The organism is Rhodovibrio sodomensis (genome assembly GCF_016583645.1).
Lineage (GTDB): Bacteria > Pseudomonadota > Alphaproteobacteria > Kiloniellales > Rhodovibrionaceae > Rhodovibrio > Rhodovibrio sodomensis.
Genome location: NZ_NRRL01000001.1, coordinates 109818 through 217746 on the forward strand (window position 1 = coordinate 109818; position 107929 = coordinate 217746).

At 68.1% G+C, this 107929-nt stretch carries 141 protein-coding genes and 1 pseudogene (2 of these 142 only partly in view); 125 read left to right on the top strand and 17 right to left on the bottom strand.

Annotation, left to right across the window (positions count from 1 at the left end; translation table 11 throughout):
- The 13 genes from CKO28_RS00590 to CKO28_RS00650 form a co-directional block, all read left to right on the top strand.
- A protein-coding gene (locus CKO28_RS00590) for a hypothetical protein (protein WP_200338585.1) crosses the window boundary here: on the top strand, nt 1-578 show its end. The gene continues 727 nt to the left of window position 1, outside the view; only the last 578 of its 1305 coding nucleotides appear in the window; its start codon lies beyond the left edge, outside the window; it ends in the stop codon at nt 576-578.
- A 290-nt stretch (nt 579-868) separates the two neighbouring features.
- Complete coding sequence (locus CKO28_RS00595; protein ID WP_200338586.1) at nt 869-1759, top strand: hypothetical protein; 891 nt, start codon at nt 869-871, stop codon at nt 1757-1759.
- Nucleotides 1760-1836: 77 nt separating this feature from the next.
- Complete coding sequence (locus tag CKO28_RS00600; RefSeq protein ID WP_200338587.1) at nt 1837-2217, top strand: hypothetical protein; 381 nt, start codon at nt 1837-1839, stop codon at nt 2215-2217.
- Nucleotides 2218-2357: 140 nt separating this feature from the next.
- Nucleotides 2358-2720 (top strand): hypothetical protein, encoded by a 363-nt coding sequence (locus CKO28_RS00605; RefSeq protein WP_200338588.1) that lies wholly within the window; start codon nt 2358-2360, stop codon nt 2718-2720.
- Nucleotides 2717-3181, top strand: a complete 465-nt coding sequence (locus CKO28_RS00610) for a hypothetical protein (protein WP_200338589.1) — start codon at nt 2717-2719, stop codon at nt 3179-3181. Before CKO28_RS00605 ends, CKO28_RS00610 begins: the two co-directional genes overlap by 4 nt.
- 14 nt (nt 3182-3195) lie before the next feature.
- The gene (locus CKO28_RS00615) at nt 3196-3504 is read left to right on the top strand and encodes a DUF4031 domain-containing protein (RefSeq protein WP_200338590.1); all 309 of its coding nucleotides are present in this window, start codon (nt 3196-3198) and stop codon (nt 3502-3504) included.
- Nucleotides 3505-3816: 312 nt separating this feature from the next.
- Nucleotides 3817-4740 carry a hypothetical protein gene (locus CKO28_RS00620; protein WP_200338591.1) on the top strand — a complete coding sequence of 308 codons (924 nt, stop codon included), beginning with the start codon at nt 3817-3819 and terminating at the stop codon, nt 4738-4740.
- 155 nt (nt 4741-4895) lie between these two features.
- Nucleotides 4896-6323 carry a hypothetical protein gene (locus CKO28_RS00625; protein ID WP_200338592.1) on the top strand — a complete coding sequence of 476 codons (1428 nt, stop codon included), beginning with the start codon at nt 4896-4898 and terminating at the stop codon, nt 6321-6323.
- 109 nt (nt 6324-6432) lie between these two features.
- A complete protein-coding gene (locus CKO28_RS00630) occupies nt 6433-6702 on the top strand; it encodes a hypothetical protein (protein ID WP_200338593.1) in 270 nt (89 codons plus the stop codon).
- Nucleotides 6703-6995: 293 nt separating this feature from the next.
- Complete coding sequence (locus CKO28_RS00635; protein WP_200338594.1) at nt 6996-7733, top strand: hypothetical protein; 738 nt, start codon at nt 6996-6998, stop codon at nt 7731-7733.
- A 402-nt stretch (nt 7734-8135) separates the two neighbouring features.
- On the top strand, nt 8136-9326 hold the full coding sequence (locus CKO28_RS00640) for a hypothetical protein (protein WP_200338595.1): 1191 nt from the start codon (nt 8136-8138) through the stop codon (nt 9324-9326).
- Between the two features lie 117 nt (nt 9327-9443).
- Entirely contained in the window at nt 9444-9815 is a 372-nt protein-coding gene (locus tag CKO28_RS00645; RefSeq protein WP_200338596.1) for a hypothetical protein, read from the top strand.
- Nucleotides 9816-10220: 405 nt separating this feature from the next.
- On the top strand, nt 10221-10529 hold the full coding sequence (locus CKO28_RS00650) for a hypothetical protein (protein ID WP_200338597.1): 309 nt from the start codon (nt 10221-10223) through the stop codon (nt 10527-10529).
- Between the two features lie 15 nt (nt 10530-10544).
- Here the strand turns inward: CKO28_RS00650 and tnpA (CKO28_RS00655) are convergent, their stop codons facing one another.
- Nucleotides 10545-10961, bottom strand: coding sequence for an IS200/IS605 family transposase (tnpA, locus tag CKO28_RS00655; RefSeq protein WP_200338598.1), 417 nt, complete (start codon nt 10959-10961; stop codon nt 10545-10547).
- 9 nt (nt 10962-10970) lie between these two features.
- On the opposite strand from tnpA (CKO28_RS00655), the gene CKO28_RS00660 reads away from it, so the two are divergent.
- The 7 genes from CKO28_RS00660 to CKO28_RS00690 all read left to right on the top strand — a co-directional run bounded on the left by CKO28_RS00660 (nt 10971) and on the right by CKO28_RS00690 (nt 16517).
- Nucleotides 10971-12191: an RNA-guided endonuclease InsQ/TnpB family protein gene (locus tag CKO28_RS00660; RefSeq protein ID WP_200338599.1), complete on the top strand. Its 1221-nt coding sequence runs from the start codon at nt 10971-10973 to the stop codon at nt 12189-12191.
- Between the two features lie 35 nt (nt 12192-12226).
- Nucleotides 12227-12976, top strand: a complete 750-nt coding sequence (locus CKO28_RS00665; RefSeq protein ID WP_200338600.1) for a hypothetical protein — start codon at nt 12227-12229, stop codon at nt 12974-12976.
- 316 nt (nt 12977-13292) lie between these two features.
- Nucleotides 13293-14522, top strand: coding sequence for a hypothetical protein (locus CKO28_RS00670; RefSeq protein WP_200338601.1), 1230 nt, complete (start codon nt 13293-13295; stop codon nt 14520-14522).
- 62 nt (nt 14523-14584) lie between these two features.
- A complete protein-coding gene (locus CKO28_RS00675) occupies nt 14585-14902 on the top strand; it encodes a hypothetical protein (RefSeq protein ID WP_200338602.1) in 318 nt (105 codons plus the stop codon).
- On the top strand, nt 14899-15177 hold the full coding sequence (locus CKO28_RS00680; RefSeq protein WP_200338603.1) for a hypothetical protein: 279 nt from the start codon (nt 14899-14901) through the stop codon (nt 15175-15177). Before CKO28_RS00675 ends, CKO28_RS00680 begins: the two co-directional genes overlap by 4 nt.
- 19 nt (nt 15178-15196) lie before the next feature.
- On the top strand, nt 15197-15577 hold the full coding sequence (locus CKO28_RS00685) for a hypothetical protein (RefSeq protein ID WP_200338604.1): 381 nt from the start codon (nt 15197-15199) through the stop codon (nt 15575-15577).
- 109 nt (nt 15578-15686) lie between these two features.
- Complete coding sequence (locus CKO28_RS00690; protein ID WP_200338605.1) at nt 15687-16517, top strand: hypothetical protein; 831 nt, start codon at nt 15687-15689, stop codon at nt 16515-16517.
- Nucleotides 16518-16539: 22 nt separating this feature from the next.
- Here CKO28_RS00690 and CKO28_RS00695 read toward each other — a convergent pair whose 3' ends face one another.
- Complete coding sequence (locus tag CKO28_RS00695; protein WP_200338606.1) at nt 16540-17004, bottom strand: DUF411 domain-containing protein; 465 nt, start codon at nt 17002-17004, stop codon at nt 16540-16542.
- A 400-nt stretch (nt 17005-17404) separates the two neighbouring features.
- Here CKO28_RS00695 and CKO28_RS00700 point away from each other — a divergent pair, with 400 nt between their 5' ends.
- From CKO28_RS00700 to CKO28_RS00750, 11 genes are all read left to right on the top strand, one after another.
- Nucleotides 17405-18157, top strand: coding sequence for a hypothetical protein (locus CKO28_RS00700; protein WP_200338607.1), 753 nt, complete (start codon nt 17405-17407; stop codon nt 18155-18157).
- Nucleotides 18158-18225: 68 nt separating this feature from the next.
- Entirely contained in the window at nt 18226-18519 is a 294-nt protein-coding gene (locus CKO28_RS00705; RefSeq protein WP_200338608.1) for a hypothetical protein, read from the top strand.
- 74 nt (nt 18520-18593) lie between these two features.
- The gene (locus CKO28_RS00710; protein ID WP_200338609.1) at nt 18594-19283 is read left to right on the top strand and encodes a hypothetical protein; all 690 of its coding nucleotides are present in this window, start codon (nt 18594-18596) and stop codon (nt 19281-19283) included.
- An 85-nt stretch (nt 19284-19368) separates the two neighbouring features.
- A complete protein-coding gene (locus tag CKO28_RS00715) occupies nt 19369-19758 on the top strand; it encodes a hypothetical protein (protein ID WP_200338610.1) in 390 nt (129 codons plus the stop codon).
- 91 nt (nt 19759-19849) lie between these two features.
- Complete coding sequence (locus CKO28_RS00720; RefSeq protein ID WP_200338611.1) at nt 19850-20536, top strand: DUF6134 family protein; 687 nt, start codon at nt 19850-19852, stop codon at nt 20534-20536.
- 47 nt (nt 20537-20583) lie between these two features.
- Nucleotides 20584-21195: a hypothetical protein gene (locus CKO28_RS00725; protein WP_200338612.1), complete on the top strand. Its 612-nt coding sequence runs from the start codon at nt 20584-20586 to the stop codon at nt 21193-21195.
- A gap of 134 nt (nt 21196-21329) precedes the next feature.
- Nucleotides 21330-21719 (top strand): antitoxin Xre-like helix-turn-helix domain-containing protein, encoded by a 390-nt coding sequence (locus CKO28_RS00730; RefSeq protein WP_200338613.1) that lies wholly within the window; start codon nt 21330-21332, stop codon nt 21717-21719.
- A gap of 514 nt (nt 21720-22233) precedes the next feature.
- The gene (locus CKO28_RS00735; protein WP_200338614.1) at nt 22234-22686 is read left to right on the top strand and encodes a hypothetical protein; all 453 of its coding nucleotides are present in this window, start codon (nt 22234-22236) and stop codon (nt 22684-22686) included.
- A gap of 339 nt (nt 22687-23025) precedes the next feature.
- A complete protein-coding gene (locus CKO28_RS00740; RefSeq protein WP_200338615.1) occupies nt 23026-24249 on the top strand; it encodes a hypothetical protein in 1224 nt (407 codons plus the stop codon).
- A gap of 393 nt (nt 24250-24642) precedes the next feature.
- Nucleotides 24643-24840 (top strand): hypothetical protein, encoded by a 198-nt coding sequence (locus CKO28_RS00745; protein ID WP_207168716.1) that lies wholly within the window; start codon nt 24643-24645, stop codon nt 24838-24840.
- Between the two features lie 6 nt (nt 24841-24846).
- Nucleotides 24847-25404, top strand: coding sequence for a hypothetical protein (locus CKO28_RS00750; protein WP_200338617.1), 558 nt, complete (start codon nt 24847-24849; stop codon nt 25402-25404).
- 15 nt (nt 25405-25419) lie between these two features.
- Here CKO28_RS00750 and tnpA (CKO28_RS00755) read toward each other — a convergent pair whose 3' ends face one another.
- Nucleotides 25420-25926: an IS200/IS605 family transposase gene (gene tnpA, locus CKO28_RS00755; protein WP_437127602.1), complete on the bottom strand. Its 507-nt coding sequence runs from the start codon at nt 25924-25926 to the stop codon at nt 25420-25422.
- Between tnpA (CKO28_RS00755) and CKO28_RS00760 the strand changes: the two genes are divergently transcribed.
- Both CKO28_RS00760 and CKO28_RS00765 read left to right on the top strand, forming a co-directional pair.
- A complete protein-coding gene (locus tag CKO28_RS00760; RefSeq protein WP_200338599.1) occupies nt 25846-27066 on the top strand; it encodes an RNA-guided endonuclease InsQ/TnpB family protein in 1221 nt (406 codons plus the stop codon). The genes tnpA (CKO28_RS00755) and CKO28_RS00760 overlap by 81 nt on opposite strands.
- A gap of 152 nt (nt 27067-27218) precedes the next feature.
- On the top strand, nt 27219-27656 hold the full coding sequence (locus tag CKO28_RS00765) for a hypothetical protein (RefSeq protein ID WP_200338619.1): 438 nt from the start codon (nt 27219-27221) through the stop codon (nt 27654-27656).
- Here CKO28_RS00765 and CKO28_RS00770 read toward each other — a convergent pair.
- The gene (locus tag CKO28_RS00770; RefSeq protein ID WP_200338620.1) at nt 27641-28060 is read right to left on the bottom strand and encodes a hypothetical protein; all 420 of its coding nucleotides are present in this window, start codon (nt 28058-28060) and stop codon (nt 27641-27643) included. The genes CKO28_RS00765 and CKO28_RS00770 overlap by 16 nt on opposite strands.
- A gap of 106 nt (nt 28061-28166) precedes the next feature.
- Here CKO28_RS00770 and CKO28_RS00775 point away from each other — a divergent pair, with 106 nt between their 5' ends.
- The 29 genes from CKO28_RS00775 (at nt 28167) to CKO28_RS00915 (ending at nt 45627) form a co-directional block, all read left to right on the top strand.
- Nucleotides 28167-29258, top strand: coding sequence for a hypothetical protein (locus tag CKO28_RS00775; RefSeq protein WP_200338621.1), 1092 nt, complete (start codon nt 28167-28169; stop codon nt 29256-29258).
- A 51-nt stretch (nt 29259-29309) separates the two neighbouring features.
- Nucleotides 29310-29612, top strand: a complete 303-nt coding sequence (locus CKO28_RS00780; protein ID WP_200338818.1) for a hypothetical protein — start codon at nt 29310-29312, stop codon at nt 29610-29612.
- A complete protein-coding gene (locus CKO28_RS29255) occupies nt 29501-29752 on the top strand; it encodes a hypothetical protein (RefSeq protein WP_200338622.1) in 252 nt (83 codons plus the stop codon). The genes CKO28_RS00780 and CKO28_RS29255 overlap by 112 nt, the downstream gene beginning before the upstream one ends.
- Nucleotides 29753-29852: 100 nt before the next feature.
- Entirely contained in the window at nt 29853-30602 is a 750-nt protein-coding gene (locus CKO28_RS00790) for an HNH endonuclease family protein (RefSeq protein ID WP_200338623.1), read from the top strand.
- Nucleotides 30603-30633: 31 nt separating this feature from the next.
- On the top strand, nt 30634-32010 hold the full coding sequence (locus CKO28_RS00795) for a hypothetical protein (protein WP_200338624.1): 1377 nt from the start codon (nt 30634-30636) through the stop codon (nt 32008-32010).
- A 517-nt stretch (nt 32011-32527) separates the two neighbouring features.
- Nucleotides 32528-33178 carry a hypothetical protein gene (locus CKO28_RS00800; RefSeq protein WP_200338625.1) on the top strand — a complete coding sequence of 217 codons (651 nt, stop codon included), beginning with the start codon at nt 32528-32530 and terminating at the stop codon, nt 33176-33178.
- An 82-nt stretch (nt 33179-33260) separates the two neighbouring features.
- Nucleotides 33261-33485, top strand: a complete 225-nt coding sequence (locus CKO28_RS00805) for a hypothetical protein (RefSeq protein WP_200338626.1) — start codon at nt 33261-33263, stop codon at nt 33483-33485.
- Between the two features lie 102 nt (nt 33486-33587).
- Complete coding sequence (locus tag CKO28_RS00810) at nt 33588-34565, top strand: SPFH domain-containing protein (protein WP_200338627.1); 978 nt, start codon at nt 33588-33590, stop codon at nt 34563-34565.
- Between the two features lie 123 nt (nt 34566-34688).
- Nucleotides 34689-34880 (top strand): hypothetical protein, encoded by a 192-nt coding sequence (locus CKO28_RS00815; RefSeq protein ID WP_200338628.1) that lies wholly within the window; start codon nt 34689-34691, stop codon nt 34878-34880.
- Nucleotides 34881-34895: 15 nt separating this feature from the next.
- Nucleotides 34896-35651: a hypothetical protein gene (locus CKO28_RS00820; protein WP_200338629.1), complete on the top strand. Its 756-nt coding sequence runs from the start codon at nt 34896-34898 to the stop codon at nt 35649-35651.
- 28 nt (nt 35652-35679) lie between these two features.
- Nucleotides 35680-35970 carry a hypothetical protein gene (locus CKO28_RS00825; RefSeq protein WP_200338630.1) on the top strand — a complete coding sequence of 97 codons (291 nt, stop codon included), beginning with the start codon at nt 35680-35682 and terminating at the stop codon, nt 35968-35970.
- Between the two features lie 55 nt (nt 35971-36025).
- Nucleotides 36026-36724: a DUF4332 domain-containing protein gene (locus CKO28_RS00830; protein ID WP_200338631.1), complete on the top strand. Its 699-nt coding sequence runs from the start codon at nt 36026-36028 to the stop codon at nt 36722-36724.
- Between the two features lie 363 nt (nt 36725-37087).
- Entirely contained in the window at nt 37088-38326 is a 1239-nt protein-coding gene (locus CKO28_RS00835; RefSeq protein WP_200338632.1) for a hypothetical protein, read from the top strand.
- A 62-nt stretch (nt 38327-38388) separates the two neighbouring features.
- A complete protein-coding gene (locus CKO28_RS00840; RefSeq protein ID WP_200338633.1) occupies nt 38389-38760 on the top strand; it encodes a hypothetical protein in 372 nt (123 codons plus the stop codon).
- Nucleotides 38761-38851: 91 nt separating this feature from the next.
- The gene (locus CKO28_RS00845) at nt 38852-39265 is read left to right on the top strand and encodes a hypothetical protein (RefSeq protein ID WP_200338634.1); all 414 of its coding nucleotides are present in this window, start codon (nt 38852-38854) and stop codon (nt 39263-39265) included.
- A 55-nt stretch (nt 39266-39320) separates the two neighbouring features.
- On the top strand, nt 39321-39728 hold the full coding sequence (locus CKO28_RS00850; protein ID WP_200338635.1) for a DUF7007 domain-containing protein: 408 nt from the start codon (nt 39321-39323) through the stop codon (nt 39726-39728).
- Nucleotides 39725-40321: a GNAT family N-acetyltransferase gene (locus CKO28_RS00855; protein ID WP_200338636.1), complete on the top strand. Its 597-nt coding sequence runs from the start codon at nt 39725-39727 to the stop codon at nt 40319-40321. Before CKO28_RS00850 ends, CKO28_RS00855 begins: the two co-directional genes overlap by 4 nt.
- A gap of 205 nt (nt 40322-40526) precedes the next feature.
- Nucleotides 40527-40727 carry a hypothetical protein gene (locus CKO28_RS00860; protein WP_200338637.1) on the top strand — a complete coding sequence of 67 codons (201 nt, stop codon included), beginning with the start codon at nt 40527-40529 and terminating at the stop codon, nt 40725-40727.
- Between the two features lie 93 nt (nt 40728-40820).
- Nucleotides 40821-41192 (top strand): hypothetical protein, encoded by a 372-nt coding sequence (locus CKO28_RS00865; protein WP_200338638.1) that lies wholly within the window; start codon nt 40821-40823, stop codon nt 41190-41192.
- Nucleotides 41193-41238: 46 nt separating this feature from the next.
- Nucleotides 41239-41559 (top strand): hypothetical protein, encoded by a 321-nt coding sequence (locus CKO28_RS00870; protein ID WP_200338639.1) that lies wholly within the window; start codon nt 41239-41241, stop codon nt 41557-41559.
- Between the two features lie 49 nt (nt 41560-41608).
- The gene (locus CKO28_RS00875) at nt 41609-42193 is read left to right on the top strand and encodes an HAD family hydrolase (RefSeq protein ID WP_200338640.1); all 585 of its coding nucleotides are present in this window, start codon (nt 41609-41611) and stop codon (nt 42191-42193) included.
- Nucleotides 42194-42205: 12 nt separating this feature from the next.
- Complete coding sequence (locus CKO28_RS00880) at nt 42206-42424, top strand: hypothetical protein (protein WP_200338641.1); 219 nt, start codon at nt 42206-42208, stop codon at nt 42422-42424.
- 29 nt (nt 42425-42453) lie between these two features.
- Nucleotides 42454-42687, top strand: coding sequence for a hypothetical protein (locus tag CKO28_RS00885; protein ID WP_200338642.1), 234 nt, complete (start codon nt 42454-42456; stop codon nt 42685-42687).
- 63 nt (nt 42688-42750) lie between these two features.
- Nucleotides 42751-42930, top strand: a complete 180-nt coding sequence (locus tag CKO28_RS00890; protein ID WP_200338643.1) for a hypothetical protein — start codon at nt 42751-42753, stop codon at nt 42928-42930.
- Between the two features lie 4 nt (nt 42931-42934).
- The gene (locus CKO28_RS00895; RefSeq protein WP_200338644.1) at nt 42935-43234 is read left to right on the top strand and encodes a hypothetical protein; all 300 of its coding nucleotides are present in this window, start codon (nt 42935-42937) and stop codon (nt 43232-43234) included.
- A gap of 80 nt (nt 43235-43314) precedes the next feature.
- Nucleotides 43315-43488, top strand: coding sequence for a hypothetical protein (locus CKO28_RS00900; RefSeq protein WP_200338645.1), 174 nt, complete (start codon nt 43315-43317; stop codon nt 43486-43488).
- A gap of 26 nt (nt 43489-43514) precedes the next feature.
- Complete coding sequence (locus CKO28_RS00905; RefSeq protein WP_200338646.1) at nt 43515-44102, top strand: 3'-5' exonuclease; 588 nt, start codon at nt 43515-43517, stop codon at nt 44100-44102.
- Nucleotides 44103-44194: 92 nt separating this feature from the next.
- Complete coding sequence (locus CKO28_RS00910; protein ID WP_200338647.1) at nt 44195-45133, top strand: hypothetical protein; 939 nt, start codon at nt 44195-44197, stop codon at nt 45131-45133.
- A 32-nt stretch (nt 45134-45165) separates the two neighbouring features.
- Nucleotides 45166-45627 carry a hypothetical protein gene (locus CKO28_RS00915; protein WP_200338648.1) on the top strand — a complete coding sequence of 154 codons (462 nt, stop codon included), beginning with the start codon at nt 45166-45168 and terminating at the stop codon, nt 45625-45627.
- Between the two features lie 3 nt (nt 45628-45630).
- Here the strand turns inward: CKO28_RS00915 and CKO28_RS00920 are convergent, their stop codons facing one another.
- On the bottom strand, nt 45631-46080 hold the full coding sequence (locus CKO28_RS00920; RefSeq protein ID WP_200338649.1) for a hypothetical protein: 450 nt from the start codon (nt 46078-46080) through the stop codon (nt 45631-45633).
- A 37-nt stretch (nt 46081-46117) separates the two neighbouring features.
- Nucleotides 46118-46813: a hypothetical protein gene (locus CKO28_RS00925; protein WP_200338650.1), complete on the bottom strand. Its 696-nt coding sequence runs from the start codon at nt 46811-46813 to the stop codon at nt 46118-46120.
- Between the two features lie 266 nt (nt 46814-47079).
- Between CKO28_RS00925 and CKO28_RS00930 the strand changes: the two genes are divergently transcribed.
- On the top strand, nt 47080-48777 hold the full coding sequence (locus tag CKO28_RS00930; protein ID WP_200338651.1) for a glyoxalase superfamily protein: 1698 nt from the start codon (nt 47080-47082) through the stop codon (nt 48775-48777).
- A gap of 1149 nt (nt 48778-49926) precedes the next feature.
- On the opposite strand, the gene CKO28_RS00935 is transcribed toward CKO28_RS00930, so the two are convergent.
- Entirely contained in the window at nt 49927-50277 is a 351-nt protein-coding gene (locus CKO28_RS00935; RefSeq protein ID WP_200338652.1) for a MarR family winged helix-turn-helix transcriptional regulator, read from the bottom strand.
- A gap of 129 nt (nt 50278-50406) precedes the next feature.
- Between CKO28_RS00935 and CKO28_RS00940 the strand changes: the two genes are divergently transcribed.
- The 33 genes from CKO28_RS00940 to CKO28_RS01100 all read left to right on the top strand — a co-directional run bounded on the left by CKO28_RS00940 (nt 50407) and on the right by CKO28_RS01100 (nt 75462).
- Nucleotides 50407-50790 carry a hypothetical protein gene (locus CKO28_RS00940; RefSeq protein ID WP_200338653.1) on the top strand — a complete coding sequence of 128 codons (384 nt, stop codon included), beginning with the start codon at nt 50407-50409 and terminating at the stop codon, nt 50788-50790.
- A gap of 23 nt (nt 50791-50813) precedes the next feature.
- Nucleotides 50814-51347 carry a helix-turn-helix domain-containing protein gene (locus CKO28_RS00945; RefSeq protein WP_200338654.1) on the top strand — a complete coding sequence of 178 codons (534 nt, stop codon included), beginning with the start codon at nt 50814-50816 and terminating at the stop codon, nt 51345-51347.
- A 6-nt stretch (nt 51348-51353) separates the two neighbouring features.
- Nucleotides 51354-51626, top strand: coding sequence for a hypothetical protein (locus CKO28_RS00950; RefSeq protein ID WP_200338655.1), 273 nt, complete (start codon nt 51354-51356; stop codon nt 51624-51626).
- A 71-nt stretch (nt 51627-51697) separates the two neighbouring features.
- Complete coding sequence (locus CKO28_RS28020; protein WP_207168718.1) at nt 51698-52330, top strand: hypothetical protein; 633 nt, start codon at nt 51698-51700, stop codon at nt 52328-52330.
- Nucleotides 52327-53022: a M48 family metallopeptidase gene (locus CKO28_RS00960; protein WP_200338657.1), complete on the top strand. Its 696-nt coding sequence runs from the start codon at nt 52327-52329 to the stop codon at nt 53020-53022. The genes CKO28_RS28020 and CKO28_RS00960 overlap by 4 nt, the downstream gene beginning before the upstream one ends.
- A gap of 826 nt (nt 53023-53848) precedes the next feature.
- Complete coding sequence (locus CKO28_RS00965) at nt 53849-54817, top strand: hypothetical protein (protein ID WP_200338658.1); 969 nt, start codon at nt 53849-53851, stop codon at nt 54815-54817.
- Between the two features lie 318 nt (nt 54818-55135).
- A complete protein-coding gene (locus CKO28_RS00970; RefSeq protein WP_200338659.1) occupies nt 55136-56440 on the top strand; it encodes a glyoxalase superfamily protein in 1305 nt (434 codons plus the stop codon).
- A 356-nt stretch (nt 56441-56796) separates the two neighbouring features.
- Nucleotides 56797-57330, top strand: coding sequence for a hypothetical protein (locus tag CKO28_RS00975; RefSeq protein WP_200338660.1), 534 nt, complete (start codon nt 56797-56799; stop codon nt 57328-57330).
- Nucleotides 57331-57420: 90 nt separating this feature from the next.
- The gene (locus tag CKO28_RS00980) at nt 57421-58206 is read left to right on the top strand and encodes a hypothetical protein (protein ID WP_200338661.1); all 786 of its coding nucleotides are present in this window, start codon (nt 57421-57423) and stop codon (nt 58204-58206) included.
- A 298-nt stretch (nt 58207-58504) separates the two neighbouring features.
- Nucleotides 58505-59773 (top strand): RNA ligase, encoded by a 1269-nt coding sequence (locus CKO28_RS00985; protein WP_200338662.1) that lies wholly within the window; start codon nt 58505-58507, stop codon nt 59771-59773.
- Nucleotides 59774-59779: 6 nt separating this feature from the next.
- Nucleotides 59780-60727 carry an endonuclease/exonuclease/phosphatase family protein gene (locus tag CKO28_RS00990; protein ID WP_200338663.1) on the top strand — a complete coding sequence of 316 codons (948 nt, stop codon included), beginning with the start codon at nt 59780-59782 and terminating at the stop codon, nt 60725-60727.
- Nucleotides 60728-60762: 35 nt separating this feature from the next.
- The gene (locus CKO28_RS00995) at nt 60763-61245 is read left to right on the top strand and encodes a hypothetical protein (protein ID WP_200338664.1); all 483 of its coding nucleotides are present in this window, start codon (nt 60763-60765) and stop codon (nt 61243-61245) included.
- A 76-nt stretch (nt 61246-61321) separates the two neighbouring features.
- Entirely contained in the window at nt 61322-62107 is a 786-nt protein-coding gene (locus tag CKO28_RS01000) for a DUF4198 domain-containing protein (protein ID WP_200338665.1), read from the top strand.
- Between the two features lie 258 nt (nt 62108-62365).
- On the top strand, nt 62366-62599 hold the full coding sequence (locus CKO28_RS01005) for a hypothetical protein (protein ID WP_200338666.1): 234 nt from the start codon (nt 62366-62368) through the stop codon (nt 62597-62599).
- A gap of 14 nt (nt 62600-62613) precedes the next feature.
- A complete protein-coding gene (locus tag CKO28_RS01010; protein ID WP_200338667.1) occupies nt 62614-62874 on the top strand; it encodes a hypothetical protein in 261 nt (86 codons plus the stop codon).
- The gene (locus tag CKO28_RS01015; protein ID WP_200338668.1) at nt 62856-63386 is read left to right on the top strand and encodes a hypothetical protein; all 531 of its coding nucleotides are present in this window, start codon (nt 62856-62858) and stop codon (nt 63384-63386) included. Before CKO28_RS01010 ends, CKO28_RS01015 begins: the two co-directional genes overlap by 19 nt.
- On the top strand, nt 63386-63631 hold the full coding sequence (locus CKO28_RS01020) for a hypothetical protein (RefSeq protein ID WP_200338669.1): 246 nt from the start codon (nt 63386-63388) through the stop codon (nt 63629-63631). The genes CKO28_RS01015 and CKO28_RS01020 overlap by 1 nt, the downstream gene beginning before the upstream one ends.
- A 51-nt stretch (nt 63632-63682) precedes the next feature.
- The gene (deoC, locus tag CKO28_RS01025) at nt 63683-64426 is read left to right on the top strand and encodes a deoxyribose-phosphate aldolase (protein ID WP_200338670.1); all 744 of its coding nucleotides are present in this window, start codon (nt 63683-63685) and stop codon (nt 64424-64426) included.
- Nucleotides 64427-64447: 21 nt separating this feature from the next.
- Nucleotides 64448-64795 carry a hypothetical protein gene (locus CKO28_RS01030; RefSeq protein WP_200338671.1) on the top strand — a complete coding sequence of 116 codons (348 nt, stop codon included), beginning with the start codon at nt 64448-64450 and terminating at the stop codon, nt 64793-64795.
- A 34-nt stretch (nt 64796-64829) separates the two neighbouring features.
- Nucleotides 64830-65558 carry a hypothetical protein gene (locus CKO28_RS01035; protein ID WP_200338672.1) on the top strand — a complete coding sequence of 243 codons (729 nt, stop codon included), beginning with the start codon at nt 64830-64832 and terminating at the stop codon, nt 65556-65558.
- Nucleotides 65555-66079 (top strand): hypothetical protein, encoded by a 525-nt coding sequence (locus tag CKO28_RS01040; protein WP_200338673.1) that lies wholly within the window; start codon nt 65555-65557, stop codon nt 66077-66079. Before CKO28_RS01035 ends, CKO28_RS01040 begins: the two co-directional genes overlap by 4 nt.
- Nucleotides 66080-66151: 72 nt before the next feature.
- Nucleotides 66152-66700, top strand: a complete 549-nt coding sequence (locus tag CKO28_RS01045; RefSeq protein ID WP_200338674.1) for a hypothetical protein — start codon at nt 66152-66154, stop codon at nt 66698-66700.
- A 145-nt stretch (nt 66701-66845) separates the two neighbouring features.
- A complete protein-coding gene (locus tag CKO28_RS01050) occupies nt 66846-67583 on the top strand; it encodes a hypothetical protein (protein ID WP_200338675.1) in 738 nt (245 codons plus the stop codon).
- A 228-nt stretch (nt 67584-67811) separates the two neighbouring features.
- On the top strand, nt 67812-69032 hold the full coding sequence (locus CKO28_RS01055; protein ID WP_200338676.1) for a hypothetical protein: 1221 nt from the start codon (nt 67812-67814) through the stop codon (nt 69030-69032).
- Between the two features lie 158 nt (nt 69033-69190).
- Nucleotides 69191-70288: an OmpA family protein gene (locus CKO28_RS01060; protein ID WP_200338677.1), complete on the top strand. Its 1098-nt coding sequence runs from the start codon at nt 69191-69193 to the stop codon at nt 70286-70288.
- Between the two features lie 55 nt (nt 70289-70343).
- On the top strand, nt 70344-71246 hold the full coding sequence (locus CKO28_RS01065; RefSeq protein ID WP_200338678.1) for a hypothetical protein: 903 nt from the start codon (nt 70344-70346) through the stop codon (nt 71244-71246).
- Nucleotides 71247-71450: 204 nt separating this feature from the next.
- Nucleotides 71451-71681 carry a hypothetical protein gene (locus CKO28_RS01070; protein WP_200338679.1) on the top strand — a complete coding sequence of 77 codons (231 nt, stop codon included), beginning with the start codon at nt 71451-71453 and terminating at the stop codon, nt 71679-71681.
- Between the two features lie 89 nt (nt 71682-71770).
- A complete protein-coding gene (locus CKO28_RS01075) occupies nt 71771-72604 on the top strand; it encodes a hypothetical protein (RefSeq protein ID WP_200338680.1) in 834 nt (277 codons plus the stop codon).
- The gene (locus CKO28_RS01080) at nt 72601-72912 is read left to right on the top strand and encodes a hypothetical protein (protein WP_200338681.1); all 312 of its coding nucleotides are present in this window, start codon (nt 72601-72603) and stop codon (nt 72910-72912) included. The genes CKO28_RS01075 and CKO28_RS01080 overlap by 4 nt, the downstream gene beginning before the upstream one ends.
- Before the next feature lie 8 nt (nt 72913-72920).
- The gene (locus CKO28_RS01085; protein ID WP_200338682.1) at nt 72921-73214 is read left to right on the top strand and encodes a hypothetical protein; all 294 of its coding nucleotides are present in this window, start codon (nt 72921-72923) and stop codon (nt 73212-73214) included.
- Nucleotides 73211-73618 (top strand): L5-gp82 domain-containing phage-derived protein, encoded by a 408-nt coding sequence (locus CKO28_RS01090; RefSeq protein ID WP_200338683.1) that lies wholly within the window; start codon nt 73211-73213, stop codon nt 73616-73618. Before CKO28_RS01085 ends, CKO28_RS01090 begins: the two co-directional genes overlap by 4 nt.
- A gap of 98 nt (nt 73619-73716) precedes the next feature.
- Nucleotides 73717-73977 carry a hypothetical protein gene (locus tag CKO28_RS01095; RefSeq protein ID WP_200338684.1) on the top strand — a complete coding sequence of 87 codons (261 nt, stop codon included), beginning with the start codon at nt 73717-73719 and terminating at the stop codon, nt 73975-73977.
- 396 nt (nt 73978-74373) lie between these two features.
- Nucleotides 74374-75462 (top strand): hypothetical protein, encoded by a 1089-nt coding sequence (locus CKO28_RS01100; RefSeq protein ID WP_200338685.1) that lies wholly within the window; start codon nt 74374-74376, stop codon nt 75460-75462.
- Here CKO28_RS01100 and CKO28_RS01105 read toward each other — a convergent pair.
- Nucleotides 75452-76321, bottom strand: coding sequence for a hypothetical protein (locus CKO28_RS01105; protein WP_200338686.1), 870 nt, complete (start codon nt 76319-76321; stop codon nt 75452-75454). The genes CKO28_RS01100 and CKO28_RS01105 overlap by 11 nt on opposite strands.
- 152 nt (nt 76322-76473) lie before the next feature.
- Here CKO28_RS01105 and CKO28_RS01110 point away from each other — a divergent pair, with 152 nt between their 5' ends.
- Entirely contained in the window at nt 76474-76980 is a 507-nt protein-coding gene (locus CKO28_RS01110; RefSeq protein WP_200338687.1) for a hypothetical protein, read from the top strand.
- Nucleotides 76964-77212 carry a VRR-NUC domain-containing protein gene (locus tag CKO28_RS01115; RefSeq protein ID WP_200338688.1) on the top strand — a complete coding sequence of 83 codons (249 nt, stop codon included), beginning with the start codon at nt 76964-76966 and terminating at the stop codon, nt 77210-77212. Before CKO28_RS01110 ends, CKO28_RS01115 begins: the two co-directional genes overlap by 17 nt.
- 99 nt (nt 77213-77311) lie before the next feature.
- On the opposite strand, the gene CKO28_RS01120 is transcribed toward CKO28_RS01115, so the two are convergent.
- Entirely contained in the window at nt 77312-77596 is a 285-nt protein-coding gene (locus CKO28_RS01120; protein WP_200338689.1) for an FkbM family methyltransferase, read from the bottom strand.
- Between the two features lie 258 nt (nt 77597-77854).
- On the opposite strand from CKO28_RS01120, the gene CKO28_RS01125 reads away from it, so the two are divergent.
- On the top strand, nt 77855-79000 hold the full coding sequence (locus CKO28_RS01125) for a hypothetical protein (RefSeq protein WP_200338690.1): 1146 nt from the start codon (nt 77855-77857) through the stop codon (nt 78998-79000).
- Between the two features lie 30 nt (nt 79001-79030).
- Here CKO28_RS01125 and CKO28_RS01130 read toward each other — a convergent pair whose 3' ends face one another.
- Nucleotides 79031-80536, bottom strand: coding sequence for a hypothetical protein (locus tag CKO28_RS01130; RefSeq protein ID WP_200338691.1), 1506 nt, complete (start codon nt 80534-80536; stop codon nt 79031-79033).
- Between the two features lie 136 nt (nt 80537-80672).
- Nucleotides 80673-81971 carry a hypothetical protein gene (locus tag CKO28_RS01135; protein ID WP_200338692.1) on the bottom strand — a complete coding sequence of 433 codons (1299 nt, stop codon included), beginning with the start codon at nt 81969-81971 and terminating at the stop codon, nt 80673-80675.
- Nucleotides 81972-82259: 288 nt separating this feature from the next.
- On the opposite strand from CKO28_RS01135, the gene CKO28_RS01140 reads away from it, so the two are divergent.
- The gene (locus tag CKO28_RS01140) at nt 82260-82991 is read left to right on the top strand and encodes a hypothetical protein (protein WP_200338693.1); all 732 of its coding nucleotides are present in this window, start codon (nt 82260-82262) and stop codon (nt 82989-82991) included.
- Nucleotides 82992-83173: 182 nt separating this feature from the next.
- Here the strand turns inward: CKO28_RS01140 and CKO28_RS01145 are convergent, their stop codons facing one another.
- Both CKO28_RS01145 and CKO28_RS01150 read right to left on the bottom strand, forming a co-directional pair.
- Nucleotides 83174-83827 carry a YdcF family protein gene (locus CKO28_RS01145; RefSeq protein WP_200338694.1) on the bottom strand — a complete coding sequence of 218 codons (654 nt, stop codon included), beginning with the start codon at nt 83825-83827 and terminating at the stop codon, nt 83174-83176.
- Nucleotides 83828-84034: 207 nt separating this feature from the next.
- A complete protein-coding gene (locus CKO28_RS01150; protein ID WP_200338695.1) occupies nt 84035-85162 on the bottom strand; it encodes a hypothetical protein in 1128 nt (375 codons plus the stop codon).
- 281 nt (nt 85163-85443) lie between these two features.
- Between CKO28_RS01150 and CKO28_RS01155 the strand changes: the two genes are divergently transcribed.
- The 4 genes from CKO28_RS01155 (at nt 85444) to CKO28_RS01170 (ending at nt 88729) form a co-directional block, all read left to right on the top strand.
- Nucleotides 85444-86304 carry a hypothetical protein gene (locus tag CKO28_RS01155; protein WP_200338696.1) on the top strand — a complete coding sequence of 287 codons (861 nt, stop codon included), beginning with the start codon at nt 85444-85446 and terminating at the stop codon, nt 86302-86304.
- A 160-nt stretch (nt 86305-86464) separates the two neighbouring features.
- Nucleotides 86465-86623, top strand: coding sequence for a hypothetical protein (locus tag CKO28_RS01160; protein WP_200338697.1), 159 nt, complete (start codon nt 86465-86467; stop codon nt 86621-86623).
- Nucleotides 86624-86741: 118 nt separating this feature from the next.
- Complete coding sequence (locus CKO28_RS01165) at nt 86742-87338, top strand: hypothetical protein (RefSeq protein WP_200338698.1); 597 nt, start codon at nt 86742-86744, stop codon at nt 87336-87338.
- Nucleotides 87339-87430: 92 nt separating this feature from the next.
- Nucleotides 87431-88729 (top strand): PAS domain-containing sensor histidine kinase, encoded by a 1299-nt coding sequence (locus CKO28_RS01170; protein ID WP_200338699.1) that lies wholly within the window; start codon nt 87431-87433, stop codon nt 88727-88729.
- On the opposite strand, the gene CKO28_RS01175 is transcribed toward CKO28_RS01170, so the two are convergent.
- Nucleotides 88707-89189, bottom strand: a complete 483-nt coding sequence (locus CKO28_RS01175; RefSeq protein ID WP_200338700.1) for a PAS domain-containing protein — start codon at nt 89187-89189, stop codon at nt 88707-88709. The two genes, CKO28_RS01170 and CKO28_RS01175, sit on opposite strands and share 23 nt — an antisense overlap.
- 288 nt (nt 89190-89477) lie before the next feature.
- Between CKO28_RS01175 and CKO28_RS01180 the strand changes: the two genes are divergently transcribed.
- Complete coding sequence (locus CKO28_RS01180; protein ID WP_200338701.1) at nt 89478-89861, top strand: hypothetical protein; 384 nt, start codon at nt 89478-89480, stop codon at nt 89859-89861.
- Between the two features lie 100 nt (nt 89862-89961).
- Here the strand turns inward: CKO28_RS01180 and tnpC are convergent, their stop codons facing one another.
- From tnpC to tnpA (CKO28_RS01195), 3 genes are read right to left on the bottom strand one after another with little or no spacing between them, the layout of a single operon-like run.
- Nucleotides 89962-91629 carry an IS66 family transposase gene (gene tnpC / locus CKO28_RS01185; RefSeq protein ID WP_200338702.1) on the bottom strand — a complete coding sequence of 556 codons (1668 nt, stop codon included), beginning with the start codon at nt 91627-91629 and terminating at the stop codon, nt 89962-89964.
- 55 nt (nt 91630-91684) lie between these two features.
- Nucleotides 91685-92017, bottom strand: coding sequence for an IS66 family insertion sequence element accessory protein TnpB (gene tnpB / locus CKO28_RS01190; RefSeq protein WP_200338703.1), 333 nt, complete (start codon nt 92015-92017; stop codon nt 91685-91687).
- Nucleotides 92018-92034: 17 nt separating this feature from the next.
- Nucleotides 92035-92466 carry an IS66-like element accessory protein TnpA gene (gene tnpA / locus CKO28_RS01195; RefSeq protein ID WP_200338704.1) on the bottom strand — a complete coding sequence of 144 codons (432 nt, stop codon included), beginning with the start codon at nt 92464-92466 and terminating at the stop codon, nt 92035-92037.
- A 68-nt stretch (nt 92467-92534) separates the two neighbouring features.
- Between tnpA (CKO28_RS01195) and CKO28_RS01200 the strand changes: the two genes are divergently transcribed.
- The 20 genes and pseudogenes from CKO28_RS01200 to CKO28_RS01295 all read left to right on the top strand — a co-directional run.
- Nucleotides 92535-93017: a hypothetical protein gene (locus CKO28_RS01200; protein WP_200338705.1), complete on the top strand. Its 483-nt coding sequence runs from the start codon at nt 92535-92537 to the stop codon at nt 93015-93017.
- A 209-nt stretch (nt 93018-93226) separates the two neighbouring features.
- Nucleotides 93227-93538 (top strand): hypothetical protein, encoded by a 312-nt coding sequence (locus CKO28_RS01205; RefSeq protein ID WP_200338706.1) that lies wholly within the window; start codon nt 93227-93229, stop codon nt 93536-93538.
- A 289-nt stretch (nt 93539-93827) separates the two neighbouring features.
- The gene (locus CKO28_RS01210) at nt 93828-94124 is read left to right on the top strand and encodes a hypothetical protein (protein ID WP_200338707.1); all 297 of its coding nucleotides are present in this window, start codon (nt 93828-93830) and stop codon (nt 94122-94124) included.
- Nucleotides 94125-94168: 44 nt separating this feature from the next.
- Nucleotides 94169-95551: a hypothetical protein gene (locus CKO28_RS01215; protein ID WP_200338708.1), complete on the top strand. Its 1383-nt coding sequence runs from the start codon at nt 94169-94171 to the stop codon at nt 95549-95551.
- Between the two features lie 55 nt (nt 95552-95606).
- Nucleotides 95607-95810: a hypothetical protein gene (locus tag CKO28_RS01220; RefSeq protein WP_200338709.1), complete on the top strand. Its 204-nt coding sequence runs from the start codon at nt 95607-95609 to the stop codon at nt 95808-95810.
- 48 nt (nt 95811-95858) lie between these two features.
- Nucleotides 95859-96251: a hypothetical protein gene (locus CKO28_RS01225; protein ID WP_200338710.1), complete on the top strand. Its 393-nt coding sequence runs from the start codon at nt 95859-95861 to the stop codon at nt 96249-96251.
- A gap of 113 nt (nt 96252-96364) precedes the next feature.
- Nucleotides 96365-97189 carry a UDP-2,3-diacylglucosamine diphosphatase gene (locus CKO28_RS01230; protein ID WP_200338711.1) on the top strand — a complete coding sequence of 275 codons (825 nt, stop codon included), beginning with the start codon at nt 96365-96367 and terminating at the stop codon, nt 97187-97189.
- Nucleotides 97190-97208: 19 nt separating this feature from the next.
- Nucleotides 97209-97463 (top strand): hypothetical protein, encoded by a 255-nt coding sequence (locus CKO28_RS01235; protein WP_200338712.1) that lies wholly within the window; start codon nt 97209-97211, stop codon nt 97461-97463.
- Between the two features lie 179 nt (nt 97464-97642).
- The gene (locus CKO28_RS01240) at nt 97643-97789 is read left to right on the top strand and encodes a hypothetical protein (RefSeq protein WP_200338713.1); all 147 of its coding nucleotides are present in this window, start codon (nt 97643-97645) and stop codon (nt 97787-97789) included.
- 35 nt (nt 97790-97824) lie between these two features.
- The gene (locus tag CKO28_RS01245; protein WP_200338714.1) at nt 97825-97989 is read left to right on the top strand and encodes a hypothetical protein; all 165 of its coding nucleotides are present in this window, start codon (nt 97825-97827) and stop codon (nt 97987-97989) included.
- 577 nt (nt 97990-98566) lie between these two features.
- Nucleotides 98567-98839 (top strand): annotated as a pseudogene (locus tag CKO28_RS28190) (PCRF domain-containing protein); the annotation flags it as partial.
- A gap of 36 nt (nt 98840-98875) precedes the next feature.
- A complete protein-coding gene (locus CKO28_RS01255; protein WP_242480293.1) occupies nt 98876-99295 on the top strand; it encodes a peptide chain release factor-like protein in 420 nt (139 codons plus the stop codon).
- A gap of 257 nt (nt 99296-99552) precedes the next feature.
- Entirely contained in the window at nt 99553-100152 is a 600-nt protein-coding gene (locus CKO28_RS01260) for a hypothetical protein (protein WP_200338717.1), read from the top strand.
- Nucleotides 100153-100262: 110 nt separating this feature from the next.
- Nucleotides 100263-101081 (top strand): hypothetical protein, encoded by an 819-nt coding sequence (locus tag CKO28_RS01265; RefSeq protein WP_200338718.1) that lies wholly within the window; start codon nt 100263-100265, stop codon nt 101079-101081.
- A gap of 216 nt (nt 101082-101297) precedes the next feature.
- On the top strand, nt 101298-104051 hold the full coding sequence (locus CKO28_RS01270) for a hypothetical protein (RefSeq protein WP_200338719.1): 2754 nt from the start codon (nt 101298-101300) through the stop codon (nt 104049-104051).
- Nucleotides 104052-104112: 61 nt separating this feature from the next.
- Complete coding sequence (locus tag CKO28_RS01275; RefSeq protein WP_200338720.1) at nt 104113-104856, top strand: hypothetical protein; 744 nt, start codon at nt 104113-104115, stop codon at nt 104854-104856.
- A 71-nt stretch (nt 104857-104927) separates the two neighbouring features.
- Entirely contained in the window at nt 104928-105491 is a 564-nt protein-coding gene (locus CKO28_RS01280; RefSeq protein ID WP_200338721.1) for a YgjV family protein, read from the top strand.
- A complete protein-coding gene (locus CKO28_RS01285) occupies nt 105488-106003 on the top strand; it encodes a hypothetical protein (protein ID WP_200338722.1) in 516 nt (171 codons plus the stop codon). The genes CKO28_RS01280 and CKO28_RS01285 overlap by 4 nt, the downstream gene beginning before the upstream one ends.
- A 77-nt stretch (nt 106004-106080) precedes the next feature.
- Nucleotides 106081-107070: a hypothetical protein gene (locus CKO28_RS01290; protein ID WP_200338723.1), complete on the top strand. Its 990-nt coding sequence runs from the start codon at nt 106081-106083 to the stop codon at nt 107068-107070.
- A 505-nt stretch (nt 107071-107575) separates the two neighbouring features.
- Nucleotides 107576-107929, top strand: the 5' portion of a protein-coding gene (locus CKO28_RS01295; protein WP_200338724.1) for a hypothetical protein. Its footprint extends 339 nt past the window's final position; only the first 354 of its 693 coding nucleotides appear in the window; it begins with the start codon at nt 107576-107578; the stop codon falls past the right edge of the window.

The window sequence follows — 107929 nt, forward strand, 5'->3', positions numbered from 1 at the left end:
GCCACACCCATGACATCCGCGCGATCTCCGAGCTGCGCGCGGCCGGCGTGCTCGAGTTCGCCGGCCAGTCATACACGGGAACGGACGGCCAGCCGCTTCGCAGCGCCGACTACTATACCAGCCCGGCGATCGATCAGGTCGCGGCCTGGGCCGACAAGCGCTTGGCCCTGCCTGCCGAAAGCCCTGATCACCTGAAGAACATGCCGCCAGCCGACGTCGTCCGTGAGGCCCAGCAGATCGGACTGAAGCACGTCCTCACCGGCGAGCAGCTCGACCGGCTCCAGGCCGGGCTCGACAAGGCCGCGACCCAGGGCGCAGAGGGCCAGCGTCTGGGCGCCACGGCCGCGATCGACCTGCCCCAGGGCAACAAGATGCTGGCGCGGATCGCCCGCGGCACCCGCGCCACCTTCGGCCCCGAGGCCGCGCCACCGGCGGTCGCCTTCAGCCCTCTCGCCAAGGGGGGCAGCCAGGCGCTGCCCCCGATGGAGGCCGGCAAGCTCGCTCAGGACCTCAAGACCGACCCCACCGCGGCCGCGACCAAGCCCCGCCGGGCCGGCGGCCTCGAACCCGAACTCTAGGTCCGAACCGGCGCGCCAATTCCTACCCAACAATCCCAACTCTTCCGGGACCGCTGTCCCGAGCGTGCGCAACCGCGTGCGCTCTGGCGAGCGGTTGCGACCCGCTCGGTACAGGGCATCCGTCGGCTCCGCCTTCACCATCAACCGGTGAGGGAAGACCGTGCCCGAAAACGCACCACCCCCACCTCCCGATCCGCATCTCGCCATGCCGGTCGGTGGATCGCGCACACCGGAGCCAGCCCCGGCACACGACGAGGCCGGATACCACCGATCGGTCGATGGAGAGACCCATGCAGATCGAGATCACGCCCAAAAAGCTGAAGACCATCGCCCGCCGCCTGGCGGAGGACCTGAGCCTGGACGAACACCAGCGTCGACGCACGCTGGACTCGCTCGCCCGCAGCCTCGGCCACAAGACCTACGCCAGGCTCGAGGCGGCCGCCGCGGCCAACGCGCCGGCCGACCCCGACGACAAGCCGGCAACGCCCGAAACCCCGGTCGCTCAGCTGCGCGCCGTCCTGGGGCCGGTGATCGACCGGACGGGCGCGATGGCCCCCGAAGAGCAGGCCGAGGCCGAAATGCTGGCGAGCCGTTTCCTGCGGGCCTGCAACAAGGCTGTCTGCGTCTACGGCAGCGGCGACGTCGCCGCGCTGATCGAACGCCGCGAGGGCAGCGAGGACTGCGACGCGGAGACCCGCGGCGCCACCTGGATGGCCCGCTACGGCCATCGCCTGGAAGAACACATCAGCGAGGAGGCCTGGCTCGTGCTCGCCGACCTGCTCGACATGTACCCGGCACCGGCCGGTGACGCCCGCCTGCAGGACGACGAGTGGGTAGTTGCCCTGCGGGTCGAGCCGGCACGGGACAACCTGCCAGCCCAGGGGGCCGCCACCCAGGTATCACCGGATACGGCCCTCCCTACCCCGACGGATCCGGACGCCACCTCCGCGATCACGCAGCGTCACTACTGGACGATCGTCCGGGCGGAGACGACCCAGGAGGCCATCGAAGCGGCACAGGACGCCTTCCATGCCAGCATACCGCTCGCCCATCCGGAGCTGGTGGCTGTTCGTGCGACCGCCGCGCGCTCCCGCTTCGCGATCCAGGAGGATGCGTGCTACCTCGCTGGCGCGGTGCCGGCCGACCGGGCGGCGCGCGTGCGCGCCGCGCTGCCCCACTGACGCTGCCAACCCGGGGCGGCCCTCATGCGCTGCCCCGGGCGCGCCGCCGTAAAGCCGCACAAAAGGAGGGACAGGGCATGCACCCGCCTGTCGACGCGCCGCTGACGCCGCAGAGCGAGTTCCGGGGGCCGTCCCGCGTGTTCCAGGTCCTGCACAACCAGACTGTCCGGCACCGGCCGGCCCGGCCGAGAGACATGATCCAGGACCAGGCGCGCGGCCGTCCGGTGCGGCCGCGCCGCGAGGTCCGGTCCCTGCACTGGTCGCTCTGGGATCCGGCCCGGCAGCGCGCCCACGGCCCCGTCGCGGAGATCATCTTCAATCCGGACGGCAACGGCCTGCTCGACATCGTGCCGCGCCGTCAGCTGCGCATGCACCGTCAGACCGCCCGCAGCTTCAAACAGGCGGTCGAGGCGGTCGATGCCGCCTGCGCGCGCACCTTCGATCCCGCCAAGTCCTGATCCACGACCCCACATCCAGAGCATGATGATCACCACGACACCACGATCGACACGGCGACCGCCCTCGATAGGCACGCCCCGCTAAGCGGCCCCACTTCGATTGGGTGCTGGCGGCGGGGCTCAATCGAGGGAGACCCCGCATGTTCGAGAAGGATCGCCGTCGCGCTCTGCGACGCCATCACGCGCGCCGCATGAAGGCGCGTGCCCGCGCGAGCCAGCGCGCACGCGCGCTCGAAGGCCCGTTCGGGCACTTCGACCGCTTCGTCTGGACCGACAAACAGGGCCGGCGCCGCACCCGTCTGTCGAGCTGGTCCGACGTGTTCGACTACCGCGCCTGCGCAGAGCGCACCGCCGACCATCTCGCGGTCTGTTCCTGCACGATGTGCGGTAACCCGCGCCGTCATTTCGGCTCGCGCACCCTGCAAGAGCAGCGGGCCTGCGCCGACACGCGGGAACAGCTCCGCAACCCGGATCCGCTCAACGAGAACGAGGACGACACATGACGATTCGCGAGCCCCTGTCCGTCACGCTCACGATCCAGGCCCGTATCGACGACCGATCCGCCCTGTTCGCCCAGGCAGTCTCGCGGGCCACTGAAGCCTTCGGCAGCAGCGACTTCTGGCCGGAGAGCCCCCACGCCGCTCTGTTCGAGGCCGCGATCGCGTCCAACAGCTGGCCATCGCCCGACATGATCGGCCTTGCCTACGACCAGCCCGCCGAACTCAATACGGCCAAGACCGGCTTCGACGCCGACAGCCACATCCAGCTCACCATCCCGGTCGACATCGACGACCCGGAGCAGCTGATCCAGCATCTCGACCTCGACCCGGCGCGGTGCGACAGCGCGCAGATGGTCGCGGCCCTGCGCGATCAGCTGCAGCAGGAAGTCGAGACCCTGTCGCCGGCGATCGCGCTCGAGCGTCTCACGATCGAGCCCGTCACCGCGGCCCGCAAGGCCGCCTGAGAGCGAGGTCCGTCATGGCCGTCTACGTCGATCGCTGGCGTCAGCCCTACCGCGGCATGCTGATGTGCCACATGCTGGCTGACAGCATCGACGAGTTGCACGCCATGGCGGACCGGCTCGGGCTCAAGCGCGCGTGGTTCCAGAACAAGCCGGGGCAGGTCCCGCACTACGACGTCTGCTGGTCCAACCGACAAAAGGCGGTGAAATTGGGTGCCGTCGAGGTCGGTATGCGCGATACTGCCTGTCTCGTACGGCGGTGGCGAGTGGCGCGCCAGAGCGGCGAGCGCGCGATCGCGCCGCCCGACCCGCGACCCTCTTCTTAAGAGCCGGCTCTCAGCCGCCGGCCGTTCAACACACCCCAATCGCCTCGCCGCACCCATCCTCCACCTGAGGTCGGCCGCTGCCTGCAACACCCGGATCCGGATGCTGCAGAGAGCTGCCAAGCTCGTCTCAAGGGCCCTTCCGGCGCCCGTTGGTCCCGGGCCGCATCTAAGCGGCCCATGGCGAAGCCGGAGACCTGGCTGTCGACCCACCCTCCTTCTCTTCCCGAAGGATCCGGTCGCGCCGCGCAACGGGACCGCCAGCCTCGCGGAGGCCAACGACCGGGTTCGCCAGAAGAGCAAGGAGCTCGACCGATGCAGGTCACCCTCACGCATGCCCGCCTGAAGGAGATGGCCAAGGCCGCGCGCAAGAAGCTCGGCCCCGCCGCCCCGTCCTACCAGAAGACCCTCGACACGCCGGCCGCCGCGCTCGGCTTTTCCAGCTACGAAGCCCTCAAGCCCAAGCTCGCCGATACCGACGCACCAACGAACACGACCCCGCCGACGCCCGAGGTCGCCGTCGTGGTGGTCCCGACCGAGACCCGTCTGGATATCGACCCGAGCGAGGAGCCGAAGGTCTTCGTCGGCGCCGACGTCCACGCCGCGGTGGATGCGTTCAGCGCCTGGCTCGGGGAGCACGGCGCCAACACCGATGGCCGCGAGCCGGAGCACTACCTCTACAAGCTGCCGGTGAGTGCGGGGCAGCCGGCCGGACAGGTGAAGGACCCGGAAACACCGGTGACAATCGCGCCAGCTGCCGACGACCCGAACAGGATCCGCCGCGACGCGTTCGACCTGACCCACCCGCTCAACGGCGTGAAGCTCGCCTGCAGCGTAACCACGATCGGCGCCACACCGTTCTTCCTCTCCTCCCTGGAGATCGTCCAGAACCACTGCGAGGATATCGACCTCGTCGTCTTCGCCTACGACCCGAGTGATGAAGAAGACCCCTTCTGGGTCGATCATCATGACGAGCGCGGCTTTGAGGACGAGCGACTGCCGATGAACAGGTCCTGCATCGACGCGATCCGCGAACTGCACGCCGCCTTCGCGCAGCCGGACGACGCGATCTACGTGCACGCCTGTTCAGGCGTCACCTTCGTCACCCTGAACGCGACCTACGATACTTTCACCTCTCAGGCGAAACCGGCAGGCGCGCCGGTCGTGCTGATCGTCGATGACTTCCAGCCCGATACGATCAGCGAAGCCCGCCAGCGGTTCCTCGCCTGGATCGGCTGACCCGAGCGCGGCGCGCGGCAGCGGCGAAACCCCGCTGCCGCGCCTCCGGCGTTAAAGACCGGTTACCAAAATCCGATAGGATGGACCGAACTTCCACCATCGTGTTCCGCCAATCCAACTCGCGAACGCCGGCCTCGACCGGCCAATGAGGTGCCATGAAACCGCTGCGATACCTGACTGCCCTGGGCGCGCTCTGCCTCGGCCTGCTGGCGGTCTGCGCCCCGGCGCGAGCCGATGAGGCCGACAACCTCGCCTGTCGATACCTGGATAACGACATCCATCTCGACCTCCTGAAGAACGGCGTGCCGGACGTGAAGACGGTTCACACCATCATGGTGGGCGACGAGACCGACAGCTTCTTCCGCCGGGACGAGCTGGATGCGGGCATGGACGCCTTCTGGCCCCCGATCTGGAAGATGACGGACGCCGACCTCGATGCGCTGCTCGACCGCTTCAGGGCCTGCCAGGAGATCATCGCAGAGTGGGGCTCCCCGTTCCCGGTGATCCGGAAGCGTCAGATCGACGACTTCGACCGGGCGATGGGACTGATCAAAACCTTCCACGAGCGCACGATGGTCGCGCGGGCGAATGCCCGGGCGCTCAACGACTGGGTGACCCAGCTCTCCGAGCAGGAGCTCGACATCGAGGCGGCCGAGGTCGCCATGAACAAGGCCCGTACGCTGCTTGCCGGAGAGGCTCAGGTCGCGAACAGCTACGCGTTCAAGCAGGCCAAGCAGCTCGCCGAGATCGCGAACGTTGCCGCCCAGAACACCCGTGAGAAAATCGACACGCTCCGCAGCACCCGCCCGGACGGTCTCGAGACGATGATCGAAGTCCGGGAGATTATCGACGCCTGGGAAACCGACGTGGGACGGTTCGACCCCAACGATCCACTCGCCGGCCCGGATATCGGCTATCGCGGCTACCAGATCCTGGCGCGCCGCGATCAGGTGGAAGAGAACCTGGAGATGTGGGACGTCCGGATGGATATCGTCGCGCCGTACAAGGGGATGGAGGGCGCGCGCGGCATCTACGAACTGCGCAAGGCGATCCACTACGGCGACCTGGCAAGCAGGATCCGACGCGCCGGCTCCCAGATCCGGACCTACCTGCCCGAAGCGGTCGTGAGATCCCTGGTCGGGATGGAGGAGGACTACGGCGAGGCCAGGTGCATCGATGCGTTCGGCGAGGACGGGTACAAGATCATGCGCCGCGCAACGCTCGCGCTGGGCGACGACACCCGCAGCATGGCCAAGAGCTTCTGCCGGCTGCTGGCCCGCGGCTACACCCTGGAATCCGCCTCAACGAACCCTTTCGAGGCCACACTGGTCCGCAGCCACCCGGACGCGCACCCGTTCTTCGGCGCGGAACCGCCGGAGCGGGTCAGGCTGAAGCTCCACCAGGTAGAGAAGACGGACGACCGCCGGATCTACTACCTGCATCCCGACAGCTCCCGTGCGCCCGCCGGGAGCGATCGGGCGATCCAGGACTGGACGAACGTCTATCACGACATCATGAACACCATGATCTCCCCGCACGGCCCGGACGTTCCGCCCACCTACTGGCCGAACAACATCCGGTAGCCCCACGATCCAGCCCCGGGGCCGTCGTGCCTGTTGAGGCGACGGCCCCGGGTCAGGATCGTCCGGGCGGTATGATCGTCCCTGAGAAGCCCGTCTGAAGGAGCCGGCCATGACGCGCGTCCGCCTGCCAAAGCTGTTCGCCGCAGATTACCTCGACCGAAGCCCGATCGAGTCCGAGGACCAGCAGCGTCACTTCCAGGTCGTGGCCGAGACCAGCCGGACGATCACCCTGGACGCGACGACGCGCGGTCTGCGCGACCTGCTCGACGACGCGGAGCATTACGCCGAACCCGGCAACATCTCGCGCGACCACATCGAGCTGATCCGCTCGGCCCGTCGATGCCTGCCCCACCTGCGCCGGGCTCTCGGATCACACTGACAGACGTGCTGCTTGACGGCTACTGAACTCTAACGGACCGTTGGCTCGAACGGCGCACGGCGCCGTTCCAGCGAGCGGTTCCCCCGCTCGACCTCGATGGACGCCTGTCGGCTCCGCCGGGACCGCGTTTCGCGCGGCCCGGACGACCGCGTCCGAGGACAATTCGCTTCGACGCCCACGCTCCTTCTCACGAGGAAGACGCCGGGATCGACGCGCACGACGGAGCCAGCCGGCCCGAGGGGCTGCCAGACGATCCCGACAAGACGCGTCTTCCACGACAAGGAGTCGCTTCGATGAACATCGACCTCGACAACCGCAAGATGCAGACCCTGGCCCGGGCCCTGCGTCGCGAACTCAACCTGGGCGACGACCACCGCGGCGTCCTCGACGCGCTCGCCAAGGGCTTCGGCTTCAAGAGCTACGGCGCGATGAAGGACAATCTCAGCGCCTCGCCCAACGACACCGCTGCCACAGCACCTGCGGTTTCAGCGGATCTCGTGACCTTCGCGGTTTTGCCCGACGGCTTCCGGGTCCAGGTTCTGGACCCCGAGAACCAGCCAATCGAAGCGATCGACGAGGGCGACAGCTCGGGGGACTCCGTGACCCGTACCGGTCCGGGATTCCCGGGTGTCGGCTATCGCAAGCTGTTTGTCTGGGCCCGCGACCGCGCACTCGAATGCGCGCGCAAATACGGCCTTCCAGACACCCGCGTCCTGCATGACACGGATCTGGAAGATCTCGCAGAAGAAGACCTCCCGGAAGGGGTCTCCGCCGATCCAACCGATTGGCCGAAAAACGTCGAAGTTACCTTCGCCCCGACTGTGCAGTCCCTGGGAGTGACCGTCTCGATCTTTGCGAGCGACAACGCAGACTTCGTCGCTCAATTGCGTTCACTCGCGAGCAAGCTCGTCCCGCTGGTCAACAACGGCCTTAACGAGATCGGGGGTCTGAATATACCGGGGGCGGGCGACTACGGCTTGCACCTCTCCCTCGCCGAGCCTGGCAGGATCGTCGACATCTACGAAGATTGACCCATCCAGCGCGGGCCGCCGTTGCACGCCGACGGCGGCCCGATGCGCCCCACCGCGCTCCCTGCGCGAATACGGACAACGCCATCGCGGGCCGGCGGCGCACCTGTGCCACCGGCTCTCCGTGACAGCTTGACGCCACGCGTAACCTCTCGACCGTTGGCTAGAACGGCGCACGGCGCCGTTCCAGCGAGCGGTTCCCCGCTCGACACCCGGGCGCCCGTCGGCTCCGACCTGGCCTCCAGCCAGGGATGACCGCGCCCGGCCACATGCCAAGACCCGACGCACCCCCTTATTCGAAGAGGCGGGACTGTGCGGGATCGACGCGCAATCGGAGCCAGCCAGGCCCACGGGGCCCAGAAGATCCCGGCAAACCAGTCACGCGCCCAGAAGGGAGATGCGTCGATGCAGATCGACATCACGCCGCGCCGGATGCAGGACCTCGCCAAGCGCCTGCGCCGCAACCTCGACATCCGAGGCGACCACCGCGCCGTCCTCGACCAGCTCGCGATCGGCCTTGGCTTCAAGAGCTACGCCGCGATGAAAGCTGCGATGGAGACCCAGCCGAAGAACCCCGGACAGACGCCGAGCGCACCGAAGGAGGCGCCAGCGACCAGCGGTGCCGCGGATAGCCGCGCCAACACGGCAGCCGGGGAAAGCTGGTCGGAGATGCAGGAACGCCTGCACGCGAGCCCGGCATGGACCGATTTCACCAAGCGCCTGGCCGAGGGCGTGTCACCCCGCAGTTCGGCCGGCTACGTCGGCGAGCTTCACCTGGGCGACGACCGGGGCCTCACCGAGCCCGGCAATACAAGCGCAACCACCAGTGCTGCCGGGCATTCCCGCGCCGAGGTGATCGAGCAGCTGGCCAACGCCGCCCTCTCGATGCTGCGGCCGCTGAATCACGAAGACCTGCGCCGCCTGTCCTCACAAGCGCGCCTTGACCGGGCCGTTGAGCTCGTCATGCGCGGACACTGGTGGGTCGTGCCGCGCGATCAGGCCGAGGCGCAGCCGAACGGCGAGGCGGTCGAGGCCGCAGCCCGTCCAGATCGCTCGCGCGACATCGCCCGGGTCTCGTTCCAGGTCCACCCGCTGGGCTACAAGGTCGTGCTCCAGAGCACGGCCGGCGAGGCGATCGAGACCTGGAGGGCCGGCAACCGACGCGACGACCCGCGTCACGAACAGCCGTCGCTGCAACGCGCCGACGCCCTGACCTATCCCGAGATGCTGCTGCAGGCGATCCGGGCGGCGGAGGATCTGGCCGACGCCCACGACCTCGACAGCATCGAGCACGACGTTATGGGCGAGGAGAGCCAGTGGGACGACGCGTCCCCGAGCGCGGCCGCGCTCGTGGCCGGCAGCTACTACGCGGACTTCGTCCGCGGCACGCCGACCCCGGACGCACCCGCCATCGCCACGCCGCGCTTCACGGTGCACGACCGGCAGCAGGCACGCCGCCTGATCGTCCAGCTGCTCCAGGAAGATCTCGACCTCCGCCGGGAGGCGCCGGCGGCCCCGCGCCGGATCTCACTCGACAGCCTGCGCCACGACGGCCCCGTCCTGCGGTCGATCAAACCGGCCGACCTCCCTTCCTGAATGGGCCATCCGGCCTTTCGGCCGCCCATCCCGGGGCCGCCGCCGTTCCCCGGCGGCGGCTCCGGGCCGGCCGGCGGACCCAATTTCAAACCACAGAAGCAATCTGGAGAGAGCCCGATGGGCAACCACCACGCCGGACGCGCCATGGGGCGCGAAGCCCAGATCCTGTACGAGCGCCGGCAGCCCGGCGAACGCGCGATCGACCTGCTCGACCGGGTCTGCGAGCCCTGGCGGAACTGCGACGCCGAATTCGAGGCGGAGGACCCGAACACCCCCACGATGGTCCACCCCGAGTATCAGGACTACACCGCCCCGCATCCGGCGTGCGGCCTGGGCATGTTGATCCTGGAAGCCTTCGCCTCCGACCGGACGGCGGAATTCCAGCGCCTCTATACCGAGGACCTCGATCCGGCCGAGAGCGATGCGCTCAGCGAGCGCCACTACGAAGAAGTCGTCTCGCAGTTCAAGAAACGCTACGACTTCTATTAGGCCCCCGAGGAGCGGAACGACGAGATCGCCGACGTCGACGACGTGACCTGCAGCTGACGCGTTCGCACCACGGCGGCAGCTGGCCTGCGCGACTGCGGGTCGGCTGCCGCCGCGGCGAAATCAAATCAAATCCAACCTGACCCCTGTTCGACCCTTCACCGCAGCGGCGTTCCCGAACGCCGCCGCTGCGGTGAACGGCCGAGAAACCGTTCTTATCGAGAGGGCCCCAGGGCGCCCGCCGGTCCCCGCCGCGTGCTTCGCGGTACGGCAAAGCCCACGCGACGACGACCTTCGAGAGACGTCCTCCCATGCATGCGGGTGGCGGTCGAAGGGCAACGGGGACCGCCAGCCTCGCGGAGGCGAAGACCAGCCGCCCGATCCATCGCATCGGAAGGACCATCCAAGATGGAGATCACGCTCTCCGAACGCCGCCTCAAGGAGATGGCCAAGACCCTGCGCGCCGGCCTGCCCGAGACAGCCCGGCCGACCTACACCCAGACCCTCGACCTGCTGGCGAGCGTCTTCGGTCAGCGCACCTTCGCCGCCCTAAAGGCCCAGATCGAGCCCGCGGCGGAGACCCAGCCCCCCGCCGGAAACGCCGACAGCCGACCGTTCACCGTCATCGTCTCCGACGACCGCGACAACGACCTAGTCTACCAAAATTCGACGACCAGTGCTCCATCCAGAGCTGCCATGCAGCTTGGTTGGTGGTGAGGGCCGTCGCCTTGGTTATGCTGGACTGTCTTGCGCCGCGATGTACTGCCTCATCACCTCCAAGGGCGCGCCGCCGCAGGACACGACGCAGTAGCTCCGGGACCAGAAGCCCGGACCCCAGTAATACGGCGCCAGCGCCTTTGCGAAGTCCCGACGGATCAACCGGGAGCTTGTCGTCTTCAGATTGTTGACGAACCCGGCAAGCGTGAGCGTCGGCGGCAACGAGACCAGCAGATGCACGTGATCCGGCTCGCCGCTCACCTCCAGCAGCTCCCCGCCCCAGCCCGCGCAGCGCGCGCGTGCGATCTCCTCGAAGCGCACGAGGATTTCATCCGTGATGCAGCGATGCCGGTACTTTGTCACCAGAACCAAGTGGTAGGTGAGCGCGTAGGCGCAGTGCGATAGCTTGTGTAATTCTTGCTGCGGAGCCATATAACCAAGATGGAGCACCGGCGCGTCACCTACAAGCTGTACCCGTCGAAAACCCAGGCCGCCGCGCTGGAGCGGATCTGCGATCTGCATCGCGATCTGTACAACGCCGCGCTCGAGGAGCGGATCTCCGCCTACCAGCGGGCCGGCCTGTCGATCGGTTTCAGCGACCAGTGCAAGAGCCTCACCCGGCTGCGCGCCGAGCAGCCGGCGTACGCCGAGCTCAACGCGCAGAGCCTGCAAGTGACGCTAAAGCGCCTGGATGAGGCGTTCGGTCACTTCTTCCGCCGGGTCAAGGCCGGCGGAACGCCGGGCTTTCCGCGCTTCAAATCGCGCAATCGCTTCTCCGGCTTCGGCTTCAAGGCCCACGGCGACGGGTTCCGTTTCCAGCCGACCGTCAAGCCCGACGCAGGCTGGCACCACGGCCACCTCAAGATCAGCGGCGTCGGCTGGATGCGGGCACGCGGCGTGGCGCGCACGCCGGGCCAGGTCAAGCGTTGCGAGATCATGCGCAAGGCCGACGGCTGGTTCGCCTCGCTGGTGCTGGCCTGTGAGCCGCACCGCGAGATCGACGCGGACGCGCACGAGATCGCCGGCATCGACTGGGGCGTGGAGACCTACGCCACGCTCGCCCGCGGCCTGGACGAGACCGAGACGATCGAGAACGAGCGCTACTGGGAGACCGAGAGCGCCGCGCTGAAGCAGCGCCAGCGGGCGCTGTCGAAGGCGCTGCGCGGCCGGGGGTCAAACCGGGCGGCCAAGCAGCGCCAGCTGCTCGCCAAGCGCCACCGCCGGGTGGCCAACCGGCGCAAGGACCGGTGCCACCAGGCCACCGCCGCCCTGGTCGCCCGCCACCGCATCCTCGCAACCGAACAGCTGAACGCCGCGGCGATGACCCGCTCGGCCCGCGGCACGGTCGACTCCCCAGGCAAGCAGGTGAGCCAGAAGGCTGGCCTGAACCGGTCGATCCTCGACACCGCCCCCGGCGGCCTGATCGCGATGCTCACGTACAAAGCGGCAGAAGCTGGTACGGAGCTGGTGATCCTGCCGACCCGGCGGCTGAAGCCCTCGCAGCGCTGTCCGCAGTCCTGGGTGGTCCAGAAGAAGACCCTGGACCAGCGCACCCACACCCTGCCGGACGGCACCCGGATCGGCCGCGATCACGCGGCCGCCCTGGTGATGCTCCGCGCAGCCCTGAAAAAGATGGGTCGGGAACCGGCCTGGGCTACCTAGCCCGAAACCCCATCCAGAGCCGCAAAGTGGCTTGGGTGGGTGTAGTTCATAGCGTCCAGCTCGAATGGGAAAGCGACTCTGAGAACGCCGGCGCGACCGGACGGATCTCCGCCGTCGATCACGAGTTTCCGGAAGACCCCGGTGCCTGGGACGACGAGACCGAGGAGCGCTGGGAGCACGCCATGGATCACGTGCATCCGGCGATCGTCCTGCTGGGTCACCCGGAGACCGAGCGTCCGGCGCGCACCGCCTATCCGCAGCCCTGGACGGTCGTCATGACCTACCGGGAGCCGAGCGGCGCCGGTGGGTTCCAGCGATCCTACAAGATGACCGGCGTCCGGCACGTCATGGCCCGCAGCGAAGACGAGGCGCGCCGCCTCGCCGGCCACCGGATCAATCAAGACCTCACCGGCTCCTCGTTCGGCGGCGTCGAGGTGACTGTGATCGCCTCGCTCGCCGGCATGCTGACACCCGATGGCGAAGAGGCCGACGAGCAGCGCGATCCTGGCCTGCCCGTGCTGGTGGTCGAGATGGCCCACGGCCGGATCGACAGCATCACGGCCGATCGGGCGATGCGCCTGCTGGTGGTCGAGACCGACGGCGCGGCCGACGTCCACCTGCCGGTCGACGCAACCCGGTCCGACGTTGAGCGGACCCTCGACGAGCATACCCCGGCGTGGCGCGCGCCGGACCGGATCGAGATGACGTCCCTCGTCGAGGACCACGGGGCAAGCTGGATCGCCGAAACGCGGCGCAAGCTCAGCCAGCGGCTCGACACCGTCTGATCCAACCCCGCCCCGGTGCGTTCGCGCGCCGGGGCGGATGGCGGCACACGACCCCATCTTCCAGCCAACAACAACCCCGACCGAGGCCCTTCTCGCAAGCCGGCACAGCCAGGCTTGCGCGAGCGGCTTCGCGCCTCTCGACCCGGACGCCCGTCGGCTCCGCCAGGCCCGCCTGGAGACCGCGTCCGGACCCCCTTTCGACTGCATCGCCCGCATCCCTTTGGACCGCGCGGCGGGCATCGGAGCACACCAGAGCCAGCCGGGACCCGCGAGGGTCCGCCCTGCCCGCTGCGCGTCAGCAAGAGGAGCGACTGCGATGTCAGTCCCGCTGCAGAAGTCGTCTATCAAGGCACTCGCCCGCCACCTGCGCGACGAACTCGGCCTCGACACCGAGACGGGCCGCAAGGTCCACGACGCGATCGCCCACGGACTGGGGTACAAGTCCTACGGTGCGCTCAAAGCGCATCTCGAGGCCAGCACCGCCACGCCGGTCCCACACCTCGCCGCCGAGCCGGTCGTCACCGTCGACCAGGCCCTTGCCTGCCTTGAGCGCGAGGAGGAGATCGCCATCTCCACCGTCGGCACCGGCGAGGTGGCCGCCCACATCTTCAACAACGAGGACGCGGAGGACGGGCCGACCGACAATCAGTACGACCGCGCGTACGACTGGATGCAGGAAAACCGCGGCGAACTCGAAGCGGCCATGCATCTCGCCTGCCAGCGGGTCCTCGAGGAACTGATCCAGGACCGGCCGCCCGAGACCCCGTCATCGGCCCCGAACCTGCAGCGCTTCCGCAACGGACCACCCAGTCACTACGTGCTGATCCGCGTTTTCGAGACGGCCCGTAAGCACCTGATGGCGCCCACCGGCCCCGGGGCGGGCGACCGGATCATCCCGGTCATCGCGGACAGCGACGAGGAAGCCCTGCTCCTGGGTGAGTGGGCCTTCAAACTTCGGATGCGCATGCCCGACCCGGAGAACTACGCCCTCCAGATCGGCCTGATCGAACGCGACGCGGCCCTCCAGCGGCCGCACGCTATCATGGCGGGCGGGACCGTGATCGGCTTTCAGTTCGCGGATGCCGACGGCCTGTGCGTCAACGACGAAGGCGAGGCCGCCGCGATCTGGGATCTCGCCGATTACGAGGTCCTGAGCGGCGCCGCGGTGGAGACCGCGTTCATCTGGACCGCACGAGACGGCGCTGTCAGCCTGCAGGAGGTCCATCCCGGCGACATCCAGCAGGCCGCGTTCGTGACCGAGATCGCCCCGCACGATCCCCGGACCCCGATCGGCGTCCAGCTGCTGCGCCCCGATGGCACGGTGGTTCACGGGACTCCAGAGGACCCGCTCGGCCTGCCCGAGGGCGCGGTTCTAAGCGGGCCGGCCATCGAGGCCGCCCGGGAGATCGTCCGGCGCCGCCGGACTTTCGTCGCGGCCCCGGTCTATCCGGGCGAAGTCGCAGCGCCTCGAACGATCAGCAACGCCGGTGACCTCGCCGAGCTGCGCAACATCCTGCCCGACTGGCTGCAAGACCGCCGGAGCTGATCCCACATAGTCAGGATGCAGGACGGCGCGTCCGCCCTGCATCCCTCTCACCGGAGAGCACGATGCATCCGACCGCGATCCTCCTGGCAGGCGCCCTGATCCTTGCCGCCATCCTGCTCGCCCAGGCGATCACCCGCGCCCACGACCGCTGGCACCGCGGCTGGCCACAGAGCGGCCAGGCCGCGATCCGTCTGGCCTTCGCCGGCGGCATCGTCTTCTTCGCCTACCAGATCCTCCCGGACGCGGCCCTGGCCATCTTCGGCATCCCGGCATTCGGGGTCGTATGGGGCGCCGTCACGGTCTACCTGCGTGTTGCCAGATCCCCGATCTGGGAGGGGAACCGCCGCGGCCCCGGCAGGACGAGAGGCGACCGGCGATGAGCAAGCCCAGCGACCGCGATCTGGTCCGCATCGCCCTTCAGATCGCCATCGACACGACCACCGCCGAGATCGAGGCCGCCGAGGGACAACCCGACGAAGCCGGGACGGTGACCGCACTGGAGCGACGGGTGGCCGGCTTCCGCCGGGTGCTCGCCAAGCGGTACGGAGAAGGCGCGGCCGTGACCCCGATGGAGAGGCTCGGCGAACCTGACGGCCTCCGGGGTATCGGCGTCATACAAGCCGCCGTCCAATCCAAGCGCACCAAAGGTCATTGACCAGACCCTGGGGCACGCGATGAGCTACTGCCGCTTCTCGACCGACAGCTTCCGCTGCGATCTCTACGTCTATGAGACCGAAAGCCCGGACGACGACCCGCGATTCACGATCCACGTCGCGGGTAACCGAATTCCCGAGGACGCGCCGCGCCTGCCCGAGCTGACCGCCAAGTCGATCGAGGACTATGTCGCCGCCTACCGCGAGCTGACCGATTACCTCTTGAGCTGTCCGCGCACGCCGATCGACGCTCCCTATGCGGGTGAAACCCTGCTGATCGGATCCCTCGAGGAGCTGCGCGCCAAGCTGATCGAGCTGCGCGACCTCGGTTACCGCTTTCCCGATGCGGTTCTCGACGCGGTCGATGCGGAGATCGCGGAGAGCGCGCCCGCCGGCAAGTAATTGCCGGCACCGGCAAGATCTTGCCAGGGCGCGCATCTTACGGCACCCCTACCCCGGCCGGCACGGGATAGCGCAGACAGCGCCACGGTGCGGCCCCGGAGAGCCTGTCATGACCCTCACACGCCTCGACGACGCGCACGCCATCAAGCACGCCCTGCAGCGCTCCAGGCGCGCCGCCGCCCGCGGTGCCAGCAACGACTACGATTACGAGTACCGGGCACCCAACGGCCGGACCTTCGAGGCCCGGGAGTTCCTGCACTCGGACCAGCCCTTCTTTGTCAGCGAGATCAAGCCGAACGGTCGGATCATGCAGCTGAACGCGGAGGGACACGTCATCGGCTCCTCCGAGTCCCCGCGGATCGAGGCCCTGGCCCAGGACCCGAACAGCTTCCTTACCAACCTCCGCGCCGAAGGCTTCGACGAGGAGACGGTCACATTCACCGGCGAGGGGTTCGGGGTGACCACGGTCTACCATCCGTCTCTCGAAGCCGTTGCCCAGAAGATCGCGGAGGCCCTGACATCCAACGCTTGGCTGCGATCCAAGGACACGAGCCTGCTCGACGACCCAACCTTCCAGGCCGAGTTGCGTGAGAGCGAAGCGCAGATGCGCGCCGATCACGAGGCCTGGAAACAGCAGATGCAGGCGGCCGCCCAGGATCAGCCGGAACTGTTCCGCGGGCTCTACAACCTCGCCGGCCCCCTGGGTGAGGAGCAGCGCAAGCGGATCCTGACCTACCTGAATCAGCCGACCGAGGCGAACTGGGAGCAGATCTGCAACCTGATCGTCTCTGGCGGCGCCCTTAGCACGGTCTGGCAGGCCTGGCGCGCGGTCGATCCGAGCGCCCCCGTCTCCAAACCGGCAGATAGCCCCTGGCCGAGCATCCCCGACCCGGAGACGCTGAAGACGGCCCTGCGCGCGGCGGCGGATCAGGAGTCCTGACCCGTCCCGGATCACGCCCCGCCTAGCGCGGGTCCTCGACCGACCAGACGTCGGTCCGCCCGCCCGTGAACGACAGCACCTGGTAGGGCCGCGCGCCCGGCACCTCCATGCCCGGCGAGCCGATCGGCATGCCCGGGACGCTCAAACCGTGCACGGCCGGCTTCTCGGTCAGCAAGCGCGCGATCTCGTCGGCCGGCACATGGCCCTCCACGGTGTAGCCGCCCACGCGCGCGGTGTGGCACGAACCGATGTTCTCGGGCACCCCCAAGGACCGCTTGATCTGCCCCATCTGCGCGGTGTTCTCGACCTCGACCGCGAACCCGTTCTCCCGCAGGTGATCCACCCAGGCCGCACAGCAGCCGCAGGTCGGCGACTTCCAGACCTTCACGGTCTCGGCGTGCGTCACTTCCGGGGAGCCGGTCATCGTCGCGACGCCGGCCGCGCCCGCAATCACGACGGCGGCAGCCGCCAGGCACAGCTTTTTCATGATCACCTCTCACGTCCCGCGGCACTTGCTGGCGCCGCCCGATCACTCTAGCGGATGTGGGGTCGCATGCCAGCATGCGGCCCGCAGCTTCGCGCCCCTTCTTGTCACGCAAGGGGCGCGAACCAGGCGGCCTCACACGATCCCACCTTTCTGACCAGCAGGCTTTTCCTGCGAGCCGCCCGCCGGCAGCTCGCATGAGCAGCTTGTCTGCTCTGGGCGCCCGGACGCCCGTCGCTCCCGGCCGGCTCACACCGGCCATGGCGAACCCCCGGAACACCTGACTGCAGAGCACCACCCGTCTCCTTCTCGTCAAGCCGAGCCGGACGGTCCTGCGCAACGGGAGCAGCCAGCCCCACCGGGGCCAGAGACCGCCAGGGCTCGCCTACGAGGAGTAGAGATTTTGCAGATCGAGATGTCCCTCTCGCGCGCCAAGACGATGGCGCGCACGCTCGCCAAGACCACCAACATGCCCTACGGGCAGGCGCTCCACACAGTCGCCAACCAGCTCGGCTACGACAGTTTCGAGGCGCTCGCCGCCAAGCTCTCCACGAGCCACGCACAGCCGGCGGCCGAGCCCGCTCCCGGGGCCACGCTGACGCCAGCCGATCTCGACCGCGCACTCGCCGAGATCGCGGCCGAGGAAGGCGACGAGGTCTTCATCACCCCCGGCATGAACGGTCATGGTGCGCTGCACGAGAAGCTGTTCGGCCAGGAGGACCAGCCCGGGTCGGCCGGGGCCGCGCAGAGCGCCCGCCACAAGCTAATCAAGCTCATCCACGCCGCGGCCGAGACGACCGACCCGGAAGGCCGGGTTTCCAGGATCAAGGAGCTTCGCAAAGCGATCGGCGCGCTGATGCCGGCCCCCGAGACGCGCAAGTTCACGCTCGTCGAGCTCGATGACATGGAGACCAACGAGGTCATGGATCTTCTGGAGCAAGAAGAGAGTGGCCTGATCGCCGTCGAGATCACCGACACCGATCGCCAGACGCTCGAAGATGCCTGGCTGGAAATCGAGATGCTGGGCGATCCCAGCGACATCTACGACACGCTCAGCCAAGGCTTCGTCGGCATGACCGAGCGCGGCGATCTTTGCCTGGTCTGCGATCTCAAGCTGAACGAACGGTTCAGGGCGTTCGTGGCTGCCAACACCTAACCTGCGTCGCCCCGCGTCCACATAGCTGGACGCGGGGCTTACCCGTGCTCACCCCAGGAGAGCCAGAGATGTGCCCCTCAGATCAGTCCGAACCCCGCTGCCAGATCGACGCCGCCAGCGCGCGCGGCTGGATCATGGGTGCGTTCAAAGACCCCTATCGGCTGCGGTACGCGCGCCTGCTCGACGCGATCCTCGATCAAACCCGCGAACGCCCGTTCCTGTTCCAGCAAGGCCAGGAAGAGATCACGATCTCCAACGACCCGGACGGCGACACGCCGCTCACGACGATCAAGATCCCGCGCCGCTACCTGGTCCAGGTCCTGGACGCGCCGACCCCGACGAAGACGGGAACCGCGCGCTGACCGCGCGGATTCACGCGCTTTCAACCTTCTAGGCGCCACCCTCTCGTGACGCGCCTACAGCCTGCAGCAGAACCATGAAACACATCCACGCCGTCTTCCCGGATCACCTGCTTGATCCGGCCCGCGAAGCCTATGACCGCCTCAAGCGCGGCGAAGAGCTAGACGCGAGCCTGCGCGCGCGGGTCGCGTTCCAGTATCGGGATCCGATCGACACCAAGCACGAAATCTGTGTCGCGGTACGACTCGCGCAGCCGCACTACAGTTCCCAAGACTACACCGATATCGGCATAAGCCAGATCATCTGGGAGCTGGATCATGAAACCGGCCTCCTCGAGCTCGTCGTCGCCTGGTATTGGTCGATCGACCCGAAGATCCATCCGTTCGACGGCCTGCTGTCGGCCATCGATTTTGCGCAGGAGCCAGTCACTGTGCGGGTGGCCCCGGACCGCGCGCGGCTGAGCGTGCCGGCGGCCAACTTGACGGCGCCCCGCCTCAAGGTCATGGCCAAGCACCGCCACTACGAGTTCGCCGACCTGCGTGTCCGGCGTCTGCGGGGTAATCGCGGCACCGGCGATCGCTTCACGGTCGAGGTCCAGTTGCTGAACGGGGCTAACCTCGCCACGGAGCCGATGCCGATCGATCGCCTCCCCGGCACGCACACCTTCACCATCAGCCTGAACCGAACGCTGAGCGTGGAGGTCGCGATCGACGACGCGCCGGGCGGCGACGAGAGCACCGCCACGCGGGTCGCCGGAGCCGCCTGATCGCATGGGCCCGGCGCCTGACCGCGTGAGCCAGCTCTGCTAGGCTGGTTTGCAGGAAAGCCCCGAAGCCACGCTGGAGGCCCACATGCCCTCGGACAGCCTCGCCTACCCGGATTACCCGCCGCGCAACCGGCAGAGCGAGGAACTGCCGTTGTTCGATCTCAGGATCGAGGACGCCAACGAGAGCCACGCCTTCGATCCGAACGGCCTGATCGGCGCGCTGGTCGAGGACCGGCTGCCGCTCGGCGGGCCGACGGTCGGCCCGTCTGACATCAGCGGCCGGCCCGCGCTGCGCTATCGCGAGCTGGACCTCGCCGCCCTGCTGACGCCCGACGAGCTGCGCCGGCTGGTCTCGCTCGCCCTGCATCCAGACGAGTATTTCGTCCTGCGCGATCGCTACGGTCTATTCTACAGCATTCATCACGACTTCTATGCCCCGGAGACCGGCGAGGCGCTCCAGCCACGATTCGAATAGGGCCGCGTGACTGAAGTCACTGACCAATGCACCGTTTCGCTCCCATCTTCATTGCAGGATGAGGAACCACCACACGCCACGGTGCAGTGACATGACGACCCTAAATCGCCGCAACTTCCTGATCGCCTCCGGCTCCGCCTGCGCGCTCGCCGCCCTGCCGGCCGGGTTCGCGCACGCCGGCTCGGTGCCCCCGCTCGGGCGTATCACCTACGAGATCGAGCGCAAGGGCGACGTGATCGGCCGGCACACCATGACTCTGTCGCGGGCTGCCAACCAGCTGATCGCGCGGAACGAGATCGGTATCGAGGTCCGGATGTTCGGCTTCGTCGCCTTCCGCTACGAGCACAGCTCGCGCGAGCTCCTGGATGCCGACGGCATCGTCGAGCTTGAGTCCAAGACGAACGACGACGGCACCCACCAGCAGTTGCAGGCGCGGCGCGCCGGTAGCCGCCTCAAGGTCGACGGCACAGCCGGCCGGCGCGAACTGACCGGCCGGGTGCTGACCACCAGCCTTTGGCACCCCGACACGACCCGCAAGCGCGAGCTACTCGACATCGAGGATGGGGCGCTCGCGCGGATCGACCCGGCCGGCATCGGCATGGAGACGCTCGATATACCCGCGTTGGGGCGCGTCGCCTGCCGCAAGTACGCGCTCAACGACGACGTGCAGCGCACCGTCTGGTATGACGACGCGGGCCGGCTGCTGGCCGCCTCGTGCGTCAGCAAGAAGGACGGCAGCCACGTCATGGCCAAGGCGACCGAGATCGCCCGCGCATGATCCCTGGCGGACGCCGCCAGGCGCCCGCAGCACAGGGAGACCCGCCGATGACCTTCACCCCCTGGTGGGCCGGTCTGGAGACGGTCACGCTCTACCACGGCACGAGCGAAGCGCACCTACCGAAGATCCAGGAGGCCGGGCTCACACCGCCCGGCCTCGAGGATTCCGCGCTGCGGGCGCTGAAGCGCAGCATCGCGCCCGCCATCGACCTGGACGAGGGCGCCTGGGCCGAACTCTACCGGAGCCTCACCGGCGGACGGCTGGGTGGGGTGCTCGAGAGATCCCGCACGGTCTATTGCGTCCCAGCTCCCGACTTTGCTCGCGCCGCTGGTTATGCCCGGTCGAACGCCGAGGATGGCGGCGAAGTCGCCACCATCATGCGCCAGGGCATCGAGGCTCGCACGGGTGCGCGGCTCTCCCCCCGCTTCCAGGGCAGCCGGTCCGTCGTGCTGCAAATCGAGGCCCCGCGCGCGCAATGCCAAGCGTTTCGTGACCTCAGCGATCTCGCTCAACGCGTCCACCGGGCCTGGAGTGAGGGCGAGGACTGGACCCGCGGCTTCGAGACGCTGGAAGATCTCTACGCGGACGTGACCGACTTCGAGGTCTGGGTCGCGGGCACGATACCGCCCGAGCGCATCTCTGCCGTTCACCCGCTTTGAATCACTCCTCCATTTCCGCCAGCACATCGTGGGGCTTCACGTTTGCGGCCAGTTGGCAGCCGCGGCAAGATCACATGAGCTGGCGATCGAGTTCCTGTGGCCTCACCTTTAGCCAGAACATCGGAGGTCTTGCCATGGATGCCGCCACTGAGGAACAAGCCGGGCCGCACACACAAGCCGTCGGACTGAAAGCGTTCAAACGGCTCGCCGAGGATTGGGGCCTGAGCGTCCCACAAGCTGCGGGGTTGCTCGACATGTCCCAGTCGACATGGAACCGCGCCAAGGCCCCGGGATACACAGGTCATCTCGGCCAGGACCAGCTGCTGCGGCTCAGCGCGCTCGTGGGGATCTACCAATCTCTGGAAATCTATTTCAGCCAGGATCTCGCACGCCTCTGGCCGACGCTGCCGAACAGCGGTCCTGAATTCGACGGTGCACATCCGGTTGACGCCATGATCGCAGGCGGCCTGCCGAAGATCATGCGGGTCCGAGCCTACCTCGACGCTCTCCGGCACGGCGCTTGAAGCTGACCGCGATCAGCGATCGCGCGCTGGTACGCCTGGTTCCGGAAAGTCGCCACAAGCCGATGGTTCTCCGGGAGCTAGTCGACACCGGCGACGAGATGGCGGTCCTGGCCGGGCTTGAAGTGCGGACCAGCGCCCGCCTTTCGGCTGAGCGCGAGGGAGCTCCGGGTGTCGATCGCCGGGAACTCGCCTTCGAGCGTCGCCAGCCGAGATCATCCGACACGTCAGGCCCGGCGCAGTGTGGAAGCTCGTCTGGCGCGGACTACCCGGTTACACAGCAAAGGGCCTGCCTCCGGCGTCAGGTGCGTGAGATTTACCGGAAATTACGGGTCTCTGCGGCAAACCTAAGACCTGAAGGCCGTCTCCACGGTACAATATAGCGCGTCACCCGATGTAGCGCGATCAGACGCGAGCCTATAGACCACGACTAATACCGTTCGACCTGGACACACTCGAAACCACCCCCTCCCCCGCGCGCCCGCTTGGCCGCGCGCAACCAACCGGACAGTTTCTCATGACGCTTCTGAAACGGCTCCGCCCAGCGGCAGCTGCCCTGCTGATCGCCGGCCTGGCCGCCTGCACCTCAACCGACGCCGTCTACTACGAGGACGCGCCACTCACCGAGAAGTCGATCACCGTGCCGCCCGGCAACGGCGGTATCGTCGGCATCTTCAAGAGCGAGCTGCGCAATCGCGGCTGGGATATCCGGGTGCAGCGCGGGCCCAACGTAACCCGCGGCACGATCGGCGAGAACACCCGGCTCGAGCAGGGCGCGACGTACCGCACCCGCTACACCGCCTACATCGACCAGCGCCGCTACGACAGCTGTGTCCCGTCGGGTTCCGCTTACAGCTTCCAGATCTCGGTCGTCGATAACCAGGACGGCTCCGAAGTGTTCGCCGCAAACGGCCGGGGGTGTGAACAGAACGTCCGCCCCCGTCTTCAAACGGAGATGAACAGGTTCTAAGCCCCACCCTGAGTTGCGCAACGCGCCGCCGGCCGCCCGATCGCGGGGCCGGCGGCGTGCCGCGCACCCACCTTCCACTTCACAAGATGACCACTGACGTGAGCGGATCCTCGGATCCGTTCACGCGAGTGGCCAGACCGCCACTTGGGTTGCGGGCGCCCGTCGGCGCCGCCCGTGGATCGCCCACGGGTACGACCAAGTCCCGCATCGCGAACGACCATCCAAGACCGCATCCCTGTCCCGTGCGGTTGGGTCGAGTGCCACGGCGCCAGCCAGTCCCCCGGGGACGAACAGAGAACTGCGACCCGACCGCCGACATCGCAGGAGATGCAACGCATCATGCAGATCGATTTGACCGACCAGCGCGTGAAGAGCCTGGTCAAGAGCCTCCGCACGCGTCTGCCCAAGGACCCCGGACAGCGCCAGACCCTCGACGCGCTCGCCCAGGCGCTCGGCTACGCCAGCTACGGCGCGCTCAAGAGCGCCATGGACGCCAGCGCGCACATCTCGGCCGAGGCGCCGGACCTGATCCGCTGCCTCGACCGCACGCCAACTGGTGACTTCAACATCGGCTACTGGACCTGGCGGCAGTTCAAGGACGTCGAGAACAGCGACGAGATCAAGCGCGTCCTTGGTCTGGAGACCTGTCACGTCATCCTGGAAAGCGATCCGGGCGAGAGCGCGGATGAGTTCACGCGGCGGCTCGAGGAGGCCTACTACAGCACCAACGATATCCCGCCGCTGACCGAGTGGGAGCCCACACCGCCACACGGCCAGGGCTGGCATCTGGCGGGTCAGTACGCGATCGAAAGCGGCGACCACGTCGCGCTGTTCGTGCGCACACCGGAGGCGGCCCACGCCCCGGCCGAGACGCTCGATCCCGCGGCGCTGCAGGCGCTGGCCGAGAACGCTCAGCTCACCTGGTGGCTCGACCCGGCGGCCAGCAACCGGACGCTCAAGGCGGAGTTCCTGGACCCGTCCGGGACCCTGGTCGAAGGTGTGCAGGGCTCGACGGCCGAGGTCTGCCTCGCCGCCGCCAACTTCCTCGCCAACATGGCGAGCGACGGGCTCGCGGCCGGCGTCCGTCTCGACGGCTCGCGTAACGCCCTCGAGGTCGAGGACCTGATGGCCCTGCCGGAGCCCGATGTCGGCACGCTGTCGCGCCCCTGGTTCGGCTACGCGAAGATGCCCCACGCCCCGGCGGACCAGCGGTTCTTCCAGACCCGCTTCCAGCTGAACGACTGGCGCAACACGCCGGGCGGCGCAGACGACGAGGACGCGGGCCCGCCGCTCACGGTCACCTGCGTCTACGGCGGAAGCGGGCTGCTGATCCGCTGCGAGTCGGCCGACAGGTCGATCGAGCAGGAAGTACTGCTCGAGAACACCCTCGGCTGCGCCAAGCTGAACGTCTGGACCGACGTCCACGCCGACAGCGATCTGATCGCCCTGCTGCAACGCGATCGCACCGTGGTGATGGGCTCCTCGGCCACCGACGGTCCGCCGCTGCGCTCGATCGCCTACCGCTCCGGCACCGCCGAGGCCGTCGACGATCCCAAGATCTAGGCGCCTCACGGCGATCCGAGACCCGAAAGCGGGGTGCCCCAGCGGCACCCCGCACCCGGGACGCACCCCGGGCCCAAAAGCGGGCAGTGCCCCCATCTTCCGGTCATGAACTGATACCAATGGAGGGGCCCATGCGCCCGCTGGATTTCCCGGCCGTAAGGCGCGCCCGGAACGACCGCGATCGCCTCAAGATGCTTGCGCTCGGCAAGCGCCTGCCGAGCACGATCGTGATCGATTAGGACTTCCGCTGGCCGAAGGGCCGCGCCGCCTATCTATGCCGATTGCTGGTGAAGCGCGGCCTGCTGGTACGCCGCATGCAGAGCCTCTACGACCGCACCGAGGCCGGCGACCGCGCGCATGCGGAAGGCAACGTCGCACCCCGGGGGTACGGCCATGGCCGCTGACATGACGACCGACAAGATCCAGGCGGTCGACGCCTTCCTGCGCGCTGAGCTGCTGCCGCACCTGGCGATCCCGGACTTCCGTATCACACCCACCACCGGGATCCAGGACGGCATGGTCCTGCGGCCGGAGCGCCTCGCCGATGGCACGATTGATCTGCTGATCGATGTCGCGGCACACCACAAGTAGGAAGCGGTGAACCCGGATCTGCAGGGCTTGCTGACGCTCTGGAGCGAGCGCCACGGCCTGGCGACCGCGCATTTGCGCGCCCGCGGCGTCAGCGATCCCGAGGGCAGCGAAGCTGCGATCCTGAAGTTCGCAGACTGGGCGCTGCCCGCAAGTCCAATGACGATCTCCGAACCGCCGGCGACGGCCGCACAGGTCGCCATCCTGGAGCTGGCGCACGAGATCGGCCCCGTGACCGCGCGCCCGACCTCGAAACCCCTCGACGACATCGAGCACGAGCTCCGGCACAACGTCCTCTCGCATATGGCCCTGCCCGGCTTCCGGATCGTGACCTGCGCCGATGATGCGATCGACGGCCAGTCAGCGGCGACCTACGACACCCGCGACGGCGTGGTCGTCCTGCTCGATACCGCCCGCATCGGGCGCGCCGCCCGGCAGGAGATGACCCAAGCCCTGGGCCCGGACGGGATCCAGTCCGGTGCGGCCGGCGCCCTTCAACGGGCGATCTACCAAAGTTCGACGGCCAGTGCTCCATCCAGAGCTGCCAAGCAGCTTGGTTGGAGGTGAAGGCCGTCGCCTTGGTCATGCCGGACTGTCTTGCGCCTCGATGTAGCGCTTGATGACCTCCAAGGGCGCGCCGCCGCAGGACACGACGCAGTAGCTCCGGGACCAGAAGCCCGGACCCCAGTAATACGGCGCCAGCGCCTTTGCGAAGTCCCGACGGATCAACCGGGAGCTTGTCGTCTTCAGATTGTTGACGAACCCGGCAAGCGTGAGCGTCGGCGGCAACGAGACCAGCAGATGCACGTGATCCGGCTCGCCGCTCACCTCCAGCAGCTCCCCGCCCCAGCCCGCGCAGCGCGCGCGTGCGATCTCCTCGAAGCGCACGAGGATTTCATCCGTGATGCAGCGATGCCGGTACTTTGTCACCAGAACCAAGTGGTAGGTGAGCGCGTAGGCGCAGTGCGATAGCTTGTGTAATTCTTGCTGCGGAGCCATATAACCAAGATGGAGCACCGGCGCGTCACCTACAAGCTGTACCCGTCGAAAACCCAGGCCGCCGCGCTGGAGCGGATCTGCGATCTGCATCGCGATCTGTACAACGCCGCGCTCGAGGAGCGGATCTCCGCCTACCAGCGGGCCGGCCTGTCGATCGGTTTCAGCGACCAGTGCAAGAGCCTCACCCGGCTGCGCGCCGAGCAGCCGGCGTACGCCGAGCTCAACGCGCAGAGCCTGCAAGTGACGCTAAAGCGCCTGGATGAGGCGTTCGGTCACTTCTTCCGCCGGGTCAAGGCCGGCGGAACGCCGGGCTTTCCGCGCTTCAAATCGCGCAATCGCTTCTCCGGCTTCGGCTTCAAGGCCCACGGCGACGGGTTCCGTTTCCAGCCGACCGTCAAGCCCGACGCAGGCTGGCACCACGGCCACCTCAAGATCAGCGGCGTCGGCTGGATGCGGGCACGCGGCGTGGCGCGCACGCCGGGCCAGGTCAAGCGTTGCGAGATCATGCGCAAGGCCGACGGCTGGTTCGCCTCGCTGGTGCTGGCCTGTGAGCCGCACCGCGAGATCGACGCGGACGCGCACGAGATCGCCGGCATCGACTGGGGCGTGGAGACCTACGCCACGCTCGCCCGCGGCCTGGACGAGACCGAGACGATCGAGAACGAGCGCTACTGGGAGACCGAGAGCGCCGCGCTGAAGCAGCGCCAGCGGGCGCTGTCGAAGGCGCTGCGCGGCCGGGGGTCAAACCGGGCGGCCAAGCAGCGCCAGCTGCTCGCCAAGCGCCACCGCCGGGTGGCCAACCGGCGCAAGGACCGGTGCCACCAGGCCACCGCCGCCCTGGTCGCCCGCCACCGCATCCTCGCAACCGAACAGCTGAACGCCGCGGCGATGACCCGCTCGGCCCGCGGCACGGTCGACTCCCCAGGCAAGCAGGTGAGCCAGAAGGCTGGCCTGAACCGGTCGATCCTCGACACCGCCCCCGGCGGCCTGATCGCGATGCTCACGTACAAAGCGGCAGAAGCTGGTACGGAGCTGGTGATCCTGCCGACCCGGCGGCTGAAGCCCTCGCAGCGCTGTCCGCAGTCCTGGGTGGTCCAGAAGAAGACCCTGGACCAGCGCACCCACACCCTGCCGGACGGCACCCGGATCGGCCGCGATCACGCGGCCGCCCTGGTGATGCTCCGCGCAGCCCTGAAAAAGATGGGTCGGGAACCGGCCTGGGCTACCTAGCCCGAAACCCCATCCAAAGCCGCAAAGCGGCTTGGGTAGGTGAAGTTCATCAGGCCCACCGCTACGCAGATGTGCCTGCGCTCGAGATCAAGAACGCCCGGATTACCGACCATCCGCGTGACCGGGCGCCGTATCTCTAGGAGACCGAAACCGTGCACGATTACGATCCAGGCTGGGACTACCGGCCGATCCGGCGGCCGGCGTCAGCCGAACTCGACGAGGCCGAACAGGCCGTCCGGCTGCACCTGATCCCGGCCATGGACCTGCCGGACATGACCCTGTTCTTCGTCCGCCGGGGTCAGTGCAGGAACGGCGCGATCGCCAAGTACATCGCCGGCACCGCCAGTCATCCCGTGATCGCCCTCGACGTCGCCGCCCACCGGGCCGCGGCGCGGAGCGGGCGCGATCTCCAAGTGATGCTGCGCACCAGCCTCGCGCACGAACTGGCGCACGCCTACCTGGAGAGCTGCGGAATCGACCCGGACCTGCACTGCGAGGACGAGGTCGAGGAGTTCGCCGCCGATTTCGCGCATCACGGACGGATCCACCTGCGCGGCCTGTTCGCGAGCCACGATCACCTGCTCGACTGATCCGCGTCCCCGCGCGCCGACAGCTGCTCTCGGACCTCCGGGCGCTCGATCAGCAGATACGCCGCTTCGTGCCCGAAGGACCAGACGACTTCGCTGTCCGGTGCATCGTCCACCGAGAGGAAGCGCAGCAGTGTGGCGAAGCGATAGCCGGGCTTCTTCGGGTGGTAGAACAGCAGCTGCGCGCTCAGCGCCTGCAGAATCAGCTCGGTGTCTTCGCGCCAGGCAGCCCCCAGCTCCCGGTCGAACACATCCACTGTTCCTGTGACATAGTCCGCCTCGTTATCGAAGGCCGCCAGGCCCTCGTCGACGAGGAGGCCGACCAGACGGCGCGCCTCCGGGCGGGCGCCGCTCAAGCCGGCCACCTCGATCCGGATTTCCGGATCAAGTCCCTGCTGCTCAGTCATCCGCGACCCAAAGCCTTTCCTGTCGCCCCATTTCCCGCGGCAGGACCCCTAACACGCCCTCCGGCGCCGGACCAGCAAGGTCCGGCTAGCCGTCATGGAGACCATCATGCCGATCACTGTCCCCCAGGTTCTCGCGACTCTGCCGTCCGTACCGGCCAATCCGCGCGCACCGCGCACCGGCACGATCCACATCCACGACAGCACCCTCGCCGTCTGGGAGGAGGGCCCGGTATCCCCCGGCCCAGGCTCGGACTCCGAGAAGCAGGTCATCGAGCGGGTGATGCGCCCCCTGTGCCGCAAGCTCGCATCGCTCGGCTGGCATGTCGGCGTCGACCCGGAGATCCGCAAGAACTACCCCTGCCTCTCGCGCAGCCGGCGCGCCGGTCGGAAAGGTGACCTGCAGCTCAAGATCGAGGCGACTCCCCGCAAGCTCTCGGTCACCCTCTTCCAGGACGTGGCCAACGTCGAGAACCGGCACGGCGGCTACTACGACTTCGACAAGCTCGAGCGCATGCCCTACCTGCTCCGCCTCCAGGCGCTGTCCACGATCCGCGCACTGGTCGGGTTCCTGCAGGCGCGCCACGGCTATGCGCTGAAGCCGGAAGCGCCCACCACGCGAGACGTCAGGGAGGGGCGCGTCAGCGCGGATGCCTTCGTGGCGCACGACTATGCCACCAACTGGCATACCGATCCGGCGCTCGGCCGTCCCCGCCTCGCCAACCCCACGGACAATCGCGGGGCCGACGGCAGCGAGATCGCTCAGGGCCAGACCGTCTGGTACCCTGACCGCCACGGCCGCTGGCAGCGCGCCCGCGCCTTCTACGCCCTGAATAACATGTGGTGGCTGTCGGCCAATGCGCGCCACATCACCAAGCGCGCCTGCTTCGAGCTGCACACGACGCCGCCGGCCGATCCGCGCCGCAAGGCGATCATCCGCGAGGTTCGCAACGCTCAAGAGCGTGCGCTGAACCGCGCCGTGCGCGCGATGGACTTCACCCGGGCCGAGGCGATCCGCAAGCACATCTTCGGCACCGAACAGCTCTACCGCATCTGGTCGCGCAAGCGCGGCGCCTGGTACGGGCCGAACTGCTCCGGCTACTACGGCAGCGCGAACGACGCCGGCCTGTACCGCCGGGCGGAGGCCGAGCGCGCAACGGGCAGGTGCGATTACCTGAGCGCCATCCCGGTCGCCGCCTAGCCGCCCGCCCGGCTCCGCAGCCCCCTGTTATCTGCCAGATCGGAGACCCTCATGCCCGCGGTTCTCATCGCCCTGATCCTCGTCCTCGGGGGTCTGATCTCGGTCGAGCGCGCCTACGACGACGCCAGCGCGACCAAGCACATTGCCTGGGTCAATAGCGAGTCCGGCGCACGCTATGCCCGCTGCCAGGTCCGGCCCCTCGTCAACCAGATGATCCCGGACGGTATGGCCAAGCCCGAGCCATGCAGTCCGGCCGAACTGCGCGAGCTCCAACGGCAACGGGCCGCCGCCCTCGGCGTCGGCCTCTCCGACGCGCTCGCCCACCTGCTCGACGTCCGCGCGGCCACGCCCTGAGCGGTCTGGGCGAGACGGACCCAAATCATCTCTGTGAAACCACGCTCGATGCGGACAACCGCGTCGTGCGAAAGGTGATGGCGCCCGACCTCGAGGAGTCGGCCGAGCTGGTCAGCATCTGCATGGGCGCCCTCGTTTAACCGCGCAAGGCACTGATCACGGAGCGCCGCCGCGAAATCGGCGCGCGATTCCACATCGTTAACGATTCTCACCGATAATCCGCCCCGGGAGGTCCGACTCATGCATCCACGGCTAGCCTGCGCGGCGATCGCCGCCCTTGTCACCGTCGCGCTGCACCCGCTTGTCGCGGAAGGCCACGGTGGCGGGCTGGACAGCCACGGCTGTCACAACAACCGCGCCGAAGGCATTTACGAGTGCCACCGTGGGCCTCTTTCAGGACACAGTTTCCCCTCAAAATCAGAGATGCTGCAGCGCCTGAACGCTATCAGCGGCGGCGGAACATCGTCCGGAGCGCCCGCCCCGAGCGGCTTCCAGGAGTACGACCGGGCCCTCTATTCCCACTGGAGCGACGCGGATCGAGATTGTCAGGATGCACGCCAGGAAGTCCTGATCTCGGAAAGCCGGCGCCCCGTACAACTCTCGGCGGACGGCTGCGACGTGGTCAGCGGCCTGTGGATCGATCCCTATACCGGAGCGCGCCTCACCGATCCCTCCGATCTGCACGTCGACCACATCGTGCCGCTCGCAGAAGCCCACCGCTCCGGCGCGCACCGCTGGTCGCACGCCAAGCGTAAGGCGTACGCGAACGATCTCGAGGACCCCCGGAGCCTGATCGCGGTGTCCGCCGGCGCCAACATGTCCAAGGGCGCCGACGACCCCGCCCACTGGCTCCCCGAGAACCGGTCCTATCGCTGCACCTACGTCCGGGAATGGGTCGCCGTGAAACGGCGATGGGACCTTTCGATGGACCCGGCCGAACGCCGCGCCGCCGACCAGGTTCTCACCACCTGCCGCAACCGGGGCCGCTGACGCCGCGCGTCAACCAAAAGGGACGACAGACATGAAATCGCTCAACGCGGCTTTCGCCGTTTCCCTCGCCGTCCTCGCCACCCTGATCGCGCCCACGACCGCGGCCGCCCGCCCGGATTGCGAGGTCGCCGCCCGGATCGCCGCGCGCGCCGAGGCCGGCTTCTACGACAGCCAGTACCAGCTCGCCGAGACGATCCATCGCACCGGGCCGGAGGCGATGCTGTCCAGCCAGCTGGGCTGGAAGGCGCTCTGGCGGATGGACGAGACCGAGCTGGAGAAGGTGGTCGACTTCAACGCCTACTGCCGCAAGAACATGGCCGAGCTGGTGCCGGACGCCTCCGAGGCCACCCGCGCGCACTTCCGCGACCAGCTGCGCACCGGCACCCCGGCGCTGGTCGAGTGGCACGCCCGCGCCCGCGAGATCGTCGCGCGGCGCGCGGCGATCCGCCAGCGCGTCGACGCGCTGATCCGCACGCCGTTCGAGCCCGCGCAGGGCCGGGCGTGGCTGGACGCCGCGCGCGAGATCAACGCCGCCCGCCGCGAGCTGTCCGCGCCGTTCACCGCCAGCCAGGTGGTGCGCATCCTGCACGCCATGGACGCGGCCGCGCGCGCCGACATCGAGACGATGGCCGCGGCCGACCCGCAGGGCCTGGACGCCTACCGGGACCTGCACGCCGAGCTGGCCGGCTGGCTGGAGATCCAGCGGCTGCACGAGATGCCGGCCTACGACCTCTACGTCGGCGGCCGCTGGGACGCCCGCGACCTGCCGCAGCCGCGCGCGGCCAACAGCTTCGCCAAGCTGCGCGAGCAGGCCGCCCAGGCGCACGCGCAGGCCCTGCTGGCGCCCACGGCCGAGGCCGATCTCTACCCACGCGACCAGGCCGCGCAGCGCCTGCTGCAGGCGGACTACGCCGAGGCCAAGGCACTCGACCCGGCCTACCACGAGACGTTGCTGGCCAGCCTGCGCACCGCAGCGGCGGCGCGCCGGAAGGCCCTGGAGAATCACCTGTGCGACACCGGCATGGACACCGCCGGCGCCGACCAGGACCAGCTGTGGGTGGACGTTGCCGGGACCGAGGCGCACCCGACCGTATCGCTGGCAGTGATCGTCTGCTCGATCGCGCAGAACGGTGTCGAGGTGACCTACACCGAGAACGACGGCTGGTTCGATGGCGACGGCTTCATGCTGACCCTCACCCCGCGCTACGACACCGTCAACTTCGTCGACGCCGCGCCCTTCGAGACGCTCAAGCTGACCTTCGAGCCGGTCCCGGCCGCCGGCGAGGACGTCTACTCCGCCGTCCGAGCCGAGCGCGACGGCACGGCCGAGGACCTCGACCTGCCGGCCTGGCGGGCCCTGCTAGCGCGGCTCGACGGGATGCACGTCGGCACGCCCGACGCTTCCTGACAACGTCGGAAAAAATAACGATAACCGTCCGCAGGTGGATATTCTCCAGGGAGCCGGCTCCGCGCACGCGGGAGTGGCCCATCGCTTGCTGGCGGACGGGTGAGTCGCCAGCGTCACGTTTTGCAGATGGCGCTTATCGTGGGGATAAGCTGGCTCGCAAACTTGAAAACTAGGCAATTGGATCCTTGAAATCGTCCGTCGAAGCCACGCAACGGAAGGTTTCGAGCTATTGCCTCGGTGCTGGGTCGTCGAACGAACCCTGGTTTGGCTGAACCAAAACCGGCGGCCTGGCAGGGACTTCGAAACCTGTCTCGTGTCCGTCGAGATCTGGGTTTGCCTTGCCAGCATCCCGCTCGACACCCATCGCCTTGGAATGTGCTGAAAATGCCGGATTAGTTCCGAGTCACTCTGAGAGAGTGCGGTGCAGACTGTGCGCTTCGGCGGCGCCTACACCCTGTCTTAACGTGCCGCCAGCGAGAGCACCGGCGGTGCGTTTGGTTTATCGAGGGGAGCCTCCATGTTCAACGATCCCGAATACGAGACCGAGCAGGAACGCGATCATCGCCCGCACGACCAGCAGGACCAGAGCATCTTGATGATGTTCCTCGTGATCTTCGTCATCCTTGCGATCTGGACCTACTTCATGGCGGCGCTTGCGCCGTTCTCCTACTGGACCTGGCCGTTCCAGGCTGTCCTGGAATGGCTGTTCGGCGATGTCCGTCCTGAAGGCGATCAAACTGTTGCGCTGTTCACGAAGCTCCTGTTCGGGGTCTTAGCGATGTTTGTCGTGCCGGTGATCATCACCTTCGGCACCTTCTACCTGCTGAACCTCTGGACCCAGTTCACAATGTCCCTGAAGCTGATGCTGGGGTCGGTGGGCGGCGTCCTTTTCTGGCTGGAGCCGGTCCTGTTCGGTTTCGCCAACTTCTACCTGAACGCCAACTGGATCACCGATGGCCGCAAGCTGCTCGCCGAGGCCTTCGGCGATGAGATCGGCCTCTATGTGCTGATGTCGGCCTCGACCGTTGGCGGGATCCTGTATCTACGCTCAATGCTTCGGACGCGCGCCTACCCACTGCTCGGGGAGAAGGCCGCGATCGCCCGTCCACGCCTGCCAGCCATCGGCCGCCGCGGCGGCGATTCCGACGCCGACCGGTTTATCGAGTAACGCCGCTCCCAACGCAACGGCGGGTCCGCGCTGAGGCCCGCCGTTCCGTCATCCAGTCATGTGCTTAAGGAGCGCCACAGCAATGACCGACGGCACCAAGATCCTGATCGGCCTCTGCCTCGTGGCCGCCGCGATCGTCTGGCATCTGCACAGCGAGGCCTTCACGGCCCGCTGCGAGGCGCTGTGGTCAAGCGGCCAGATGCTCGCCACGGCGAAGATGCGCGAAATCCAGTCCGGCACCGACCTCTCGACGCTGCGCCCCTTCGAACTCACCTACGGCGTCACGTTCGACGGCTGCGCCCTCTGACCCGTCGCACCAGACCGCTGCGACCGCTCCCATATCCGTAAACGAGTTCACCAATACGGTCGCCCCCGCGCGGCCACCACTTGTTTACGGTAGAGAGCGCTCATGTCCCCCACGCTGATCCTGCTGATTGCCGCCGCCGTCCTGCTGATGGCGTGGCTCCCGTCCTGCTTCTTCGTCGTCCAGCAGAAGACCGCCGCCGTCGTCGAGGTCTTCGGCCGCTTCTACAAGGTCAAGCATCCCGGCCTGCGCCTGAAGTTCCCCTACCCGATCGCCAAGGTCTCCGGCCGCCTGTCGACCCGCGTGCTGGAGAAGCGCGTGGAGATCAAGACCAAGGCCAAGGACAACGCCTTCGTCACCCTACCCGTCGCGATCCAGTACTGCGCCAAGGAGGATAACGTCCGCAACGCGTGGTACGAGCTGTCCGATCCCGAGGCGCAGCTGGAAAGCTACGTGCTGCCGAGCATCCGCAGCCGGGTCAACGCCATGGACCTGGAGGAGTTGTTCACCGACAAGGACTCGATCGAGCAGGAGGTGATGGCGCGCCTGACCGAGCGCCTAGACGGCTTCGGCTGGACGATCGTCCAGGTGCTGATCGACGAGCCGCGCCCGTCCGAGGACGTCGTCACCGCCTACAACCGCGTGATCGCCGCCGAGCGCGAGAAGGAGGCCGCGGTGCGCGAGGGTGAGGCGCACAAGATCCGCGAGATCGCCGATGCCGAGGCGGCCGCCGAGAGCAAGCGCCTGCAGGGCGCGGGCGTGGCCCAGCAGCGTGCCGAGATCGCCAAGGGCATGAAGGAGGCGATGGAGGAGATGCGCCAGGCCGTACCGACGATCTCCGACGAGAGCCTGGTGGCGATGACCATGATCACCAACCAGTTCGAGACGGTGCGCGACGCCGCGCAGGGCCCGAACAACACGATCCTGCTGCCCTACTCCGCCGACAGCGCGGTCGACGACATGCGCCGCATGGTCACCGGCATGACCGCGCTCGGCGCGGACGTGAAGCGCGAGACGCCGGCGAACGACAGCCAGGGCCCCTGGACGAAGGCCCAGGCCACCTCCGAGCAGGCCGCGGAGTAAGCCTGGTCTCCTTCCGGTCGCCTCACGCGGGGCGGCCCGGGCGCGCGGTTTCGCGTAGCCCGGGCCGCCCCGCCTTCGCGTTTGGGACGGACCCACCTTCAGATCAGAGCAGGGAGAAAGTGGATGGCCACGACCTGCAGCGAGCGCGTTCGGGTATTCGGCCCCGCCCTGGGGCTCGATGCGCTGCGGGCCGAGCTCAAGCGCCGCTCCCTCTGGCCCTTCCGGGCTCTTCCGGTCGTCACACGCGCACCCGGTCAGTTGGCGGCGGTCTTCGACCTGCTGGCACTCACCGCCCGACCGGCGGCCCCCACCTGACACAGGAGATACGCCATGCGCCTGATCGGCGGGCACGACTACTACGATAGCGCGCTGGCCCTCGGCCGCGTCCCCGACCTCGTGTTCGTGCGCAACAAGAGCGCCGACATCGAGTCGAAGGACGCCGAAGACGCGGGCATCTATCAGAAGGCGATCCCGGGCATGCAGTTGCGGGACCTGCGCAGCGGCAGAACCGTGCCCGTCGGGCCGGCGTACAGGCCGCGCCAGCAGAGCACCCGCGTGGCCCTCTCTGCCACGGCGATCGCCGCGGTCGTGTGCGGCGTTCGCTACCAGGGAGTCGGCCTGGCGGCAGACGTTGACGGCACCCATCATGCCGAGTTCTTCTGGAGCGAGGAAGCGCTGCGGGCCTGGTTGGCCGAGCTCGGGCTCGCCATCGACCGGGTGAACCGGGGTCTGCTCGGCCGCTCCGAGACCCACGCCGCGACGCTCGAGACCTATTTCGCGCCGCTCACCCTGCCGCAACCCGCGCTGGACTTCCTGATCGCCCGCGACGTCGCGATCATGACCCGCGCGATCCCGCAGCGTTTCGGCGCCGGCGCGGTCGCCTGGTCGGTCAACCACGATCAGCTCAAGGCGATCGCCTTCTACAAGGTCCTCGATCCCTTCTCGATGATGCAGGAACTCTCGCAGTTCGTCGGCGGGGTCCTGCCGCGCGCGAGCGCCCCGACCGCCGAGATCGACGACCAGACCCGCAAGGAAAAGCACGGGTTCGACCAGTACAGTTTCCGTCGCCCGCCGCAGCGCGGCTGACCGCCCGCAATAGACGAGGTATCTGTCGATGAACACCGCCCTGCTGCGCCACGCGCGTCGGCATCACGACGGCACTCGCCTATGGGTCGTCCCCGGACGACCCAATGCCGCGATGCTGATCCCCGCCCGCCGGTCTCATCCAGGCTGGGGTGCCCAGTTCGTCTGGCCCGGCCAGGACCGCGACGGCGATGACGTCAAGATGAGCGTCGATTTGGCACGCCATCGCTCGATCGCGCGACGCGCGGCGCGCGACATGATCCACGCTGCCGAGCGCGAGCTCGATGAGCACACGCGCGTGACGGATCTTGCGACATCTTGATCGCGCGCGTCACCGCCGTCTGCTAAGCCACGGGTCCCCCTTCAAGTTTTCACCGTTGCTGCAATATCGTAGACTGACGCGCGACATCGATGACGCTGGTCATAAGAGGCACGGGGGACTGCTCTTGTTACGCGACCTGCTTCGCCGCTTCTTCGGCACACCGGATCTCGGCAAAGACGAAGCCGGACTGACCGGCCGGGACTGGCGAAAGACCCGGCGGATCCGCCGCACCACCCGGACGCCGGAGAAAGCCGCGACGTCCGAACCGCAACCAGCCGCGACCCTGGGAGCCTCCGAGAACGCTCCGGTCGGCACGCGCACGGATCGGTCTGATCAAACCCAGCCTGCCACGGCCGCGCAGGCGCCGTCCGTGGCGGCGCCCAGTCAGACCGCAAGCGGCAGCACACAGCGCAGCGGCGGCCCGAGTCGTCCGTCCGCCCGGGATGCCAAGAGCCGCACCTCGGCCGGCGCGGCCAGCAAGGCCAGCCGGGACCGCAAGACCGCCACCAGCCCGAAGCCGCGTGCGGCGAAAGCTGCTAACACCGCGGACGCCAAGAGCGAAGACCTGACCAAGATCAAGGGGCTCGGGCCGGCCAATGCCAAGCGCCTTCATCTGATCGGGATCCACACGATCGCTCAGCTGGCGCGCGCCAGCGCACCGGACCTCCATCGCCGGCTCGGCGACGCGCCGATCAGCCAGCAACGCCTGCAGGCCTGGATCGACGAGGCCAAGCGCAAGAACACTTCGTCCTGACGCAGGCCCCCTTCGCGCTTCACCCGGCCGGCGCGCTACGCGCCGGCAGCTAACACCAAACCCTGTCCACCCGGCGGTTCCTGCGTTTGACGCGCCAGGAACCGCCGGGTTTTTCGTGTCCACGACGGACTCCAGAGACCCATTTTCCCGGTACAGGCCGGCGGCCAGCCTTTCCGACGCCCCACTCGCGTTTCCCGCGAGCACGGTAAATCCGCCAGATCGACTGACGGTACTTCGCCCTTTTCAGATGACCCGCCCGCGCGCGGCGTCTGGCTGGCGGTGGAGGGTAACGGGGCTCGCTCATCCGCTCACGGACCGCACGGTCCAGCCGACGCTGCGAATCACATGGGAAGGGTCCTCAAGATGGATCTCAAGCTCGACAAGCCCCGCCTGAACCGGTGGGCCCGCCTGCTGCGCACCTACCTGATCAACCACCAGCAGTGCGAGATCAAGCACACGAACGCGCTGAGCGCGATCGCGGCGATGCTGGATCAGCCCAACGCCAACACGCTGACCGCACTGCTACGCGCCGAGGCGGAAGCGGCCCAGGCCGACGGTCACGCCGACGGCACCCCGGACGACGGCCGCAGCCTGCACTTCGTCACCTGGACCTGGGTCGAGGAGCCGCAGGCGTTCATGACCCTGGCCTGGCTGACCCAGGCCGAGGCCGCCGACCTCACCGACGCGCTCAACAAGATCGCGGCGGCGACCGGCATGATCTGCGACATCGCTATCTATGACCGCAGCGTGCACGACACCGCCGCCTGGCACGGCAACCTCACCGCGTTGGTTGAGCACGAACTGAAGGACGCGCTCGCTTGCTGGCATCAGGTCGAGGACGACGCGGGCGAGGTCGTCGGCAGCTACTTCGACAAGTACCTCGCCGGCCCGCCGGCGCCCAAGCGCAAGCCGCAGCCTGTCTCGGCAAACCCGGGCGACGCCCTGGCCAGCCTCTCAAATTACGAGCTGATCAAGGAGCTGCGCCGGCGCGGCTGCATGGCGTGCGTGTTCGAGCCCTCCGACGTCGCGGTGCGGATTTCCCGTCACCCCGCCGTTCGCAACGCCGAACTCGGACCGGACAGCGACCCGGAGGCGATGGCTCGGGCCACCGAGTGGCTGCACGATAACGAAAGGGCGATCGAGGACGCACTGACCCCGTACGGCAACGACGAGATCGACTCCCTCCTTGCGGAGCAGGAGGAGATCCCCGAGTTGCCGCGGATCGCTGATGAGATCCACTCCGGCGCCAACTCCGGGATGACCACGACAGTGGCCGAGCTGTGCAGCAACCAGCCCTACCTCGCCGACGGCATCTACCGCGTGGTGAGCGACTGCGATCAGGTGGTCCTGATAGAGCGCGCCGGCGAAATCTGGCAGCTCGCCGAGCACCGCATGCCCAAGTGGGCCCCGCCGAAGATCGGCGACGTCATCCGTTTCGACCAGGCGTCGGACGCCCACATCACGGTCGAACAGGTGCCCTCGCTGCAGATCTACTACGTCGACGGTGTCTACACGGTCATCGATCAGTACGGCGAGGAGCACTTCGTCGAACATGACGGCGATGGCTGGAGCGTCGTCGTCGACACCCAGTCCCTGGACTGACCGACCCGGCGGGCACGGCCTGCAGCCGTGCCCGCCGCCCGTTCCCGAAGGAATCCCGCCAGATGGATATCGAGAGCTACGCCGACGCGCTGATCCGGGAGCTGCAAGGCTACGGTGTCTCGCCCGACGAGATCGACGATCTCTACACCATGATCGCCCATCTTCACATGAACGGCGCGCCGCCCAAGCGGGGCGCCTACGACCTCGCGCGGCGTCACGGTGTCGAGATGAATACGCCACGCCCCGGCGACGAGGATGACGACGAGGGCCTGGAGGACCACCAGGACAAGGTCTACGCGCTCCTGCGGATCACCCACGGCCTGACCCCCGAGCAGGTCGACCCGCATACGCACCTGATCGCACACGGCTTCCAGAACGGGGCGTCGGCCAGCGACACCGCCGCGGCGATCGCCGCGAAGGCCGCCACCTCCTGATCGAAACCAGATCGATAGCCACCCGGGCAGCCTTGCGCGCAGGGCCGCCCGGGGTGCGCCCTGCCGCCAAGCCAGCCCGAGGACCGTTTCCATGGCGATGCAACTGAACCCCGATTACCTGCACTGCGACAAGGACGGTTCGGACAAGTGGTACGTCGCGGTCCTGGTCGACTCGAAGAAGAACCAGGCGCTAATCGGCTACGGCCCGTGCAAGCCAAACGCTCGGGGGACATGGAAGCAGGTCACCTGGGACGAGATGCAGAAGCGCGTCTCCGAAAAGCTGTCGCACAAGAAGGGCTACAACGGCGGCGCCCTGCACAAGATCCCCAAGCCGGCCCTGCAAGAGATGGACGAGCAGCTCTGCAGGCTGATCGGCATCCCTCAGGTCACACGCGAGGCCAGCGGCAAGATCAGCTTCGACCTGCCCGGCATGACAGCCACCAAGTTCGCGGCCGGCAAGCCGAAGCTGCGGCGCCGACCGCCAGCGCTCACCGACTGGATCTGACCCGTCCGACGAACCGGCGCCCAGGGTGCCGCGCTGCCACCAACCGGAGACCGCCATGCTGGATCGCAACAGTGACAAGGAACTGCGCCTGCGCGGCGAGTTCGAACCCGTGCCGCCACGGCAAACGCCCTGGGGCGCAGCCGAGCACGTCGAGCGGATCGCACGCGGCATCTGGCACGTCTCGACTCCGAGCCACGGCGGCATCTGGCTCTCCGCCGAGCGCACCGCGGCCCTGCCCAGCCCCGAGCTCGTGGGGCGCACGACCCCGGATGGTGGCAGCTGGTTCGAGGAGGATGTCGAGTTCGCGATCCCCGCGCTCGTCTTCCTGGATGCGTGGCGCGCGCACGCTGAGGCCACCGGCCGCGACCCCGATCAGGAGACCGCTTTCCCCCGCCAGGTCCTCGGCCACTTCCGCCCACAAGCGCTCGCCATGATCGACGCAGCCCAGGAAGCGACCGGATGAGTACCCGTACCCTGCTGTCCCGCCAGGCCGGCGTCTGGAAGCTGCTCCGCGAGAGCGGCCCGATGACGCGCGAGCTTGACGGCCTCACGATCACTACCGAGGCCGGCGACGGACCCCGCCAGGATCTTCTCGAGGCGCGCCTGTATCAGCCGGGCGGTCTGTTCGAGGTACGGCTACCGCGGACCTGCCCGAAATTCTCGGCCATGGCGTGGCGCAACGGCGAGCCGGTTGGCCTCGCGATGCTCCTCAACGAGGCAAACTATCCGGGCCACGGCATGCTCTCCTGGGGCTTCGCGCTGGGTCTTCTCGGGGCCTACGTCGTGCCGGACGCGCGCGGCCAGGGTATCGCGCGCGCCTGCTGCCGGGGGCTTGATGCTCACCTGACAGCGATCCTCGCGGGGCGCCGCTGGCGGGGCACCGACAGCCCAGTCCACCTCGTGAGCGAGCCGCGCCTGCTCGCGCTCGCGCGCCCGGCCTTCCGGCCGCACGTCGCCGCCCGGCCGGGCAGCGACGTCGACACCGACCCCAACACCGAAGTTTCGACGATCCGAGCCTGCTGGCGCGCCCTGCCGCACCCCAGACGCGCCGCATGATCCGCCCGTGGCACAGAGACCCTGGTGACGCCGACACCTCTCACGGACAACGCAGCTCACGCTGACGCTGACGGACCCAATTCCGTCCAAGCGTTAATCAACAGCCCGAACCCGGAGTTCCAGGATGCCCTAGCCCCCGATTACCCGCGAAGAGTTCGACGCCGCTGTCGAGGCGCTCTGGTCCGAGATCCAGTACCAGAACGCATTGCCGCGACGCACCGATGACGAGGCCAAGGATATCCCGGGCTTCCTCACCCTGGCGGGCGTCTACGAGCGCGACACCGCGGAAGCCTGGGCGCGCAACCCCGGCCCGGTCGAGGAGGCCATGCACGGCATGCGCAAGATCGCCGCGATCTACGTGCGCGGGATGATCAAGACCGGCATTCGCCACCGCGATAACGGCTGACCCCGACCCGCGCATCCGAGCCTCGGGGCGGCACGCACCTCCGCCCGCGCCGACAGGCGCGCTACCCCACACGCACCTGCCCAGGATATCCCGATGATCGCCCAGAAGCCGTTCGACACCGAGCAGGCGCAGCCCTGGCGCCTGTTCGGCCACTGGTGCGACCGCACCCAGAGCTGGTGGGGACTCCACCCCAACCAGACCGGCGCGCGGATGAGCGCAGCTCCGGGCCCACCGCTGGTTGCCCTGGATGCCAAAGAGATCCAGCCGCCGGCGGGTGACGCCGACCCGACCGATGACGGCATCTACTGGGGCTGGATCACACCCGATTTCGGCAAGCCGAGCTTCGTCTATCCGTCGCGCCGCCACTTCGAGCTCTGCTTCGGCGCCGGCAGCGCCAACGCCGTCGCGCTCGGCCACGGCCGCGTGGTCTGCCTCCAGCTGACACCGGCGACCGAAACATCCTGATCGCCGCGCTCCAAGCTTTAAGGCGACGACCTCAAGAAACACGCACATGACAGCCGCCTACCACGTCTGCCCCAGCAGTGCCGTCCCCGACATCCTCGCGACCGGCCTGCACCCCCGGATCGGCCCGCGCGCCCAGGACCTCGGAGAAGCCGTCCCGGCCGTCTATCTCTTCGAGACGCCGGATGGCGTCGAGACCGCGATGTTGAACTGGCTGGGCGACTGCTTCGAGGAAGATCTCAGCGTCCTGGAGGTCGACCTGCCCGAGACACTTCGGCGCGGCGCGGGCGCTGACTTCGAGATCGTGATCCTCGACCCGATCCCAGCCGATCGGATCCGTGTCGCCGCGGACCTGCCGTTCGCGCTTTGAGCGCCAGGTCCGCTGCGACACCACATCCCGTTCAGAACCCGGAATCGACATGCGCCCAGATAACCAAAGACTACCCGACCTCGCGATCTACCTGGACCTCGACGGCGTGATGGCCGATTTCGACGCCGGGTTGCGCGCCCTTGGTTTCGACCCCGATCCGGCGCTCAACCGATCCCGCGAGGAACTGGACGCGGACGGGCAGGCCCAGAAAGAGCGGATGTACGACCTGATCCGCGAGGGCGACTTCTACGCCCGCCTGCCGCTGATGGCCGGCGCGGAGCGCCTCTGGTCGGCGGTGGCCGATCTGGATCCGGTGTTTCTCACCGCCGCACCGCGGTTCGGCGGCACCAAGTCCGATCCCGCTTTCCAGAACGCCGCGCGGCACAAGCGGGCCTGGGTGGATAGGCAGGCGTTCGGGCCGGTGAGCGATGATCGCTTCATCTGCACCACCAGCCGGGAAAAGGCGCTCTACGTCGGCTACAAGCCGGCCCGCCGGCAGGTGCTGATCGACGACCGCGAGAGCAACACCCGCGCCTGGGCGGATGCCGGCGGCCTCGGGATCCTGCACACCTCGGTCGAGGACACGCTCGAGGCCCTTCATCTGCTCTGCCAGTCCGGCCCGATGGCGGCGTAGGCGCGTCACGTCATGGTCTACATCAACTTCCGCCAGGCCTCGGGGCGGCCCTTCCGATGGGACTTCATGACCTGGGCGCACGCCGAGAGCGTCTGGCGCCGCAAGCTGCCCTGGTCGGCGGCCAGCGTCCGTCGCGTCGTCTGGGAGGCCCGGGAGGCCGCTCAGGCCGAGACCAACAGTCTTCGACGCGCTGACTGGCAGCGCAAGCGCGCCGCCCTGGCGCTTACCTGATCCCGTCCACCGCACAGGCCCTGCCGAGCATGAGCATTCCCGCCACCCCGAACGAGGTCAGCATCCAGCTGGCCAACCCGAAGCGCCCGCACCGCTGGGCGCTCGTGACCTGGCTTCACCGCACCTTGCTCAGCCAGCGGCTGAAGTGGTCGCCGGAAGATCGCATCGAGGCTGTCTGGCGCGCCCGGCGCACCGCCGAGGCGAATCGCAACTGCGAGCGCCACATCGCCTGGAGCCGTCGGCGCGCGGTCCTTCGCGCCTGATCCGACAGCCGGCTTCCGCCGACCCCACCTCCCTGGCAGCACCCAAGACCCAGGATCGATCCCATGCCTAAGAACGCCCTCACCCAGCTCGACGACGAGACGCTCTACCAGACGCTCTACGAGGCCTGCCTCGCCGCCGCGCAGCAGATGGGCCCGGAGAAGATCAAGCAGATGTCCTGGTTCGTCTCGAACTGGGGTCAGCAGGCGCCCGCCGGTGTTGTCCAAGGCACGACCCGCGCCTGAACTGATGCACGACCGCCCCTTCCTGACCGGCCTGATCTCCTGCCTGTGCGTCGACTTCACCGCGCGCGGTCCGGGGCTGGCCTTACTGACCCGCACCAGCCCGACCGTCATGGTCGGGTTCGGTCAGGCCGCCGGGGCGCTCTACCTGCTCTCGATGATCGCGATCACCGTCGCGCTCTCGGCGAGCGACCATCCGTATGCGTTGATCCCGGCCCTCCTGGTCACCGGCCCCGTAATCGCGGCCAACGTGATCGCCTCCCGGATCTGCCGGCGCCAGCCGCCCTGCCTGCCAGGCCGCGGCTAACGCCGCGCCACACCGCCTTCCGCACCAACCGTCATTCACCCGCGCCGCATGCCGGCCCGGCCTGCCGGAGCGATTCCGCCATGGACATCACCAGTCTGTTCGATCTCTCAACGCTCAGCGCAGCCGACGCCGGCGGCCTGATGGCCGCGGCCGGCGTGGTGCTGATGGTGATCAAACGGCTGATCGTCGGCCTGCTGGTCAAGGTGGCCGGCTTGATGCTGTTCTTGAGCCCCGTGCTCGCCAGCCTTTCCTGATCAATGCCCGCTACCGAGGCGTCCCGATGACCGCCAACGTCCGCTACGACAAGGCGCTTGCGCTCGATCTCGAGATGACCTGCTGGCACGACGATTGCCCACCGCCAGGCCAGGCCGCGGAGATCATCGAAATCGGCCTCGCCGAGGCGGACCTCCGCGCCCTGCGCGTCACCCGCCGGGAGAGCTTCCTGTGCCAGCCCGCCCAGTCGGAGGTGACAGCCTACTGCACCCAGCTGACCGGCCTGACGCGCGAGCGCTTGATGCGAGAAGGCCGCCCCCTGGCGGAAACCCTCAACCGGATCGCCAAGACCTGGGGCGGGCGTTCCCGGCCGGTCTTCGTCTGGGGCGACGACCTGGCCGAGCTCACCCGCCAGGCGCGGGAGCAGCACGCGCGCACCGACCTGTTTCCCGTCGGACATGACCTCTCCGGTATGGTCCGCGCCATCTCCCAGGCCCAGCCAGGCGGCCCGCTTGGTTCGGGCTCAGGCATCAGCGTCGAGGACGCCCTCGCGATGCTCGGCCTGGCCTTCGAGGGGCGGCCGCACTCGGGCGTCGACGACGCGGCCAACACCGCGCGGATCCTGATCGAACTCACCCGCCGCGTCTGGACCTGATCCGGGCTCCCGCCCAGCCCAAGCGACCCGTTCCCAATTTCCCGACAGCAAACCGCGCGCCCGACATCCCGGGCCCGCAGGAGGAGTCCGCCATGTCCCGCCCAACCGCCCCGCTCGAAGTCGCCGGCCAGCCCCTCTACAAGGTTCTCACGCACACCCAGAAGGACGGCGAGACCCTCGGGGTCCCCGTGGTCGTCCGCGATCCCTCTCGCGACAGCAAGGACGGCCCCTATGTCCGTGTCCTCGACAAGCACAACGGACCCAAGCCGGTCGTCAGCTTCGCGACCTCCGGGAATCTCAACCTTGACCAATACCGGCTGGTCCCGCTGACCGGACGCAACAAGGGCGAGCGCGAGCTCCATGGGTTGTTCGAGCAACTCCACCAGGAGCGCAAGGACGCGCGCAAGGCGCGCCTGGACGCGTTCGAGGAGCGCCGAGCCGAGATCGCCAAGACCGGCCCCCGGATCCGCAACCATCCCGGCACGCCGATTCCGGGCACGCCTTACACCGCCGGCGGCGGTCAGATAAGGGCGAAGGACGAGCTCCGCCAGACGGTCGGCCAGGCCGCCGAGTTGCTGACCGAGGCTTTCGGTGCCGACGTCGAAGTGCGCTTCAACTCCAACGGCCAGTCCGGCGGCGCCTACGTGATCACCGATGCCGCGGACGGGCTCGGGGCCAACGCCGAAATCGGTCTGGGCGCCCTCCTGGTCGACGTCGAGGCGCGGCGCCGCGACCACGAGCGACGGCACAAGAAGTACGGCCCGCTGCCCGGCGGCGCCCGCTCGCCCGACGCCGAGATCCGCGAGATGCTGATCGACCACGGTCAGGACCCGGACAATCCGCCGGCGAGCTACCTGGTGATCAAGCTCCAGATCGGTGGCCGCGCGCTCCTGCATCCCGAGGTAGCGACCCACGAACACCACCAGACAGGCCAGCCAGAGGTCTCCAAGAAGATGGCTTCGCTCGAGGAGGGAATAGCCTTCCTCAAGGCGCACGCCCGCGACCCCCGCGAGATCACGCCGATCGCCTGATCCATGTCCGCCCACGCACATTGGAGCTTCTGATGACCGACCCCATGCCCAAGGATGGCAACACCGGCACATCCCCGCGCATCCGGGCGACCGCCCAGGTCGTGGTCGCGCCCCCGTCGCCGGGCCACGCGGCGGCTCTCGGCACGATCGCTGTGTTCGACGCCGTCCGCAGCTTCGAGCCGCTGTCCGACGGCGCGCTCGGCTCGCTGTTTGCGACCTACCTCGAGACCGGGTTCAGCAACGCCGGGGGTATCGACGACGCCTACGGCGAGTTGCTGCAGGACGCGGAATGGCACGACGACCAGGACGACGCCCGCATCGTGATTAACGAGCAGGTGGAACTGGGCGCACCCGCGACGGTCGAGATCGACCGCGAAGCCGCGCTCCACTGGCTGCTGCATGAACGCCCAGAGGCGATTCCAGCCGTGCGGGCGGCGAGCGATGATGCACAGGCGATCGCCGATCTCGACGCCTTCATCTCCAGCGCCAGCTGAGGCTCACTCAACAACGCGCAAGTCGGGCCGCCCGGTTCGCTTCAATCGCGCGATCAACTGCTGCGGTGTGCCGCGGGCAATCTCGCCGCCCTGCGCACGGATGCCCACATCCAGGGTCCGGTTCGCCCCGCCGGTGACGTCGAGCCGGACGGCATCTGTCATGATCGCGTGGTTCTCGATCGTCCCCGCCATCACCACGCGCTGATTCCGCGTCCAGGCGATGCCGACGGTGGAAGTGACGAGCTCGCCCAGCATCAGCATGTCCGTGGGTGGCTGGTTCATGTCGATGCTTCCCGGCTCGCTCCCCGGCGTACCGTAGAGCGGCATCCAAAGCTGGGCCGTCTTGGCCTCCGCCTCCGCGATCAGCTGCACCAGCTGCAGCTGATCCATCCCTTTCGCGCCGAGCAGGTATCCCTGCCCCTCTTCGTGAACCTCGATCGCGGCGTCGAACATCCCGTCTCCCGCTCGCCCGGCGGTGGCACCTCGGGTGTCAGATCCCCTGCGCCGCCGCCTTCGGTGCGGCGCCGCTGGGCAGATGCGCGGCCCAGCCGGGTCTATCGCGGTGCGCCACCCACGTCCACATCGGCCACGCCGAGGGCGCGGCCGTGAGGTCGCTTTCGCGCCCGTAGATCACCTCGCCGGACGCGATCAGGGCTACCTGCGCGGATTGCGGGTTGATGACCAGGCCGTCGATGTCGCCGTTGTAGCGGTCCTGAACCACGACGCAGCCCTGCGCGCGCCCCTGCGACGGCCCGATTCGCGCCAGGCTCTCGGAGATCAACTCCTCGCACAGCCGCGCATTCTCACTGGCGTCCTGCCGGGCGCGCTGCCAAACCCGATAGGCCGAAATGCACAGGCCCGCCGATCCACCGATCGCACTCCCAAGCAGCAGGTCCGCACCCCAGGCCGGCAAGGGTCCTCCGGCCTGACGCCAGATGATGTCAGCGGCGACGCAGCCCATCAGGACAAGCCAGACGTTGTTGACCTCCAGCAAAGCCCGGTGGCGGCCGCTGTTCATCCAGGCACGCTGGATGCCATCCCTGCCCAGCTGTCGGCTGTATTCGCGCGTTACCTGCATGCCGGCAGTGTGTGTGAGCCGAGCCCAATCGTCCACCTCATGGCCGTAAAAGCGCGCTCGCCCGCCCTCCCTTTGAGGGGGCGGCCAGAGCGCGCCTTTCGCACCCACGTTCTTTCCAGAGACTGCAGATTGACCCTGCCCCTGAGCCGCGCCCGGCGCGGCTGAGGCGCATGGTCAGCCCATGCAACCAAGGCCCGCGGATGCCTGGCCGGCGCTACCCGCCCACGAACGGGCGGGCGAGCTGAAATCCGCACGGAGTGCCTGCCCCACGAGACCGACATCCGTACATCCGCGGACCGAGCGTCTCGGGCAACAGCGCCGCCCCCGAGCTTTCCGAGATCGGACTCGTCCGCATGATGACGGAGTCTTCACCGATGCAAGTCGACATCGATACCCAGCGTGCCAAGGGAATCGCGCGCGCGATCCAGAAGCGCTGCAAGACCGCCGGCGCCACCATCGCCTACGGGCAGGCCCTCGACGGGCTGGCCGAGGGCCTGGGCTACCGGAACTGGTCGACCCTGTCCGCCACGCTCGCCAAGCAGCCCCCGGCTCCAGCCGCGGCGCCGGAGACGCCGGCCACGCAGCTGCCGATGATCCTGCGCTTCTGGGTCGAGGCCGCCCTGAAACAGGCCCGGCCGAGCGAGATCCGCGTCCAGATGACGGGCGGGGTCTCCGCCGACTGGAACCCGCGTCCCACCACGGACAGCCGGTTCGAGATCACCGGCGTCGAGCGGACCATGGCGACCCGCGTGCTCGAACAGCTTCCAGGCACCACGCTGCCGGCGGGCGAACTGGCGAACAGCGCCGAGATCAGCCGCCCCTGGCCCGATCTGCCGATCGCCCGGATTCACGCCGAGTTGACTCAGAGCTTCCCCCACCCGGAGCTCAAGATCGAAATCAACTACGACACCTCGCCGTCCGCCGTCCCGGCCGAAGCGCGTATCGTGCCCGGCGACGTGCATAGCTGTGACTGGGACCGGGAGGCCTTCTTCGATGCGGCTCCCTATTTCCGCCAGCTGGACGACCAGCAGCTGCGCGACGTCTTCGAGCGCCTCGAGCGCTGCGAGTACAGCGACGACCTGACGGTCGACCGTCTGATCGACTGGATCTCGGATCAGCCCGGACAGGAAGACGTGCTGGCCGCCCTTCACCGCGGTGGCGACCGGGATCGCTACACTGGCGATCATATCGGCTACACCGCGACAGTCGACGCCCGCGCCGCGCGCGCCTGGCTGCAGGCGAACAAGCCGGCGATCTTCGCAGACCTGCTGGGGGATGACACCATCGATCCCGACGATGCCGCGGAGGCCGCGAAGCCGCTGGGCGCACCCGTCGATGCTTCGGACCGGAACACCGCGATCACCTACGAGTACCGGGACGGAGCGAACTATCACACGCAGCGGACCTACATCGTCGCCGGCGGCCTCAGCGCGGCGGAGATCGACGAGATCTCGCTGCGGCTCGACGAGGGCGAGTACTTCATCCCCGGCCAGGTTGGTCTCCCGGACCTGCAGGACAGCTTCGTGGGCTGCGCCAGCCACTGGGATCCGCAGCTCGATCACCCCTGGCACCTCCTGGGCGAGATCGAGTCCACCCCGAAGCCGGCCACCGTCGCTCTGGAGGCCCGCGAGCTGCTTCGCCGGTTCCGCGAGGTGCAGTGGGACGATAGCTACAAGCCGCCGTTCTACGACGAAATGCGCCAACGCTACGAGAGCCGCGAGGCGGCGCCGGAGGATCAGAGCGACACCACCAGCATCGTCGCCCCGTCGCGCAAGGACGCCCTCTTCGAAGCGTTCGGCCACGAGTTGACCGGGTTCGGGCCGCATGCCTTCACGGCCTTCATCCAGCGACCTGGCGACACCCTGCAGGAGGTGCTCGACATGAGGGGTTACGTTTTCCGGGGGCCGGCAGCGTCGGACACGATCATCGGCCTCAAGGTGGACGGCTGGATCTACTTCTACACCCGACAGGGTGGCCTCTCTGTCTTCTACCTGTTCGACGGCACCGACTGGTCGCAGGCCGAGGAAAAGCTCGTGGTCGCCGCCCGACAGGAAGGCATCGCGGGCGCCTGATCGCAAGATCGACCCGCCTCCGGCCGTGGCCCAAGCCGTTTGCCGTAAGTGTGGAATCAGGGTAGCGCAGAACGCGTAAGTCCACGGAAACTGCGCGTTCTGGCGGCCAACTCGCGCCGAGAAAATCTTCGGGAGCCCAGAACCAATCAGAATGCCCCTAGCGTTTGCTCAACTACCAACCTTCGGTAGAAGACGCATGGGGCTGGCCGAAATAGCTACCACCCCCGGCCCTGGGCATCGGCGTATGATCCGGGCTTAAATCCCGGTTAATTCCGAAATCGTCCTCTTATGCCCCAAACGTTCCACAAGCGTCGGAGCGGAGCGACGGAATGCCATCAAATACCCGCGGCTACCGGGTCGTCGTAAATCGCATCCAGACCGCGCAGAACCGGGTCATCCGTTAACGGCTCCGCGGGCATACGGCAAGCCGAAGCTATAAGAAAACGGCTCATCCCGTTGGGTCAGGTAGGCCCACATCTTGGGTCCGGGAATGTGGTCCCGCTCCTTTGCCCGGGCCGTTTTCACCACAGCACATGTGTGTCAGAGGTCTTAACGCAATCAGCGACACTTTGTCGATTGAACGACGGCGGCACCGGACGGATCGATCCGGAGTGCCGCTCGTTCCACTAGGTGACGCTCGTCACGAAAGCACACTCTCACGGGCGGCCGGAAGCTCCAGCATTTGCTGATCCTTTAACCCTAGAAAACACAGGATATATAGGATCGTATAGTGGGAAGTGCAATAAAATTGCCGATATACGCTGCCGATCTCGTCGGCAGGGATGAAGGGGCGTTTGGCGTTGCCCTATCGGTCAAGCTGCCGAGCCGCAACATGTGGTGTCACCTGACTTAACGGGATGAGCCTTATAAGAAAAATGCGAGATTCATATAACCACGCTGGTGGTCCGGGGTTGGGCGCGAGGCCGTAGCCCCTGAGGGCCTGGGACTTATTGCGCTGCGCTTTCAGCCACGAGATCTTGTGGCAGCGCGCTCGACAAGGTCATAGTGTGGTTATGGTCTTTTGTGCGCTAGATTCCACACTTATGGCAAACGGCTTGGGCCACGGCCGGAGGCGGGTTTCGCCTGGCCGACACCGCTCAGCCGTGCGCGTCCAGCCGTTTGGTCAGTTGCTCGAGCAGACGATCAAGCTCACCCGCCTCCTGGATCGGTCAACTCCGCCAGACCTTGCTCAAGATCCGACCGCGGATCGTGGCGCAGCACGTCCCATCCAGCGTGCGTCAGCTGCAACGACACGTTGCGGCCACCCGTGCGCGCCACGAGACCGCGCTCAACCAGCCGCTTAACGAGCACCGACGCCGACCCGGTACTTGAACGCCTGGCTCTTGCGAATTCGGTGATGGTGCTTCCCGGATGCCCGGCGAAGAACCGCAGCGCCTGCCACTGCGTTGGCCTCAGGTCGTGGCGATACTGCCGCGCGGCATGCGCGTTCATCAAAGCTTCCAGGCGATCGGCGAGACGGGAGGCTCGGTTCGTGCTCATGACCCCTTTGGCTCTACATCTTGCCCATTCGGTCTGGTAGGCCGGACATATCATCGCTTCAAGTCCGAGTCCCGGGTGCCACTCAGGCGCGCCTGCCTCCCATGACAATGTTGCTTTTGGAGTGAACAGATGCCATCTTCGAAAGGGCCGGACGATGCGCGTCTGAGCGTCGACTACCGCCATGACGAGCCTCGGCGCGCCCGGCTGGTCGAGCGGCTCCGCAGGCTGCCGATCAATGAGCGGATCGAGCTCTTTCGCTTCCTGGAGGAGATGGCCGAACATGGGCTCGACGATCCCGCGGACCGTGTCACCCTGGACAGCCGGTACGAGGCGAGCTCGATGCAAGTCGGGACGCGGCGTCTTTGGATCGGCGTCGCGATCGACCAGCACGCCAGGCCGCCCAAGCCGACGTGGCTCTTGATCGTGCAGCGCAAGGCGCCTGGACGCGACGCGCTGTTCCGGGAGGCGACCCATGCCCTGGACCCGATCAACCCGCATCGCCAGGATCACTGACCGAGACCCAGGAGGCTCGCGCCATGACCAAGAGCAGCAGTGTCCGCGCCGCTGGCACCACCACCACCGCTCCCGCCGGCAAGACCCGCACACCGGCCGGCCAGGGCGTAAAGCCTGTAAAGCAGACCAAGGCGAAAAAGCCCACGAAGCGTGATGGGCAGGCCTCACCCGGGCTAGAGGGGCTGCGCCAGGAAGTCTTCGAGGGTCAGCCAGAGGCTGAGCGCGCCTACCGGGACAGCCGCCAGCGCGCGCAGCTCGGCGCCGGCCTGAAGCTGCAGCGCCGGCGTGCGGGACTCACCCTGCGCCAGCTCGCCGAGAAGGCCGGCTGGTCACCAAGCCACGTCTCGCGCCTTGAAAGCGCGACCGGTCCCTGGCCCAAGGTCGACAGCATCCTGCGCTACCTGGCGGCTTGCGGAACGGACGCGCGCTGCGGTCTCGTGATCGGCCAGCCAACCGCCAACGGCTTCCAGATCGACAGCGCGACCACGATCAGCGATGGCCGCGAGGCGCTTTTCGAGCACCTCGCCGGCCGGACCGTGGCACCCGGCAAAGCCTAGAGTCCCATGGACGCGCTGCTCGCCGGGATGGCGACCGTCGGCACGCTGCTGCTCGCCGTGCCGGCGCTGCACTACGACTCCTATACCCGCAAGATGACCGACCTGCGCCGGATGCGCCACGCCCGCCTGACCGGGCAGCTGCGCGCCGACCGCGACGCGCTCGTTCAGGAGCTGGAGCGCCTGCGCGACGACTGGCGGGCCTGGAAGCGCTGGATCATGTACGCCGCCTTCGCCCTGCTGATTTCCGCCAACGCGATCCGCTTCCTCGCCGCACTCTAGACAAAGCGCGATGAACCCCGCGCTATGCACCCACCTTCTCTACGTGTTGATCCCTGCCGCAAGGGCCCGTCATGTCCGCCGCACAAGCCGAACTATCTCCTCTTTCCGCCACGCAGTCAGACCTGCTCCAGACGCTTCGTCAGACCCGCCGCCGGTTGCGCGCGCTATCAGCCGATGAGCGGTCGGCGGCCGAGGAGATGCTCCAGCGTGGATTCGCCCACCGCTTTTTCGATGTTCCCATGACCTTGAGCCCGCGGCGCGTCGCCCTGACACGGTCCGGCTGGTCGCTGATCGCCAGTCTGCATCCGGACAGGCCCGCGCCGTGGGAGGTCGCCATGTCCGTCGCGCGCGACGTCATGGGCTGGGCCATAGACACCAGCGACGGGCGCGAGGGCCTGGAGGTGCGCGCCCGGATGCCCGGCACGCAGATCGTGCGCGGCCTCCGGCTTCCGTTCTGGAAACAAGATCCGGCGATCTTCAATCCGCTCATGCAGATCGACGACGCCTACCTCGCCTTCAGCCAGGCCGCGCAACGCTTCCCCATCCGCGGCATCCAACAGCGCCAGCAGCCGGGCACGGATTTCTGGACGATCAGCATCGAGATGGAGGCCGGCCGCCAGATCAGCGTCGAGGCACACGATGCCGGCCCCGAGGGCGTGATCCGCGCCCTGCTGGAGGTCGCCCGCGTTGAGCGCCAGGCATGACCCGGGAGATCCACCTGCCCGGCCTTCCCGCGGTCCCGCTCCGGCGCCACGCACGCGCCAAGCGGGTCTCCCTGCGCTACTGTCGCGAGACCGGGAAGGTCTGGCTGGTGGCGCCGACCACCGCCTCGCAGCCCCTGCTCCGCCAGGTGGTCGAGGAAGAGCGCCAGTGGATCCTGGATCGCACCAGCCGGCCAGTCGACCGCGTCCCCTTCGATCTGGGCGCCGAGATCCCGATCGAAGGCACATTCCGGCGCATCGCCCGGGGCGATGTCGCATCCCCGGACCTCCGGGCGTCAGAACTGCTGCTGCCGGCCAATGCCGATCCCGCCGCGCGCACCGCCAGCTTCCTGAAAGCGCTGTGCCGGGAGCGGATCGAGGCCGTCCTGCCGACCTACCTGGAACGCCTGAAGCCGCACCTGCAACCCAGCCACGTCCGGATCAAGGATTTGCGTACACGCTGGGGCAGTTGCTCTAGCAAGGGCGGGCTGAATTTCAACTGGCGCCTGATCCTGGCGCCGGCCTACGTGCTCGAGTACGTCGTGGCCCACGAGGTCACGCACCTCGTGCACATGAACCACAGCGCCAGGTTCTGGACGGCTCTGCGCGAGATCGAGCCCCGCACCCGTTCCGCCGAGTCCTGGCTGAACAGCCAGGGGCGACGGCTCGGGCGCTACGGCCCGCCATCAGCCTGACGGGGCATCGACCCATCCAGACGCCGCCGGCGCAGCGCCCCCTGCCTAGCGCGCCAATCACGGCGTACAGTCTCTGCCGCCGTCACCGGTTTACGCGCCGACAAGGCACCAAAAACGGGAGCGGGACGACCTTAACTGAGCCCCGGCCCGCACGGCGACCGCGCCTCGCCCGCGCCTGTTCAATATCCCGGCACGCCTGCTTATAGGACCGCAGAGGACGCGTCAGGTACGGGCTGACGCTGGGGAAATCAGGGCTATCTACGGGCCGAGACCCGCCGGACTCGGTGAATAGCTTGCGTTCGCACATCTCCCCATCCCTCCCGTCCGGCGAGAGCCTTTTAACGACGTTAACAAAAATATATCAGAGAAGCATTTTCGCGCCTATCGCACAAACGGGGTAGAACGCCGCGGCACAGCCTTGTCATTCTCACCCTAAATAGATCAGCCATTTAGCGGCTTGGCGCGACAAGGACACGATCCCTGTGACGCAAAAAAAGTCCGCATTACAGTATTTTCTATCCCAAATATCATGTGCCAGACCCATCTGGTGGTGGGGACACCCGCCCGCTCCCCCGAGCGGCTTGCTCCTCAGCGCGCAAGCCGTTCCGGCGAGCGGTTCGCCGATCGAAAAAGGCTTTCGGAAGCCTGCCGGCCCCAGCCGCCCACTCCAGGGCGGTCACGGCGAAGATCCGACAATGACCAACCGCGTCGTCATCCTGATGTCCGTCGACCGACCGGCACCGCAGGAAGCGCGGGCGAAGGGGCCAGCTCAGTCCACAGGACACGCTTCACTGCGCCGCCGGCATCCGGTTGAAGGACCGAACAGATGACCACGACCATCGTACAGAAGCGCGCCAAGGCGATGGCGCGCACACTCCAGGACCGCCTGAAGACAATCGGGGGGCACCCCGGCTACAGCTGGTGCCTGGACACGGTCGCAGCCCTCCACGGCTACGCCAGCTACACCGACCTGGAACGCCAGGTCCCCGCCCGGGAAAGCGACCGCGCCGCGGCCGCCACACCGACCCCACTGCACCAGCAGCCCAAGCAGGCGCTGCTCGACGAGCTCTACCACCGCGGCGAGGTCGTCCAGCTGACCCGCTCGGTCGACTGGTACCTGCAGACCTACCCGCAGCTCACGGCGACGCAGGTCTTCGCGCGCGCGGAACGCCTGAACAAAGCGCTGGAGCACTCGAGCATCCCCGAGGCTTTCGCGGTGATCGAGGACTCGGTCTTCGCGGACCTCTTCGAGGCGGCCGAGGAGATCGCGGCGGAACCGGACGCCCGGCGCGAGGCGGTGCCCGCACTCGTGTCGACCGAGACCAGCTACTTCCGCACGGCCAGTCACGAAGTCTTCGGCCTCGACAGCCGGATCGCCGAGATCCGCTATCACCGCGAAGATGATGGGACGCTGCCGACGCTCACGGCGTACGACGCGCAAGGCGGCGCCGTGCTCAGTCCCGGCGATCTCGACCGGCTCGAGGGCTGGACGCGGGCGATCATCACCGCAGAGCTGGAAAAGACCCGTATGTGGTTCGATCTCGCCCCGACCCGCTTCGGACCCGCAGGCCCCAGCGACAGCGGCGGCACGACCGTCCTGCAGATCCGCCATGCCCCGTGCCTGTTCGTGACCCGCACGCGGCTGCCGGAACCCAAGCGCACGCCGGAGGATACGCCGGACCTGATGGTGATGGCGAGCTTCCATCCAACGCCGGACGCCCACAGTGCCTGCATCCAGGGACTGGCGGACGCCCGACCCGAGCTGGTCGCGCACCTGCCCCAGCGCGACGCCTGATCCAGCTTCCACACCCGGCCGGCCATCGCCGGCCGGGTGTACCCAGATTCCCAGCATGAGGTGGACCCCTCCCCCGAGCGGCTTCCCGGTGATCGCGGAAGCCGCTCGGGCGAGCGGTCGATTCCGTTCGAGACGAAGGGCCCGTCGGTGCCCGCAGGCTGCACCGCCCGATCGGGCGGCATGGCGAAACCGGCAGATCCCTACCGCCTTCCCGATCGCGATCCGGACAGTTCATCCGGCGGGGAGACGGCGAACGCAGCCACGCCAGCCCGCTGGGCCCGCTCCACCGCCGGTCATGATCTGGAAGGATCCTGCCTCATGCGTATCGACATGACCGAACGCCGCGCCAAAGACGCGGCGAAGGCGCTCAAGAAGTCCCAGGCCCTCGCACCCGCGCAGCTGAGCTACCAGCAGTGCCTCGAGGTCGTGGCCGGCGCGCTCGGCGCGGCCAGCTGGAACACCCTGCAGTCTCAGCTCTCCCGCGATCCGGACGACAGCACCCCGAAGCTCACCGACACCCCGGCCAACGCCCTTCTGGCCGAACTCGACCGCCGCGGCGAGCACCTCGTCCTGCCGCTGCCCGCGATGCAGGAAACCGCGCCGGAGGCGGCCGGCACCCTGGCGGCCCGCCTGCGCGCGCTCCTCACCAAACCCGACGAGGCGCCGGACGACATCATCATGGACCTGGCCCACGGCGCGCTCGACAACATCGACGAACTGGTCGCCCGGCTGGCCGACGACCTCGACGAGCTGCCGGCCGGGAACGCCGGGAGCCTGCCCGACCCCGCGCGGATCGCCGAGACCGACCGCCTTCTGGCCTGCGTCGATTGCCAGGTGGTCGAGGAGCCCTCGACCTACCTGAAGGCGATCTCCGCCGCCGCGTTCGAGGCCGACGACCGCCTGACCGAGATCAGGTTCGCCTGGCGTCCAGGCGGGAGCGAGTACGGCAAGGTCGGGGTCGAGGTTCAGGACCGGGACGGCCCGGTCAAGCTGACCCACGTCCACCCGCTGACCGCCCGCGCCCTGTTCGACGCCAGCAACGGCGACAGCGCGATGGAGGAGATGTCGATCCTGCACCGCAATCACGCCTTCGGCGACGATCGTGCGGTCCTGGTCATGATGCGTTCGGGCTACGGCTTCCTGTTCGTCAACGACGCGCCCGAGGCGGGCTACCTTGGCGATGGCGACCGGATCGGGCTGCTTTTCGACAACAGCCGTATTCCAGGTGCCGGAACCCGTCCACGCCACGTCCACCTGCTGACCGCGCGGCAGCTGCTCGCCGACCGCTGGGCGGACCTGATGCCGACCGAGCAGCCCGCGCGGCCGGACTACACCGCCCGGATCCTCGCGCATTTCGGCGAAGGTCCGGCGCCGCGCCTGTTCGGCTTCACGCTCGACGTCACGGATCAGGTGCTCGACCCCCGCACCCCGCTGCAGGCGGTGCGGAAAAGCCTGCAGGACGGGGTCGGCCACTGGCGGCTCGACGGCGCGCCGACGCCGACCGGACCGCGGCCGTTCAACGTCCAGGTCAGGTCCGGCGCCGAGGCCTTTTTCGGTAAGCCAGTCAACGAGATCACCGATAGCGACCGGGCAGCTGCACGCCGGGCGCTTGGCTGGTCCTGATCTAACAGCTACCCGCTCGCCCCGGAGCCGGATCATCCCGGCCCCGGGGCGCTGCGCCTGGCCGCGCGCCCTCCCGCAAGGGAGACCGGCACGCGCGGACGCTCACCCCAGCGGCGCGAAATACGCCGTTGCGGCGAGCGGCCGATTCCGGCCAAACTCGAGACCGGGCCTCCGGCGCCCGTCGGTCCCAGCTGCGCCCCGCGCGCGGCCACGGCGAAGACCGGAACACGACGTCGCGTCGCTGACACCGCCCTTTGCGTTTTCATCCAGGGTCGGTCGGACACGCGCTTACGGGACCGCCAGCCCCGCGAGGGCCTTGCCGATCGATCCGATGCGAGACGCGGAGGAGTCTCGACATGTACGTCGAGCTGACCGAGCGCCGTCTCAAAGAGATGGCGAAGCGGCTGCGCGCCGACCTGGGCGACGCCGCCCCGAGCTACCAGCACACCCTCGATCTTCTCGCCAAGATGCTGTGCTATCGCAGCTACGAGGCCATGCAGCCCAGCCTCGCCAAGCCGACCAAGACCGATCCGCCCGGGATCGCGCCGCGCGATACCCTGGCGGTGCTTCATATCGAGCCGGAGGAGCGCCCTGACTGGGGCACGAGCGAGCCGCTGATCCTGATCGCCCGCACCCGCACGGCCGCCGAGGCCGCGCTCCACGCCTGGCTCGACTCGACCACCGAGAACCGCAACGTGGAGGACCAGCCGCACCGGATCGAGATCCGTCCGGTGCACGACATCACCAACGGCGAGACGCAGCTCACTGCACCCGTCCACGATGTCATCGCCGTGATCGTCGAAGAGGCCGACCGGCCCGACGGCGAACGCGGCCGTCTGGTCACCCTCGGCGCCACCCGTCGGGCGGCCGAAGCGGCGCTTCAGCGGTAGTTCGGCGACCCCCTACCGCCGCGGCGCACCCTCTCCCTCAACGTGCACGAGGATCCCCGCGCGGGCACCGTCGGCCGGCACGGTGAGGTTTTGCCCGCCACAGCCACCGGCCAGCCGGAAAACCCGTTCTACAGGAACATGGACCCGGTGATGGACGGGACGACCATCTACGACCGGCCGACCTACTACGAATGCGGGATCTGCGAGGCCTTTCACCCGGCCGACTGGAACGGCGACTGCCGCGACGACAACAACCGCTTCTGGCCCGACCAGCTGGACGCCCGGCACGGCGCACACGGCTGGGAAGAGATCGACATGCCCGGCACCGAGGACGCCGCGCAGGCGGTGGAACTCACCCACCCCCGCCGCGGCACGGCGATCCGCATGGGCGTCTGCCGCCTCCCTGAGGAAGGAATGACCCGTGCAGCGGCCCGTCACCTCGACGCTGATGGAGAGGCGTTCGCCTTCCAGTACACTTACACCCCGATCCCGGCGGACCCGGAAGAGGAGCCGCGCTGGTCCGTAGATCGATTGGATGAACGCGGTATAGACGGTCCAATGGCAGGTGAGGGCAACAACGGTCTTCATCCCGAGGAGGCCGCACTCAGCCCAGACGAACGCAACAGTCTCGTTTGGCTCCACGAGGCGCTGACGCAGGTCCTGGAGCTCGGCCCGGACACCTCGATCTCGGTCCTTATCGATCGCCTTCGCACCTTCGCGTTTCCGACAGCTGGTACCATCGACGGTTACATCGAGCATGCCGACCCGATCCTGGTGGCAGCCCTCTACGAGGAACGGGACGAGCAGGCGCGCGCCATCCAGGAGGGCCCGCGGGAGCTGATCGACCTGATCCAGGACCTCGCGGAGATTTCATAACCGCGATCCCGTGCGCCCGGCGTGGGCCCGCCGTTTGACCGTTCGATGCGGGCCTCGCTTGGCAGCCAGGCCTGAACGCTGCCGCGCCCTTAGCTTGCCGGCGGCGATCCAGGCACGCGCCCGCGTTTCCCGCGCGTAAACGCGACCCTGATCCGCCCGCCCCGGCCGCCCGCCGGGGCGGGCGTTCTTGTGTCTCCGGAGGCAGCTCCGCGGCGGCGCTGCCTTCGCCGGCGTGTCTGCTGCCACGAACACACCGGCGAACACATCTCCACCCAGGTACCGCGAGCAGGAGACGGTTATGACCGTAATCGAGAAGCTGAGCTTCCCGGAGATGGCGCACATCGACGATATCCAGCCCGCTTTGTTCGGTGCCGAGGACGTCGAAGCGGCTTTCCGCGTCAATCATCGCGAGGGCTATCTTTCGGTCGACTACAACATCATGCTGCCCGGCATCTGGGGCTGTATGGTGCGCGACACCGATCCCGAGCAGGTGCGTCTGAACCTGCTGCGCCGGGAGCTGCGCGGTCTCAAGTTCTGCGCCGACAGCGGCGACCTGATTGCCCGGCCGTTCCAGAAGTTCTTCAACCTGATGGAGCGCCCGGAGACGCTGCCGGAGGCGCTCGATTTCTCGAAGCCGCACGCGGTCCTGCTGAAGCTGGACGGCTCGATGGTGCACCCGGCCAACGTCCGCGGCGAACTCGTGATGATGACCCGCAAGGGTCACGTCAACGCGGCCGACGCCCAGGCGTTCGCCTTCAGCCACCCGACGATCCCCTACGCGCGCTTCTGCCGGACCATGCTCGCCTCGGGCTGGACGCCCGTCTTCGAGTGGTGCACCCGCAAGACCCCGATCGTGATCGACTACCCGGTCGACCAGCTGATCCTGACGGCGGTGCGTGAGAACCGCACGGGCCAGTACCTGACCTACCCCGAGATGGAGCGGCTGGGCCACGACTGGGACATCCCGGTGGTGCCGCTGTTCGCGAGCGACATCGGCTGCATCCACAGCTTCATCGAACGCACCCGGCACATGACCGGGATCGAGGGGGCTGTGATCCGTTTCGACGACGGCACCTCGCTCAAGCTGAAGACCGACGACTACCGGGCGCGTCACGGCCTGGTGGAGGACTTCGGCCGCGAGGATCGGGTGATCGAGACGATCCTCGCCGGCACCGCCGACGACATGCTCGCCACCCTGACGCCGCCGGAACAGGCCGCCCTGCGCGAGCAGACCCAAGCGGTCTTCTCCGGCCTGCAGGCGCGGGCGGACGCGATCGCCTGGGTGATCGAACGTGGCCGCGAGCTCTACGGCGACGACCGCAAACAAATGGCCGGGCACATCGCCCGCGCCTACGCCGGCGCGTCGAAGGAGCTCAAGTCGGCGGCGATGAACACGATGTCCAACAGCGACATTGTCGCAAACCTCAAGCGGGTCCTGATCGAGCCGCAGAACGGCCGACTCAAGGACGTGGAGCGCGCCAAGCACCTGCTGCAGATCGACGACTGGTCGGACGTTCGCAACCGCCACCTCGTCGCCTCCAGCTCCGGCATCCGGAAGGAAATCTAGCCGGCAATGCCCCGCCGCGCGCGACACGCCCTCACCGCAGGCCTGGCGGTGCTCTGCGGCCTGACGGTCCTGAGCACCGCCGGGCCGCGCGCTTGGCCATGGGAGCTGGTCACGCACTTCCAGCCCCAGACGGCGGCGCTGTCCCTCGCCCTCGCGGCCGCGGCACTGCTCGCCCGCCTGCCGGTTCATGGCCTTCTGGCGGGTCTGATCGCGATCAGCCCGCTGGCCACGATCACGGCCCCGTCCGAGATCCCGGTCCGCCTCCTGCGGACAGCCGACGCCCGCGGTGCCGCCCCCTACTTGAGCGTGGTCACACACAACGTGCTGGCCAGCAACCCCGCGCGCGCCGCCGTGATCGCCTGGCTGCGCACCGTGCGCCCGGACATCGCCGTGATCCAGGAAAGCACCTCGGCGTGGCGGCACGCCTTCCTGCAGATCGCCGACATGCTGCCTTACCAGGCCCATGGCGTCAGCACCCACGTCGACGGCGGGATCACCGTCCTCAGTCGCCACAGACTGCTCGCCCAGGACCTGCTCTACCCAACCGGAGACCACCGCAAGCCGCTGCTGAGCGTCACCCTGGACGCGCCGCAGGGACCGGTGACGCTGGTTGCCGCGCACCCCTGGTCGCCGCGCAGCGCCGCCCGCCTCGATCTGCGCGACCGCTACCTAGAGGCGGCCGCCGCGCTCATCCGGAAACAGGCCACGCCAACGGTCCTGGCAGGCGACCTGAACGCGACCCCCTGGAGCCCGATCTTCGCCGACCTCGCCGGATCTGCCGCGCTGAGCCGAGCCGACAGATCGCCGGCCACCTTCCCGGCCTTCCTCGGCCCGTTCGGCATCCCGATCGACCACATCGCAGGCGCCAACGGCGCCGCCGTCACCCGGATCACGGCCGGGCCGGCCCTCGGCAGCGACCACCGGCCGCTGGTGGCCTCCGTCCAGCTGCCCTGAGCCCCGGCCGCAACGTCCAGACAGGAACCGCCCCAATGCCCGTCACGCTGCGCCTCTACACCGACGACACCGCCCGCCTGACCGACACCGACAGCTTCAACAGCCTCGCCAGCGCCGTCCGACACCTGTGCGCCACCCGCGCGCCCGCCGGCGCCATCGCCGAGCTGAGCCTAGGCGAAAGCCCGGATGACGGCGTTGTCCGGGCCCACCTCGACGGCCGGCGCGGCTGGCTTGCCGGCGGCCGGAGCCTGCGCGAGCACGCCTGGCGCCGCGACAACCCCGGCAAGGCGGCGCTCGACGACCTGATCCGGGAAATCGGCGAGACGGTCGGCTATACCGTGCGCCACCCGAGCGGCGGCCCGGTCCACGTCTATTTGCGCCACGACACCCTGTTTCACGTCGTGGGCAGACACATGCGGGAGGACACCGCCTGCCGGCGCGCGGTCGAGCAGGCGCGTGCGAGGATCCGCCAGCGGCGCGCCACCGCAGACGGCCCCCGCCTTTCCCTGATTTCCTGACAGACCAGCGACCGTAAAACGCACCCATATCCGGGTTGAGCGACCCTATTTTCAATCCCTTGATCAGGAAACCCGGATGCCAGCTCTGACCCGCCTCGCCCGCACCGCCGGCCTTGCCATGGTGCTCGTCGCCGCGCTGAGCCCGTCTGTCCACGCCCACGAGCTCGTGATCGGCCCCGGTGCCGAGGGCTTGGACACCGTGCGCATCGAATCCACCCACGTCTTTATCGCGCCCGAGTCCATGGAGGATCCGGGCGAAGTGGCCGCGACGATCGTCACCGCCGAGGGGGCGCGCGTGGACGTCCCGGTGGCCGCGGGTCCGGCCGAGCTCGGTCTGGTCGGCGACCTCACCGGTCTTCCGGCAGGAGACTGGATGCTCGCGCACCGGCTGCCGCAGGTCTGGTCCAAGACCCCGGCGGGCTGGGAGCGCGGCGATCGCAGCGACTGGCCGACCGCCACGCACATCGGCAAGTACGAGAAGTTCGCCAAAATGCCCCTGCACAGCGGCGTTGCCGGCATCACCCCGGTGGGCCAGGTTCTCGAGATCGTTCCGACCCGCAGCCTCGCCGACCTCTCCGCTGGCGCGCGCCTGCCGCTCCAGGTGCTCTACGCGGGCACGCCGATCGTCGCCGATGTCGCCGCGACCTACGTCGGGCACGACCGCGCCGGCAGCGAGTATCTTGTCTTCGCCCAGGACAACCTGCAGCCGGTCCACGACGCCGCCGACCAGCCAACCTTCGAGGTCGACCTCACCGTTGCCGGCATGTGGGTCGTGCGGGCGGAGCACGTGGTCGAGGGCGACGCGGGTGTCGATCGTCATGTGCTGCGCGCCATCATGACCTTCCCGGTGCCCGCGAAGTAGCGCGACTCCAGCCCCGTCCGATACCGCCCGACCTCGACACTTACGCCAAACGCCCCGCGCCTGAGAGTGCGGGGCCTCTTTTTTAGGTCTGCGGCCCAACGGTGGCTACATCTCTCCGCGTTCGCGCTTGGGCGCGGAGAGATGCGCCTGGCCCCCGTGGAACACCGTACTTAGTTAACGCTTTTCGGTTTTACTACCAGCCAGGGGCCAGATTCTGGCCCCATCTACCCTACAGAAACACCAAGATGGGGACCCGCCATGACGGATCTCGCCACCCTCCTGCAACAGCCCTACGCCGGCGAGGACGACCTCGACGACCTGCCGATCGAGGACATCAGCACCCTGGATCCCTGCGACCACGCCCTCGGCCTCGACGACGTCGAAGAGATCTCGGCCGAGAGGGCCTTCGAGGAGGTCGAGGACGAGCGTCAGAGCCTGCACGAGATGGGTTTCGGCGACGACATGATCGACGACATCCTGGCCGGCTACTAGGAGGCCACTCGACGATGTTCCGGCGTCAAGAGACCCCGAGCCGCGCCAGCACCGGCCAGACCCTCGATCATGTTACCCAGCAGGCCACAAGCGCGCGCATCTCCTGCCTGAAGCGCGAGATCGCCGAGTTCGATCGGCGCACCGTGGAGGCCAGGCGGACCGGTCCGCCGCTGATGGTGAGCGCGCTCGAAGGTCACGCCGCGCGCAAGCGCGAGGAGCTCAACGACCTGATTCAGTCCCTTCCCAGGAGTGTGCGATGCAAGATCGACTCCTAGACATCGAAGGTCGGCTGAAGACCGCGCTGCTCGAGACCCGCATGCCCTTCGGCTACGACCGGCAGGGCTCGCATCGAGAAGGCCGGTACGTCGCCTACCAGGTCGGCCTCGGCCAGAACGCCGGCCTCCTGGAGCAGCCCGAGCTTTCCGGACACCTCGCCGAGATGCTGGTCGAGCAGGTTCTGGCGAGCCTGTCGCCGGCGGATCTGGAGCACCTTCTCGCCCGCGCCGCCGGTAACGGCGGCCGGATCCACGCGGAGGCGGAGCGCGTCGCGCACCTCGGCGACGATCTGGCCGATGAATTCGAGCGCCCGGATGAGCCGCCGATCTGCTGGCCGACCGGGCGGATCGACGAGATCGCCCTGTGCCTCGCCCAGCACGCCTACGCCGCAGCCGGGCTTCCGGAACCGGACAGCCTGGAGCAGGTCAAGGCGAGTCACTGGCGACGCGAGGCGATGCGCCACTACGCCGCCGAGGAATACGCACGCCGGAACCGCGAGGACGCGGCCTGATGCTGATCGCGCCGGCGCCAGACCCGCACCGCACGATCGCAGAGCGCACGCGCTGGCGGCGCTGGCGCGCCTGGTACCCGGTGCGCGTCGACGGCCGGACGATCTGGATGCGCACGGTCTGGCGGCGCGACGGCCGGCCGCTGGGCCTCCTCCCCTGGACCCGGGACGCGCACTACCGCACCGCGCCGCTCACCTGCCGACAGGCCGCGACCCTGCCCTGCGGACGTGCCTGCGCGGCCTGCTGAGGCGCGCGCCGACGACCTCCCCGCCCGACCTCTCCGCACGAGGGCCTCGACATGACCGAGATCCAAGACCCGCAGGCGCTGCGTCGCCTGATCGAGCACACCGCGCTCAAGCCCGGCACCACACCCCGCGACATCATCCGGCTTTGCCGCGAGGCCGAGGAATACGGCTTCGGGGCCGTTTGCGTGCCCTCCTCCCTTGTGCCGCTCGCGCGCAACTACCTGGGTGAGCCCGACCTGGACAACCCGCCGGTCAAACTGGTCACGGTCGCGGGGTTCCCGCTCGGCAACGCCTCGACCAGCGCAAAGGCTGCCGAAGCCGTCCAGGCCCTCCACGATGGCGCCGATCACGTCGACATGGTGATCCACCTCGGCCGCCTGCTGGGCGGTCTCGAGTTCGGCGCGCACGCTGGGCGGAGCCGGCTGATGCGGATGGTGATCGAGGACATCCGCGACGTCCGCGACGCGATGAAGTCCCTGTCCCCGCGCGCCGAGCTCAAAGTCATCATCGAGACCGGCCATCTCGACGCGGACGGCATCTGCCTAGCCTGCGACGCCGTCGAACAGGGCGGCGCCGAGTGGGTCAAGACCTCCACTGGCTTCGGACCGCGCGGCGCGAGTATCGAGGACGTCCGGCTGATGCGCGCGGCCGTCGAGGGGCGTCTGCGCATCAAGGCGGCCGGCGGCATCCGCACCCTCGAAGAAATGCATGCCTTCGCCGCGGCGGGCGCCGACGCGCTCGGCTGCTCCGCTGCGCCGGCGGTCTTTCAGCCGCTCGATCTCGGCGCCGCCGCCTGATCCCGGAAGCGAACACCACACATGTCGCATGTCCAGAGACTGATCCACGAGATGCGGGATCGGGACCCCGAGACCGACCGGTCCGCGGTCCACAACCGCCTCGATCACCTGCTTGACAGCCCCGAGGTGCGCCACGGCATCGATCCGGGCATTGGCGCCACCCGCACGCTCGGCTGGGCGGGCCATGCCTGCGTTCAGCGCTGCGCCCGGCCCAATCAGACCCCGCTCTACCGCATCTGGCTGCACGGCCGACAGCTCTATCACTCAGACCTGCTCCGCGGCGCCGACGTGAGCGCGGTCCTGGAGATGATGCGCGCGGTCGAGGCCGGCGTTGCCCGCACGCCACACCCGCCGATCTGGGCGCGCTGACGCGTCACCCACCCCCTCAATCACGGAACCCGACATGACCGAACTGATCCTGCCGATCCGCCGGATCCCGGGGATCTATCACGTCGGCACGCTCGCCGGCCACGCCCCCTCGGGCAGCAGCTTCGAGGGCAACGCACTCTCCGTCTCACTTTGCCCCGAGACCTGGCGCCAGATCGCCCGCCTGGGCGATGCGCCGGTCTGGCGGCTCGACAAGCCGGATGCGCGGTTCCTCGACTTGACCCTGCTGCGCACGGGCGAGCGCGCGGCGCTGGTCGATCTCGCGGTGCGCCATGCCCTGATCATCCGCGCTCGGGTCTTCCGGGTGTGGGACACCGACGAGGCCGGCTACCCGGCCTACATGGAGTTCGCCGATCGCGCCGAGGCGGACGCGGAGGCGTCCGACGATCCCGACGACCCCAAGACGATCACCGAGGAGGACGGCCTGGTCGCGACCGCGAACCTGGCCAAGCGCGTCGGCATCGCAGGCGACGCGCCCTCCGACATGACCTTCGACTTCTCGGTCATGGCGCTCGCCGAGGACTGGGGGCTGGACGGCGTCACCTGGCAGGAGGCGCTCGACCCGTTCGGCCTGTCGGCCCCGCGCGGCGCGATCTTCCAGAGCCGCGTGCCGCTGTTCGACGCCACCCGCACCGACCCGACCCATCTTCCCGATGACCAGGACCTGCTGAGCACCCTGGGCGACGCCTGCCGCGAGGCCGTCGCCGCCGTGCCGGCCGCCATCATCGAAGGAGCGCAGGCATGATGACCCCCGAGCAAACCCTGGAGCGCCTTGACCAGTCTGCCGAGACCCTCGTGCAGACGAAGCACACGCCGGCGGGACAGCAGGTGAAGCTGATCTACGACTGGCGGGCCCGGCAGTACAACCTGCTGATCGAGCCAGCCGACCATGCGTCGGAGAGGATCGTGCACCCCTACAGCGATCCGATCGCGGCCACCGCGGCCTTCAACGCGATCGGCGAGCCGTCGGTGGCGTGCCTGGCGCCCGGCTATCGCTTCCTGGGCGACATGCGTGAGCGCACCGGCCTGCAGCACAGCGTCTTCTCGATCGGTACCACGGCCGAGGCTGCGATCGAGGCGTTCGCGCACATGCTGGTGGGTGAGGACGGCGCGCGCGAGCACGCCAAAGACATCGACATCGAGCCGGTGACCGACCGGCCTGCCTTCCAGTGGAGCGCGCGCTTCAAGCTGGCCAGCAACGGCACCGGCATGAAGGCGGCCGGCATCTACGTCCCCGGCGGCGCGGTGCTCACCTGGTGGAGCTAGCCGCCCTCGGCGCAGACAAAACGGCGAAGCCCAACCCGGGCAATTAAAGACCTATTGCTGGATCACGAAGACATGGCCGACATCGTCCAACTGACTGCATTCCGCACCCGATACAGCTCGGTCTCGACCGGCCCGGACGGCATCCGGTTCCCCCAACTCTATCGTTCAGACTGCGACCTCGACCGTGTCCACGATCCACGCATCCGCGTTCATCTACCAGAGAGTGGACCGGTGATCCATCACACTCTGGAGCCTTACCCGGACCCAATCGCCGAAGCGTTCGACTTCGCCGAAGCTCTGAGCTTCACGCCGATCGACGCACTTTCACCGGAACTGGATCCGGTCAGCCTTGTCTATCGGCATCACCGCTCCATCGAGCAACGCGATGCCTATCTGTCAGCACTTCTTGACCGCGGTGTTGATGATGTAGACTACCGGGCATTCAGTGTTGACGGCGAACTGTTTTCGCTACTGTCTGGTCACAATCCACCTGATGATATGCCCGCTTACACGCTCTCCTTTATGGCAGAGGTCTGGAAGATTGATCCTCTCGTCGGCCCCGGTTGGCAGCCCTGGCAATACCACGTAGCCCCATCAGGCAAGGTCCTTTTTTCGAGCTAAGAAGACCAGCACCATGGCTCCGGAAAGCAGCCCCGCCCGAAGCAGGGGGCGCGCGCCCAAGTTCACCGACATTAACCGCGCGTTTTCCTCGCGGCGCTACACCACGCTGGTAACGGAAGTTTTTTGAGAGAAGGACCGCAACGTCATGCTCGAACCGCGTATCGACCAGCTGATGGCCGACCCCGCCTTTCTCGACTGGTTCTCAGGCAGCGCCTGCGTGCATCCTGATGGGCGGCCGCGCCTGCTCTACCACGGCACCGATGCCGAGCCCTTCCAGGTCTTCCTGCACACCAACGACTTCGGCTTTCACTTCGGCGATCTGGAAACCGCGCAGACCCGTCTGGACCAGATGTCGCTGGACAGCATCGAGGGTCATCAGGTGATCCCGGTGGTCGCGCGCGTGCGCGCGCCGCTGCGCCTCAGCGACCATCACACCTGGCAGCCCCGCAACGTGCTGGGCGAGCTCCTTGACCTCGGCATCGTCTCTCCTGGCGAGTCCGAGTGGCTGGCCGCCCGCACCGACTGGGACGAGACCATCCCCGCGGCGATCGAGCGCGCCGGTTACGACTGCGTCGTCTACGCCAACGATACCGAGCAGGGCGGCGACAGCTGGCTGATCTGGAACCCGCGGCGCATCAAGTCGGTCTTCTCCGGCGAGTGGGACAAGGCCGATCCGCGTCTCAATCCGAGCGCGCCGGTCGAGGCACATCACATCGGGCCGCTCGAGACCCCTAAGGGGCTGTTCAACCTGGGCAACCTGAGCGATCGAGAGGCCGACGCGATCAGCGACCTGTCGACCCGTCTGCTGCGCATCAAGGCGCTCAGCAACCAGGTCAACCTGACGTTCCTGGCCTGGCGCGAGATGTGCGCGGCAGGCCAGTAAGACTAAGCGCGCCACACGCCCTTCGCGAACCCATGTTCTCAGAGGTTCGCGAAGGCCCTGCGGCCGCGCCCCATGAGTGGGGAACGCTAAACGTTCGCATCAACGACTGACGACGTCCGATGAGCTCTTCGTTCCATGCAAGCGAGGATGCCGTCGGGCAATGCGGCCAGCTCGACACGGCCCGCGGGCCGTCCAGCGCACCCTCGCGCTTGCGGACGAGGAGTCCCCATGCCTGACCTCAAGCAAGACAGCCGCGTGCTGTCCAACGCCCTTAGCTCGTTCCTGGCCAAGGGCATCAAGACCCAGCTCGCCGAGCAGGGCATCCAGGTCACCCACACCCAGCTGCTGACCGCGATCGCCCGCACCTGCGGCTTCGACAGCGCCAACGCCATGCGCGCCACCGCCGAGGCCGGCGAGGACCCGCGCCCGAGCATCGACCCCAAGAAGGCCCGCTACTGGCGCACCCGCTTCGTCCTCGACGTCCTGTCCGAGGACGCACCGCTCACCGATGACGATCTCGCCACGATCGCCTACGAGTGCGACGAGGGCGCGTGCGTCGGACACATGCAGGCCGTCCAGTCGACCCCGCTGACGGCCGACGAGGCGCGCGTTGCCCTCATGGCCGCGGGTAGCGAGCCCGGCTTCTTCGAGAGCCTGGAAGACGACGGAGAGGACGACGCCGGGGCTGCGGGCAGCGACGATGCCGCGCGCGCCAGCGCCGCCGCCGGCCAGAACCTCGGATCCGCAACCCGGCCCATCAGGCTCTGCGGCGACACCGTACGCCAGCTCATCGGAGCCGACCCTGTCGCCACCGCCGAGCGCTGGGGCCTGTGCGCCAGGCAGGTCGACGACGGCTGGGTGGGCTTTGTGCCGGGCACGAAGGACGAAGGCACCGAGGTCCGTCCGGATCGGAAGTCAGCCCTGACCAGCGTGCTGGAGCGGGTGATCCGCCACGACGGCCTGAACGCCTGGACAGTCGATGTGGAGTTCTACTCCCTGATCGCCGGCGACGACGAGCCTCCATTCCACACCGAGACCTACGCGCTCGCCGCGCCGTCCCGAGAGGCCGCGGCGATCGCCGCCGAGCAACTCGCCTATCAGCACAAGCTGTATGACGAGCGCATCCAACCCGCCCTCACCACGCGGGTTCTGAACGGTCCTGGCATCGATGAGGACGAGCTGGTCGACGAGCTCGACGACATGCTCAGCGAGCCGACCACCTGGTTCCTGGAGGCGGAGGTCCGCAACGAATCGCTCAACAGCCCGCGTCCGGCGACGCTGGCGACCGCGATCGGGTCCCTGCAGCAGATGGACCAGAGGACCCTGCGGAGCCTGAACGCGGGGCTGCGGGACCTGCTGCCGGTCCGCGACCAAGTCATGGCCGAGCTGGAGGCGCACGCGGCGATCAACCGGCTCAACACGCCCCTTACCGACATCATCGACTGGTAATTGATCGGCCTCCCGGTCCGACCGGGACAGGCAGATAATCAGGCAACAGGCGGGGGCCTTCGGGCCCCCGCCTGTTCGCATGGCTCATCCCAGCTTTTTGCTTTCGCGCGCTTCTGGATGCTTTGATGCACGTCGGACACAGCACAGGAGGACAACCGATGCGCGCTGCGATCGGTGCTCTGGCGCTCCTGCTGATGGCAGCGGCGCCGGGTCAGGCCCAGGACACCCCGAAGGCCAAAGCGAACGCCCTCTTGGTTCACGCAATCGATGCCGCCGAGCAGGCCGAACAGGCAGATGATGCCGGTCGACGCCTCGAGTTGCTCGACCAAGCGCAGGCACGGATCCAGCAGATCCGGCGCAAATACGCCGGCACCGACCTCGCCGTTAAGCTCGCCACAGGCCAGACGATCGGCGACTTCGACCCGGGCGAGATCGCGACCCGCCGGGAAGCGGCGTTCGCCGATGCCTGCCTCGACGATCCCAGTCCGGAGTGCCTGCAACCGCTGGCCGACCGCCTGACCGAGATCAATGACAAGCTGGAGACCACCAGCCTGCAACTTCGCAAAACCCGAGCCAAGCTCGACCAGACCGAGACCCGGGCCGCCCAGCGTAAGGTCGAGCTGGCGAAATTAGACAAGGAGGTCGACAAGCTGCGCGCCGCGCTGGAGCGCGTCCAGGACAAGCACATGGCCGCCGAGGACGAGGCCAACGACCTCCGGGAGAAACTCCAGAGCCGGAGGCGCCGGATCGACAACCTGACCGAACGGCTCAACAAGCAGCTTGCCGAGGACATCGACGCGCTGGCCCGCTACCGCTCGGAGTTCTTCGGGCGCCTGCGGGAGTCCATCGGCAGCCGGGACGGCGTACGGATCGTCGGCCACCGCTTCGTGATCGGCGCCGACCACCTGTTTGATTCCGGCAGCGCGGAGTTGACCTCGAGCGGTCGCGACATCCTCGATCGCGTCTCGACAACGCTCGGGAACGTTGCCGCCAAGGTGCCACAGGACATCGACTGGATCGTCCGAATCGCCAGCCACACCGATCGCCGGCCGATCCAGACGGCCAAATATCCCTCGAACTGGGAGCTCTCCGCGACCCGGTCGATCGCCGTGGTCAAGGACATGATCGACAACGGCACACTCGCCCAGCAGCTCGTGGCCGTCGGCTATGCCGACAACTACCCGATCGCGGAAAGCGGCACGGAGGGCGCGATGCAGATCAATCGCCGCATTGAAATCAAATTGAGCGAAATGTAGCGCACGCCACCTCTGCCACCATCTCCCCCGGGGCCGCTCACCCACGAGGCCCCGCATGCTCCCCACGGCCGAGACCCATTCCGCCCTGCTCGCCAGTCAGCCAGTGGCCGATCACGCGCTCCTGGCGCGGGCGGCATGGGATCGCGGGACCCTGCTGATCGACGTGCCGTCGACCGCGCCGACCCTGGCGCTGACCCGCAGCGCGCACGCACGCACCGGCCCTGGCGCCCTGTCGCACACCCAGTTCTTCTTCGCCGACGTCGCTCCCGGCCTGTTGATGCTGGAGGCGGGTGTTTTCCTCTGGACCCGTCTTCCGGGCCGGCCGGCCGAACTGCTGCTGCGCCGCGCGCGCTCGGCGAACACCCGCTATCCCGATCGGCTGATCGAGCCCTCGATGCCCTGCGCCGCCCCGCCGCTCGAGACCATGCGGGCGGCTCTTTCAGGGCAGGTCCTGCTGATCGCCCTCGGCGAGGAGCAAGCGCGGATGATCCGACCGCGCATGGACTACGACGACGCCTTCGATCTGTCGCGGGATGTCACCGCCGGTCGGGCGCTCGGCAAGGCGCTCGCGCACGGCCATCTCCGCCTCCCGCGTCAGCACGAGACCGGCCTGATGCACGCACCCCCGCTCGACATCCCCTGCGCGCCCGTCGTCGACGACCTCGCCCTGCATCAGCCGGTCAGCATGACCATCGCCGGGCGGCCACACGCGCACTTCCGGGCGATCTCCCACCGCTGGCAGGAAGAAGGCGTGCGCGCCGTCACCCTGCGCCGCTCGCTAATGCTGGATCTGCCGGCCTGGACGCGCGAGCTGGTCGCCCTCGATCCCGTGACAGGCGATCCCCTGATCGGGCTCGACCGCGAGACCCTGCGGTGCGAGGCCGGCCCCTTCCGCCTCTCCAGCGGCCTGCAGCACTACGCCCGCACCTGTTTCAGCTGGCCTGCGGCCAGCGCCTGATCCAAAGCCGCTTATCGAGGCGCGTTCTTCGCCCGCAAGCAATTCTTCGCTGAACAGTGAATCTTCGCTCAGCGGTGAAAATGGCCTGGGTCGCAGATCCCACGGCCTCGCGCTCGCCGGCACCGCCCGAACTGGCGAGGCGCCGGCGATCCCGCGTCCGCGCGATCCCAATTCCGTTCCAGAAATACGTTCCAAGAGGTCGGAATGACCCGCAGCCAGTTCCGCAAGATGCTCCGTCAGGCGCGCCACGTCATGGTGCCCGCGGGAATCGACGCCGATCGTTCGGCCTTCGTGCGCGTGCCCAAGAGCGAGGTGCTCCGCGTGATGCGCGAGGATTACGCCGACGTCGAGGCGTTCTTCGCCGACTGGGAGGCCGGCCGCGCCCCCGGCGAGCACCGGGAGCCGGTCCTTCTGGTCCACGGCACGCCGGACTAGCCGGCCCGGCCGCCCCGCGCCGCCCGACCCCATTTTCCAAGCATCCGCGACCCGCCAGGTCGCGATGCCGCGCGCCGGAAAGCACGCCCATGCAAACACGCCTGTTCGATCAGCCCGTCGAGTTCGATAAGGACCTCGACCAGCACTTCACCCCGATCTGGGCCGCCGAGGCGCTGATCGAGGAGTTCTTCCCCGACCTCGACGACAGCGACCTGGTCCTGGAGCCATCCTGCGGCGCCGGACATTTCCTGCAGGCTCTGCCGCAGCACGTTCCCGCCGTCGGGGTCGAGATCGACCCCCGCTGGGTCGCGGTCGCGCGCCGCGAGACCGGCCGGACCGTCGTCCAGGGCGACTTCCGCACCGTCGAGCTCGATCTGCAGCCGACCGCGATCATCGGTAACCCGCCGTTCGACCTCGACGTCGTCGACGGCATGCTGGAGCGCGCCCACCGGATGCTGCCCGAGCAGGGCCGGGTCGGCTGGGTGCTGCCGGCCTACGCTTTCCAGACCCCAAGCCGCGTTGTGCGATACAACGAGCAATGGTCGCTGAGCCAGACGGCGCTGCCGCGCACCCTGTTCCCGGGTCTCTCCAAGCCGCTCGCCTTCGTACTCTTCTCCAAGGACCGCAAGCGCCAGCTGGTCGGCTTCGCGCTCTACCGCCAGGCGCGGGACGTTGAGCAGATGCCGAAGGCCTACGCCGAGGCCCTCCGGGTCGCCCGCGGCTCGATCTGGCGCGAGGCCGTGACCCGGGCGCTGGTCGCGCTTGGCGGCGAGGCCAGCCTGGAGGCGCTCTACCAGGAGATCGGTCCGAAACGCCCGACCGGCACGACCTGGTGGCGCGAGAAGGTCCGTCAGATCGCGCAGACGTCGTTCACGCGCGTCGGCCCCGGGCGCTACGCGATCCCGGAGGCGCATGCAGCATGATCGACAAGACCCCGCAAGAGATCGAGCGGATGTCAGTCCAAGATCTCGTGGCCTCGCTCCCGACGTTCGGCCTGCTGATCGTGCTGCCGATCGGTGTCGCGAAGTGGAGTGTCCGCTACCTGCAGGTCCAGGCCTTCACGTTCATGGCCTGGCTATTGCTGCCGCTCGTCGCCACACTGCCGCCGCAGATGCGCCTTGGGTACATCACCGGCCTGCGCAGTGACCGCGTCCAGTCGATGCTGCTGGGCTACGCCAAGAGCAGCTACGGCCTGCGCCGCGTGCTGCAAGAACTCGGCCGGAGACTGTGAGGCTGACCATGGACCCGCAGAAGGCAACCGCCCTGGTGCTCTGCCAGGTGAACGCACCCTACTCGCGCAACATCTCCGCAGCCGACCTCGCGCACGCTCTGTCCAGCCTGGATGCGGCCTGGGAGGAGATCGGCCCTGTCTACGCCTTCCTGACGGAGGTCGAGGCGGACACCCAGCTTGCGTTCATGCAGGCCCACGGCGTCGACCGGAAAGCCGCGGCGGCGGTCGCAGAGGCGCTCTCGCTTCGTTCCGGCGCGGATTTGCGCCTGCCGGCGCGTGTCGTCGAAGCGAGCTCGGCATGAGCGCGCCCGCCAGCGAAGTTCATGACGTCTACATGAATTTGCACCGCGGCGGGCTCTCGGTGCGCGCGGTCAAGGGACCGCAACGCGGCCGGGTGCAGGCCTGGACGCCGACGGCGATCGTCCACGAAGCTGTTTTCAGGGTTCAGGCCGGCGGTCAGCGCCGCGCGCGCCACGAAGGCCAGCGCAACGTCCATGCCTTCGTCCGCGGCCGTGTCGAGCTGCGCGGGTGCGTGCTCAAGCATCTGCTCAGTCCGAGCACCGTGCGAGTCCGCTACAACCCCTTCGAGCTCGACTGGTTCAGCGCGCCGGACGGCCGGCAGATTGCCAGCGCTGACCTGGTCGCCCTGCACGGCAGCTACATGATCGCCGTGAACCCCGTCTACCGAACGGTAACAGAAACCTGATAGGAGAAGGGATCCGCGCTCGCTGACGCACTTTCGACTTCACAGCCCGGCACATGCACCAATATATCCCCGTACAATCGACTGAGGACGAACCGCCGATGCTGCGCTGGCTGCAACGCACCCAGGCCCAGGGGCGCTACCGCAACACCGCGGCGCTGATCTGGCTGGCGATGTGCCTGCCTCTGATCGTCACCATGACGATCAGCGATCCGCAAGTCGCACCCCTGGCGGCCGTGACCTATCTCGCGCCCGTCCTGCTGCCCCGCGTGCCGGTGGATCCCCTGCGCCGCATCGCCGTGATCTATGCCCTCCTCTGGGCCATGTCGATGAGTCTGGCGTTCGGCCCCCTGCTCGCCTGAGGCCGTCAGGACCGAACGCACGGCCGCGGGCCGAGGCTCGATCGACGCGCGCCAGCCGACCCGCCCAGACGCGATGACACAGCCGCCGGGACATCCCGGCGGCTTTTCGCGTGGCCACCATGGCGCCGGCGAAAGCCTGTTGTTTCCCTGGGCTCCCGATAGGATGCGGTTCCCACATCCTCGCCCGGCGTCTACCAAAGTTCGTGCCGCTTCTCACGGTCCTGGTCGTCGCGGCGGTGCCGTTCATCAGCCGCCTGCGGCCGCGGCCTCGCTCATGATCCCCCCCCCTCCCTCAAGCTTACGGCACGGTACTCCGCCGGCAGCTCAGGTCATGCGGTGGCCGGAGATTATAGCTCCCGTCGAAAGAGCTCGATCTCGGTACGGACGGGGCGCTGCATGTCCAGACTCAAGACCTTCGCTATCGGCCTTGGCCTACCGGCTATCTCGGCCGTCCTCACCCACTGGGTCATCTCCGACTGGCAAGATCGGCAGGCGGACATCCAGGCCGGCCCGAAGCTCGCCGCGTTCCTCGAGACGGCCGACCTCAAGACCGACTGGCTGGATGCCGAGCACGGCGACGTTGTGATGATCCATTCCCGGATCGCCAACACGCGTGAGGTCTGCGATGGACTGGAGCCTGGCATCTGCGTTGAAGGCGCGGCGCTCTGGCGTTGGGATAGCGCCTTCACCAGCAACCCGGAGCCGAGTACGGGGCGGCGGTCCGGGGTTATGAATTTCCTGCACGAGACGCTCAATGCCCCGCACTGGTCGGTTTATGCCCGGAACGGGGAGGCGGTCGAGGAGCTTGAACTCATCCAAGGCCCGCCGGTCACAGACTGGCTCTACATGCAAACGCTCCACCAGGGTCTGCCGCGCCTGACCCTGCCGGCCGAGCACGACCCCGACGGCGACGGCTTCATCGCGAGTTTCGAGGGAGCGCCGGAGGCAGGAGACCGGCGCGCGTCATGGCTGGGTCTGACCGACGAGATCCACACGTTCGTCGGCATGATCGACGAAGGCAACCTTGGGCTGATCCGCCACCCGGATGTTGATCTGAACTGGGCCTCAGCGGTTGTTCCTGGCGCCGTCACGCGCGCCGACGTCGTGGCCGACATCCGGGAAAAAGCCGAAGCCTACGACCCCGATCTCCCCTTCTTCGGCATGAACACGGTGGACTTCTTCAGTCTGGCCTTCGTGATCTGCCTTGGCCTGGCTGGCCTCTACACCCTGGGTGGCGCCTTGCTGACGCAATCCGACCCCGAGGCTGACGATACGCCGGATGACGGGGCAGAAGACGATCATCACGCCCACCCGGATGAGACGGACGAATACGCAGACGAATACGCGGCTGGTCCGCTCGGCACGCTGCTGGGTTATGTGCTGACCGCGGCCATGGGTCTGGCGTATCTGCTCGGCCCCTTGCTGGCCATGCTGGTGCCGGGCGCGGCGATCGCATCCGGTATCCTCTGGTGGCTCAGTCCCTGATCGCGGCCGACGTCTGCCCGAGCCGGCACGCCGGCCTGATGTCCGGATCATCCCCCAGCATCTCTTCCAGGATCGCGACCCCTTGCCGCCTGCATCGGTCGTAAGCCCCCGCCCGGTAGTCGATCACCCGGGGGCGCACAGTTTCCCCACGCCGGCGATGCAGCTCGTCGCTCTTGGCAGCCACCCCGCGCGCCACGGCTGTCGCCTGCCGGCAATCGGGCAGCACGGCGTATCTCAGTAGATGTCCGCCCGCCGCATCGGGCGCACCGGCCAGGTCACCATCGCGCAGAGCTGTCTTGTCGAGCCACACCCGTCGGCCCGTATCCTGGCAGACCGCCAGGAGGCGCCTTGCGGTCTGGCGCTCGAGCAAGCACGCCTCGGCTCCACGCTCCAGCACGACGAGATGCCGTCCAATCAGGCACTGCCATCCCTCGGGATCATCAGGTCCAGGTAGGTCGCTCGCAGCCAGCAGGGCCGCCGCCGGCGCAAGATCCCGGACAACAGCGGCAAGTGCCTGGCTGCAGCATTCCTCCATGCGATCGAGATAACTGGCCGCCCGCCGATCGACCTCGGCTTTGCGCCGGTCGACCTCCTGCGCCACAGCCAGCACGGCTTCCCGTGCCCGCGGCACGAAGCGCCGGTCGCGCGCCAGACAGTACGTCTCGGCCGCGAGCTCCACCTTGTACCGGCGAAGGCTCAGTTCCGGCCGCTGCCGCAGCAAGACCGTCTTTGGGGTGACCCGCTCCACGCCGAAGACCGCCCCGATCGGCGACACCATGAACCGATGCTCCGCCGTCCACCACGACAGCCTCTCGGTATCGGCGACCTTCGCCGGCTCACGATCCCGCTCGGTTACCATCCCGACCTTCTCCCGCGCGCCGTCACGGCCTGACGTGTCTTGAGTGTCCGCAACGTCCCGAGTTAGCGCAAACGTAACCTTCCGCTGGTGAGCATGTCAGACCACATCGCCAACGCACGCGATGGCCGTCGACCCGGAAAAGCTCATCCACCTTGCTGCACTTCATATTCGATCAGGGGATCCGCGATCCGCAAGACCCGCTGCCACCGGCGCGTCCGGACCTCGTGTATCGCCGCCTGGAGGGCCAGTATGCCGGCCTGGATGTCCCACTCGAATACCTCGCTCTGCCTCGCAACGACGCCGGCTGGTGGGCCGGCGGCAAGCCCCACCGCAGACCCGAACACGCCGCGCTGGCCGCACTCACTGCCGGACGGTCGATCGGCGTCGCGATGGAAGGCACACCCGCCCTGACCTGGATGCACGCCGCCAGCCGGCGTGCCCTGACCCACCCGGATCGCCCGTGGGCCGTCGGCGCCGCGCCCGCGCGATGGCCCGAAGATCGTCCGCGCCGCAAGCCGCGCCAGCCGGAGCTACGTCACGCGCAGCTTCCGGAAGCTGCGTGGCTCGCTCGACCTGAAGTCTACCCATCGCGCGCTGACGCCGCGGTTCATTTCGGCTTTCCACAAGGCGGCGGCGCCGCAGATGGTGCGCGCCCTTGAGATCTACCTGACCAACCCGGGCGCCTATCGGTCTGGATGGCCGGACCTGACGGTGATCCGCGGCGATCAGCTCTGGCTGTACGAGGTCAAGACCACCGACCGGCTGAACGAGAACCAGCTCCGGTTCCTGCTCGACATCGCCAAGCCGCTCGGCCTCGGCATGACCGTCCTGCGCCTTCAACCGATCCCGACCGACCGTCAGCCGTCAAGGCGTCGCTGGTGGCCCTTCTAGCAGGCCCGCCAGGTCCTTGACGGAGGCGCCAGCGACGAAGTCGAGGTTGTGCGGAAGGAATTCCATGGCGAGGACGCGCAGGCGGCCAAGGCCCTTGGGTCAGCCCCGGAGCGCGGCGACCTCGCTGCCTTCGACGTCCATCAGCGCGACGTCGACGGCTTGCTCGTCGGCCAGGAGGGCGTCGAGGGTGACGCATTTAACCGTGAAGGTCTCGATCCCGTCGTCACCGTAGTAGAATCTTCGTCGCTTCGGGATGATCTTGACGCCGCCGATGTTGTCGCCCGCGATGCCGTGGTCCATCACGATCTCGCCGACGTGGTCGGCGACGGCGGCCTCGATCACTGGCACGCCGCGCGAGACCGGCGTCAGCCTCGACCGGGACATCAACGCGGCACGGGACATCCTGCAGCGGGCGATCGCAGAAACCGAACAAGGGCCCGGGGCGGGCCTCCGGACATCAAGTCAGCGGGTTGCCGCCTAGCTTGTCCGAGAAGCCGTCGCCTTTAGGCGACGGAGTGCTCACCTCCACGTTCATGGCCTCGCCTCGTTTATGCCTTGTGGTCCGATCGCCCGCGAAGCCTGTCGCCGGGCGCGTATGCATCGGGTTAATGCCAGCGTGGCGCGCCGCGCACCCCGGCCTCGTTGATCTACCGGCCGCCGCCTGAAAGGCTGACCTGGCCGGGAGCCAGCACCGAAGCCGGTTCGGACACCACACGCGGACAACAGGGACCCAACGGAACCGAGATGAGCGAGACACCCCGCGACGCCGTCGAGAAGTTGAAACAAGACACCGCAGCTCAGCTCGACTTCGCCGCCGATCTCAGGACCGCGATCGCCCAGGTTCGCAAGAAGCACGGCCTGGAAACAAGCGACACCCCGCGCCACGATATCGAGTACGCCTCGGAGGCGCTGGCCCTCGACTTCGCGTTCCGGCTTGCCGAAACACGCAATGAGGAACTCGACAGCCCTCAGGACGCTACCGACGCCCAGTTGAACGCCCGCGCGCCGCTGATCTACGACGACCTCCTGGACGCGATCGAGGAGAGCATCGCGTGCGTGCGCCACCACTACGCGGCGACCGGCAACGACGTGCTCGTGGCGGCCGCCCTGTGGCGCGAGGAGATCAGCGACCTGTTTGACGAGGCGACCGCCGCGGGCGGGGATGACGAGCCTGACGCCGGCGACGAGGCCCCTACCCGAGCGCCAGCGGAGCAACTCACCCCCGACGTCCAGTCGCGCATGATCCCCCATCCGGCGCTCAACGTCGATGTGCCCGCCTTCGCCGATGACGAGACGGTGGAGCAGCTCGCGGCGGACGGGCTCCACGTTGCCTTCGCACGCCTGCACACCGCGATCAACGGCCCGAACGCGCCGATGCACGGGTGCTGCACCGACCTGCCGGACGCTGTCCTGCTCGCTCTCTACGGTCAGCATGGCCGCCCGGAGGACGGCTTCCAGATCAACCTGCCGAACCTCACGATCGACGATCGCGCCAGCGTCTCGGCAATGGCCTGCAGCCTGGCCGTGCTGGTTCACCGGCTGATCACGCCGCTGGCCCATGAGACACGGCACCACCTGCACGACGACGACCAGATGACCAGCCAGCGCGACGCCATCACCGCCCTGGCCTTGGTGCCGTGGATCGTTGCCGACGGGCTACAGACCTTCACCGACGGTGGCGAGCGAAACCTGGTGCAGCACGCGACCACGGCCAGCAAGATCGCCGGCAAGGAGGTCCCGGACGGCATCCGCACGATGCGCGCGCAGGGATCACGCCATCATCACTGACGCGCGCACCCGCCCCCTGCGGACAAGGGGTTACCAGAACAGCTGCTCGCCATCCCCGCGAGAGCGACGCCCGTTCGCCTGGGCGCGCTTGCGCTCGCCGACCTCGCGCTGAAGCGCGCTGCAAGCCTCGCCGCTGGCTTGAGCCGCCTTGCTGATCGCGTTGCGCGCACTGCCGATCGCCCGCGTGCCGTGCCAGTACTCCAGACGCTCCTGATCGTCGTTACCGATCTCCGGCACCAGGCCGTGAAGCGCCTCCAGCTCGTCTTCCATGAAGCCTGCTTCCTGCTCGCGGTGCAGGTGGTTCATCACCGCTGCGGCCTCGTTCAGGCCGTAGCTCTGCTTCCCTCTGGCCAGCTGGTGAAGGTCGGCGGCCTTGGTCCGGTAGTATTGGCGGGCACCGACATCGGTGGATGCCCCCGCCATAACCTCGCAGATCGTTGCCGCCTCGGTGACGAGATCCGGCGCCTCGCGCGACGCCTCGCCGACCGCGCTGTCAATATCGCGCTCCCGGTACATCCTGCACGCCCTGGAATAGTCCACCATCAGCATCTGGCCGACATGCGAAGGCATCTGGTCGACGTGGCGATGAACGCGAACCTCCTGCAACGCGAAGGCTGTGCCCAGCACGTCAATCTCACCCTCAACGTCGCCGCCCTTGGCACTCACCGCCCCGGCGCGCTCCAGGTACCAACGGTTGAGCTTGTCGCCCGCGTGGGCACGCGCAAACACCTCCAGGTCGTCCTGGCCCGCCTCCGCCACCTCGAACCCGTAACCGGCACCCACGGCCTTCAGAGCCAGCTCCCCCGCCGTCTCCGCGCGCAGGTGCAGCCGGGCCAACATCTCCTCGCCGCCGTTCTCCAGGGTGCGCGGCAGCTGAGCCATCCGGGTACACTGGATCGCCGTCACGCGCCCGACACCGCGCACCAGCTCATTATTCAGGGCATGGAAGTCCCGCACCGCGCCGTCGAACTGCCCGCCGCTCGCGTCATCGCCGCGGTCGAAGCCGAAAGCATTGGCGGTTCCGTGGACCGCATCACCCTCGATCCGCATCAGTCGCTCGAGATTGTCGTCGCCGTACGTCAGGGAGGGGTTGATCACGAGCGCCTCGTCCGGCTGCTCCATCGCGGTGCGCCAGACGTGGTTTGCGAACAGCGCCGATGTTTGAAAGGGGTCGTCGACGCCGCCCTGGGCGCCGGCGATGCGCAGCTGCGTCTGATCCACCAGATCGACCCGATCGCAGCGGAACCCCATCAGCCGGGGTACATCACCGCGGTCGAGCATGTGCACCGTGGCGCTGCCGTCGCCCCACAGCTCGAAGTCGGGCTCCACGTCCAGCGACACGAAGGCGGCCGCCGGGGTCTCGCGATCCGGTCCGAGCGCCATGCAGGTCCGCCAGTCGCCCCCATCGGCAATCCGATCCCGCGCGCCGTCCGGCTGGAGCGCGAGCAGCGCCCCGTCCTCGCTCTTGACGTCGGCGGCCCGGATAACCCGACGGCTGTCGTCCTCGAGGTCTACGATGTAATCGATCGCGTCCATCTTTCCGGCCCTACTGTTCAACGGCTGTCTCCACCGCGGATATGGCAGCCGGACGCCACACTGCTCGCGATCGCCCCGAATACAAGGCTCGGTGATGTCTGGAAAGCAAGATCGACAACATCGGGAAGCCGTCCGCTCAACCGGACGCGCGCATCTGGGCGCCCGCGCTCGATGCAACCGCCCGCCGGATCGGGCCGAAGGCCTCGGCCGCGGCCATCACGGCACCGTAGGCGTCTTCCAGAAAATCGACCCAGTGCGAGACGAGGTCATGGTCGGGATCGCCCGCCATCAGGGCCGGCTCGGCCCGAAAACTCCGCGTTGGAGTGCTTTCCCACCCGCGCACGATCTCGGTCATCATCACTTCCGCGCGGTTCAAGCTCCGCTGATCGCCCGCGCCGGCGGGGCCGAGCAGGCTTAGATGCCGCTTCACCTCACCACGCACCTCGGATGCCGGCAACGGACCCAGAGCATCCAGGTAGATCAACGCGAGCGCCCGGGCATCGCAGAGCAGGTCCTGCTGCGTCTGCGGTCGACGCGGCTCAGGCACTGTCTGGGCGCGCGCGAACCGCTTGGCGGCAACACGGGCATTCGCCCACAGCACATCCAGGACACGCGCCGGCATGCCCTCGCAGTAGTGGTGGGCACCCCGTTCGATCAGTGCCCAGGCGCATGCTTCCTGAGAGATCTGGTGCCCCGAGACCTCGCGCATCCGCCAGCTATCGTTGACCAGCCCGACATACCAACGACCAACCATGTAGCGCACCCGAGCTTGCGCCAGCCGGTGCGCCAGCGCCCGCTCCCGCTCCGGGATCTTGTCCGCGCGCCCGTACCCGACCAGGCCCAGCGCGCAGAACGCCAGCTCCTCGCTCTCATCGAGAAGGCGATACAGCTTCGCGCGCTCCGAGCCAGGCGCCTCGCGGATCCAGATCGCAAACCGGAGGCGATGACCGAGGACCTCCTCGGGCACCGGATGGCTCAGCTCGCTCTGGAGTTCACAACAGGCGGCCAGCGCCCCCACGAACCGACGCGGCAACCAGCTGTTTCGATCCATCCCGAACGCGCGCGCGGCCTTCTGGATCGCACTGGCCTCGGCCCCAGCAACGCCTCCCGCGGCCGGCGCGCGGCTCCAGCCGATCGTCTCGCGATTGCTGTCCCGGAAGCTCCGCCAAGCAGGTGGCGCGAAGACAGCGATCACCGCGTCGTCGTTGGCACCCCAGGTCTCGAGCTTCAGGGCGTGCTCGCAGCAGCTGGCCTGCCGGCAGTCGAAGGACCAGAGCCGGCTTGCCCCGTCGGGATCCACCGCGTGAACCGTCACCGCCAGCTCGAAGTCATCGACCTCGCGTCCCGGCGGGAGAAGTGCCGCCGCCTCCAGGATCGGGGTGCCGTCCGGGGCAACGGCGATGCAGTCCCACCACGCCTCCTCCCGCGCGAACACGCGCCGGTTGCCCTCCGCTCCCGACAGTAGGAGTGCGCCCTCCTCGATCTCGACGGCGGACGCGGACAGCTGTTCGCGTCGACCGTCCTGGAACCGAATTCGATAGAGATTTTCCAACAGTCACCCACACGGTTGGCCGGTTATCGCGGCACGCGAAGCGACACCGATTCACCCTCCAAGGCTCGCGCCAAGAGGTGAACAATTGGTTCCCGCCGGTGATCGGCCCGAGCCTTGTGCCCGACACCCGCAACGCGCCAAGATCAGATTGCGATTAAGGCGGAGGCTTCCGTGACGCGCAGCTGGGCTGAGACAGCGACCGATGCCGAGGCCGAACGCCAGGGACAGGCATTCTGGCGACAACTCAGGACGGATGTTCAACAGGGCACCTTCTGGGCCGACGAGATCAAGCAGCTCCACGGCGACCCGCCGGCGCGCCTGGAAAAGGCGATGCAGAACCTACCCCTGCCGGCGGCCTTCCGGGAGGCCGCCGTGGCTCTGCGGGCGATGATCCGCACCAAAAGGAAGAATGGCGAGGACTGGGACCAGGAACTCGGCCTGCTCTATTGGCTGGCGGCCATCGACAGCTTCCGCCTGGACCGCTCCGAACGCCTGAACCAGCCCGGCTTCAACGTCATGAGTTCGATCCCCGCACGCCGCCTCTTCGAGCTGCCGTTCGATTACGACACACTCGGCTATCGCCACCTCACCCTGCTCAAAAAGACCGACGTGAAGTGGCTTCGCGAACGCTTTGGCGAACCCCGGAATCACACGACCCTGAACGCGCTGCACCCCGAGGTCTGGCGGGAATACGAGGACAAGACAGCCGAGCAGCAAGCCCGGGAGCGCGACCGACTGCACCAGGACCTCGGCCGGCTTTCCGAAACGGTGCACGCCCGCCCCGGGATGCCAGACGATGCCGCCGCCCCCCGCGCGGGCAACAAAACCCCGCGCGCGAGCCAGCTCGCGCGCTGGATCCTGATCGCCTTCGTCCTGCTGATCCTCCTGCTTGTACTCCTTTAGCGCGCGGTCCGCGGCATGATCGGTTGGCGCGGTTGCCGCAGGAGGAGCGCCCGGCTCAGGCAGGCGCCAGCTTCATTACTCCCTTAATCGCCAGACCACCGGGATATGGGTGCTGGCCGCCCGGCGTGGACGCGACGGCGGTGCTGATATGCTCGAAAATCGATGAACCTGAAGGCGCCCGATCAACCAGCGAGGCCAGTGCCAGCGCAGCCGCCCGTGAGGCCAGCATGCTCCGCGAGCCCGCTACGATCGCCGGGCCCGGCACCGCGCATCCGCTGGTCCTGCAGAACGCGCTCCACCTCGACCAGCACCTCACCACGCGCATCCGCCGGCACCGCCAGCAGGTCAGCGCAGACCTGGCGCAGAGAATAACCGGGGCGGTCCGGCCGGTGCGGCTCCTCGATCACCACGGGCGGCTCGCTGGCAAAATCGGTGTCGGCCGCATAGCCCATCAGGCTCGCGATCGCCGACCCGGCGAAAACCGTCCGCGCATCGCGCATCACCCGCGGCAGATGATCGGGACTGGAGACCAGCGCCAGCCGCGCGATCCCCGCCTCCTCAAGCGCCGGCAGGACACCGCGCAGCTCGCCGAGCGTGCTGCCGCAGGCCCCAGGCACGAACCAGCTGCGCTCGAACAGCACCGCGCGGGCCTGCGCGCCCTCATCCTGATGGAAGGCCTGGAAACGACCGAGCTCCCCCGCCCGCCGGACCAGTTCACCGTGGATCATGTCCGGCGCGTAGGCCCGGTGGCCCGCCTTGGCCCCGCCGCAGCCAAACACCACGGCTTCGGCGTTCAGCTCGATCGCGGCCTTCAGGGCTGCCGGACCGCGGCCCATCTCCCGCGGCGCCCGCCCCCAGCAAACCCACTCCCAGCCCGGCGCTCCAGGGTGATACCCATGCAAGAATACGGCTAGGCCGCCCATCCTACGCTCCCGTTCCATTCGCCCGAGGCGACGCGAGAGGATGTGGAGGCGAAAGAACCGTCGCGCTCGCCGACGCAACGGACCATCCGCGGCGCAGGAAATGACCGGCAGGCCCAACGCTCAGGCCAGCACGCTACCGATCGGCAAGCGCGGCTTGTCCTCCATGGTCGCCGCGACCCGCTCCCACAGGCTCTCGCCCTCCGGGCTGAGGCTGCCGAAGGCGCTGGGCCAGATGCGCTCGCGCGCCCAGGAGTTGTTGGTTGGATCGCACCGGTCGATCACCTTCGTCACGAACCCTGGCAGCCCCTCCGTGCGCGCGCGCTTCGGCTGGCTGAACTTGCGGTGAAGACCGGTCTGCGCGGCGATATGCGCGTATCCAGCGGCGGCGTGCCGGTAGACGTCGAGATCCTCCCCGGTCACCTCGTCGAGGCCGATCGGATAGCCCAGTGCGAGCGCCGAGCGCGCCATCATCTTCTCACGGATCAGTGTGATCAGCTCCAGCTGGGCGCCGATCACCTCGTCCTGCGCCGGGAACAGCGAGTCATGGTCGATGAAGGTGCGCAGACGCAGCACCGGCTGGTATCCGGGGTCCGTGAGACGGTCGTGATAGAGGCGCCGGCGGTCCTGGACCAGCCGCTCGATCCCGGGCTTGGGCTGGTAAATGCCGGACAGGTAACCGGCCGCCGCCCCGCCCAGCATCGGTACGCTGGCGTTCAGGGTCCGGGGCACCATCCCGGTCGCCATCGTGCGCATCCAGAGCATCGCCAGGATCGTCGCATCCTCGAGCGGCCCGACCAGCATCTCCGGCCGCGCCCCCTCCCCGACCATGCGCATGATCAGCCGCTCGACGAGGTGCGAGCTCATCAGCACCGGCGACACCCAGCTGCGCATCAGCAGCCGGCGGGCGGTCACGTCCACCTCGTAATTCATGATGCCGTACTCCGGACGTGCGTCCAGCGGGTAATCGCCCGCCACCAGCATGCGCACCCGGAGCTGCCCGGGATCGTCCGCGGTCATCTCCTGCGACACGACCTCGGTGACCGTGGGGATCTGGGTCATCGCCCGGCGCAGGGCGGACAGCGCCGGATTGAAGTCCAAAGGCCGGTTCCGGCGGCCCTTGCGGCCGCGCGCGACGATCTGCCGCGCAAAGGCTGCCCAGGCCGCGCTCGCAGTCTCCGCGTCCCGCCGCGTCTCCTCCAAGACGCGCCGCGCCAGTCCGCGCGCGTATCGCTCGTCGACCCCGGCCATCGGCCTGCCCTCCTTTCCTTGCGAAGGAGATGGGTTCGCCCGCACCAATCGCGCCTGCGCCACCTCGGCCGGGGTCCCCAGCAAGCCATGCATATGAGAACGCCCCCGGCCAGCCAGCCGGGGGCGCCTTGCGGCCCGGTCCGGGCCGATACTCCCGATAAGGGGGATCAGGAATTACCGCAGGCCGTACGGTCGCTTCCGCCCCCATCTTCGCTCACGAGGAGCCCGATTACGCTCCCTAGCGACACCGAAAGCGCGGCGAACCAACCACGAGGGCAGACATGCGACAAAACATCCACGCCGAGACCCGTTACGACCACGCCCAGCTGGCCGAACTGGCCGCCACGGGGATCGACCGTCCCGGCCGGATCGCGATGGGTGCGCTCAAGGCGATGGGGGCGGCCCTGCGTGCGCTCGAGGCCCGGCAGCCCGGTCAGCTGACCGGCCGCCTGCCCGAGATCGCCAACCGCTCCGAACTGCCCGGCAGTCTTGATCTCGAGGACCGCGGCCTGCTCTGCCGCGCATACCGCTTCAAGCTGTGCGCCCAGGAGGATCTCTCCGGCACGCCGCCGCACCTCGCCGCAAGCGACCAGAGCGACGCTCAGACGGCCCCGTCGTCGCCCGGAGCGGGCCTGACCTCAGCGCCGGCGGACGCCGGTTCCATGGATCAGCCGCCCGAGCCGGCGCAAGAGGACGCGCAGGAGGAGACGCACGCGCTCGATCTCGAGGAGGCGGTCGATCTCGCGCCGGAGGACCCCTGGGAGCCGGCGACCGACGAAACCCAGGAGAACGTCGCCGCCTGGGCGCGGGCTGCGCTGGGCGATCGAACAGCCGCGCAGCACTTCGAACGCCTGCTCGAGGAGGTCGTCGAACTCGGTGTCACGCTCGGGGTCCCGGTCGAGCGCATGCACGCCGTCGTGGGCGTCGCGCATGCCCGCGGTCACCGCAACTTCGACCGGCGGCAGATCGCCGCCGACGAGATCGGCGACTGCGACATCGTCCTGAAGACCATCGCCGACGTGCTGGACCTGTCCCAGCAGGCCTGCCTCAACCACAAGATGGCGGAGAACCGCGACCGCAGCCCGGCCGAGATCGCCGCGCGCGAGCGCAACAAGGAGCGCTGGGGCATGCCGACTCGCTGACATCCGGCCGCCGTGGCGCACGCCGGCACCGCCGGCCGCGATTTTCCCTGCGTTTAGGCGGCAATCGCCGAAAAAGCCCGAGCGATACCGGATGTTAACTGTCCCGGGTGTCTAAATCGAGGTCTGACCGTCGTGGCTTATCGGCCGTCCGTTGGACCTCATGACCGCCCGCCTCTTCGCCCTCCTGCCCTTGAAAACGGCGTGCGCCCGGACCTCGGCCATCACAGTCAAGCTCGCCCTCGTGGTCCTGCTCGCGATGCTGCCGGCGATCCTGATCGGCGTCACCATGAATCCCCAGGGGCCTCCAGCGCACGCTTGAGGCGGACCGCACCCGCACCGCGAAATCGGCCGCCGAGATCGCGGCCACCCGGGCCGCAGAGAGCATCGCGGACGCGCGGCAGCAGGCCGAGACCCTGGCGCTTGCCCGGCTGCAACAGATGACAGCGGATCTGGACCAGCCGCCCGCCCTCGATCCGGTCCCGAAGGCGGATCTCCAGTTGCCGATCCAGGAGGTGGCGCCGCTCTCCGCGCGCCCTCTCACCCTGATCGACGGAGCGCGGATTTACGACCCCCACTACCGGCTGCGCGATCAGCTGGGCGTGCGCTACAATCTTGCGGTCCTGGACGGGCGCACCACGGCCCACGTCGACTATGTCGGCAACGGGGCGTTCCGGATCACCGTCCCGATTGTTGAGGGCCCCGGCAAACCCGGCTGGACCCTCGTAGCCGTGACCAGCCGGACGCAAATGCAGGCGCTCCTGAACGATACCTGCCCGATGACCGGCTGCCAGGTGACCCTGACGACCGCCGATCACGCAGCCGAGGTCGATGGTCCCACGGCGCACGCAACGGTGGCCGGGTTCGGGCAGCAGGGGCTGCGCGTCCAGGTCACGTTCGACGGCGACGGCAATCTGCCCGGCCAGGACATCGCCCTGATCGCCCTCGACCTGATCGCCTTCCTCGCCACTAGCGCCGCGGCCTTCCTTGCAGCCCACCGCCTGGTTGGATCACCCTGGCAGGACCTGCGCGCCTAGATCAGCAGATCATCGAGGGCAATTATCAGCGCAAGGGCCCGTCGGCGCAGCGCCACGGGCTGAACGAGGAACTCGAGACCCTGGCGGCGGAAATGCAAGGCTACTCGGATAACCTGCGGTCGATCGACGCCACCTACCGGGCCTTCTTCGAGCGCAACAAGGCCGCCGCCGTTTTGCTCGACCCCGCGACGCTGGCGATCAAGGATATGAACGAGGCCGCCTGCCGACTCTACGGGATCGGCCGCGACGAAGCGGTCGACGTCAGCTTCATGCGCTTCGTCACCCAGGCCGAGGAGATCGTGCGCAAGCACATCCGTCAGGCCCTCAACGGCGAGCACGACTCGGACTACCGGCACAAACAGCCCCACATCGACCACAACGGCACCCCGTTCCAGGCGCAGCTGCACATGGGGCCGATCGAGATCGCCGGACGCACCCACGTCTACGCGATCATCATCGACATCACCGAGGAAGAGGACACGATCAGGAGCGCCGAGCACTCGCTGATGTCCGCCCTTCACGAACGCGACGAGAGCAAGAAGGAGCTTCAGGCAGCCCTCGCCCGCGAGCAGCAGGCCGCCGCCCAGGAGCGCGCCACCTCGAAGGCGCAGCGCGAGTTCCTGCGCATGCTCTCACACGAGCTGAACACCCCGCTCGCGGTGATTAACTCGCTCGCCCGGGCGCTAACCCGCAAATCGGCCCTCGACCCCGAGGTGATGCGCACCAAGGCCGGCGAGATCATGCTGGCAGTGTCCCAGGCGTCGGACCTCGTGCGCACCCACCTGAACACTGCCCAGTACGACTACGACACGCTCGGGCTCAGCTCCTCCGTTCACGAACCAGGCCAGCTGGCCGAGGAGGTCGCCCGGTCCTTTATCGACGCGAACCCGCACCACACCTTCCTGTTCGACATCCACGACACCGAAATCCAGATCCTGCTGGACCCGGGCCGGGTCACGCAGATCCTGAACAACCTGATCTCCAACGCCGTCAAGTACTCCCCCGAGGGCGGCCAGATCCGCATCAGCAGCTGGGCCGACAGCACCAACGGTCGCTACGTGATCGAGATCGCCGACCAGGGCATCGGTGTCGCCCCGGACGAGCTCGAGCGCCTGTTCGAGAAGTATTACCGCGCCACCAACACCGGCTCGATCAGCGGCTCGGGATACGGCCTCTACATGTGCCGCCGATTCGCCCGACTGCACCACGGCGACGTCACCGCCTTCTCAGAGGGACGCAACGGCACCGTCATGACCTTCTGGCTGCCGCTCAAGCAGCCAGGCGAGCTGAGCGAGGAACAGCGCGAGACAGCCGCGGCCGAGACGTCGAGCGAACCGGAGCGGATGCGCCGCACCCCCCTGAGCCGGCTCAAGGCAAACGACAGCCGGTGAGATCGCCGCCCTGCACGGCTCCGCCCAAGATCATGCCGACCTTTTGCGGGGTCTCCGGAACCGCGACCGGCAGCAAGATCCGCTCGTAGAAACCCCGTTCCCAGCCCCGGGCGTCCAAGGCCTGCTCGAAGTCCCCTACCGGCCGGACCTCCTGCGCGCAGGCCGCGTAGGACCGGAAGGTGCGCCCGTCCGAGTGCCCGATCGTCCGGCTGCCGGCCTCACGGGCACCGATCGAGAGGACCTCGGGCCCGATCAGAACCAGATCGAAGTGCAGCGGCTGAGAATAGACCTCCGCCAGGATGAGGCGGGACATCTGCATGCGGAACTGCACCGTCTGGATGTCCCTGCGCGCCGGCATCGACTCAGCCCCGCGTACGGCCCGCCAAGATCTCAAAAGATCCCGTAATTCCAGGGAGCGAAGACCTTTGGCAAAGCGATCCAGCGACGCATCATCAAGCACGGCACGGGCTTTCTTCGTAGTCGTCTTAGCTGCCGCTGGGCAACTGAAGATTGCCATAGATTACCGCAATGCACCCGATTTGCCGATAGTGTATTTATTCTCATTTGCCAAACACCGTTAAGCTTTCGGGGATATCTCTTTGGTGGTCGGGCCAGGCTCTCTGGCGCCGCGGCCCTCTGGGGCTGGAAGGGCCGCGCGCCTGCCGCCATCGAGAGCCCTGAGAGAGGCAGGATCGAAGCCGTATCGAGACAGCCCGAAGGCTGTTGGAACCACACGGGAGACCGGGTCATGGACCGCAAGGACTCAGCGATCGCCAAGGAATTCGAGAGCCACGAGGTGCAGGAGGTGATCAGCCGGACCTGGACCTTCAGCCGCCCGGACAGCTGGATCATGGGCTGCAAGATCACCTGGACGCCCGGTCTGCTGCACCTGGGCGGCGACATCGGCGAACTTACGGTGACCCACCATCACGCGCTGCGCGATCTCTGGTCCGGCATCGCCTGGATCGCGGGCGCCGACTTCGACTACCTGATGGAGAAGACCGACGCCGAGCGGCAGTTCGACCAAGACGTGACGGTCGCCCAGATCGTCGCGATGGCGAACGAAGAGGCGCTGCCGTGCGCCCAGCAGACGAAGACGTTCGTAAGCGCCCCCTACGCCCCATTGGCATAGGGTGTTGACGCGCGACCACGGGTCTCGGCGGCGCACGAGGCGCCACCGGGACCCGTGGGCAACAAACTTTGCAAACTTTATTGGTTTTGCTGGGCCGGGCTCAGTCGGAGCCGCTGGCGTCCTGGCGGAAGTTCCAGGGCATCAACTCATCCAGCCGGGACTGCGGGTGGCCGGCGGCGAGCGCTTCGAGCGTGGCCTTCAGGTAGGCGTACGGATCCACGCCGTTGAGCTTGCACGTGCCGATCAGCGAGGCCCAGATGCCCCATCGCGATCCGCCTTCGTCATGGCCGGCGAATAACGCGTTCTTTCTGTTCAATGGCGCTGGCCTGATCGCGTTCTCGATCGGGTTGCTGTCCATCTCCACGCGGCCGTCGTCGAGGAACACGCACAGCCCGTCCCAGTGCCGCAGGATGTAGGCGAGCGCCTTGGCCATCTCGCTCTTCGGCGACAGCCGGCGATGCTGCTCGTCGACCCAGGTGCCGATCTCCTCGACCACCGGCTTCGACCGCGCCTGGCGGACGGCCCGGCGGTGCTCGGGGTCACAGCCGCGGATCTCCGCCTCGATCTCGTAGAGCCCGGCGATGCGCTTGAGCAGACCGTCGGCGATCGGCGAGCCGCTCTTGGGCGTCGCCTTGATCAGCTCGCGGCGGGCATGGATCCAACACTTCGCGAGCGTGAGCGGCGCGCCGCCCGTGCGGGACTCCTCCGCCAGACCGCGGTAGCCCTGGTACCCGTCGGTTTGCAGGATGCCGTTGAAGTTCTCGAGGATCTCCTCCGCGTGATAGCCACCCCGGCCCGGCCGGTAGTGGAACACCACCCCGGGCGGGTCGGGTCCGTTCCATGGTCGATCGTCGCGGGCCAGGGCCCAGAAGTAGCCGGTCTTGGTCCGCCCGCGGCCCGGGTCGAGCACCGGCGCGGTCGTCTCGTCCATGAACAGCTTGGACGACTGCTTGATCAGCTCGCCCATCCGATCGACCACCGGGGCCGCGTGATACGAGCTGCGGCCGAGCCAGTCCGCCATCATCGACCGGGTGACCGGGATGCCCTGGCGCTCGAACACCTGCGCCTGGCGGTACAGGGGCATATGTTCCGAGTACTTGGCGACGATGATGCTGGCGATCAGCGCCTCGGTCGGCAGCCCGCCCTCGATCAGGTGCGCCGGCGCCTTCGCCTGGGTCACGCCGGCGTTGCCGTGCGGGCAGGCGTAGCGCGGCTGCACCGTCTCCTTGATCCGGTACTGCGTCGGCGTGATGTCCAGGCGACGGCTGCGCGTCTCGCCGATCTTCTTCATCTGCCCGCAGCCGCAGGGACACTGCGTGTCCTCCGGCTCAAGATGTTCCTCGTCCTTGGGCAGATGCTTGGGCAGCCGGCGCGCCTTGCCGGACCCGCCCTTGCTCCGCTTGTTTTTGCCGCCGCCGGCGGTCTGTTCGCCGTCGTTGCCGCCCTCGGCCTGCTTCTCCTCGTGCTCGGCCTCGGCCGTGCCGATCGCGGTCTCGATGTCCTCGAACGCGAGTTCGCCCTGGTCGGCGTCGAGCTTCTCCGAGCTGCGGCCGAACTTCGCCCGCTCGAATTCCTTGACCAAGTTTTCGAGCTTCTCGGTGTAGGCTTTCAGCTCCGCGGCTTCTGCCTCCGCAGTTTGACGCGCCTCACGCTCGGCCTGCCGCGCCTCACGCTCCGCCTGCAGCGCGGCCATCTGCTGCTCGACGGCGCGCCGCACGTCCGGCGGCAGCTGGCTGAGATCGGGCGGGGTGGGCGGTCCCTGCGACATGCTGTCAGGCTAGGGATCGGCGAGTCGCGGTAAAAGAGCGGACCCGAGGGCCGATTCAATTCGCCGCAGCCGGTTTCGGCACGCGCCTGGGCTGCACGCGCTGCCAGTTCAGGCCCTCGAACAGCGCCTCGAACTGGGCGCGCGACAGCTGCATCACGCCGTCCCGCACAGGCGGCCAGCTAAACCGCCCCTGGTCCAGCCGCTTGTAGGTCAGCACGAGCCCGGTGCCGTCCCAGACTAAAATTTTGACCCGGTCGCCGCGTTTGGAACGAAAGACCACCGTCAGACCGGAGTGCGGGTCCAGGCCGAGCTGGTTTTGCACCGTTGCAGCAAGCCCATTGTGGCCCTGCCTGAAGTCAACGGGCCGCGTGGCGATCACGATGGGCATGCGTTGGCCGGGGACGATCATCGCCGCCCCGCAAGCTCCGCCGCCACCGCGGCGATGCGCGTGACGTCCGTGTCAGCGGGCAAGCGGACCGTCACGTCGCCGGCCACGATCTCCACGGTCTGGCCGGCTGTGCCAGGCTCTGTCGCCGCGTCCGCCGGGTCCGCGACCTGCAGCGGTACGAACGCCGGCGTGTCGCTCGCCGTGTCCATCTGGTCGCCGTCCAGCGGCAGGATCCCGTCACGCGCGGCCCTACGCCAGCCGGTCAGCTGCTGCGGGGAGATGCCGTGGCGGCGCGCGACCGCGCTCACGCTCGTGCCCGACGCGAAGCTCTCCTGGACGATCCGCGCCTTGACCGCGTCCGGCCAGCGGCGACGGCCCGTCGGGCCGCCGACCACCTCGAGCCGGCCGCCGTACGTACCGTTCGTGGCGGAAAATAGGGTCTGCGACATGGCTGCCTCCTGAACTTGGAGAGGTCAGCTATGCCGCGATCAGCAGGGACCGGGAAACCGTTGATCGAATGGGGTGTAGCTGGCGCTTACAGACGTTCCGTCTCGACGCGGCCTGCGAGGACGCCTTCGACGCCGCGATCGCGGCGAACCATGACGACACCGCGGCCGAGGAGATCGCCCAGCGCGGGTTCGGTCCCTACCTCAAGCCCGCCCGCACGCGGATCCTCCAGCGCATCCACCACGCTCGCAATCCCTTCCGCGACCCGGCCAGCCTCGATGACGCCGCCTACTACCGCTGGGAGCGGCTCGCCGACGCGACCGGCAACGCGCCCGAGGACGCCTACTCGATAGTCGGCCGCAAGCGGATCAAGCGCAGCATCATGCGCGCCTGCGACACCCCGCACGGCGCGGCCGAGCTCGCGATCGACGCCGGGTTCGACGATTATTATGGCTGCTACAGCTGGCCGACCCGCCGGCGCATCCAGATCCAGGCGCTCAAGCTCTGGGCCCGGAAAATGCTCGCGCACCCGGAGTCCAGCCAGGCCGCCTGATCGTTGCGCGCGACACCCGGATGGATCCCGCATGCGCACGTCCGGGTGCTTCCTGAGAGCACAAAAATGTGCGCGAGGATTCGCCTAAGGTCCTGTTCTTCCTCGACCCGAGGGGAGCAATCCGCGCCCCTCGGGGTTCGTTCAAGCCGCGCGTTTCGCGACACGTCCCGGCTTGCGGCAGGCACGGTTGCGGAGTATCACTGGCGACCATGAGGAAGCTGTTCCGACACCTGATCGCCGCCCGCCGCACCGAGCGCCCCGCTGGCCGGACGAAGCCGCCGGAGAGGGCCGAGCCGGGGGCGCGGATGTTCGAGAAATGCCCCTGCGGCACGACACTCGAGCACATGCTGCGGGGACCGCGCGGTGGCAGCGCCCAGAACATCCAGTGCCCCGACTGCGGGTGCTGGTACAATGTCGGCTGGCTGCCCGGGTGCACCTACCCGATCCTGATGGAAGAGCAGGGACACCGGACCGATCTTGACCTGCGCGCCACCGCAGGCAGCACCGACACCATCCAATAACGAGACGACACACGGCTTGACGCGCACGGATAGGCCGTAACACGATTCCCGGATGCCAGGGGTCTCCTGCAAAGACCTCTCGCGGCATGTCTTTCCAGTACGCCACGCGTGTTTGTCCCTGATCCGGGGGCGTGGCGACTCCCGCGCGTGCACCCCCTTATCTTCCTCCACCCTCGCGCTACGCCCCCGGTCTGTCTTTGCCGGGGCCGTCCGCTGAGGTGTGAGCCCATTTGCAAGTCATGTCGCCCTAGCGCCGATCGGCGCACGGGGCCAGCACCAGGAGTCTGCCATGTCGTCATCCGAGCCAATCAGCGATAGCCAGCTGGCGCTCGCCCACCTCAATACCGATGACCGCACCGCGCTCGCGGAAACCTGGATCGAGGGCGTCGTGCCGGTCGCCTGCGGCATCGACCGTCGTCTGAACTGGAAGCGCGGTAAAGCCACGCGGATCTACCGCAAGATGCTGAACCTCGGGATTCTCTCCCGGGTCCACCATGGTCACTACCGCCTGACCGATCTGGGCAAACAGGTCCGGCGCGAGCTGGGTTCGCCCTGCCCCAGCGAGCGCATCTACCGGAAGGCGTGACCATCGGAGCGACCGCTGGTGCGACCGATACAGAAGGACCCGCTATGAGCCAGGCCATGCAGCTCGGCTTCAGCGTGACCGGGGAGTTCCTCACTGGCCACGCCCGCGCCCGCGTACGCGAAGGCGCCTGGGACCGCGCCCTGACCTTCCTGACCGACAGCCTCGATGGGATGACCCCCGACCTCGCGATCAGCATCCTGGACGGCAGCCACGACCTGGTGGGCGATTCCGACGGCACGCTGTCGCTTCAGGCGACCGATCCTGCCGAGCCAGAGATCGCCCGCTACCGCGCGCGCCTGGCCTGGCAGTACGCCGGCTATTGCGTGATCAACGATTGCTGGCACACCCCACATGCCTACCTCGCCAACTGGCCGCGCAGTCGCGCGGCGGCCGTTCTGCCGAGCCCGGATGACGCCCAGCTGATCGAAGCCGCCCGCGCGCTCGGCCCCAATCCCGCGCTCGACCACATTGAGATCGTGCGGACCGACCCGCAGCGCCAGCCCCTGGCCGTGTTCTTCACGCCCGCCGACACCCCGCCGCTCTGGCTGCAGGGCAACCTGCGCCGGACGCCGGCGGCTGCGTTCGAGCACTATCGCGCAGAACGCGGGCTGAGCGATCTCACCGAGCTCGGCTTCGACCCCGAAACCCGGCGGGAGGTGGACGCCTCCGACGCGCTCCGGTCCCGCCAGGATCCCCGCGGCAGCGGCCTGCTCGCGCGCATTTCCGCGCAGGTCGACGCTCAGCGCAAGCTCGAGGATCCCGACCACGTCGCCCGCCTGCGCCGGCAGATCGCCGAGCAGGCCGACCAGGGGGATGGGTGGATGACCCTATCGCTGACCACGCCCCCGCCGGGTCAGACGCAAGCGGCCGTGCGCGTCGCGAAGGCGCCGTTCCTGCGCTGGATGCTGCGCAACACCGAGGCCTGGGACCGCGCGCCGGCCTGGACCCCGGTGGCACCCCGCGACCTCAAGATGACCGGCGACGATCCCTGCCACACCGACTGGATGCTGTCCGCCGGCCTGCCGCTCGACGGCTGGTACGGCGAGGCGGGCGAGGACCTGCGCGATAGCGCGTTCGCACTCGCCGGCCGCCTGCTCAAGAGCATGACCGGACGGGACGCCATGGTGCTCTCGGGCAGCGGCCGTGTGGCCGGCCCGATCCGACACGACCCGACCACGGTCCGCGACGGCGACATCCTGGTCCTGCGCAGCGCGGACGCGCGGTACCTCGACGCTGTGATGCGGGCCTGCGGGCAGGGCCGCGGCGGGGTGATCGTCGAGTCTGGCGGTGCGCTCGCGCACCTTGTGCAGGTCAGCCGCGCTCAGAACATCCGCATCGTGCGCCTCGATAGCGCGCGCCGGCGCCTCCCCGAGGGCCATACGGCCCTGATCGACTGCGCGGCCGGCAGCGTGCGTCTCGATCCCTGAGATCTTCCCGCGGCCGATCTCGCCAGCACCAGATCCAAGCTATCGGAGAGAAAAGATGGCGACCAGCCCGCTCGATAAGTCCGGCATCCAGGCTGCCCTGACAGCCTGCGACGATGCGCTCGCCCAGATCCGCCGGGCCGTGTGTCAGCACGCCGCCGAGATGAACGACGACGCGCTGAACGACCTGCAGAGCCGGGTGCGCCAGCCCCTCGACACAATGCTGCACGAGGTCGCCGGCGCCGCCGAGGACGCGCAGTAGCGGCGCCGTCATCCGCGTCGCCACCACCCGCACTAGGAGAACCCCGCCATGAAACGCCGCCGCCCCGTCGTGAGATCCAAAGACGATACCCCACTCGACCGATACCGAATTGCCCGCCCGCTGTCGCGGCCGCTGTCGGTCGATCCCGAAATGACCCACCACGCCCGAATCTCGTATCACCTCTCCCAGCTGATATCTCTGCGGCGGATGGGCGCCTTCTGGGCGATCCTGGCGATCAGCCAGCGCTGCGCCCGCGGGGACTCGCCCCACCGTATGGGCAACCGCAAGGCCTGGGCCTACGAGCGGACCAACGGCCCGGGCCGCTATTCCTCGATCGCCGGGCGCTACAAGCGACCGCGCCAGCGCGGCAACCACGCGTGGGCACCATCGATCGAGCACGGCCGGTTCGCCACCCCGCGGCTGTCTCGCCCCCACAGCTGAGCACGCGTCCGCAATTGAGCCGCCGTCATTCGGTCACATCGCAGACGTACAGCGGCAACCACTTCTCAACGCCAAATCCCGCAGTATCCGCCCAGACAACCTGCGAAGACACGATGACCCGGCACCGCACGCTCTTTCTCTCCGATTTCCACCTCGGCTCCCGGCTGGCCAAGGTCGAGCACCTGCTGGATTTCCTGGACCGGAACGACGCCGAGACGATCTACCTCGTCGGTGACATCTGGGACATCAAACGCCTCAAGCGGATCTTCTACTGGCCAGAGAGCCACCAGCAGGTGATCCGCGCTCTCAGGGCGAAAGCGCGCGCGGGAACGCGGATCGTGATCGTGCCGGGCAACCATGATCCGGAACTGCGAAAACGCGCTGGCGCGCGGGCCTGGCTGCCCGGGGTCGAGATCGCGCAAGAGGCCGTGCACGAGACCGCTGACGGCCGGCGCTTCCTGGTCACCCACGGCGATCTCTACGAGCCGCCCCGAGGCGAGGCCGGTATGAGCTTCAAGCTCGGCATCCTCGCCTACCTGCTGGGCGTCAAGACGAACGAACGGATCGCCGCGGTGCGCCGCCGCCTGGGTCTTGGCTGGTGGTCTCTGTCGGTGTTCCTTAAGGATCGCCTGCTCGAACGGGTCCGGATCGCCCGGCAGTACAAGCTGAATCTGGTCGCGGCCGCGCGCGATCGCGGCTTCGACGGCGTGATCTCCGGCCACATCCACCACGCCCGGATCGAGACGATCGACGGCATCGTCTACGCCAACGACGGCGACTGGGTGGAGAGCAACACCGCTCTCGCCGAGGACGCCGATGGCCGCCTGCGCCTGATCTACTGGACCGGCGCGCGTGACCTCCGGGTCGGAGTGACCGACGCGTACCACACAGCCGGAGCGGGCCTCGATCCCGCACCTGGCACCGCCTCTACCACATGACCCACGGAACCCTCGTGCGATGACGACCGGCCTTCTTGATCGCTCCCACAGTTCGGACGCCCGCGCCTTCCTCAAGCCGGAGGTCCAGGCCGCCCTCGACGCCGCGGCGGTCGCCCGCGCTAACTACATCAATGCCCACGACCCGGCAAGCCGGCTGACCGCGCGGTCGATCGAGGAGGCCATCTGCGCTCGCCTGCTGGGCGGCGAGCCGCTCAACCCACGATACCGCGCTTACATCGCCACGCACGGCCGACAGATCGCCCGCGGCCGGTAGCCGGGAAATTCGGTCTTGGCGCTCAGCTGCGGCCGCCCCGCAGCGCCTTCTCAACCCGCCGCGCGGACATCCGCGCGCTTCAACCCCACATCCCCATTAGGCGCGCGCCACGCCGACGTGCCAGGAAGGCGCGTGCGCTGAAGCGCGCGCCGAGCCCCACGCGAACCCGGGAGTTCACCATGACCCGTCCGTCCAAGCGCACCCGCCCTACCCGCGAGCCGGTCAGTCTGGCCGTGATCGAGGCCAGGCGCGGCGAAGGCTGGAAGGACCGCGCGCCTGCGCTCGGTATCCACCGCATCGTGCGCGGCAAGAAGTCCGAGGTCTGATCTCGGTTCCCGCACCCTTAAACCTGGGAGACGTCATGCGCTTCGACACCATCCCCCGCGGCCTGAACGGCCACGGCCCCGCCTGTGAGGGCATCCGCGACCACCGCGGCATCAACGGCTTTTCCCCGGCCCGCGAGGGCGCGCGCGACCGCACGCCGGGCGGTGGCTGTGGCTCCCGCCGCGAAGTCTGGAGAGACTAGCGCCGGCCGCGCCCGACACGCCGCCCGCTCACAGGAGTTCGACAATGGAAAAGGACAACGGCTTCATCCACGCCGCGACGGAGAAGGATTACGGCTACCGCCGCGCGGCGGTCGACAAGGACAACTTCGTCTCCGCTGGCGACGCGTCTCAATGATTTAAGCTGGCCCCGCACGCCCCAACCAAGGACCGCACTCATGACCGCGATTAACCGACCCGCGCCGGCGGCCGGCATCAAGGGCAACGGCCCGACGCTGAAGAAAACCGGGATCTGACGACCCTCGCGCTTCTCGCACCCGACGGACATCAAGCAAGGAGACCGATCTCATGAAGGGCATCAACGGCTTCATTCACCACGGCGGCGGTACCACCGGCAAATCCCCCCTCGCCATCAAGAACATCGCGCCGTCGCGCGAGGGCGCCCGGGACTACACCAAGGGCTCCTGACTCACCACCGGCCCTGAGCGGCCGCCCCGGCTCCCCGGCTATATGTGACGGCGGCCGGGCACACTCGTGCCCGGCCATCTCGAACGCGCCTGCCTCGTCTTCGTCGCGTCACACAGCCACAGGAGCCTTCCCATGACGCTCGACACCCGCATCATCGAGATCCGCGCCGCCGAGGGCGGCGAGGACGCCCGCCTGTTCGCCGCCGATCTCGCCGGCGCCTATGCCAAACTCGCCGCCGCGTACGGCTGAAAGCATCGCGCGCTCGATCCGGCCACGCGCGCCGGAAACCCCGCCGCCGTGATCGAGATCCGCGGCCGCGGCGCCGCCGCACTGGAGCAGGAAGCCGGTGGCCACCGTATCCAGCGCGTTCCGCCAACCGAAAAGCGGGACCGCGTACAGTCCTCCACCGTGACCGTCGCGGTGCTCGCGGCCGACCAGCCGATGCCGGCGGGCGCCGCCGCTGAGCGGTCGGAGGATGCCTACGAGATCAGTTGGTTCGCCGGCACCGGAAGCGGCGGGCAGCACCGCAACAAGCATGCGAACTGCTGCCGGATCCGCCACCTGCCAACCGGGCTCGTGCGCACCGCCACCGGCCGCTCGCGACAGGCCAACCTGCGCGACGCACGCGCCGCCCTCGATGCCGACCTCAACGCCCTCCTCGACGGGCAGCGAAAGGCCGATATCGACGGCAGCCGGCGACAACAGGTCGGGACCGGTCAGCGCGGCGACAAGGTCCGCACGTACCGTGCGCAGGATAACCGGGCCGTGGACCACCGGACGGGCCGCAAGAGCAGCTTCACCCGGGTCATGGCCGGCGGCCTCGACAGGCTCTGGTCCCGCACGCCCCCGTCCTCAGCCTAACGCGACCCACCTCGCTTTTGGAATTTCGATAAAAATTGAGGCGATGACCTTGTGACCGCGGTCACTGGCGATACCTCAAGATAGTACACGACGGTCATCATCGTGTTCCTTCTGTTGGTCAAACTGACACGCCCGCTGCGCCCACCGGCGCGGCGGGCCTTTTTTCGTCTCCGCGCGGGCCCTGCGGAAGCAGGCATGCAGGCCACTACCACCTCCACCTCTAGGAAGCCCATTCCAGGTGATCCGGAGGACCCGTTATGTCGAAGTCGCCCACCAAGTTCGGCTATGCCGGCCCGACCTCGCCCCTGAAGCCACTGCGCGACGAGATGGCGCGCTACTCGCAGACCGGCGGCGGCATCGCCGCCATGGGCATCGCCCGAACCGCCCGCCCGGAGATCGTCGGCCTCGACAGCTGCCCCTACGCCGAGCGCAACCTGTCGGCCGCGCGCATCGAGGAGCACCTGCACGCCTTCGGCATGCCCCAGCACATCAAGGGCGATCACCTGCTCAACTTCGAGAACCCGCAGAGCCAGATGAGCGGATGGCAGCGATTCAAGAAGCTCTTCAGCGGGCGCGAGCACGTGATCTTCGAGAGCCGCGACGAGCACGGCCGCCTGCATGCCGATGCCGGCCCGGCCGCCGTCACCAACCGCGGCACGCTGATCTTCATGAAGGAAGGCCGCCTGGCACCTGGCAAGGACGGCTTCGCCGCGATCCGGGTGGACGGCTCGGGCTATCGCAGTGTCGACAAGGCGACCGAGCTGTTCGGGGAGCTGGTTGGCGTGCGCGCACCGGCTGACCAGACCAGGCAGGCGAGCAGGACGCACCGCGACGCGCACGCCGAACTCGAAGCCTGAACCACGCGGTCGTGCCGGGGGCGGAGCCTCACGCTCCGCCGCCACGACGCGGCACGCTCCCGGCCACCATCTCCGCCGGCGTCCACGCCCGCACACGAGAGGATGGCCGCATGTTCGCTCCCCAGTTACCCAGCTTTTCCCAGGTCTTCACCCAGACGGCCCAGGCCAGCTGGAACTTCGTTCGGGAACACCCCTGGCAGATCGCCGCCAGCATCCTTCCGTCTGTGGCCGCGGCGGCATGGTTCGGCGTGACGCTCGCCGACCAGACCGAGAGCGGCCCCGCCGTCGTGACGCCTGGGTCCTCGATCAGCACAGTCGTTGCGCTGGCCACCCTGCTGTTCGCGGTCCTCACCTCCGCGACGACCGTCCATATCGGCGCGCTACGCTGGATGCGTGCCGGTGAGTCCATGCGGGTTTTCATCAACCTGTTCGATCGTGTCGCCCTGGTCTGGGTCTGGCGCTCGATCAAGCTGCAGGCCCTTCTGCTGCTCCCGTTCACCGGCAGCATGCTGCTCGGCGCCCTGATCGGTCTCGCCCTCGGTGCGCCGCTCGAGGGTGTCGGCCTCTCCGCGATCCCCGGCACGCTCGCGATGATCTACATCGCCGTCCGTCTTGCCCCCTGGGCAGCGACGTTCGTGGACCCGACGCCGACCTCCCTATCCGAGGCGCTGAGCCTCACCCGGGGACGGTTTTTCGCCATCCTCGGCCGTATGTTCGTGCCGTTCATCTTATCGATCGCCGCGTCGATGCTCGCCGCCCTGGTCAGCGCCGGCCTGAGCGGTTTCCCGCTTCCGCCGATCGCCGAGCACACCATCCGCGGTCTGAGTGAGTACGCCTCGCTCCTGGTTCCTTGGATCGCTGGCCCGCTGGCCGCGTGCCTGGTGTGGGGCGCCCTGGAAGCGCCGCGAGAGCCCGACGGCGACACCTAGACCTGAGCCCGGCCTCGCAGGCCCCAAAAGTCCTCGCATGCCGCCGGCTCCATTGGGCCGGCGGTTTTTGTTTTTCCCCAGTCGGGTCGCGCCTCACGGCCGGCGCCGGCGCCCTGCTCCCGTGGTTCGGGGAGCAGGGCGCGCCGTCCGGCCAGCGGACAGAGCACGAGCACAGCTTCCAGGCAGAGATGACGTCTGATCAAAGAAGGAACACCGATGACCCAGCCCGAGCAGATCAATCACCTCTACCCGGCAAGCGCCCACGCCGAGGCCCGTCGGATCCTGGGCGCCTTCAAGGACACCCGGATCAATCGCTGGGTCAAGAGGCAAGCATCAGTCTGGCTGCGCAAGCGCCCGGCCTGCGCCGTGCAGATCCACGAGATTCCAGCCGACATCCCCGATTGGGCTCAGCAGGTCATCGCCGCGGGCGGGGCACTGCACGAACTGCGCATCGACGAGGGTGCGGCCCAGAAGTTGACGCACCTCTCCCACTGGCTCCAGGACATCGCGCGCACCGCGTCCGCGCGCAAGGCCGACCCCGAGGCCAAGGCCGAGGCGAGCAAGCGCCTGAAGTCCCTGAACCGCACCACGGTCGACCAGGCGCTCGAGCACGCCGACCGCTGGTTCGACCTCACGGCCCGCCGGATGGCCCGCCAGCGCCTGGCGAAGAAGACCGATCGCGCGCCCGGCTCGGATCGGATCGAGACCCCTTCGGGCAGGGAGTGGCTGCGCCTGCAGCCGAACGAGCTGAAGGCCGTCGGCCAGCGCCTGAAGAACTGCCTTGCGCGCGGCTTCTACTCGGGCGACGTCGCGCGCGGCCACGCGGCCGTCTGGGGGCTCTTCGACGACACCGGTGCGATCGCCGCCGCGCGGTTCGATCGCCGCGATTCCCAGGCCCCAGACGCCACGCAACGCGTCTGGGTGCTGAAGGAGTTCGAGGCGGTTCCAGGCTCGGACGCCGCGCGGGACCTCGGCCCGCTCGTGCGCGCCTACCCCGATCCACTCACGCAAGACAGCCGGTCGAGGCCACACCTGGGCCTGATCGACGGCTACCACGCCGGCGAGTTCCCGGTGATCCACGAGGGTCAGCACCTGATCCTGCGCGGCAACAGCTCCCGCCTGATCGCGGAGTTCCCGAAACCGCGCCACCAGAGCTTCCACGCCCTGCGGATCAACGACGGCGTGGTGTCTGGCGGGCGCGAGCTTCTCGGCCTGAACGCCTCCCCGGATACCATCCGCGACCTCGCGGCCGGCCTGTCCAAGCTGGCGACTGTCACGCGCGTAGCCGATCCGGCGATCGTGACGAAAGAAGAGGGTGGCTTCGCCCTGATCGACGACGTCATGGCGCCGGAGGCAGTCAGCAGGAACGGGCACACCGCGATCTACTGCAACGGACCGGCCGACGATCGTTCGAGCTGGGTCGTGCGGGAGCACGGTCGCTACCAGCCGCTGTTCGGGGGCACGACCCTCAATGGGCGCCTCATCAAGAAGATCACCCCGGTCGATATCGAGGCCACGGAGCTCGCCCGGATCCTGAACGCGGTCGATCCTACCTGCGCGCTCGCGCAGGACTTCCGGATCCGTCCGGGAGCCAACCTGAGCGTCTCTTACAACGACGACCGCAGCATGATCGACCGGCCGATGCCGGGCCCGACCGGCTGGACCACCCCCGATGCCCTCTCGCAGACCGTCGCGCACGGGAATGGCATGCGGCTCGACCGGATCGAGATCAACGACCGGACCCTGTACCGCCTCCACACAGACGCCGGCGAGACACGCATCTATGTCAATCGCAGCCGAAAGCTCCTCGAGCCTCAGTGGTCCGGCGGCCCCCATCTGGGATCGGACACGATGGTCGGCCATCTGGCCTCGCCGATCTCGCCGGCGCACGTCGAGGGCTACCGGGCGGCGATCGCCGACAGCGGCTACACGCTGGAGCTCAACCTGCCGGACACGCCGTTCAAGGACGTCGACGGCTCCCCGCAGATGCCCGAGCAAAAGCGCCGTCGTCCGCTGATCGACATCGTCACTGGCGAGACCCGACCCGATCTTGGATTTTGCGTCAAGAACGCTGGCGTCCGCTACGTGTTCGACGGCTCGGGGCGTCTGACTTTCTCGCACCGGCTTCGCCGTCAGAGCGTGACCGCTGTGACCCTCTACCCGGTCAACGGCCAGCCGCGCGCCTGCCAGCAAGAACTATCCCACCTGGCCTCGGTCGCCATCGCCTGTGGTTACCAGCTCCAGGACAAGCTGGCCCGCGCTCTCCGCGAGATCGGCTACGGCCTGCTGAACGGTGTCCCCGTCAAGATCCGCGGCGGCTTCCACGACACGCTCGAGATCAAGGGCGAAGACGGGGCGGTGCTGGCGGTCGCGAGCCCGGAACACACCAACTTCAGCTTCCTCGACAACCTGATCGCAGCCGACGACCCTCGGATCTGGTTGGTCTCGGAACCGGACGTCCGAGGCTACACCCGCGTCTACGTGAACAGGTCGCATGAGCTCGCCCTGGATCTGATCGGCGACCTCGATGATGCAGCCCGCCATGTCATCCAGCAGGCGCTGATGCAGCTCGGCGAAGCAACCGGGCTCGGCTTCGCCGCGAAGTCGCTTGCCACGGTTGGGCTGATGACAGGTCCGGTTGGTCTCGTCGAGATGCCGGCCGACCATCCGCTCCGCGCTGGCCGGATGGAAACCGGCGAGCTCTGCTGGCGCGCCCGGCTGGTAAAGAACGCGGTCTTCCCAAGCTGTTCTTGGAGCCTGCACCGGACCGGCGCGGAGCGCGAGCAGGATGCCCTGCTCACCTACGACGCGAGCGCCGGCACGGTGGGTATCCAGGACCCGGACGAGCGGGATCTCCGGCCCATCCCGGTCAAGCTCCTGGTGGATCTCGGTCCGGAGATCGGCCGCGCCATCCAGGACCTGCGCAGCCTGATCGAGACGCACTTCGGCGAGCTGCGCACCGGCTACTGACGCCCCGGCCCCGGTCCCTTCAGGGGTCGGGGCCTCACCCCAACCCTGGAGGTATCCCGCGATGCTGCCTCTCTACCACGGCTGTCCGTGTTTGGCCGACGCCGCGCGGATCCTCCAGGACGGGTTGCGGCAGATTCCCCGTCCGCACCCAGATCCACGGCGTGCCCGGCTGGCCCCGATCCAGGGGCGAGTCTACCTGACCCCCGACTTCGCCACCGCCGTCGGCTACGCAACCACGAACGCCCGCAACGACTGGCGCGCCTTCGCGCCCGCCGGCGACCACGCGGTGGTCTTCGAGGTCGCGGTCACTCCCAATCGCCCGGACCTCTGGCCGGACGAGGACACGCTCGGTGATGCCGTGGTAGTCGCCCTGCGAGAGTGCCGCACCGAACAGCATCTCGGCCGCGCCTCGGACCTCATCCCAGGGCCCGCGCTCGACTTCGGCAACGAGAATGTCGCGGCCGCCGTGGGCCGCGACCGGGACCTGCGGGCGCACCTGATCGCGGCGGCCGAGACCGGCCTCGACCCGGAGCTGCTCTGCGCCCTGGACCAGATGGACCCTGACAACCCCGACGGGGTCGCCATCGCCGAGGCCGGCAAGACCCTCCTCGACCGCGGCCTCCACCCCGAGCTGCGACGCCGGCTGCTCGACGCGGGCACTTGCGTCTCCCTCCCGGGCCCCGTCTCGGTCGATCTGGCCCGACGCGTCCCGCGCGAGACCCTCGCGGGGACCCCGGTCGAGCCCGCAGCTCTGATGCCCTGGCCGGAGCCGCGCGTCATCGGATCGCCTGACCTCAAGATTTAACCCGATCGCCCTGCGCCCTAGGAGGCCTGCGGCCCTCATTTTCATGCTAGACCAAAGGGGATCTGACCGAGATGCTCGACGCCCTTGAGAGCGCCATCTCTGGCCTGACCCTGGATCAGCTGATGATCCAGGGCGTCGGACTTCTCGCGATGACCGCCACCCTGAGCGCCTTCGCGTCCAGGAACGATCGGCGTTTCTTCCTGATCCTGATCGCCGGACATAGCCTGTTCGCGCTGCACTTCGCTCTGCTCGGCGCCTGGGTCGGCATGGGCGCCAATATCATCGCCGTGGCACGGGCCTGGTTCGCCCGCGACCGGCGCGGGCCGGTTACGCTCGCCCTGATCCTGACGGCCTTCGCCACGCTTGCCGTCCTGACGGTCCAGACGCCGGTCGACCTTCTCGCCGCCGCTGCACCGATCATCGGCACCACCGCGATGTTCCTGCTATCGGGCTGGCGCATGCGCTCGGTGATGCTGCTCTGCTCGATGATGTGGCTGACCTACAACCTGGCCATGGGCAGCTGGGGCGGGGTCCTGAACGAACTCGCCGTCTCGACCATCAATCTCGTCACGATCGCCCGGCTGCTGGCGGCACACCGCCGGCTCGCCGGCACCGCAAGCGGAGCCACGCCATGAGCCAGGGACGCTTCTTCCGGCTATACCACACCAGGATGCCGGCGGTTTTCTATCTCGTCCTGCTGCCGCTCGACGGCGGAACCAGCCCCGCGCTCGCCCGGATCGCGGTCAGCGGAGAGCAACCGTCGAACTGGGGCAAGGCACCGGAGATCGTCATCAGAAACGGCGCCCGCCAGCTGATGCACCGCTTCGGTCAGAGCCAGCCGCAGCCGATCCCGCTCTACGAGGCCTATCAGAATGGCTGCCTCACAGACTTCTGCAAGGAGCGGATGGCGGACGCGCGCCTCTCCGGCGATCTGGTCAGCGATCGCTGCCTCGCCCATGCGAGCCGGGGTGCCGGTTACGCGTTCTCACGCATGCTCGACTCGCCCGCCGAGACGAAGATCACCTCGTTCGCCGGCGAGCCCGCGCTCCTCGTCACCTGGCAGTCGCACGCCAAGGTCACGGCGGGACCCAAGCACCGACGCCGTGATCGCGATCTATGGATCCAGGTCGGCGCGCCTGGCGCCTAGCCGATCTTTTCCAGCACGGCCACTCCCGGCATATTGGCGCCGCGACCTATGCCCGAGCACGCAGGACATCCCCGTTTATGAGCGAAGACCATAAGGCGAAGCCCGCGGTCGACCCAGCGCGCCGGCAGGCCATTCGCACCCGGCTCGAGGGGCTGATCGCCCCGAAGCAGCTCCAGAGCATCACGGGCGACTTCGGCTTCCTGCCGATCAGCAACCGGATGAGCCCGGTGTATCGGCGCGGCGCCGAGGCCATCCGCGCCTACCTCCGCGCTCCTGAGCGCGACATCCCGGACCTCGACCGTATCGGCGACTGCAAGGGCATCTTCACGCGCGTCGCCAAGCAGGATCAATGGGACTGGGCGACGGTTCAGGCGGCCCTCAATATCGAGCGGAACACGGCCCGGCGCATCTCGAGTACGCTGGCGGGTCTGCGCGCCACCCTGAAGGACGGCGGCGATCCCAGCGCGCTTCTGACTACGCTTCAGGAGCTCGGGACGTCCGCCTACCTCGGACGCCTGCTGCGCCACCTCGATGCAGCCCACGAGGGGCTTGGCGACGGCGCCAAGTCTGCACCGGAAAACCGGGCTGACAACGCCGACGGCGCTGCCAACACCCGCCCATCCGGCGGCCACCGTCATCTAAACCTGGCGGCCCTGCGCGCCGCGCGCGAGAACCACGAACACTTGGTTGCCGAGCTCTCCCGCCTTTTCCGCGACCACGGCTTCCAGCCAGAGGAGAGCGTTCACGTCGACCTGTTCGTCCAACTGAAGTGGGCGCCCGCGATCTTCGAGGTGAAGACGCTCACCGCGTCCAACGAGACCGCGCAGATGCGCAAGGCTGTGGCGCAGCTGCTCGAGTACCGCTTCCGCTACGGCCAGGACAAGGCCGCGCTCTGGATCCTTTACGCAAGCGCACCCCAGGATCGGATGATGCTGGTCGACTTCCCGCGGAGCCTCGGTCTCTACGTCACCTGGGCCGGAGGCGAGGGCTTCGAGGGGCCGGACGGCGACAAGCTGCTCACCAACTTCCGTGCAAGCGGGACCTACGACACCACCGGCGCATCCTGAGGGGTCGGTGTCAGAAAGGGCTGACTCGCGGCCCGTGGCGCATGTGCCAGATGAGGTCGAGCATCAACAAAACGATCAGCACGACCAGGACCCGGAATACCGAAGGCTCGAGGGTCGCAAGAAGAGCCGTTCCCCACCACACCAGGCGCATCCGCATCCACCGACCCCTCGCGTTTATCCGCTCTGTGACGACATCGATCCCGAAGAATCCGATCTCGTGAACCGAACCGAGCAGAAGGCTCCCGCGCACCGGCGCCCCGGCCTCTCAAAGTCGGTGGAGGCCGGGGTGCCGCACGCGCTCCCACCTTCAAGCATAGCTGAGGGCCGGCGGTCCGCCCACTGACCCCGCGGCGCACGCGCCGACGGTAAATCCGCCACTCGCGATGACGCTCATCCACGGTATCCGCCAGTCCCCTGGTCCGAGCCGGGAGGCAATTCGGGGTCACCTGCCCACACCACCGCGAACTCGCGGGCCAGCGGGACGCTCACGGCACAGGAGCCGCTGATGATCCGTCAGACCATCGACAAGCCGCGCGCAACCGAGATCGCGCGCAACATCGCCCGCCACATGGACGCCGCCCATGGCCTCCAGATCGGGCACGCCGAGGCCCTTTCGGTGCTTGCCGCCGCGCTGGGCTACAAGAACGTCAACACCATGCTCGCCGCCGCCAAGACGGACGAGAGCCCGTTGACCAATTCCTCGACCGAGCCGGCGGCGGGAGACCACGACCAGGTGTTCGTGCTGCGCATCGACGACAAGTTCGGCTCTGCGATCGAGGCGTTCGACAGCAGCGACGCAGCCCAGGAAAACCTGATCGGGATGATCCTGGATAACTGGGCCGAGGAAGGCCTGGAAGAC

Bases quoted from the DNA above. Each gene is read 5' to 3' on its own strand.
- CKO28_RS01100 (WP_200338685.1), top strand. From the start codon at position 74,374: ATGTCCAGACTCAAGACCTTCGCTATCGGCCTTGGCCTACCGGCTATC.
- CKO28_RS01230 (WP_200338711.1), top strand. From the start codon at position 96,365: ATGACCCGGCACCGCACGCTCTTTCTCTCCGATTTCCACCTCGGCTCC.
- CKO28_RS01270 (WP_200338719.1), top strand. From the start codon at position 101,298: ATGACCCAGCCCGAGCAGATCAATCACCTCTACCCGGCAAGCGCCCAC.
- CKO28_RS00870 (WP_200338639.1), top strand. From the start codon at position 41,239: ATGACAGCCGCCTACCACGTCTGCCCCAGCAGTGCCGTCCCCGACATC.
- CKO28_RS01090 (WP_200338683.1), top strand. From the start codon at position 73,211: ATGAGCGCGCCCGCCAGCGAAGTTCATGACGTCTACATGAATTTGCAC.
- CKO28_RS00840 (WP_200338633.1), top strand. From the start codon at position 38,389: ATGGATATCGAGAGCTACGCCGACGCGCTGATCCGGGAGCTGCAAGGC.
- CKO28_RS00680 (WP_200338603.1), top strand. From the start codon at position 14,899: ATGAGCAAGCCCAGCGACCGCGATCTGGTCCGCATCGCCCTTCAGATC.
- CKO28_RS01105 (WP_200338686.1), bottom strand. From the start codon at position 76,321: ATGGTAACCGAGCGGGATCGTGAGCCGGCGAAGGTCGCCGATACCGAG.
- CKO28_RS00845 (WP_200338634.1), top strand. From the start codon at position 38,852: ATGGCGATGCAACTGAACCCCGATTACCTGCACTGCGACAAGGACGGT.
- CKO28_RS28020 (WP_207168718.1), top strand. From the start codon at position 51,698: ATGTCCGCCGCACAAGCCGAACTATCTCCTCTTTCCGCCACGCAGTCA.
- CKO28_RS01085 (WP_200338682.1), top strand. From the start codon at position 72,921: ATGGACCCGCAGAAGGCAACCGCCCTGGTGCTCTGCCAGGTGAACGCA.
- CKO28_RS01000 (WP_200338665.1), top strand. From the start codon at position 61,322: ATGCCAGCTCTGACCCGCCTCGCCCGCACCGCCGGCCTTGCCATGGTG.
- CKO28_RS01075 (WP_200338680.1), top strand. From the start codon at position 71,771: ATGCAAACACGCCTGTTCGATCAGCCCGTCGAGTTCGATAAGGACCTC.
- CKO28_RS00975 (WP_200338660.1), top strand. From the start codon at position 56,797: ATGTACGTCGAGCTGACCGAGCGCCGTCTCAAAGAGATGGCGAAGCGG.
- CKO28_RS01095 (WP_200338684.1), top strand. From the start codon at position 73,717: ATGCTGCGCTGGCTGCAACGCACCCAGGCCCAGGGGCGCTACCGCAAC.
- CKO28_RS00825 (WP_200338630.1), top strand. From the start codon at position 35,680: ATGAACACCGCCCTGCTGCGCCACGCGCGTCGGCATCACGACGGCACT.
- CKO28_RS01115 (WP_200338688.1), top strand. From the start codon at position 76,964: ATGGTGCGCGCCCTTGAGATCTACCTGACCAACCCGGGCGCCTATCGG.
- CKO28_RS00950 (WP_200338655.1), top strand. From the start codon at position 51,354: ATGGACGCGCTGCTCGCCGGGATGGCGACCGTCGGCACGCTGCTGCTC.
- CKO28_RS00990 (WP_200338663.1), top strand. From the start codon at position 59,780: ATGCCCCGCCGCGCGCGACACGCCCTCACCGCAGGCCTGGCGGTGCTC.
- CKO28_RS00770 (WP_200338620.1), bottom strand. From the start codon at position 28,060: ATGACTGAGCAGCAGGGACTTGATCCGGAAATCCGGATCGAGGTGGCC.
- CKO28_RS01160 (WP_200338697.1), top strand. From the start codon at position 86,465: ATGACCGCCCGCCTCTTCGCCCTCCTGCCCTTGAAAACGGCGTGCGCC.
- CKO28_RS00850 (WP_200338635.1), top strand. From the start codon at position 39,321: ATGCTGGATCGCAACAGTGACAAGGAACTGCGCCTGCGCGGCGAGTTC.
- CKO28_RS01180 (WP_200338701.1), top strand. From the start codon at position 89,478: ATGGACCGCAAGGACTCAGCGATCGCCAAGGAATTCGAGAGCCACGAG.
- CKO28_RS00995 (WP_200338664.1), top strand. From the start codon at position 60,763: ATGCCCGTCACGCTGCGCCTCTACACCGACGACACCGCCCGCCTGACC.
- tnpC (WP_200338702.1), bottom strand. From the start codon at position 91,629: ATGTCGCAGGGACCGCCCACCCCGCCCGATCTCAGCCAGCTGCCGCCG.
- CKO28_RS01275 (WP_200338720.1), top strand. From the start codon at position 104,113: ATGCTGCCTCTCTACCACGGCTGTCCGTGTTTGGCCGACGCCGCGCGG.
- CKO28_RS00885 (WP_200338642.1), top strand. From the start codon at position 42,454: ATGAGCATTCCCGCCACCCCGAACGAGGTCAGCATCCAGCTGGCCAAC.
- CKO28_RS00890 (WP_200338643.1), top strand. From the start codon at position 42,751: ATGCCTAAGAACGCCCTCACCCAGCTCGACGACGAGACGCTCTACCAG.
- CKO28_RS01215 (WP_200338708.1), top strand. From the start codon at position 94,169: ATGAGCCAGGCCATGCAGCTCGGCTTCAGCGTGACCGGGGAGTTCCTC.
- CKO28_RS00635 (WP_200338594.1), top strand. From the start codon at position 6,996: ATGAACATCGACCTCGACAACCGCAAGATGCAGACCCTGGCCCGGGCC.
- CKO28_RS00930 (WP_200338651.1), top strand. From the start codon at position 47,080: ATGCAAGTCGACATCGATACCCAGCGTGCCAAGGGAATCGCGCGCGCG.
- CKO28_RS00915 (WP_200338648.1), top strand. From the start codon at position 45,166: ATGACCGACCCCATGCCCAAGGATGGCAACACCGGCACATCCCCGCGC.
- CKO28_RS00945 (WP_200338654.1), top strand. From the start codon at position 50,814: ATGACCAAGAGCAGCAGTGTCCGCGCCGCTGGCACCACCACCACCGCT.
- CKO28_RS00640 (WP_200338595.1), top strand. From the start codon at position 8,136: ATGCAGATCGACATCACGCCGCGCCGGATGCAGGACCTCGCCAAGCGC.
- CKO28_RS01205 (WP_200338706.1), top strand. From the start codon at position 93,227: ATGAGGAAGCTGTTCCGACACCTGATCGCCGCCCGCCGCACCGAGCGC.
- CKO28_RS00780 (WP_200338818.1), top strand. From the start codon at position 29,310: ATGCCCGCGGTTCTCATCGCCCTGATCCTCGTCCTCGGGGGTCTGATC.
- CKO28_RS01245 (WP_200338714.1), top strand. From the start codon at position 97,825: ATGCGCTTCGACACCATCCCCCGCGGCCTGAACGGCCACGGCCCCGCC.
- CKO28_RS01120 (WP_200338689.1), bottom strand. From the start codon at position 77,596: ATGTCCCGGTCGAGGCTGACGCCGGTCTCGCGCGGCGTGCCAGTGATC.
- CKO28_RS01035 (WP_200338672.1), top strand. From the start codon at position 64,830: ATGACCGAACTGATCCTGCCGATCCGCCGGATCCCGGGGATCTATCAC.
- CKO28_RS00710 (WP_200338609.1), top strand. From the start codon at position 18,594: ATGAAACACATCCACGCCGTCTTCCCGGATCACCTGCTTGATCCGGCC.
- CKO28_RS00735 (WP_200338614.1), top strand. From the start codon at position 22,234: ATGACGCTTCTGAAACGGCTCCGCCCAGCGGCAGCTGCCCTGCTGATC.
- tnpA (WP_200338598.1), bottom strand. From the start codon at position 10,961: ATGGCTCCGCAGCAAGAATTACACAAGCTATCGCACTGCGCCTACGCG.
- CKO28_RS01015 (WP_200338668.1), top strand. From the start codon at position 62,856: ATGCAAGATCGACTCCTAGACATCGAAGGTCGGCTGAAGACCGCGCTG.
- CKO28_RS00815 (WP_200338628.1), top strand. From the start codon at position 34,689: ATGGCCACGACCTGCAGCGAGCGCGTTCGGGTATTCGGCCCCGCCCTG.
- CKO28_RS00875 (WP_200338640.1), top strand. From the start codon at position 41,609: ATGCGCCCAGATAACCAAAGACTACCCGACCTCGCGATCTACCTGGAC.
- CKO28_RS01170 (WP_200338699.1), top strand. From the start codon at position 87,431: ATGCAAGGCTACTCGGATAACCTGCGGTCGATCGACGCCACCTACCGG.
- CKO28_RS00615 (WP_200338590.1), top strand. From the start codon at position 3,196: ATGGCCGTCTACGTCGATCGCTGGCGTCAGCCCTACCGCGGCATGCTG.
- CKO28_RS01055 (WP_200338676.1), top strand. From the start codon at position 67,812: ATGCCTGACCTCAAGCAAGACAGCCGCGTGCTGTCCAACGCCCTTAGC.
- CKO28_RS00835 (WP_200338632.1), top strand. From the start codon at position 37,088: ATGGATCTCAAGCTCGACAAGCCCCGCCTGAACCGGTGGGCCCGCCTG.
- CKO28_RS00855 (WP_200338636.1), top strand. From the start codon at position 39,725: ATGAGTACCCGTACCCTGCTGTCCCGCCAGGCCGGCGTCTGGAAGCTG.
- CKO28_RS01260 (WP_200338717.1), top strand. From the start codon at position 99,553: ATGTCGAAGTCGCCCACCAAGTTCGGCTATGCCGGCCCGACCTCGCCC.
- CKO28_RS01165 (WP_200338698.1), top strand. From the start codon at position 86,742: ATGACAGCGGATCTGGACCAGCCGCCCGCCCTCGATCCGGTCCCGAAG.
- CKO28_RS00865 (WP_200338638.1), top strand. From the start codon at position 40,821: ATGATCGCCCAGAAGCCGTTCGACACCGAGCAGGCGCAGCCCTGGCGC.
- CKO28_RS01005 (WP_200338666.1), top strand. From the start codon at position 62,366: ATGACGGATCTCGCCACCCTCCTGCAACAGCCCTACGCCGGCGAGGAC.
- CKO28_RS00645 (WP_200338596.1), top strand. From the start codon at position 9,444: ATGGGCAACCACCACGCCGGACGCGCCATGGGGCGCGAAGCCCAGATC.
- CKO28_RS00965 (WP_200338658.1), top strand. From the start codon at position 53,849: ATGACCACGACCATCGTACAGAAGCGCGCCAAGGCGATGGCGCGCACA.
- CKO28_RS00880 (WP_200338641.1), top strand. From the start codon at position 42,206: ATGGTCTACATCAACTTCCGCCAGGCCTCGGGGCGGCCCTTCCGATGG.
- CKO28_RS00610 (WP_200338589.1), top strand. From the start codon at position 2,717: ATGACGATTCGCGAGCCCCTGTCCGTCACGCTCACGATCCAGGCCCGT.
- CKO28_RS01045 (WP_200338674.1), top strand. From the start codon at position 66,152: ATGGCCGACATCGTCCAACTGACTGCATTCCGCACCCGATACAGCTCG.
- CKO28_RS01150 (WP_200338695.1), bottom strand. From the start codon at position 85,162: ATGGCCGGGGTCGACGAGCGATACGCGCGCGGACTGGCGCGGCGCGTC.
- CKO28_RS01010 (WP_200338667.1), top strand. From the start codon at position 62,614: ATGTTCCGGCGTCAAGAGACCCCGAGCCGCGCCAGCACCGGCCAGACC.
- CKO28_RS01290 (WP_200338723.1), top strand. From the start codon at position 106,081: ATGAGCGAAGACCATAAGGCGAAGCCCGCGGTCGACCCAGCGCGCCGG.
- CKO28_RS01240 (WP_200338713.1), top strand. From the start codon at position 97,643: ATGACCCGTCCGTCCAAGCGCACCCGCCCTACCCGCGAGCCGGTCAGT.
- CKO28_RS00895 (WP_200338644.1), top strand. From the start codon at position 42,935: ATGCACGACCGCCCCTTCCTGACCGGCCTGATCTCCTGCCTGTGCGTC.
- CKO28_RS00625 (WP_200338592.1), top strand. From the start codon at position 4,896: ATGAAACCGCTGCGATACCTGACTGCCCTGGGCGCGCTCTGCCTCGGC.
- CKO28_RS01050 (WP_200338675.1), top strand. From the start codon at position 66,846: ATGCTCGAACCGCGTATCGACCAGCTGATGGCCGACCCCGCCTTTCTC.
- CKO28_RS00725 (WP_200338612.1), top strand. From the start codon at position 20,584: ATGACCTTCACCCCCTGGTGGGCCGGTCTGGAGACGGTCACGCTCTAC.
- CKO28_RS01235 (WP_200338712.1), top strand. From the start codon at position 97,209: ATGACGACCGGCCTTCTTGATCGCTCCCACAGTTCGGACGCCCGCGCC.
- CKO28_RS00760 (WP_200338599.1), top strand. From the start codon at position 25,846: ATGGAGCACCGGCGCGTCACCTACAAGCTGTACCCGTCGAAAACCCAG.
- CKO28_RS01020 (WP_200338669.1), top strand. From the start codon at position 63,386: ATGCTGATCGCGCCGGCGCCAGACCCGCACCGCACGATCGCAGAGCGC.
- CKO28_RS00715 (WP_200338610.1), top strand. From the start codon at position 19,369: ATGCCCTCGGACAGCCTCGCCTACCCGGATTACCCGCCGCGCAACCGG.
- CKO28_RS00920 (WP_200338649.1), bottom strand. From the start codon at position 46,080: ATGTTCGACGCCGCGATCGAGGTTCACGAAGAGGGGCAGGGATACCTG.
- CKO28_RS01080 (WP_200338681.1), top strand. From the start codon at position 72,601: ATGATCGACAAGACCCCGCAAGAGATCGAGCGGATGTCAGTCCAAGAT.
- CKO28_RS00810 (WP_200338627.1), top strand. From the start codon at position 33,588: ATGTCCCCCACGCTGATCCTGCTGATTGCCGCCGCCGTCCTGCTGATG.
- CKO28_RS00740 (WP_200338615.1), top strand. From the start codon at position 23,026: ATGCAGATCGATTTGACCGACCAGCGCGTGAAGAGCCTGGTCAAGAGC.
- CKO28_RS00775 (WP_200338621.1), top strand. From the start codon at position 28,167: ATGCCGATCACTGTCCCCCAGGTTCTCGCGACTCTGCCGTCCGTACCG.
- CKO28_RS00745 (WP_207168716.1), top strand. From the start codon at position 24,643: ATGGCCGCTGACATGACGACCGACAAGATCCAGGCGGTCGACGCCTTC.
- CKO28_RS00790 (WP_200338623.1), top strand. From the start codon at position 29,853: ATGCATCCACGGCTAGCCTGCGCGGCGATCGCCGCCCTTGTCACCGTC.
- CKO28_RS00695 (WP_200338606.1), bottom strand. From the start codon at position 17,004: ATGAAAAAGCTGTGCCTGGCGGCTGCCGCCGTCGTGATTGCGGGCGCG.
- CKO28_RS01065 (WP_200338678.1), top strand. From the start codon at position 70,344: ATGCTCCCCACGGCCGAGACCCATTCCGCCCTGCTCGCCAGTCAGCCA.
- CKO28_RS00820 (WP_200338629.1), top strand. From the start codon at position 34,896: ATGCGCCTGATCGGCGGGCACGACTACTACGATAGCGCGCTGGCCCTC.
- CKO28_RS00685 (WP_200338604.1), top strand. From the start codon at position 15,197: ATGAGCTACTGCCGCTTCTCGACCGACAGCTTCCGCTGCGATCTCTAC.
- deoC (WP_200338670.1), top strand. From the start codon at position 63,683: ATGACCGAGATCCAAGACCCGCAGGCGCTGCGTCGCCTGATCGAGCAC.
- CKO28_RS01070 (WP_200338679.1), top strand. From the start codon at position 71,451: ATGACCCGCAGCCAGTTCCGCAAGATGCTCCGTCAGGCGCGCCACGTC.
- CKO28_RS01280 (WP_200338721.1), top strand. From the start codon at position 104,928: ATGCTCGACGCCCTTGAGAGCGCCATCTCTGGCCTGACCCTGGATCAG.
- CKO28_RS01285 (WP_200338722.1), top strand. From the start codon at position 105,488: ATGAGCCAGGGACGCTTCTTCCGGCTATACCACACCAGGATGCCGGCG.
- CKO28_RS00940 (WP_200338653.1), top strand. From the start codon at position 50,407: ATGCCATCTTCGAAAGGGCCGGACGATGCGCGTCTGAGCGTCGACTAC.
- CKO28_RS00985 (WP_200338662.1), top strand. From the start codon at position 58,505: ATGACCGTAATCGAGAAGCTGAGCTTCCCGGAGATGGCGCACATCGAC.
- CKO28_RS00650 (WP_200338597.1), top strand. From the start codon at position 10,221: ATGGAGATCACGCTCTCCGAACGCCGCCTCAAGGAGATGGCCAAGACC.
- CKO28_RS01145 (WP_200338694.1), bottom strand. From the start codon at position 83,827: ATGGGCCGCGGTCCGGCAGCCCTGAAGGCCGCGATCGAGCTGAACGCC.
- tnpA (WP_437127602.1), bottom strand. From the start codon at position 25,926: ATGCAGATCGCAGATCCGCTCCAGCGCGGCGGCCTGGGTTTTCGACGG.
- tnpB (WP_200338703.1), bottom strand. From the start codon at position 92,017: ATGCCCATCGTGATCGCCACGCGGCCCGTTGACTTCAGGCAGGGCCAC.
- tnpA (WP_200338704.1), bottom strand. From the start codon at position 92,466: ATGTCGCAGACCCTATTTTCCGCCACGAACGGTACGTACGGCGGCCGG.
- CKO28_RS00935 (WP_200338652.1), bottom strand. From the start codon at position 50,277: ATGAGCACGAACCGAGCCTCCCGTCTCGCCGATCGCCTGGAAGCTTTG.
- CKO28_RS29255 (WP_200338622.1), top strand. From the start codon at position 29,501: ATGCAGTCCGGCCGAACTGCGCGAGCTCCAACGGCAACGGGCCGCCGC.
- CKO28_RS00800 (WP_200338625.1), top strand. From the start codon at position 32,528: ATGTTCAACGATCCCGAATACGAGACCGAGCAGGAACGCGATCATCGC.
- CKO28_RS01040 (WP_200338673.1), top strand. From the start codon at position 65,555: ATGATGACCCCCGAGCAAACCCTGGAGCGCCTTGACCAGTCTGCCGAG.
- CKO28_RS00675 (WP_200338602.1), top strand. From the start codon at position 14,585: ATGCATCCGACCGCGATCCTCCTGGCAGGCGCCCTGATCCTTGCCGCC.
- CKO28_RS00720 (WP_200338611.1), top strand. From the start codon at position 19,850: ATGACGACCCTAAATCGCCGCAACTTCCTGATCGCCTCCGGCTCCGCC.
- CKO28_RS01210 (WP_200338707.1), top strand. From the start codon at position 93,828: ATGTCGTCATCCGAGCCAATCAGCGATAGCCAGCTGGCGCTCGCCCAC.
- CKO28_RS00960 (WP_200338657.1), top strand. From the start codon at position 52,327: ATGACCCGGGAGATCCACCTGCCCGGCCTTCCCGCGGTCCCGCTCCGG.
- CKO28_RS00705 (WP_200338608.1), top strand. From the start codon at position 18,226: ATGTGCCCCTCAGATCAGTCCGAACCCCGCTGCCAGATCGACGCCGCC.
- CKO28_RS01220 (WP_200338709.1), top strand. From the start codon at position 95,607: ATGGCGACCAGCCCGCTCGATAAGTCCGGCATCCAGGCTGCCCTGACA.
- CKO28_RS00905 (WP_200338646.1), top strand. From the start codon at position 43,515: ATGACCGCCAACGTCCGCTACGACAAGGCGCTTGCGCTCGATCTCGAG.
- CKO28_RS00900 (WP_200338645.1), top strand. From the start codon at position 43,315: ATGGACATCACCAGTCTGTTCGATCTCTCAACGCTCAGCGCAGCCGAC.
- CKO28_RS00795 (WP_200338624.1), top strand. From the start codon at position 30,634: ATGAAATCGCTCAACGCGGCTTTCGCCGTTTCCCTCGCCGTCCTCGCC.
- CKO28_RS01060 (WP_200338677.1), top strand. From the start codon at position 69,191: ATGCGCGCTGCGATCGGTGCTCTGGCGCTCCTGCTGATGGCAGCGGCG.
- CKO28_RS00910 (WP_200338647.1), top strand. From the start codon at position 44,195: ATGTCCCGCCCAACCGCCCCGCTCGAAGTCGCCGGCCAGCCCCTCTAC.
- CKO28_RS00690 (WP_200338605.1), top strand. From the start codon at position 15,687: ATGACCCTCACACGCCTCGACGACGCGCACGCCATCAAGCACGCCCTG.
- CKO28_RS00630 (WP_200338593.1), top strand. From the start codon at position 6,433: ATGACGCGCGTCCGCCTGCCAAAGCTGTTCGCCGCAGATTACCTCGAC.
- CKO28_RS00730 (WP_200338613.1), top strand. From the start codon at position 21,330: ATGGATGCCGCCACTGAGGAACAAGCCGGGCCGCACACACAAGCCGTC.
- CKO28_RS00660 (WP_200338599.1), top strand. From the start codon at position 10,971: ATGGAGCACCGGCGCGTCACCTACAAGCTGTACCCGTCGAAAACCCAG.
- CKO28_RS01265 (WP_200338718.1), top strand. From the start codon at position 100,263: ATGTTCGCTCCCCAGTTACCCAGCTTTTCCCAGGTCTTCACCCAGACG.
- CKO28_RS01030 (WP_200338671.1), top strand. From the start codon at position 64,448: ATGTCGCATGTCCAGAGACTGATCCACGAGATGCGGGATCGGGACCCC.
- CKO28_RS01225 (WP_200338710.1), top strand. From the start codon at position 95,859: ATGAAACGCCGCCGCCCCGTCGTGAGATCCAAAGACGATACCCCACTC.
- CKO28_RS01255 (WP_242480293.1), top strand. From the start codon at position 98,876: ATGCCGGCGGGCGCCGCCGCTGAGCGGTCGGAGGATGCCTACGAGATC.
- CKO28_RS00970 (WP_200338659.1), top strand. From the start codon at position 55,136: ATGCGTATCGACATGACCGAACGCCGCGCCAAAGACGCGGCGAAGGCG.
- CKO28_RS00670 (WP_200338601.1), top strand. From the start codon at position 13,293: ATGTCAGTCCCGCTGCAGAAGTCGTCTATCAAGGCACTCGCCCGCCAC.
- CKO28_RS00620 (WP_200338591.1), top strand. From the start codon at position 3,817: ATGCAGGTCACCCTCACGCATGCCCGCCTGAAGGAGATGGCCAAGGCC.
- CKO28_RS00605 (WP_200338588.1), top strand. From the start codon at position 2,358: ATGTTCGAGAAGGATCGCCGTCGCGCTCTGCGACGCCATCACGCGCGC.
- CKO28_RS01130 (WP_200338691.1), bottom strand. From the start codon at position 80,536: ATGGACGCGATCGATTACATCGTAGACCTCGAGGACGACAGCCGTCGG.
- CKO28_RS01155 (WP_200338696.1), top strand. From the start codon at position 85,444: ATGCGACAAAACATCCACGCCGAGACCCGTTACGACCACGCCCAGCTG.
- CKO28_RS00805 (WP_200338626.1), top strand. From the start codon at position 33,261: ATGACCGACGGCACCAAGATCCTGATCGGCCTCTGCCTCGTGGCCGCC.
- CKO28_RS00600 (WP_200338587.1), top strand. From the start codon at position 1,837: ATGCACCCGCCTGTCGACGCGCCGCTGACGCCGCAGAGCGAGTTCCGG.
- CKO28_RS00595 (WP_200338586.1), top strand. From the start codon at position 869: ATGCAGATCGAGATCACGCCCAAAAAGCTGAAGACCATCGCCCGCCGC.
- CKO28_RS01200 (WP_200338705.1), top strand. From the start codon at position 92,535: ATGGGGTGTAGCTGGCGCTTACAGACGTTCCGTCTCGACGCGGCCTGC.